This window comes from Cryptosporangium phraense (genome assembly GCF_006912135.1).
Classification (GTDB): Bacteria; Actinomycetota; Actinomycetes; order Mycobacteriales; family Cryptosporangiaceae; genus Cryptosporangium; species Cryptosporangium phraense.
In genome coordinates, this window is sequence record NZ_VIRS01000015.1 from 57,672 (window position 1) to 166,425 (window position 108,754).

The window sequence follows — 108,754 nt, forward strand, 5'->3', positions numbered from 1 at the left end:
GCCGTCCGGGTCCGGGCACTACGTCAAGATGGTCCACAACGGGATCGAGTACGGGCTTCTCGAGGCATACGCGGAGGGCTTCGAGGTGCTGCGGGCGAGCGATTTCGACCTGGACCTGGCCGAGATCGCCGAGTTGTGGCGGCACAACAGCCTGGTCACGTCCCGGCTGCTGGATCTGCTGTCGACGAAGCTGAGCGCGGATCCGGAGCTGTCGAAGTTCGGGGACTACGTGGAGGATCTGGGCACCGGGCGGTGGACGGTCCTCGAAGCCATCGCGCGGGACGTCCCGGCGCCGGCGATCACGGCCGCGCTGCTGACGCGGATCCGGTCCCGGCAGGACAAGTCGTTCGGCGGCCAGGTGCTCTCGGCGCTGCGGGAGGAGTTCGGCGGTCACGTCGTGACCCGCCCGGGCGGCCCGATCGCCTGACCGACCGGTGCGCCCCGCTGCGTCGGGGCGCACCGCCGTCTTCCGAGGAGTGTTCCGTGATGTCGTTGATCAGGCCACCGCGGCTTCAGCCCGGCGACCGGGTCGGGGTGATCGCCACCAGCAACGCGGTCGCCCTGGGGCGGCTCGAACGAGGCTGCGAGCGGCTGCGGGCGGCCGGGCTGGACGTCGTCCTCGGCGAGCACGTGCTCGCGCAGCACGGCCCGTACGCGGGCACCGACGAGCAGCGGGCCGCCGACCTCACCGCGGCCTGGTGCGACGACAGTATCCGGGCGGTGTTCTGCGCCCGCGGCGGCTACGGCGCCCTCCGGTTCCTCGACCGGCTGGATCCGGCGGTGTTCGCCGGAGCCCGGCCGAAACCGCTGGTCGGGTTCAGCGACATCACGGCCGTGCAGCGCTGGCTGGCCCGGCACGCGAACGTCGTCACGTTCTACGGGCCGATGGTGGCGAGCGAGACGTTCGTCTCCGCGGCCGGCGCGCCGTGGGCGGACGCGATGCTCCGGACGCTTTTCGCGCCCGGCGAGGCTCTGGAGTTGGGCTCCCCCGGTGCTCGCGCGCTCGTGGCCGGCGCGGCGACCGGCCCGGTCGTCGGCGGCAACCTCAACCTGCTGGCGTCGCTGCTCGGCACCCCCGAGGGCGGATCGGCGGCCGGGGCGATCGTGCTGCTGGAGGACGTCAACAAGGAGTCGCACCGGCTGGATCGGCTGTTCACCCAGCTCCTGCGGGCCGGCTGGTTCGACGGGGCGCTCGGCGTCGTCGTCGGGACCTGGGAGGGCTGCGACCCGGACGCCGACGACGTCCTGCGGGAACGGCTGGGCCCGCTGGGCGTCCCGATCCTGACCGGGTTCGACGTCGGTCACGGCGCCCGTCAGCTCACGGTGCCGCTCGGCGTGACGGCGACGCTCGACACCGCGGCCCGGACGCTCACCTACACGGAGCCGGCGCTGGCGTGACCTCCTGCTGCACGGCGTCGAGCACGCGCTGGGCCTCGTCGGTGGAGACGACGGCCGGATCCCAGGTCAGGCGCAGCGTGAACCGTCCGGCGGTGTGCCGGACGTCGAGGGTCAGGTCGAACTTGGCCTGCCCCGGCGGCAGGTCGACCTCGCGCGCGCCGGCCAGGCCGAGGACGTAGCCCTCGTCGGCGGCGTAGTAAAGGCTCGGGAACGACTCCGGAACCTCCCGGACGCGCCGGAGCCGCCGGACGAGCGCGGGCAGCGGCACGAGCGGCCGATCGAGGGCCTCCGGGAGCGGGTCGTCCGAGATCAGGAGCCGGGTGTCGACCAGGTACCCGGCGACCGCGCCGGCGTCGACGGCCCGGGCCCGGCCGTCGGCACAGCCGAGGACGAACGACGTCAGCCCGAACGTCCGGGCGAGCGCGCTCCGGTAGGCGTCGAGCAGGCGGACGAACGGCGACGCGCCACCCGGGGTGCGCAGCGCGGCCGACGCGGCCCGGCTGAGCTCGGCCCGGAGGTACCCGGCGGTCGCGGCCCGGAGGTGGCCGGCGTCGGCGGGCCGGGAGCGGTCGCGGTCGGACCGCAGGCCGAGCGTGATACCGCCGGAAGCCAAGCGGGCGACCAGGCTCTCGACGGCGTCCACGGACTGCTCGGTGCCGGCCCGCGCGGTCGCCCGGACGGTGGCGTCGCAGATCGTCGAGGCGGCGGGGGCGGGGCGGTAGTCCGGGTCGGCGTAGGCGCGGGCCAGGTCGGTGAGGAAGAGACGGAGCGACCAGCCGTCGATGACCAGGTGGTGCCAGACCAGGACGAGGAGCCCGTGATCGGGCGGATAGGTGATCCAGGCCGTGCGCAGGAGCGGGCCGGCCGCGAGGTCCATCGGACGGCGGGCCGGCACCGTGGCGGCCTCGATCGCCGCCTGCCGGTCGGGCACGGAGTAGCGCTCGTCGAGCCCGCCCGACGCGCCCGGGGGCGGGAGGCTCAGGACCACCTCGTCGCCGGTGTCGTGCACGGTGGCCCGGAAGGCCGGGTGGGCGCCGGTGGCTCGAGCGAGAGCGGCGGCGAGGCGGTCGGGGTCGGCGCCGGGGAGGTCGACGCAGTACGTCTCCAGATAGCGGGTCGAGCCCGGATCCAGCTGGTCGTGCATCCAGACGCCGAGCTGCGCCGGGGTGAGCGGGGCCTCGGTGCGGCCGGTGATCCCGTCGTCGCCGGGCTCGGTGGCGGGCGGGTAGGTGCTCAGCGCGTCGGCCAGGTCGCCCAGCGTCCGGGCGGTGAGGAGCTCGTGGGCCGTCACCGCCCGGCCCGACGCCTGGCTGAGGGCGACCGCGGCCGACACGGCGGTGAGCGAGGTGCCGCCGGATTCCAGGAACCCGTGGGCCGGGTCCGGGAAGTCGCCGAGCGCGCCCCCGACGGCCGCGTTCACCGCGCGCCAGGCGTCGTCGGTGCGGGTGTGGACGGTGGGCGGGGCCGGCGCCGCGAGCCGGGCCAGCGCGGTGTGGTCGGTCTTGCCGTTCGCGGTCTGGGGCAGCGCCTCGAGCGCGACGATCACCGAGGGAACGGCGGCCGCCGGCAGGACGCCGAGGAGCGCCCGCCGCACGCCCACCGGATCGACGACGTCGCCGCGGGCCGGGACCAGGTACGCGGCCAGCGCGCCGTCTCGCGGGGCCACGACGACCTCACGGACCGGCACGGCCTCCCGGATCGCGGCCTCGACCTCGCCCGCCTCGATGCGGACGCCCCGGATCTTGAGCTGGCGATCCCGGCGCCCCTCGAAGACCAGCGTGCCGTCGGGGAGAACACGGGCCAGGTCGCCGGTGCGGTAGGCCCGGCGTCCGTCGGGGAGGGGCCGGAAGCGGCCGTCCGGGTCGCCGCCCAGATAGCCGCGGCCGACGTTGACGCCCGCGACGACGATCTCCCCGGACCCCGTCCCGTTCTCGTCGTCGAGGTGGAGCGTGACGCCTCGGGTGGCCGTGCCGATCGGCGTGCGGTCGGACGGATGCCCGCCGGTGCGGGGCACGAGGTAGCGCGCGCAGTAGATCGTCGCCTCGGCCGGGCCGTAGCCGTTGACGATCCGGAGCCCGTCGCGCAGCCGCAGCAGCTCCTGCAGGAGGCCGAGCGGGATCGGCTCGACCCCGACCAGCAGCCGGGCCAGGCCCGGCACCAGGCCCGGGTCGGCGGCCAGCGCGTCGCGGAACCCGGTCAGGAGCCCGGGCGGAACGTAGGCACTGTGGACGCCCCGGGCGTGCAGGAACCCGGCGAAGCTCGCCGCGTCGATACGGGCCTCCGGCGGGACGATCGCCACCGTGCCGCCGCGCCGGAGCGGTGACCAGCACTCCCACAGCGAGACGTCGAACGTCGGGCTGGTCCACCAGGACCCGGTGTAGGGGATTTCGACCGGTGCGAGTTCGTCGAGGTCTTCCAGAACGTTCAGCAGGCTCCGGTGCTCGATCTCGACCGCCTTCGGGGTGCCGGTCGAGCCCGAGGTGCTGATCACGTAGGCGACGTCGTCCAGCGCCGGCCGGTCGAACTCCGGGGCGCCGGTGGCCTCGACGGCGGCCGTCACGGTCGTGCGGGGCGCGCAGGCGTCGAGGATCTGGTCGATGCGGCGCGGCGGCAGCGCCGGGTCGATCGGGACGTACGCGGCCCGGCGGCCGAACGCGGCCAGCGCCGCCGCGACCAGATCCGCGCCGGGCGGCAGGACGACCCCCACCCGATCGCCGGGCCGCACGCCCCGGCGGCGGAAGTCGTCGGCGAAGCCCGCGGCCGCGGCGACCAGGGCGCCGTAGGTGGTCGACCGGGCGGGCTCGACGACCGCCACCCGGCCCGGCTCGGCCCGGGCGGTCGCCAGCACCGCGGCGAGGAGCTCAGACACCGTGCACGGCTCCGGACAGCGCATGCAGACCGCGGACGATCTCATTCGCGACGCGCTCGATCGTCTCCCGGCGGTAGAGCTCGGTGCGGTACGTCAGCACGCATCGCACCGACGGCCCGGCGTCCCAGACGTCGAGGCGCACGTCCCGGTTGCTGTGCCGCTCACCGCCCGGCACCGGCAGCAGGGTCGCGTCCAGGCCGTCGAAGCGGAGCTCGGTCTCCCGGGCCGCGTTGATCGAGAACCTCAGCCCGAACCCCTGGTCGGACCGCAGCTCGGGCAGCAGAGCCTTGTAGTGGATGCCGGAGTACTCCTCGACCACCGGGAAGTCGCGGGCCACCCCGAGGCACACCTCGGCGACGCTGCGCGGCGCGCGCAGGTCGAACCGGAGCGGCGCGGTGTGGGTCAGCTCGCCGACGACCGACTCCAGCCGGACGGTGCTGCGCTGCCCCACCGACACCCCGACCAGCAGGTCGTCCACCCCGGACACCTCGGCCAGGGCCAGCGCGAACACGCTCACCAGCACCGCGAACCGGGTGACGCGATGCTCGTCGGTGAACGCGGTCAGCAGCGCGGACGCGTTCTTCGGCAGGCTGAACGGCACCGCGGCGGCGTCGTAGGTCGGCGACTCCGGCCGCGGCCGCTCGGCCGGGAGCTCCCGGAACGGGTAGCCGCGCAGGTACCCACGCCAGAACGCGAGGTGCTCGGCCGTCGCGGCCGGGGTCTTGCGGGCCTCCTCCTGGGCGACGTACTCGCGGTACGGCACCGGCGGCGGCACCTCGCGGCCGGAGTAGGCCGCGGCCAGGTCGTGCAGCAGCACCGGCCCGGACTGGCCGTCGAAGAACAGGTGGTGGGTGACGATCGCCAGCACGCTCTCGTCGGGGCCGAGACGGTGGAGCGCGACCCGGAACGGCCGCTCCCGGGTGACGTCGAACGGGCGCAGCTCGGCGGTGTTCGGCACGTCGTCGAGCGACCGGACGTCGACGACCGGCAGGTCGACCGGCGCGGGCGGATGGACCAGCTGCGCGTCGGGGCCGATCGTGCTCCGCAGCGCCTCGTGGCGCGCGGCCACCGTCGTGGCCGCGTTACGCAGCGCGGCGACGACCACCGGGCCGCGCAGGTGGACGAGCTGGAGCATCTCGGCGTCGGCCCCGCCGTCCTCGAGGATCGCCAGCAGGCTCCGCTGGGCGTCCGACAGCGGGACGGTCGTCGTCTCCGGCACGGCGATCGGCGGCGCTGCGCCGGACGCCGTGAGCGAGGCCGCGAACTCGTGCAGCACCGGGGTGGCCAGCAGCGTCCGCAGCGACGTCGAGTACCCGTGGACGTCCCGGAGCCGGGCGACGATCCGGGTGCCGCTGAGCGAGTCGCCGCCCTCGGCGAAGAAGTCGGTGTCCCGGCCGACCGGGGTCTTTAGCACCGCGGCCCACACCTCGGCGACCGTGCGTTCCCGGGCGTCCCGGGGTTCCTCGCCGGTCGGCAGGGCCGCGCGGTCGATCTTCCCGTTCACGGTGAGCGGGATCGCCGGCACGACGTCGACGCGGCCCGGCACCATCGCCGCGGGCAGCACGCCGGCCAGCTGCTCCCGCACCGACTCGGCCGCCCCGACCACGTAGGCCACGAGACGCCCGTCGTGCAGCGCGACCGCGGCCTGCCGGACGCCGGGCAGCGCCAGCAGGGCGCGTTCGATCTCCGCGAGCTCGATCCGGTGGCCCCGGATCTTCACCTGACGATCGAGGCGGCCGAGGAAGTGCAGCTCGCCGCCGTCGTCCCAGGCCGCGCGGTCTCCGCTCCGGTACCACCGGCCGGGCTCGCCCCAGGGCGCCGGCCCGAACCCCGGCTGGTCGCCCAGGTAGCCGCGGGCGACGCCGGGCCCGCCGATCCACAGCTCACCGGCCACACCCGGGGACGCGACGACCCGTCCGTCGTCGTCGACCACGCGCAGCAGTGCCCCGGCGGCCGGCCGGCCGATCGGCGGTAAGCCGTCACGGGCGTACGACCGGAGGTCACCGGTGGCCGTGACCAGCACCGTCGCCTCCGAGGGCCCGTACGCGTTGACGACCGCGGCCGGGAAGTCGCGGTCGGGCCAGACCCGCAGCACGTCGCCGCCCAGACGCAGGCCCCGCAGCGTCGACGGGCGGCGGCCGAGCGTCAGCAGGGCCTCGCCGACCGGCGTCGGCAGCACGCCCTGGGTGATGCGCTCGGCGTCGAGCCGGGCCAGCAGCTCGTCCGGGTCGCGGACGGCCTCGTCGGGGAACGGGACCAGCGTGGCCCCGGCCGCCAGCGTGCCCCAGATGTCGAGGATCGACGCGTCGAACCCCGGGCCGGTCGTGAACACCACCCGATCGGCGGGCGTGAGCCCGTACTCGGCGACGTACCAAGCGATGAGGTTGGCCAGGTTGTCGTGCCCGACCGCCACGCTCTTCGGCTCACCCGTCGACCCCGACGTCGAGATGACGTAGGCCAGGCCGTCGGCGGCGCGCGGCGAAGCGTCCGGACAGGAGTAAGAGGCGGGCAGCACGCGGGAGGTTTGGGCGCTGCGCAGCGCGGACTCGATCCGCGCCGGCGGGAGCGCCGGATCCAGCGGCAGGAAGGCCGCACCGGCGAGCCAGACGCCCAGCTCCGCGGCCACCAGCTCGGGGCCGCGCGGGAACACCAGACCGACGATCTCGCCGGGCCGGACCGCAGCCGCGTAGCGGCGCGCGCGCCGGACCAGCTCGGCGTAGGTGACCTCACCGACCGCGGCCGAATCCGGCGCGACCTCGGCTCTTCGGATCACCCGCTCGGGAACGCTCTCCATGACCCCACTCCCTACTCCGCCGCTACGACGATTTCCTCCGCCCGGGTCCGCGACCCCCACCGCGCGACCGGCCCGATCAGCAACCCGAGCACCAGGAAGATCCCGCCGACGATCGCCCAGCCGGGCATTCCCCACCCCAGCACCACCGAGGTGGCCAGAATCGGCCCCACGATCCCCTCGACCGACACTCCGAGGGAGAAAACGCCCTGGTACTGGCCCATCAACGCGTCCGGAGCGAGCCCGTAGCTCAGCCCCCACGACGCGGCCCCGGTCCACAGCTCCCCGAGCGTGAGCAGCACGACCCCGGCCACCAGCAGGGCCACCGCGATTGCGGCCCCGGCCGAGGCGGCCGACCCCAGCAGCAGGCAGGCCGGCACCAGGACCAGCGCCCCCAGCCGACCGGCCCGCGCCGCTCCCGGCACCGACTCCGCGCCCCCGCTCAACCGCACCTGCAGCACGACCGCGAGCACGGTGTTCAGCGCGACCAGCACCCCCACCAGCGCCGCCGGGGCCGACGTCGACCGCACGATCCACAGCGGGAGCGCGATGACCAGCAGGCTGTGGTGCAGCATCAGCAACCCCGACAGCAACGACGAGGCCAGGTAGGCGGGGTCACGCACCGCGACCCACCCCGGGGAGCCGGGCGAGGCTCCGGCCGACCGCGGGATCGCGGCCACGCACACGGCGGCGACCGCGCAGCTCACGACGTACGCACCGAGCAGCGCCAGGTAGGCCGGCCGGGTGTCGAGCTGCAGCGGGACCGCGGCCGCCAACGCGCCCAGCGCGGCCCCGGTGTTGAACACCGCGCGCTGCTGCGCTTTGAAGCGCACCCGTCCGTCGCTCCCGGCCACCCGGCTCACGAGGACGCTGCGCGCGACCCAGCACCCGCGGTCGACGAACGTCACCGCGGTCAGCACGACGACGAACATCGGCGCCGACCGCACGAACGCGTAGCCCACGAGCAGCACGGCCTGGACGACGAACAGCCACAGCGTCAGCGTCCGCGGGTCGATCGAGTCGCACAGCCGGCCGAACAGCAGCGGGCCGGCCAGCGCGACGACCCCGGCGACGGCCAGCCCGGCCCCGACGACCTTCGGGTCCAGGTGCACGAACCGCACGAAGAACAGGCCGCTCGCGGTGACGAACGCGGCGAAGCCGAACGAACTGACCAGCGTGGCCAACGTCAGCGCGCGTTCCGGCCCGGACGCCGGCCAGAGTTCTCTCATCGCCCCCAGACTGCGGGAGCGGCCTTGCGGAAAGCTTGTGCGGTCAGGGCTTGTGGGCGACCGCCCCGTCGGCGGCGATGTCGGCGGCCGAGGGACGCGGGCCGGTCTCGTCCTCGGCGCGCCACTCGGAGATCGACACCAGGCCGGGTGGAACCAGCTCGAGCCCCTCGAAGTACCGCGCCACCTCGGCGCGGGACCGCATCTCGAACGGCACCCGGCCGACGTCGGTGAGCCCCTCGGCCTGCTGCTTGGGCAGGTAGTCGTCGACCGCGTGGGTGACCGCGAGGAAGCTGCCCGGCGGCAGCGCGTCGACCAGCGTCCGGACGTGCTCGTAGGGTTGGTCGCTGTCTTTCATGAAGTGCAGCAGCGCGATCAGCATCAGCCCGATCGGCTGGGAGAAGTCGAGGATCTCGCGGGCCTGGGACAGGATCGTCTCCGGATCCCGGAAGTCGGCCTGCAGGTAGGCCGTGGCCCCGGCGTCGGTGCTGGTCAGCAACGCGCGGGCGTGGACGAGGACGATCGGGTCGTTGTCGACGTAGACGATCCGCGCGTCGGGCGTGAGCGACTGGGCGACCTCGTGCGTGTTGTTCGCGGTCGGGATGCCGGTGCCGATGTCGAGGAACTGCCGGATCCCGGCCTCGCGGGCCAGGTACGTGACCGCACGGCGGAGGAACTTCCGGTTCTCGACCGCCCACAGCTTGATCGTCGGGAACGCGGCGATCACCGCGTCGCCGGACTCGCGGTCGGCCGCGAAGTTGTCCTTCCCGCCGAGCCAGTAGTCGTACCGCCGGGCCGGGTGGGGCACCGAGGTGTCGATCGACAGGCCGTCCGTCATGGCGCCCACCCTAGTGCTCACGCTGAGCGACGGTCATCCGGCTCCCCTGTGGACGACCTCTTGCCCCCGGCAACGAGTTGGTATAGACCTGCGTCGTCGCGCGTGAGGTACCGGTTGACGAGGAGTGACCCGTGGCTGGTGAGGGTCCGCGGCTCGGCCGCGAATTGAGCATCTGGGAGGCCGTCGGAATCTCCGTCGCCCTCATGGCGCCGTCGATGGCGGCGAACATCAATCCACAAGGCATGGTGGGCAGCGTCGGGCGGGCCGTGCCGCTCACGTTCGCGCTGGCCACCGTCGGCGTCCTGCTCGTCGCGTACACGTTCGTGCGCCTGACTCAGAAGTTCCACCACTCGGGGTCCGTGTACGGCTTCGTCGGGGCGACGCTGGGCGCGCGCCCGGGTGTCGTCGCCGGTTGGGGCCTGCTCGGGACATATCTCTTCTACGCCGTGGTCACGTCCACGGCGTCGGCCCGGTTCCTCGTGTCGTTCCTCGACGGCACCGGTCTCTGGGACTCGCCGCCGGACTGGATCGTGCTGCCTCTCGTCGGCCTGGTGCTGCTGGGCGTGCTCTGGCTGACGATCTCGCCGATCCGGCTCGGCACCCGCGTGCTGCTGATCGTCGAGGCGTCGACGGTCGCGCTGATCCTGATCGTCGCGGTCGTCGTGCTGGTGAAGGTGAGCGGCGACGGCAAGTTCACGACGTCGCCGTTCACGGTGGCGCCGGGCACCGACACCAGCGCGCTGTTCCTCGGCGTCGTGTTCGGGTTCCTGTCGTTCGCCGGTTTCGAGGCGGCGGCCACGCTGGGTGAGGAGACCCGGCAGCCGCGCCGGGACATCCCGCGGGCGATCCTCGGCACCGCGATCTTCGGTGGCGTCTACTTCGTGTTCGTCACCTGGGTCGAGGTGATGGGCTTCGGCACCTCGTCCGACGGGCTGGCCGCGTTCGGATCCTCCGGATCCCTCTTCGGCGACCTGGGAACCCGGTACGTCGGGGCCTGGCTCGGCGACCTCATCAGCCTCGGCGCGGCGATCAGCGCGTTCGGGTGCGCGCTCGCCTGCGCCGTCGGCGCGTCGCGCCTGCTGTTCGCGATGGCTCGGGACGGTCTGGCGCCCGCCCCTCTCGCCCGGGTCTCTCCGGTGAGGCGGACGCCTATCGGCGCGGCAGTGGGGGTCGTGCTGGCGGCCGCGGTGATCGAGGTGCTGCTGTGGCTGGTCTACCGGGACGGGTCCGACACGTCGCTCGCGGTCTTCGTCGCGGCCGGGGTGATCGGTACGTTGGTGCTGCTCGTGGTGTATGTCCTGGCTTCGGTGGGAGTGATCCGATTGCTGTTCGTCGGCCGTGACCCGCGCGTGCGGACGTGGGAGGTGATCATCCCGGTCGCCGGGCTGATCGTGCTGGGCTACACGCTCTACCGCAACGTGATCCCGCTGCCCGAGGGCAAGAGCCTGGTGGCACCGGCGGTGGCCGCGGTCTGGCTGCTGGTCGGGCTGGTGGCCGTGCTGGCCGCCCCGCGTCTGACCCGGCGGGCCGGTGCGGCGCTGACCGCCGACGAGGGCCTCACGGCGGCGAAGGAGCGGGTGTGACATCGGCGAGCCCGGCCCCCGATGACCGGGCTCGGGCGCAGCAGATCGCACACGAGCTGCCGTCGCTGGGGGTGCACGGCGTCGCGCTGACCTACGTCGACACCGCGGGCATCACCCGGGTGAAGGCGGTGCCGGTCTCGGCGCTGGGCTCGGCGGTGCGGTGGGGCGTCGGCATGTCCCCGGTGTTCGACCTGTTCCTGGCCGACGACTCGATCGTCGGCACCGACAAGCAGGGCGGCCCCGATGGCGACCTGCGGCTCTACCCGGACCTCGACCAGCTGACCGTGCTGGCCGCCCAGCCCGGCTGGGCCTGGGCGCCGGTCGACCGGCTGACCCAGGAGGGCGTCCCGCACGTCAACTGCTCGCGGTCGCTGCTGCGCCGGGTCGTCGACGAGGCGGCCGGGCGCGGGCTGTCGATCCGGGCCGCGGTCGAGATCGAGTTCGTGCTCGACCGCGGGGACGGGCCGTCGTTCGAGCCCGCGTGTTCCGGGCCCGCGTACGGGATGACCCGGCTGGTCGAGCAGAGCGAGTTCTGCGCCGAGGTGCTCGCGGCGATGGCCGCCCAGGGCGTCGACGTCGACCAGGTCCATCCGGAGTACGCGCCGGGGCAGTTCGAGATCTCGGTCGGGGCCACCGATCCGGTGGCCGCGGCCGACCGGTCGGTGCTGGTCCGGCAGACGCTCCGGGCGCTGGCGCGCAAGTACGGCCTGCGGATCTCGTTCTCGCCGTCGGTGCTGGCCGGGGGCGTGGGCAACGGCGGCCACGTGCACCTCTCGCTGTGGCGGGGCGGCGCGAACCTGCACGGCACCGGTGACCGCCGGTACGGGATGACGCCGGACGCCGAGGCGTTCGCGGCCGGGATCCTGGAGGCGCTGCCCGCGCTGGCCGCGGTGAACACGCCCAGCCCGGCCAGCTTCCTGCGGCTGCAGCCGTCGCACTGGGCCGGCGTCTACGCCTGCTGGGGGCACGAGACCCGGGAGGCGGCACTGCGGGTCGTGACCGGGACGACCGGCGTACGCGAGCGGGCGTCGAACCTCGAGGTGAAGTGCGTCGACCTGGCCGCGAACCCGTACCTGGTGTTCGCCGGGCTGCTGTCGGCCGGGCTGGACGGCGTGGACCGGGGGCTCGAACTGCCCGAGGAGGTCACCGGGGATCCGTCGCGGTTCTCGGCGTCCGAGTTGGCGTCGCGCGGGATCACGCCGCTGCCGACCACGATGGACGCGTCCCTGGCCGCGTTCACGGCCGACGCGAAGCGCTGGGGCGACCTGCTCGCGGACGCGATCGTGGCGGTGCGCCGGGGCGAGGAGGCCCGGATGGAGGGGCGCTCGCCGGACGAGGTCGCCGAGGCCTACCGGTGGGTCTATTGAGTACGTATCCGCTGGTGGATCACCACTGCCACGGGGTGGTGACCCGGGACCTGGATCGCGCCGGGCTCGAGGCGCTGCTCAGCGAGGGTGGCGCGCCGGCCGACGGGGAGTCGAACTTCGACACGCCGCTCGGGCTGGCGATCCGGCGGCACTGTGCGCCGCTGCTCGATCTGCCGGTGCACGCGCCGGTGGCGGAGTATCTGGAGCGGCGGGCGTCGCTCGGGGCCGAGGAGGTGGCTCGGCGTTTTCTCGGGGCGACCGGGACGGCGCGGTATCTCGTCGACACCGGGTTCAACGCGTCGGGGCTGACGTCTCCGGCGGAGTTGGCGGTGCTGGGCGGGGGTTCGGCGTCGGAGATCGTGCGGTTGGAGTCGGTGGCCGAGGCGGTGGCGGCGGCCGGGGTCGAGCCGTCGGAGTTCGGGGACGTCTTCCGTTCCTCGCTCGCCCGGGTCGTGGCGGAGGTGGGGGCGGTCGGGGTGAAGTCGGTGGCGGCCTACCGGACCGGGTTCCGGCTCGACCCGTCGCCGCCGAGTCCGGCGGAGGTGTCGGCCGCGGCGGCGCGGTGGCTGTGGTCCCGTGGGGCTGGTGACGGCGGAGCCGCCGGAGCCGGCGGGGCTGATGGTGGCGGGGCCGGCGGAGCCGGCGGCGGCGGGGGCGGTGGCGGCGAAGCCGTCGGAGGCGGCGGGGGCGGGTGGCGGTTGGCCGAGCCGGTGTTGCAGCGGATGACGTTGGAGGCGGCGATCGAGCTCGGGCTGCCGATCCAGTTCCATGTGGGCTTCGGCGACAGCGACATCCGGATGACCGAGGTCGACCCGACGCTGCTGTCGGACTGGATCCGGCGCCACCGGGTGCCGGTGATGCTGCTGCACTGCTGGCCGTTCCAGCGCCAGGCGTCGTTCCTCGCCCACGTGTTCCCGAACGTCTACGTCGACGTCGGGCTGGCGCTGCACTACGTCGGGCCGCGGCGGGGCGTCGAGGTGCTCGCCGAGGTCGCCGAGGTGACCCCGTTCAGCCGACTGCTGTACTCGTCGGACGCGTACGGGGCGCCCGAGCTGTACGCGCTCGGTGCGCACGGCTTCAGGGTCGCACTGGAGGCCCTGCTGACCGATCGCGTCGAGAGTGGCGAGTGGTCGGCGTCCGACGCGGACCGGATCGGCCACCTGATCGCGCACGGCAACGCGGAACGCGTCTACCGGCTGTGACGGACCTCGCCACGGCCTGGCGGGCCGCCCTCGCCGCCGAGTTACCGGGCGCGGTCGCGCTGCGCCACCAGCTGCACGCGATGCCCCAGGTCTCGGGAGCGGAGGAGCCGACCGCCCGGCGGGTAGCCGCCGCGATCCTCGCCGGCCGGGCCGGCGGGGACGGCGCGGCCGACCTGGCCGACCCGGACGGCGCGGACGGCGCGGACGGCGGGGACGGCGGGGACGGCGGGGGTTCCCGGTCGTCGCCGGGCCGGGGCGCGTCGGCGGTCCGCCTGGAGACGATCGCCGGGACCGGGCGGTTGTTGCGGATCGGGCCGGACGGGCCGGCGGTCGGGCTCCGGGCCGAGATGGACGGGCTCCCGGTCGCGGAGGCGACCGGCGCGCCGTTCGCCGCGGTCAACGGCGCGATGCACGCCTGCGGTCACGACGTGCACCTCGCCGCGCTCGTCGCGGTCGTCCGCGCGGCCCGCCGCATCGACCTCCCGGCCGGTCTGGTCGCGGTGCTGCAGCCCCGCGAGGAGGTCGGCCCGACCGGCGCGGCCGACGTCGTCGCCTCCGGACGTCTGCTCGATCTGGACGTCCGGTCGCTGGTCGCCGCCCACGTGCAACCGCTGGTTCCGGCCGGGTGCGTCACCAGCGACCCCGGCCCCGTGAACGCGTCGGTCGACGAGATCGACATCGTCATCACCGGGCGGGGCGGCCACGGCGCCTACCCCCACCTGGCCGCCGACCCCGTGCCCGCGCTGTGCCGGACCGTGCTCGCCGTGCCGGAGGCGGCCCGCGCCGCGGTCGATCCGCTGCACCCGGTGGTGGTGACGATCCCGCAGCTCGCCGGCTCGGGAGCCCCCAACGTCCTGCCCGGCGTGGCGACCGCCTCGGGCACCGTGCGGGCCATGCGCGAGCCGGACCGGAAGCTGGTGCACGACCGGATCGGCCGCACCGTGCGCGCGATCGCCGAGGCGCACGGCTGCACCGGCGAGTACCGCATCCGGCGGGGTGAGCCCGCGCTGGTCAACGATGCGGCGCTCGCCGGGGCGTCCGCCTCGTGGTTGAGGACGTTCGGAGTGCCGTCGGCGAGCTTCGCGTCCTGCGGGTCCGACGACTTCGCCACCTACGGTCCGCAGGTGCCGATCCTGATGCACTTCGTCGGCACCGGAGAGGGCCCGGAGGGCCCGATGCTGCACGACGCGCGCTACCTGCCGGGAGACGGGACCGTGGAGCTGACCGCGCTGGCGCTGCTGGCCGGGTGGCTGGCCGGCTACGGGCTGATCGGGTCGTAGGGAGGGTCACGGTGGCGACGGCCGGGTTTCGCTACGGCGGGTGATGGGGTTCTGGCATGATCGTCGCCATGACGACGCCCGGCCTCCTGCGCGAGGTTCGTGCTGTCGTCTTCGCGCTGGTGTGTCTGAGCGTGTCGGTGCCGCTGCACACCTGGGCGCACGGTGCTCTCCCGCCGCTGACCGCGGTGCTGGCCGGGGCGGGTCTCGTGCTCGGCGCGGGCGTTTTGCTGGCGAACCGGCGCCGGGGCTTCGGCGCGATCGCCGGGACGCTGGGCGTCGTCCAGGCCGGGCTGCACGGCCTGTTCTCGGTGGTGGGGGCTGAGCCGGGGCACGTGATGGTGCCCGCGCATTCAGCCTCGACGATGGTGTTCGCGCACGTCGTGGCCGGTCTGCTGGCGGCGGCGTGGCTGTTCGCGGGCGAGGTCGCGGTCTGGCGTCTCGTGCGGTGGGTGGGGCGGCGGGTGCCGGCTCTGTTCGCGGTGGCGCGACTGGTTCTTGTCGTGCCTTTGCCGAGGCTGGCGTGCGCGCGCCGAGCCGAGCGGCACGTGCCGCTGCCCCGGTCGTTCTGGTCCCGCACCGTGGCCCGCCGAGGCCCTCCCGCACTCCGACTCCGCTAGCCCGCCGCCTACCGTTCGCTGCGCCCTGATGCGCGACGCCGCCCCTGATGGCGCGCTGCCGCCCGGATGGCGCGGTGACGCCGCCGCTGATGGCGCGCTGCCGCCCGGATGGCGCGGTGACGCTGCCGCTGAGGGCGCGGAGGCCTGCGTGCGCTGATGGCACGGACGCGCTGCGTGCCCGCGCCACGCGGTGGCGCCGTACGGCATCGCGGTGGCGCGCGGCGCTGCACTGAAGGCGGGGCGGCCCCGCCGCGCCGTAGCGGTGCGCGGTAGCGCTATGCGGTCGCGGCGTTGCGCGGCAGCGCGGCGGTGCCGTGTGGTGCGGCAGTGCAGTGCGGCAGCATTGCGCGGTGCGGAAGCGTCACGCGGCGGTGCGGTGCGGCGCGGCAGCATTGCGCGGTGCGGAAGCGTCACGCGGCGGTGCGGTGCGGCGCGGCAGCATTGCGCGGTGCGGAAGCGTCACGCGGCGGTGCGGCGCGGCAGCATTGCGCGGTGCGGCGCCGCAGTGCGGTGCGGCGCGGTACGTCGCGCGGCGCGGTGCGGCGCGGTGCGGTGCGTCGCGCGGTGCGGTGCGTCGCGCGGTGCGGTGCGTCGCGCGGTGCGGCGCGGCAGTGCGGTGCGGCGCGGCAGTGCGGTGCGGTGCGGCGCGGCAGTGCGGTGCGGCAGCGCGTCGCGCGGCGGGGCTGCCATGGCGCGTGGCGCTGCGTTGGAGGCGCGGTGGCGTTGCGCCGTAGTGGTCGCCGGGTGGTGTGCGGCCGTGGAGGTGCGCGGTGGCGCCGGGGTGGTGGCGTCGTGCGGCAGCGCGGTGGCGTCGCGCTGACGGTGCGGTGGCATCGCCGGTGGCACGGCTCGGCTGCGCTGGCGGTGGCGCCGTGCGGTGGCGCCGTGCGCCGTGCGCCGGTGGTGGCGTCGCGCGGTGCGCGGCTGTATTGCGCGGACGCGGCTCAGCCGCGGTCGCGCGGCGAGTTTCCTTGACCTGCCTCGGTGGCAGCGGCGTTGTGCCGTGCCCTGGGCGCTCACTTGTGGAGAGATTTCGTGACGATCAGCTCTGACCCTCCCCGGCCCACTGTTGTGACAGGAGTGAAGGAAGCGACCGACGTGACGCCGGTTTCGGCGCCACCGGCAACGCTCGTGGCGGCACCACCAGCCGCGGTCCCGGCGACGCCCGCGCCCGTCTCGGCGCCCCCAGCCGCAACGCCGCCACCCGCGGCGCCCCCATCCGCAACGCCCCCAGCCGCAGCACCCCGGGCTGCGGCCACCCCGACCGCAGCACCCCCGACCGCAGCACCCCCGACCGCAGCACCCCCAGCCTCGACCCCTCCAGCCTCAACGCCCCAGGCTGCGGCACCCCGGGCTGCGGCCACCCCGATCACAGCACCCCCGACCACAGCACCCCCGACCGCAGCACCCTCGACTGCAACGCCACCGGCCTCGGAACCCCCGGCCTCGGAACCCCCGGCCGCGGGGCCACCGGCCGCGGGGCCACCGGCCTCGGAACCGGCGCCCGCGCCCGCGCCCGCCGACGCGCCCGCGCTGCCGGCCTCGGAACCGGCGGCCGCGGTTCGGGCGGTGGTGCCCCTGTCCCGGTGGGCCGTGTTGCGGCGGTTGCACTTCTACGCCGGCATCTTCATCGGCCCCTTCCTCTTCATCGCCGCCCTCACCGGCCTCGCCTACACCCTCACCCCTCAACTCGACCGCATCGCCTACGGGCACGAGCTCTACGTCGACCAGATCACCGAATCCAAAGTCCCCCTCGCCGACCAGGTAGACGCAGCCCGCGCGGCGCACCCCACCGGCACGCTGACGACCGTCTCCGTCCTCGACGACCCCCACGCCACCACGCGGATCGCATTCTCCACTCCGGAACTCGCCGCCGACGAGAAGGTCGACACGGTCTACGTCGACCCGTACACCGGACAGGTCCGCGGAACCCTCACCACCTGGTACGGCTCCACCCCCACCACGACCTGGCTCGACAGCTTCCACCGCACGCTCAACCTCGGCGACCTCGGCCGCAACTACTCGGAGCTGGCCGCGTCCTGGCTCTGGGTCGTCGCGCTGGGCGGCGTCGTCCTGTGGCTCGGCCGGAAGCGCAAGTACCGCGGCGAGCGCGGCCGGGCGCTCGTCCCCGACCTGCAGGCGAAGGGCGTCCGGCGGACCCGGGGCTGGCACGCGTCGGTCGGCCTCTGGATCACGGCCGGGCTGCTGGTGCTGTCGGCGACCGGGCTGACCTGGTCGCAGCACGCCGGCGCGCATTTCAGCACGGTGCTGGACGCGATGAAGGGCCACGCCCCGGCCTTGGACGCCGGGCTGACGAGTGGCCACCACGGCACCGGCACCGCCCCAACCGGAGAAGGGCTACCGGCCGGGGTGAGCCTCGAGCAGGTGATCCGCGCGGCCGGGCCGATGTCCGGCCGCACCGACATCACGGTCCCCGCCGACGCGAGCACCGCGTACGTCGTGGCCCAGGACGACGGGGTCTGGCCGGTCGGTTTCGACCAGGTCGCGGTCGACCCGCGGAGCGGCGAGGTCACCGAGCGGGTCGAGTACGCCGACTGGCCGTTCCTGGCCAAGCTCACGAAGATCGGGATCCGCGCGCACATGGGTGAGCTGTTCGGGATCGTCAACCAGGTGCTGCTGGCCGCGCTGGCGCTCGGGCTGCTGTGCGTCATCGTCTGGGGGTACCGGATGTGGTGGCAGCGCCGTCCGCGGCGGGCGACGGCCCGGCTCGGTGCGCCGCCGGCACGCGGTGGCTGGCGCGCGCTGCCGGTCTGGTTCCTGGCGATCGCGGTCCCGGTCACGATCGCGGTCGGCTGGGCCCTCCCCCTGCTGGGGCTCTCGCTGCTGGCGTTCGTCGTCTTCGACCTGCTGGCCGGAGCCTTCCGCTGGGCCCTGCGCACCCCGGGCCCCCGCCCGGTCGACTGACCCCCGGGCGGCGGGCCGCCCCGGCCCGCCGCCCACCGGCACGCGACCCTACGACGACATGATCGTGTTGACGTCGACCTTCCGGCCGGCGCCGGCCACGTGCCGTCCCCGCACCGCGACCCGGCGCTGCAGCCACAGCGCCCCGACGATCGTCCAGGCGATCGTCGCCGGGGCCAGCACCGCGAACCCGGCCAGCGCGGCGAACGCCACGCCCCAGCCGGACCCGAGCGCCACCGCCAGCACGTGCCCCTCGACCAGCAACAGCCCGACGCCCGCGGCCAGCGCCGCGGTCCAGTGCGGCACCGCGGCCGGCTCCCGCAGCCAATGCGCCGCCGCCCACGACGGGTATCCGAGCAGGACGGTCAGCAGGAGCAGCAACGACACCGACGTGCCGGCGTCCGCGGTCCGGATGAACAACCCGACGGCCACGACCCCGGCACCCACTCCGGCCAGCGACCACGCGAGCTGGCGCCCGTGCGTCCGGGACGCTCTGCCCGTTCCACCCAGTCCGGCGGCTAACAGCACCGACAGCAAGTACGCGATCACATCGCCTCCCCAGAGAACGTGGCGCCCGTTTCTCCGGGGTTATCCGGTCACCGCCGCGGCTGAAACCTCAACCGACGCGGGCCACTGCGCCCAGACACGCGACGTCGGCCGGGTCCGGCCGGTCGTCGTCGAGCGGCCGCCACTCCGAGATCACCGCGATTCCCGGGTCCACCAGCGACATCCCGTCGAAGTACCGGGCGAGCTCGGAAGCGCTGCGCAGCTGGAACTCCCCGCCGGCCCGCGCCATCGCCTCGAGCGTGGCCGCGGTCGGAGCCGGCAGATAGTCGGCGCTGCCGTGCGAGATAGCCAGATAGCTGCCGGCCGGCAACGCCTCGACGAGCGTCCGCACCACCGCGTACGAGTCGGCCTTCGCGTCCGGCACGAAGTGCAGCACCGCGATCAGCATCAGCGCCACCGGTTGCGAGAAGTCGAGCGTCTCCCGGGCCTGCTCCAGGATCACCGCCGGGTTCCGCAGATCGGCCTCGAGGTACGACGTCAGGCCCTGCCGCGTCGACGTCAGCAGCGCCCGCGCGTGGGTCATCACCAGCGGGTCGTTGTCGACGTAGACGACCCGCGACTCGGGCGCGATGCGCTGCGCGACCTCGTGCGTGTTGTCGGCCGTCGGCAGCCCGGTACCGACGTCGAGGAACTGGCGGATCCCGGCCTCGCGGGCCAGGTACGTCACCACCCGGCGCAGGTACGCCCGGTTCTGCACCGCCCAGACCCGCGCGGTCGGGAAGACCGCGGCCATCTGCTCGCCGGACTCCCGATCGACCGCGAAGTGGTCCTTGCCGCCCAGCCAGTAGTTGTAGCGGCGGGCCGAGTGCGGCACGGTCGTGTCGATGCCCGCGAACACGGGCGGGTCGGGACTCATCGCGACGCCTTCCGTCGGCCCCCGGGAACCAGCGCCGACGATCGTACTGCGAGTCGCGAAGGGACTGTCCCGCGGTGTTCCGCCGGGCAACGTAAAAAGAAGGACGGAACCGTCGGCAGACGGTCCCGCCCCTCACCGGCCTCAGGCCGGGACCGCCGTGGTGGCCGCGGGCGCCGGTCGCGCGACCAGCACCCTCTCGGCGAGCGGGCCGAAGACCAGGCCGAACGCGGTCCACAGGATCAGCTGGGCGCCGACCGAGTACAGGCGGAACGTGGCCAGCACGTCCGCGGGGAAGCCCTCGTAGACGATCCGGCCGCTCGGGTCGCGCAGCGGCAGCGGCGTCTCGGTGGCCCGCTCGGAGCCGGTCGCGGCGACGTTCGCGGCCAGGTGGCCGAGCGGCGGGAGCAGCAGCATCACGACCCCGACCGCGACGACGTAGGCGGCCCCGGCCAGCAGCGCCGCGTTCCAGTTCCCGAAGCGCGCGGCCAGCCGCTGCCCGAGCCAGACCGCGCCGCCGAGGAACACCAGCGACGCCAGCACCATCACCAGGTACAGCCCGCCGCGTGTGCCGATCGTGTCGTCGTTGCCCACCGCGGGTGGGTTGGCCGGGTACTTCAGCCAGGGCACGAGGAACAGTCCGACGAACGCGCCCCCGGCGACGAGCAGCGCCAGCACCCGCGGCCGGACCATCCCGACCCGCCCGAGGCAGATCGTGTAGATCACGGTCGCGAGCAGGCCCATCGCGATGCCGAACGCGATCAGCCCCACGCCGATGCCGACGTTCGCCTGGATCGTCCGGGTGAACGTCTCGGCTTCCGCGGCCGGCACCGGCAGCCCGGCGGCCTTGTCGAGCGCGTCCTGAGCCGCGCCCCGACCCTCTTCGTAGTCGATGGCCTGCTGGATCTGCGGTTCAGCGAAGATCCGCGCGAAGACGAACGCGCACACGCCACCGATCCCGCCGGCCAGAGCGCCGCGCAGGAGGAGTTTGAGTTCCACGGAGTCGGCTCAGTGGCAGGGGAAGCCGATGAAGTGCCGCGCGTCGTGCACGAACTCGTGGATGTGCACGTCGTTGCCGAAGACCGACACGGCCCCCTGGTCGACGCCGATGAAGTAGTAGAGCAGCAGCGCCAGCAACACGGCGGAGCCGAGGTACACGGCACCGCGCGAGCCGGAGATGACGACCGGCGTAGCGACAGCGGACGGCTGGGTCACGTTGAGCCTCCTCTGGGGATCGTGCGTCCCCCTGTGGTCAGGGCTTCCGTGACGGCGCCAGTATCTGACTCACCGGCTGGGCAGCCGGCACACAGTGGCGCGACCGTGCTGGGTTTTCACCAGCTTCCTCGCACCGTCACGTTGTTCGAACATAGGACCGCACTGACGTGCGGTCAATCGTGGGGTCCGGCGCGCGAGACCTTCATCTCAGTTGATGGGGGGTTTTGTTACGCCTGCCTGGCTGGGGTTCGGGGGTCCGGGACTGGGTCTGGGAGGCTGGGGCTCGGTCGTTCCGCTCCTTCGGGGGTGGTTGCTGGCTCGGCCTCGCTGGCTGGGGGTGTGCAACGCCTGGCCCGCACTTGCATCCGATACCTGGGTACAGGCTTACCGTCCGGGTATGACGAAATGGCCGGCTCCGGAGTGCACGCTGCCGACGGCCGAAAGGCCGTTCCGGGTGGCGGAGTTCGACGCGCTGCTCCGGACGGCGCGGCAGACCGAACGAGTCACCAAGGCACACGGCCGGGTTCTGCTCGCCGAGCGGGCCCGGGCGCGGGCGGAGGACCTGACCGCCCGCGAGACGGAGTGCTGTTCGTTCTTCCGCTTCAGGTTCCGGTCGGCTCCGAGCGGATTCTGGCTGGACATCACGGTGCCCGACGAACAGGTAGCCGTGCTCGACGCGTTGCTGGGACCGGCCGAGTCGTGACCGGCACCCTGCGGACCAGCGAGCTGGCCGCGGCCGCCGGAGTGAACACGCAAACGCTGCGGTACTACGAGCGGCGGGGCCTCCTCGCGTCACCGGACCGAACACCCGGCGGCCACCGGATGTACCCGCCCGAGACGGTCACCGCGCTGCGGCTCATCAAGGTCGCGCAGCGACTCGGATTCACGCTGGACGAGGTCGCGGACCTGCTCGAGGTGGGGCGGCGCCGGTCCCGCGGGCTGCAATCCCGGGCGCGCGCCAAGCTCGCCGAGCTGGACGAGCGGATCCAGGACCTGCAGACGATCCGGTCGACGCTGGCCGAGGCGCTCGAAGCCGGCTGTGACGACCTGGCCGAGTGCGCGAGCAGTTCGCGCTGCCCGCTCCCGTTCCCCGACGCGCCTACCTAGCAGCCGCCGGACCCCCTCGGGCGACTCGCGCGGGGTTCACCGTGGACTGTCGGTGGGGTCTGGCATGATCCTCGGCATGACGAGCCCGGGACTGCTGCGCGAGGCGCGCGCCCTCGTGTTCGTCCTCGTGTGCCTGAGCTTGTCGGTGACGTTGCACGGCTGGGCCCACGGCCAGTTGCCATCGGTGCTGGCCCTGCTGGCCGGCACCGGACTCATCGCGCCGGTCGCGATGGTGCTCACCGGGCGCCGTCGCGGCCTGCCGGTGATCGCCGGTGGGCTCGCGGTGACGCAGGCCGGCCTGCACGGGCTGTTCACGCTCGTCCCGTCGGGGGTCCCGTCGGGCGGGGCGCACGCGATGATGTCGATGCCGAGCGCCGGCACGATGCTCGCGGCGCACGTCCTGGCCGGGAGCCTCACGGCGCTGTGGCTGTACGCCGGTGAGGTCGCGGTCTGGCGCCTGGTGCGCTGGTTCGCGCGCCGGGTGCCCGCTCTGGGCGTTCTGTTCGCGCTGGTTGCCCGCCGCCTGTTGGCTCCTGCGCCGCGACGGTTCCGTCCTCGTCTGGCCGAGTTCGCGGCTCCGCCGCCCGAGCCGACGTGGCTACGCAGCACCTCCCGCCGAGGCCCGCCCCGCCTTCTCCCCGCGCCCCACTAGCCCGCCCTGCCCGCGCGCTCACGCCGGGAGCGACGCCGACCGTCCGAACTTCGCTCACGCGGAGCGACGCCGACAGTCCGCCCGCCGCTCAGGACAACCGCCCGTAAGGGCGACTGTCCGGACGGACGTGCGGCCGTGCGGATGGACGTCCGCACGGACGCCCGATGCTCGAGTGGACGTCGCACGGACCGCACTGCACGCGCCGACGCGCGTGCCGTAGGCGTGGTGCATGCACCGCAGACGTTGGTGCGCGCGCCACGACGTCGGCGCCGGCCGCATCGGCCGCTGCTGGGGCCGCGTGTGCACGCTCCAGGCCGACGAAGGCAGCGCACGCTCACGGACAGGACGCACGCGCTCCGCACCTGAACGAGGTATGTCCTCGACAGGGTCGGGACGCACGCGTCCGGCGCCCGCGGAGTGCACGCGCTGCGCCTGGGTGGGACGTACGCGCTCCGGCCCGCGGAGTGCACGGGCGCTCCGTGCCGGCGAGACGCACGTGCGTCGCTCGCGGTCTGTGCTCGGTCCGAACTCGGCCGGCGCACGCACCGCACGCGCCGTAGGCGCACGCACCGCACGCGCCGTAGGCGCACGCACCGCACGCGCCGTAGGCGCACGCACCGCAGGCGCTGTGGGCGCACGCGCCGCCGTCGCGGACACGCTGACGCGAACGCATGCGACGCCGCTCGCGGGTCGCGTGCATCGCGTGGTGCGACGGGCGAATCGCGGGCGTGGCCTGAGCACATCGCGCAGCGCAGGTGCATCACGGGCAGCGCAGATGCGGAGTCCGCAGCCCAGGTGCTGCGGACGCAGCGCACCGACAGTGGGTCTAGCTCGTTCGGCGCGCTGGCGGGCGCTGCGGACGCAGCGCACCGACAGTGGGTGTAGCTCGTCCGGCCGCTCGCGGGCGCTGCGAGCGGGCGCTGCGAGCGGGCGCTGCGAGCGGGCGCTGGCGATGCCGGCGGGAGGCACCTCCGAGCCGCGCGGCGGCGCGGGATTCGCCCGCTCACCCAGGGACGCACGCATCCCCCTGCGCCAGGCCCCCGCTCCCCCGCGCCGGCCACGCGCCTCGCCGAGATGCCGTGCACCGACACAACGACCGAATCAGGCAAATCATAACCTCCCGAGAGGAACCCTCCATGTTCTCCATCCGCAAGACCCGCCTAGCCGCCCTCACCGTCACCCTCGCCACCGCGGGCCTCCTCACCTCCGCCTGCACCACCTCCCCCGACACCGCCACAACCACCCCCACGGCCACCCCCTCGGTCAAGGCCACCGCCGAAGCGGCGCTCTCCATCACCGACCCCTGGATCAAGGCCACCGACACCGGCATGACCGCCGCCTTCGGCACGCTCGTCAACCACACCGACCAGCCGCTCACGATCGTCGGCGCCACCTCTTCCCTCTCCGTCATGGAGCTCCACGAGATGGTCATGCAGGACGGCAAAATGATCATGCAACCGAAGAAGGGCGGATTCGTCCTGCCGGCCAAGGGCACCCACGAGCTCTCTCCGGGCGGCGACCACCTGATGTTCATGTCGGTCACCTCCCCGATCAAGGCGGGCGACGAGGTCACGGTCACGCTCGAGCTGTCCGACGGCACGAAGTTCCCGTTCACGGCGGTCGGCAAGCCGTTCTCGGGCGCCGAGGAGAGCTACGCCCCCGACGCCGGCATGCCCATGGGCTCCGACCCGACCCCGTCGGCATGAACTACGTCCGCATGAGCAGGCGCGGCCTGCTCACCGGGGGCGCCGCCGCGGTCGGCGGCGCCCTCGTGGGCGTCGCCACCAGCGACGCGCTCCAACAACAGAAACAGCAACCACAGCAACAGCCCTACGGCCGGCAGACCGAACCGTTCCACGGCAACCGCCAAGCCGGCATCGACACGCCCCCACAGGCCGCCGCGTCCTTCCTCGCGTTCACCCTCCACCGGGACACCGACCGCGATGCGATCGGACGCATGCTCCGCCTGCTCACCGACGACGCGGCCCGCCTCACCGCGGGCCGCCCCGCGCTCGGCGACACGGACGCGGACCTCGCCCGGACCCCGGCCCGCCTCACGGTCACGGTCGGCTTCGGCCCCGGCCTCTACCGGGCGGCCGGCCTCCGGTCCCCGGTGGCGGCGCTCCCCGCGTTCCCGATCGATCGCCTGCAACCGCGCTGGACCGGCGGTGACCTGCTCCTGCAGGTCTGCGCGGACGATCCGACCGCGGTCGCCCACGCCCAGCGCATGCTGGTCAAGGACGCGCGTCCGTTCGCGGCCGTCCGCTGGGTGCAACGAGGCTTCCGACGCGGACGTGGCGTCGAAGCCGACGGCGCCACCCACCGCAACCTGCTGGGCCAGCTCGACGGGACGGCGAACGTCCGCACGCCGCCCGGGGCGATCTGGGCCGGGGACGCCACGACGCTCGTCGTCCGGCGGATCCGCCTGGAGATCGAGACGTGGGACAAGCTCTCGCGCACCGACAAGGAGCTGGCGGTCGGCCGCAAGCTCGACACCGGGGCTCCGCTCACCGGCGGGAAGGAACACGACGAGCCCGACTTCAGCGCGGTGGACTCCGTCGGCCTGCCGGTCATGCCGGACTTCGCGCACGTCACCCGGGCGCACGTGAGCGACGAACGGATCCGCATCCTCCGACGTCCGTACAGCTACGACGGCGAGCCGGACGCCGGCGGGGTGCCCGACAGCGGCCTGATCTTCGCGTCGTACCAGGCCGACGTCGGTGCGCAGTACCTGCCGATCCAGCGCCGGCTGGCCGAGCAGGATCTGCTGAACCAGTGGACGACGCCGATCGGCTCGGCGGTGTTCGCGATCCCGCCCGGGTGCGCCGAGGGCGGCTGGATCGGCGAGCAGGTGCTGACGTGAGGGCCCTGCTGGTCATCGTCATCGCGGTCGCCGGAACGCTGCTCGGGATCTCGCCGGCCCGCGCGCACTCGGACGTCACCGGCAGCACGCCGGCCGCGTCGAGCACCGTCACCGTGGCTCCGACGGAGGTCACGCTGACGTTCACCGGGCCGATCCGGGGTCAGTTCAGCACGGTCGTGGTGACCGGGCCGGGCGGGGCCCGGTTCGGCACCGGCGCGGCGCGGGCGGTCGACCGGACGCTGCACCAGGCGGTGCGGCCGCTGGTGGGCGGGGAGTACACCGTGGCCTGGCGGGTCGTGTCCGGCGACGGTCACCCCCTCCAGGGTGTCTTCCGCTTCACCGCCGACCTGCCCGGAGCCCCGGCCGCGCCGCCGGCGGCGGCACCGTCCGAGCCCGACGACGGAACCGGGCTGTTCCTGGCCGCCGCCGTCGCCGGCCTGCTGGTCGTAGGAATCGGCATCGTCGCTCTGGCCCGGACGAGACGCAAGAAGCACTGACGGGCCTCGGCGCCGGCCTCATTCCCCCCGGCCGGCGCCGAGCCCCGCGTCGTACGTCTCGCGATGCTCGAGCACGTCGTCCATGTGCGTCTCGGCCCACGACTTCAACCCGCGCATCACCTGGTACAGCGACAACCCCAGCTCGGTCAGCTCGTACGTCACCGAAACCGGCACCGTCGCCACCGCCGTCCGGGTCACCAGCCCGTCCCGCTCCAGGTTGCGGAGCGTCTGGGTGAGCATCTTCTGACTCACCCCGGCGATCAGCCGGGACAGCTCCGAGTACCGCATCGACCGCGGCTCCCCCGCGCAGCCGGTCTCGAGCTGGTGCGAGCCGTCGCTCCCGAGCGCGGCCAGCACGAGGTGCACCCACTTGTCGGACAGCCGGTCGAGCAGCGCCCGGCTGGGGCACACGGCGAGGAAGGCGTCGTACTGGAGCTTGCTCTGCGCTCTCTTCTGCGCCGCCGTGGTCGTCGCCATGCCCGCCTCACTCGTGAGTGACTTACGCACTCTGAAGTGCGTACTTCCCGATGGAGAGTTACGCGTCGATAGTGACCTAGGAACCGCTACGACGAAACCCAAGAGGCATTCCGAATGACCGCAACTCCGCTTCCCGGCGGCACCTGGACGCTCGGCGACCTGACCGTCACCCGCTTCGGCTACGGCGCCATGCAGCTGGCCGGCCCCGGCGTGATGGGTCCGCCCGCCGACCGGGACGGCGCGCTCGCCGTCCTCCGCGCCGTCGTCGAGTCCGGCATCACGCACATCGACACGGCCGACGCGTACGGGCCGCACGTCACGAACGAGCTGATCCGCGAAGCGCTGCGGCCCTACCCGCCGGAGCTCCACCTCGTGACCAAGGTCGGCGCGCACCGGGACGCGGACGGCGGCTGGCCGCCGGCCCGCGACCCGGAGAGCCTGCGCCGGGCCGTCCACGACGACCTCGGACGGCTCGGCCTCGACGTGCTCGACGTCGTCAACCTGCGGCTCGGCAACGCGCTGGGGCCCGTCCCGGGCTCGGTGGCCGAGGCGTTCGGGACGCTCGTCGAGCTCCAGCGGCAGGGGCTGATCCGGCACCTCGGCGTGAGCAACGTGACGCCCGAGCAGGTCGTCGAGGCGCAGTCGATCGCCCCGATCGTCTGCGTCCAGAACGCCTACAACCTCGCGCACCGCGACGACGACGAGCTGATCGACGGGCTGGCGTCCCAGGGCGTCGCCTACGTGCCGTTCTTCCCGCTCGGCGGGTTCGCTCCGCTCCAGGCGGCGGAGCTCTCGGCGGTGGCCGACCGGCTGGGCGCGACGCCGATGTCGGTGGCGCTGGCCTGGCTGCTGCGGCGCTCGCCGAACATCCTGCTGATCCCCGGCACCAGGTCCCTGGCGCACCTGCGCGAGAACATCGCCGGCGCGGCCCTCGTCCTCTCGGACGAGGACCTCGCCGACCTGGACAAGATCGGCCGCTGAGGCCGGCCGACCGGCCGAAAGGCCGGTCAGCCGGGCCGGTCAGTCCCCCGGCGCCGGCCGGACGATCAGCACGTCACACTCCGCACCCTTCGTCACCTCCAACGCGACGCTCCCCAGCAACCGCTCGGCCAGCGACCGCTCGTGCCGGGCCCCGACGACGATCAGCTGGGCCCCGCGGTCGGTCGCCGTCGACAGCAGCGCGGCCGCGGGCTCCCCGTCGACCAGCAGCGCGGCCGAGATCGTCGCGTTCTCGCCCTGCGCGACCGCTACCGCCGCCGCGATCGCCTCACTGGCCGCGGCCCGTCCGAGCACCTGCCCGACCCGGGTGTCGCCGCCCAGCGTGGCCACGTTCTTGGCCTCGGCTCGCCGGGACAGGTCGGCGAACGCGCACACGATCACCAGGTCGGCGTCCTCCCGGGCGGCCAGCCAGGCCGCCCTGGCCACGGTCGGCCCGGCCAGTTTCGACCCGTCGGTCCCGACGACGACCACCCGGTAGTCCGTCAGCCCGCTCATGACGACGCTCCCGCGGGCATGGCCGTCAACGCGTCGACGTCCCGGACGATCGGCGGTTCCTTGATCCACAGCATCGTCGCGGCCGCACAGGCCAGCAGGATCCCGGCGAACATGATCGCGTTGTTCGGGTCGTCGCCGAGCAGCCCGCTGTAGATCGCGCCGAACGTCACGGTCTGGATCAGCATCGGGACGACGATCATCATGTTGATGATTCCCATGTAGACGCCGTACCGGGTGGACGGGATCATCCGCACCGCCATGATGTACGGCACGCCCATGATCGACGCCCAGGCGATGCCGAGCCCGATGATCGGGATGAACAGCAGGTACCGGTTCGACAGGTGCGGGAAGATCACCAGCCCGACCGCCGCGCACAGCAGGCAGGCGATGTGGACGAACTTCGCCCCGCGCCGCCGGGCCACCGCCACCAGCGAGAACGCCACCGTGAACGTGACGATGTTGTACCAGCCGTTCACCAGCCCGGTCCACCCGACCGCCCGCGCGTAGTCCGGCGTCGACGCGTCGGTGGTGCCCCACACCGACTTCGCCACCGACAGCGTCACGAACTGCCAGTAACACACCATCGCGTACCACTGGAACAGGTACACCAGCGCGAGTTTTCGCAGCTCCGGCGGCATCTCGACGATCGCGTCCCAGATGCCGCGCACCGCGGCCCCGAACCCGCCGCGATCGGCCCGCATCTCGGCCAGCTCGGATTCGCTCGGCGGGATCTCCGGCGTACTGAGCACGGACACCAGCACGGTGCCGATCGAACACACCGACCCGAGCATGAACGACCCGAGCACCCAGTACGGGATGCCGGCCTCGGTGCCGCCGGTGATGAACTTCTGGAACACGAACAGCGAGATGTTCGCCAGCGTGATCCCGAACCCGGTGAAGAAGCTCTGGGCCAGGAAGCCCTTGGCCAGCTGCGACGGCGGCAGCTTGTCGGCGATGAACGCCCGGTACGGCTCCATCGCGGTGTTGTTCGACGCGTCCAGCAGCCAGAGCAGCAGCACGGCCATCCAGACCGCGGCCACGAACGGGAAGAGGAACAGGCAGATGCTGCAGCCGATCGCCCCGATCAGGAAGAACGGCTTCCGCCGCCCCCACCGCGGGCTCCACGTCCGGTCGGACAGCGCGCCGATCAGCGGCTGGATCAGCAACCCGGTCACCGGCCCGGCCAGGTTCAGGATCGGCAGTTCGTCGGGGCTGGCGTGCAGGAAACTGAAGATCGGGTTCACCGCGGTCTGCTGCATCCCGAAGCTGTACTGGATGCCGAAGAAGCCGAGGTTCATCAGCAGGATCTGCCGCATGTTCATCAGCGGCTTGTGCCGGATCGTGGTGACGTGCCCGGCCGCCGTCGTGGTTGCGGTCATCGCGCACCCGCCCCGGTCAGGAAGTCCTGCAGGCGCGTGAGCTCGCGCTCCCACCCCTGGCTGTGTTCGTAGGCGACGGTCTCGTCGTACGGACCCTGGATGATCCGGACGAGGGTCCCCTCGCGTCCGGTGCGCAGGAACTCGACGCGTAACTCCAGCGGGACGTCCGGGTCGATGCCGGCGTCGCCGGTGATGCGCTGGCGGGCGACGAAGACGTCCGGGTCGAAGAACTCGACGAAGATCGCGTCGGTGGTGACGCGCACGCCGGGGTCGTCGTCCAGCACCTTGACGTGGTGGTGCCGTCCACCGAGCTTCAGTTCCGACGTGACGGTATCGGTTTCGACGTGCCAGCCCGGGCTACCTCGCCATTGCGCCATCTCGTCGGGCTCGGTCCAGGCCTGGAACAGCCGCTTCTGGGATTCGTCGAATTGTCGCTCTACTACCACCATGATGTTTGCCGTCATCATTGACCGCCTAAGGGTGGTTTAACGTTCTACCTAGGGTGTGACCAGGGTCTCACTCGCTGCGTACGAGTCAATGGCGTTGCGTCGTTTGGGAGGTCGGAGTGGCCGGTCGCGTGACGATCCATGACGTCGCTCGCGTGGCCGGGGTGTCGCACCAGACCGTGTCCAACGTCCTGAACGGACGCAACCGGGTCGGGGCGGCGGCCCGGCAACGCGTGCACGCGGCCATCGACGAGCTCGGCTACCGGCGGCACGCCGGCGCGGCGAGCCTGCGGACCCGCCGGGCCGGGCGCCTGGCCTACCCGCTCGGGCCGGCCGAACGCGGGCCGTCGAACACGATCCTGCTCGAGTACCTGCAGGCCCTGACGGCCGCCGCGGCCCGGCACGGCCAGCACCTGGTGCTCACCGAGGACGACCCGGCCGGCGCGCTCCGGCTGGTGCGGGCCGGTGAGGTCGACGGGGTCGTGCTCACCAACGTCGTCGCCGGGGATCCGCGGGTGACCGTGCTGGCCGCGGCCGGCGTGCCGTTCGCGTGCTTCGGCCGGACCGGCCCCGACCGGCCGCAGTGCTGGGTGGACGTCGACAACCAGGCCGGCACCGTGGCAATCACCGAGCGGCTGGTCGCCCGCGGGCACCGGCGGATCGCGTTCCTGGGGTACGCGCCGCAGGGCGGCTGGGACGTCGAGCGCGAGGCCGGCTACCGCGCGGCGATGGGGTCGGCGCGTCTGACCCCGCGGGTGTCCACTCCGGACCCGGAGGGACCGCAGGCCGCCCGGGCGATCGCCCGGCTGCTCGACGGCGCCCGCCGCCCCACCGCGGTGGTCACCGGCAGCGACGTCCTGGCCGCCGCCGTCTGCGCCGCCGCCACCCTCCGCGGCCTCGAGCTGACCGCCGCCCCGGCCGAGGCCGGGGCGCTCGCGGTGACCGGTTTCGACGGCTCGGTCGTCGGCCGGCTGCTCGCTCCGGCACTCACCACGGTGGCGATTCCGCTGGCCGAGATCGCCGAGCGCGTCATCCGGCGCGTCCTGGCCGAGATCGACGGCCCGACGGACGGCCCCGGCGAGGTCCTCGCGCCCGAGATCCTCGCCGGCGCCACCGGCTGACTACGGACGCCCGGCGTGCGGGACGTCCACCTCGGCGGCCAGCAACACGGCCTCGCGCTTGTCGTGGCGCAGGTGCTCGTAGAAATCCGGGGCCGAGCACAGCAGCAGCGTCCGGCCGTCGTCGCCGCCGAGCTGGCACGCGTACACGCCGAGCCCGTCCGGCGCCGGGATCTCGTCCACGATCTCGCCGCCCGGCGACACCCGCACGGCCCGGCCGCCCACCGCGTCCGCGGCCCAGAGGTGGCCGTCGGCGTCCAGCGAGCACCCGTCCGGCGCCACCACGAGCTGCCCCAGGACCTCCTCGGTCGTCTTCCCGGTCGGCGTCGGCGCGAACTGCGCCCACACCCGCCGGTTCGACAGCGTCCCGTCCGCGGCCAGGTCGAACGCCGTGTACCGGTTCCCGAGCGTCTCGCCGACGATCAGCGTCGAGCCGTCCGGCGTGATCACCGACCCGTTCGGGAAGTACAGGTCGTCGGCCACGACGGTCACCGACCCGTCCGGGTCGACCCGCTTGAGCGTCGCGGTCCGCAGATCGCCCCCGCCCATCAGGTCGAATCCGAAGTCGCCGACGAAGATCCGCCCGCCCTCGTCGATCACCAGGTCGTTGAGGAACCCGCCGGAGTGCGCCGACAGGTCCGCGAGCGTCGAGGTCGCGCCGTCGGCGAACCGCAGCAGCCGCTGATCCTTCATCGAGACGACGACCAGCGAGCCGTCGGGCAGCCACCCCATCCCCGACGGCTGGTGCTCGACCTCGAACAGCACGGTCTCCGCGCCGTCGGACGTGATCCGGCTGACCGTGTGCCGGTAGAAGTCGGACACCCACCAGGTGCCGTCGCGCCAGCGCGGCCCCTCGAAGAACGCCCCGCCGCTGAAGATCTCCCGAACCTCTTTGTTCGCCATAGCCGCAACCTAACTGAGCAGGGACCTTGCGGCGACGAGTCGCTGGATCTGGTTCGTGCCCTCGTAGATCTGGGTGATCTTGGCGTCGCGCATCATCCGCTCCACCGGGAAGTCCTGCGTGTACCCGGCGCCACCGAGCAACTGCACCGCGTCGGTGGTGATCCGCATCGCGGTGTCCGACGCCTGGCACTTCGCGGCCGCTCCGAAGAACGTCAGGTCGGCGTCGCCGCGCTCCGACTTCGCCGCGGCCACGTAGACGAGCTGGCGTGCGGCCTCGAGGCTGATCGCCATGTCGGCCAGCATGAACTGGATCGCCTGGAAGTCCGCGACCCGCTGCCCGAACTGCTTGCGCTCCCGCACGTAGGCGGTCGCCACGTCCAGAGCGCCCTGGGCGATGCCGACGGCCTGCGCGCCGATCGTGATCCGCGTGTGGTCGAGCGTCCGCAGGGCGATCTTGAGGCCCTCGCCCGGTGCACCGATGCGCCGGTCGTCCGGAATGCGGACGTTCTCCAGCAGGACCTCCCGGGTCGGGGAACCCTTGATCCCGAGCTTGCGCTCGGGCGCACCGAAGGTGACGCCCGGATCGGACTTCTCGACGACGAACGCGGTCGCGTTCGCCCCGCGCCGGCCGTCCGGGTCGGTGATCGCGAGGACCGTGTAGAACTCGGACTCCCCCGCGTTGGTGATCCAGGCCTTGACGCCGTTGAGGACCCACTCGTCGCCGTCGCGCACCGCGCGGGTGCGCATGGACGCGGTGTCGCTGCCCGCCTCGCGCTCGGAGAGCGCGTAGGAGAACATCGCCTCGCCGCGGGCGACCGGCGGCAGGTATTTGGCCTTGAGCTCGGCCGACCCGGCCAGCAGCACCGGCATGCTGCCGAGCTTGTTCACCGCCGGGATCAGCGACGAGGACGCGCATCCGCGCGCCACCTCCTCGATGATCAGGCAGACCGCGAGGGCGTCGGCGTCCGCGCCGCCGTACTCCGACGGCACGTGGGCGGCGTGGAAGTCGCCCGCGACCAGCGCGTCGTAGGCCTCGCGGGGGAACCGCGACTCGGCGTCGACCGACGCGGCGTGCGGCGTGATCTTGTCCGCGACCAGGTCGCGCACGGCGGCGCGCAGGTCCTCGTGATCCTCGGACAGCCGGAACAGATCGAACGTCATGGCGCCTTCCCTGGGGTCTTCGGTACCGAGTACCTGCTCATGGTACTGAGTACCAGGGTACTCTCGCCGGGTGGTCAACGAGTCCTCGCGCGAGCGGCTGATCGCCGCCGCGTTCGCGCTGTTCGAGGAGCAGGGCTACGAGCAGACGACCGTCGACGACATCGCCGCCAGGGCCGGCGTCGGCCGCACCACGTTCTTCCGGGCGTTCGGGTCGAAGGACGACGTGATCTTTCCGCACCACGAGTCGCTGGTCCTGGCCGTGCGCGACCGGCTCAACGCGGCCGCGCCCGACGCCGGGGTGCCCGCGATCGTCGAGGGCGCGCGCCTGGTGCTGACCCACTACCTCGACGAGGGCGACCTGGCCCGGGCCCGATATCGGCTGACCCGGACGGTGCCGGCCCTGCGGGCGAGGGAGATCGGCGGGATGCAGCAGTACCAGCGGCTCTTCCGCGAGTTCATCGTGTCCCGGGGGACCGAGTTGTTCCGGGCCGAGCTGCTCGCGAACGCGGTGGTGACCGCGCACAACTACGTGTTGCGGCGGTGGCTCCGGGAGCTGAGTACTGATCCTCTGGCGGAGTTCGACCGGGCGATGGCCGACGTCCTGCGTCTGTTCTCCGGCTCCCCGGAGGGCGCGTCCGCCGTCGTCATCCTGCGCACCGATCAGGATCTGGACGCCGTGCTGCCGAGCATTCGAATCGCGTTGGAGTAGCGGCCAGTAGCTGACCTCTATCTCCGGCACTGTTCCTGGTGTCGCCGGATCGCCCGGCGGTACGAGAGGAGCAGTGTCGTGACCCTGGCTTTCGACATCGACTGGCTGGCCGTTCTGATCGTCACCGTGGCCTGCACGGTGCTGGGTGGCGTGTACTTCGGCGCGGTGATTCCCCGGCAGTACGCGGCGGCGATGGGTCGCACCGAGGCCTGGAAGCCGCCGGCCTGGACGTTCGCCGGCCAGGCCGTGGCGACGCTGCTGGTGGTGGTGACCAGCGCGGTGCTGCTGCGCAGTCTGGACGTGCGGGAGATCGGGACGGGATTGGTGTTCGGGCTGGTCGTCGGGGTGGGGTACCTGGCCGCGATGGTGCTGAACATCGCGATCAACCCGAACTTTCCGCATCCGGTGCGGTACACGCTCCTGAACGGCCCGTACTTCGTGATCTCCAGCCTCCTGACCGGCGCGGTCGTCGCCGCCCTGGCCTGACGGGCGCCGTCCGGAGGCGGGCTAGTGGGCCGGGACGGAGAGGCGGGCTCGTTCGGTCGCGACGACCTGGCGGACGAGCTCGGACTCGGACAGGTCGACCGCCTCCGGCGCCGCCGCCAGGTCGCTGTGCCGGGCATACTCGTCGAACGTCTGCGTCTTGCGCGCGAGCAGCTCGACGATCCGCTGGTCGACGCTGTCTTCCGACAGCAGCCGGTGCACCTGCACGGTCTGCACCTGCCCCATCCGGTGGGCGCGCGCGATCGCCTGCGTCTCGGTCGTCGGCTTGAGCTGCGGTTCACAGAGGACGACGACCGACGCCGACTGGATGTTCAGCCCGACCCCACCCGCGACGATCTGGGCGACCAGCGCCGCACCGCCCTCGGCGGCCGAGAACTCGTCGACGAGCTCCTGGCGGCGACCGGCCGGCACCGAGCCGGTCAACGGCCCGAACACCGCGCCCGGCAGCGACCGCGCCACCAGGTCGAGCACCTCGCGGAAGTACGAGAACACCAGCACCCGCCGGTGGTTCTCCTCGGCCTCGGCCACGATCTCCACGAGCCGGCGCATCTTCTCCGACTCGGTCCCCTGAAGCATTCCGGCCTGGCGCATCGCCATGAAGTTGCCCCGCTCCACGGCTTCCCGGTAGGCGATCGAGTCGTCCGCCGACAGCGGGAGCCACTCCTCCACCTCGATGAGCTCCGGCAGCTCGGTGAGGACGTCCTCCTGGTTGCGCCGGAGGTACGCGGGCGCGACCTGGCGCCGGAACGCCCGCGGTGCGCCGGCCCGGGCCGCGGCGACCAGATCGGGGCGCAGGTAGGAGATCAGCGTCCGGAACTCGTCGACGCGGTTCTCGAGCGGCGTGCCGGTGAGCAGGATCGCGCGGTCGGCCTGCTCGATCAGCGCCGTGGTGCGGACGGTCCGCCGGGCGGCCGGGTTCTTGACGTAGTGCGCCTCGTCGACGACGACGCAGGCCAGGTCACCGACCTCGGCCAGCGCCGGGCCCCACCACCCCAGGGTCTCGTACGTCGTGACCGCGACGCCGCCGTCGCGCAGCCACTTCTGGGCGGCGCGCTCCCGATCGGGCCCGTGGACCCGATGCGCCACCAGCCGCGATTTGCTCTCGACCTCGCGGACCCAGTTCGACACCACCGCGGCCGGGCAGACGACGAGGAACCGGTTCGCGCCCCGGCTGCGCAGGTGCGCCAGGACCGCGAGTGCCTCCAGCGTCTTGCCCAGGCCCATCTCGTCGCCGACGAGGACCTTGTGCTGGACGAGCGCGAACCGGGCCGCGAAGCCCTGGTATCCGCGCAGGGAGGCGGTCAGGTACTCGGTGCGGAGCGGCTGTTCGCGGACCGCCTCGATGATGTCTTCGGGCAGGTCGCCGTGGGCGGCGTTCTCGTCTTCGGTGAGGAAGCCGAGTTCGGCGAGCATCGCGATGTAGTCCGCCGGCCGCGCCAGGTAGTCCACCCACGGATCCCCGCCGGGCTCCTCCCGGCCAGCCCGGTTGCCCACCGGCGCCGCACCGGCCCGCGCGGCCGCCGGCTCGGCATCCGGCCGCGCGGCGGTGCGCCCGGCGCCCGGCCGCGCCGCACGTCTACGGCCGGCGTCGAGCATCGCGGCCCGCCGCACGACCGCCGTCATCCCCTCCCGGAGCCCACCCCGCTCCGGCCCACGCCCCGGCGGCGACGGCAACACCAGCAGGTACTCGGTGGTCGGCCGGATCGCCGCTCCCAGCGGCGCCAGCTCCCCCGCCACCCACAAATCGTCGGCCGCCGACCGCGTCTCCCGGTTCGCGTCCCAGTCGGCCAACCGCCTCAGCAACTCCGTCGCTTCGGGCGGACGTCCGTCCACATCGATGCGGACCGGCGTCTCCTCGTGCGTGACGCAGCGCAGCTCGTGGGCCGCACCGAGGATCCGCCTCGTCGTCGTCTCGCCGACGCCCGGGAGCGCGTCCAGGGCCGGGCCGCGGTCGAGCACCTGCTGCACGGTCGTCAGGCGCGCGTCGGCCAGCGCGCCCAGGCGCAGGCGGTCTCGGGTGGCCTGCTTCAGCGCGTCGACCGGCATCGTCTCGAGCAACCGCCGGACCTCGGCCTCGCGCACGCCCTCGCCGGCCTCCCGGGCCGCCGACCGGTACCGGGCCTCCCCGGCGACGGCCGCGGCGATGCGATCGAGCGCCGACGGTAGGCCGGCGAACTCCGCCCGGTCGACGAGAAACGGCGCCGGCCCGTCGTGCGCCGCGACGAGCGGCCAGCCCAGCGACGGCGAGAGCAGCGGAACCGGCGCGCCGGTGAGCGTCCCCATGCGCTCGAGCCGTACCGGAGCCTCGGCCAGCAGGGCCGCGTGTTCGCGGCGGAGGTACTGCGCCGCGGCCTCGGCCGCGCGCCGCTGCGCGGAGCCGACGAAGAACCTCCGCAACCCGAGGACCGGAGCCACCTCGTCGAGCGCCCGCCGTACCTCGCCGGTCAGCCGGTCGAGAAAGGCCTCGTCGGCACCGGGCAGCCGGGCCCGATCGGACAGCGCCCGCACCACATCGGAATCCGAGGAATCGAACGGAACCACCCGCCCGAACGGAAGAACGACCGACCGGGCCGCGAGCACCCGCTCAGCCTCCGAGGCGGCCGCCGCCACCCGCCGGCGCCACTGACGCACCTCGGCCGCCCGCCGGCTCCACCCCTCGAGATCACCGGCCAGAGCCCGGACTAGCTCGCGTTCTGCCTTGTCCATGCCTCGCCGCGCTCCCATCCCTCCGCGCCGCGAGCGTAAGCCCTCCCCCCGACACTTCGCCGCGCCCGGCGGGTCGCGACCGCGCACCGCAGCAGGTAGGCCGGGGTAGGCGGGATCCAGCCGAGCTGCCGGGCCTGGGCCTGGTCGTCCCGGACCGCCCAGTGCTCGACCACCAGGTCGTCGCGCACCCTCAGAAAGTGCGCGTGGTGCACCTCGAAGCGCTTGCCGGTCGGCGCGAACGCCCGCTCGACCCGCCCGTCGGGCGTCCAGATCGTGAAGTTCCCGGTGTGCCGTCCGGACATCGTGCCGTAGGTGACCACCAGGTCCCCATCGACCGCGGCGGTCTCGACGGTGAAGGCCAGCTCGCTGTACGCGGACCTCAGCCACAGCGCGGTGGCCCAGAAGGCCTCCGGGCCGGTCCCGCGGCAGTCCGGGGGCTCGTCGACGGCCTCGCGGTTGGTCGCGTCCGGGTGGACGACCTCCCGCAACTGCTCCAAAGTTCCGTCGGCCATCAGGTGGATCGAGCGTTCGGCGATCGCGCGCATGACTCCTCCTCAGAGTTCGGTACAGTTCGCTGTACTCAATTGAGGACAGTACGCTGTACCGAACCTGAGCACAACCGGGAGTTCGATGGCCTACGACAATCGGTCGCGCGCGGCCGCCGCGCAGGCGACCCGGGCCGCGGTGCTGGCCGCGGCCCGCGACGCGTTCCTCGACGCCGGCTACGCGGGCACGACGATCCGCGCGGTCGCGGAGGCCGCCGGCGTCTCGCCGGAGACCGTCTACAAGCGCTTCGGCGGTAAGGCCGGCCTGCTCAAGGCCGTCTACGACGTCGCGATGGCCGGCGACGACGACCCGGTGCCGATCGCCGAACGTCCGGAGTTCCTCGCGGTCCGGACCGCGTCCACGACCGCCGAGGTCGCGGCCGCGTACGCCGCGTACGCGCGGCTGCTGACCGGCCGGGCCGGTCCGCTGATGCGCGTGGTCCTGTCCGCGCGCGGCACCGACCCCGATCTCGACGCGTTCGTGCGCACCGTCGACGGAGAGCGCCTGATCGGAGCGACGATGGCGACGACCGGCTGGGCCGAGAAGGGCTGGCTCCGCGGCGACCCCGACCGGTCGCGCGACCACCTCTGGATGCTGATCTCCCCGGCGGTCTGGGCCCTGTTCGCCGAGCGCGGCTGGACGCTGGACGACTACGAGACGTGGCTCCGGACCACGCTCACCGCCACGATTCTCGCCTAGATGGTTGATTCTCAACGGTGTGGCGGCGCGTTCTGGCCCGTCACATGTGCCGTTGGTCTGCTCCGGGTAGTCACCTCCGAACGTCGCCGGCTGCGCCTGGTCACCGGCCGCCTGCCCAGGAGGTTTCCTGCTCTGCCCCGCCAGCCCGGCTACAACACACGCCTGCGCGCCGCGGGTGGCCTGCTAGCCCGGGTACTGCGGGAACCGGCCCGCGACGCCACGTTCCGGCACGACGACCTGTGGCTGGCCGACTCCACCCCGGTCGGCTGCGGCGCCTCCCGGGACACCGCGGAACACTCCGATCCGGCCGGCCACGCCCACGACGGCCACGACGCGTCACACTCGCGATGGTTCTGGGGCCTGCGCCTGCCTCTGGTCTGCACCCCGATCACCTCGGCCTTGGCCGGCGCGAAAACCGACGAACCGACCGCGGTCTCCGACTGCTGATCCCGGCCTACCGCAACCGCGAACCACGACCCGGCCAGCACCTGCTCAAACCGTTCCGGCACGTCATCGAATCGGTCAACCGCCCACCCGAACACTGATCGCCTACGACCACTGAAACCATCTAGGCCGTAGTGGACGCGCCCACGTGCGTAGCGAGCCACTCCAGCACCGGCACCGTCGCGCGCCACGTACCGGCGACGAAAGCGCGTCCCTCGTCGGCGCCGATTCCGCCGTCCACCGGCCGGCGACGGCCGAGCGTCACGCTCTTGCGGCGCAGCGCGTCGATCTGGGGGTGGTCGCGGGCGTAGCCGCGGGGCGCGGTCGCCAGCGTCTCGCCCCACTGTTCCAGCCCGCTCGCGGCGATCCGCTTCTCCAGGTCGGCGTCCACCGCGGCCCGATACCGTTCGAGCTGGTCGCGGGCCATCCGCCAGTACCCGCCCCCGGCGGTCAGGCCGTCGGCGGAGACGCCCAGGTAGAACCCCGTCGGGCTGAGCGACGACCCGGAGAGCACGCCGTACGTCTGGGTCTTGTACGGCGACTTGTCGGCCGCGAACCGCACGTCCCGGTGCTGCCGGAACACCTTCGTCTCGCCGCCGAACTCGTCCCGCAGGTCGTCGAGCAACGCGGTCAGCTGACCCCGGACCGCCGACTCGTAGTACGCCCGGTGGGCGGTGAAGTACTCCCGGCTGTTGTCGTTCTCCAGCCCGACGAACCAGCCGGCGACCCCCGCGTCGAACCCCTCGAACCGCGCCATGGGCCTATCGTGCCGCCAGCCCGACGTAGAAGTCGAGGGCGAACGCGCTGCTGAGGTACGCGGCTAAGTCGTAGACCACCGGGGTATGCACGGTGCAACCAATTCAGGAGGTAGCCGTGCCCGCACCACAGCCGGGGCCCACCGTCTTCACCCTGTTCGGCGCCACCGGTGACCTCGCCAAGCGCATGGTGCTGCCGGCGTTCTACACGCTCGCGATCGAGGGCCTGCTCCCGAAGGACTGGATCCTCGTCGGCAACGGCCGGGGCGACGTCTCGCACGAGAACTTCACCCAGCACGTCCACGACGTCCTGACCGAGTTCGGGCCGAAACCGTCCCAGGGGCCGTGGAAGGAATTCTCGAAGCGCTTGCGCTTCGCCGGCGGAGGGTTCGACTCCGACAACCCGGGCAGCCTGCTCGACGTCCTCGACGAGGCCCGGTCCGACGTCGGGGCCGACGCCCAGCTCGTGCACTACCTGGCGGTGCCGCCGGTCGCGTTCGAGGGCCTCACCAAGGGCCTCGGCGCGCATGGGCTCGCGGCCGGCTCGCGGGTCGTCTACGAGAAGCCGTTCGGCACCTCGACCGAGGGTTACCGGAAGCTCAACCGGGCCGTCCACGCGGTGCTGGACGAGTCGCAGGTCTACCGGATCGACCACTTCCTGGGGAAGGAAGCCACCCAGGACCTGCACGTCCTGCGGTTCGCGAACGAGCTGTTCGCCTCGGTCTGGGACCGCCACCACATCGAGAGCGTCCAGATCGACGTGCCCGAGACGCTCGGCATCGACGACCGGGCCGAGTTCTACGACGCCACCGGCGCCGTCCTCGACATGCTGGTCACCCACCTGTTCCAGGTGGCGGCCGAGGTCGCGATGGAGCCGCCGCGGAGCCTGACCGCCGACGATCTGCAGTCTGCCCGCGAGAAGGTGATCCGGGCGTTCCGGCCGCTGGACCCGTCCGAGGTCGTCCTCGGCCAGTTCACCGGCTTCAAGAGCGTCAAGGGCGTCCGCCGCGGGTCGACGACCGACACGTTCGTGGCGGCCCGCCTGTGGATCGACAACCCCCGCTGGCGCGGGGTCCCGTTCTATTTGCGGACGGGTAAACGCCTGGCCGTCTCCGAGCAGCGCGTCACGCTGGTGCTGAAGACGCCGACGGCGCCGTTCGCCGACCTCGCGCCGGGCGCCAACACGCTGTCGTTCTCGCTGTCCGGGGCCGGGGAGATCGACCTGTCGCTGCTCGCCAAGCGGCCGGGCGTCGACCTCGACCCCGAGCAGGCGACCGTGCGGCTGCCGCTGTCCGAGTTGCCGGACGCCGATCCGCTGCCGCCGTACGTCCGCCTGATCCACGACGTGCTGGTCGGTGACCGGTCGCTGTTCACTCGTCCGGACGGGTTGTCGGCGAGCTGGAAGGCGGTCCAGCCGCTGCTGGACGCGCCGCCGGCGCCGGCCCGGTACGCCCAGGGTTCGTGGGGCCCGTCCGCCGCCGCAAAGCTCGTCGCCCCGGGCCGGTGGGTGGTCGGTCAGTAGGCGTCGTCCGCCCGACCGTGCACAGGGGAGCGGGCTGCACGTCGGGGCCGGTCGGCCAGCAGATCGATCAGGACGTCACGTTCGTCGGTTTTCGCGCCGGCCAGCGCCCCGGTGACGGGGAGCGCGGCCGGCGTGGTCACCAGGTGCAGTCGCAGGTCCCAGAACCAGCGGGAATGTGAGGCGCAGTAGCCGTATGCGGCGTGACCGGCCAACTCGGAGCGTCGGCCGGTCTCGCGGGAGGCGCCGCAGCTGACCGGGGTTGTAGCCGGGCTGCTTCTTCCTCGGGGTCAACGTCACCCAGTGACGCGGTCATCTCCGTGCCTCACTGCCGAGCCACGCTCGGCCATCAGACCAGAACACCGTTAGCTACCCAGTCCCCGGTTCCGAAGTTGGTCAGTGGTCGTAGGCGGTCAGGCCAGATCGCGGCGGTCAGCGCGAGAAGGCGTTGGGCGATGCGGACGGACGCGCTCGTGCGGGGCTGAGATCAGCGGTCGTCGCCCGGCTCCTTCTCGGCTTTGACCTGGACTCGGGTCGCCGTCCGGACGCCGTCGGTCTGGGTGCCGGTGACCGTCACGCGTGCGCCGGCCGGCAGGGCGTCCACCGTGGTGGTCTTGTCGTTGAGCGTGATCCGCGCGGTCGCCGCGACCGAGACGGTCACCGTCGTGCCGCGGGGCGCGGTTCCGCCCTTGACCGAGAGTGTGAGCGTCGACGCGGTGGTGCCGGTCAGTGTTCCGGTGAGCGCGAACGAGGTGGTCCGGGCCGGTTTGGTCCGCTCGGCCGGGACGGGCTTCCGGCCGTGGCCGTTCGGGGAGTCGGCCAGCGCGGGTGCGCCGATCGAGCCGGCGATGATCGAACCGGCGACCAGCGGAAGGACGACGAGGGCCAGGCGACGCATGAGTGCTCCTCACGACGGTGGGTGATGCATCCACCGTGCCCGGCGACCGGGTGCACCCGGAGGGGCGGCCGGGTGCGGCCCGGGTGCGGATCTCAGGTGAGCCGGAAGACCGGGAAGCCCGGGGTGATGGCCCGGACCTGGTCGTCGGTCGAGTTCTTGTCGATGCCCTCGAAGAACTGGCCGACCTCCCAGCTCCACTTGCGCAGGTACTCGCGCAGCACCGGGAGCTTGACGTCGTCGGGCAGCTCAGCGGCCCGGAAGGCCTCGACGCGGCGGCCGACCTGGAGTTCGCCCTCGTGCGAGACGCGGAGATTGCGCACCCACTGCGTCGTGCCGCGGGGCGAGATGAGGTAGCGCTCGCCGTCGAGCGTCAGCAGGTTCACCGCGGTCTCGCGCCACTCGCCGCTCTTGCGGCCGCGGACCCGCAGCACGCGCGATCCGGCCACGCTCACGCCGAGCCGGGTGAGGCTGCGAACCGAGCGGTTGAAGACGTGGTGGGTGAACCAGCCGGGCTGGAGGTACCGGGTCGTCTGCTGGGCGTTCATCGCGTTCCCCTCTCGATCCGAGAGCACCGCTCTCTGTTGAGATCAACAGTCGCACTCTTGCCCTCGGCCGTCAAGAGCACTGCTCTCGGAAAGTTGCGGCGCTCTCGACACGTCGGCATAGTGGGTGGCATGAGCGCACCTCGGACGGCCCGGGCCCGGGCCCGGGCGGAGCTGACCCACGAGATCAAGGACGCGGCCGGACGGCAGCTGACCGAGGTCGGAGCGGCCGCGCTGTCGTTGCGCGCGGTGGCGCGCGAACTCGGGATGGCCTCGTCCGCGGTCTACCGGTACTTCGCCAGTCGCGACGAGCTACTGACCGCGCTGATCATCGACGCCTACGACGCGGTCGGAGCGGCCGCGGAGGACGCGGAAGCGGCCGTGCCGCGCGGGGACCATCTCGGCCGGTGGCTGGCCGCGATGGAGGCCGCCCGGGCCTGGGCGCTCGCCCACCCCCAGCAGTACGCGCTGATCTTCGGCAGCCCGGTGCCCGGCTACCGGGCGCCGCAGACGACCGCCGACCCGGCGTCCCGGATCCCGCTGCTGTGCCTGCGCATCCTGGGCGACGCGGACGCGGCCGGTGCGCTGCGGCCCAGGCCCGAGTCGGTGCTGCCGGCCGCGGTGAGGTCGGACCTCGAGGCGCTGAGCGCTCTCGTCGCGTCCGGCCTGGGTGAGGAACTGCTCGCCCGGACGATCATGGCCTGGACGCAGCTGATCGGCAGCATCAGCTTCGAGCTGTTCGGCCACCTGAACAACGTGATCCGCGACTACGACGCGTACTTCACGTTCCAGATGCGGAACGTCGCTCACGACCTCGGGCTGTAGGGCCCGCCGTCCATCGGGGTCGGGACCGGCCGGGGCCGGCCGTCGGGGCCGACCGCCCAGGCCTGCGTGGGGAGATCGGGCCACGGGACGCTGGGGAACGCGACCGTCGCCGAGAAGCTCGACTCGACGGCCGCCAGCACCCGACGCCCGACGGATCGCCAGTGCACCATCCGCCCACGGTACCGCTAATCCCTATTTGACGAGTAGGAAATGGGAAACCGGCGTCAGGACGAGCGGGCGGCGATCAGCGCCAGGTTCGCCCACCCGCGCAGGCCGAGCAGCGCCAGCGCGAGCGCGCCCCCGGCCCAGCCCCAGTCCCAGGCCGTGGGAGCGAACCGGGCCACCTCACCGGTCCATCCCTGGCGGACGTCGTCGGTGACCACATAGGTGAACTGGTCGCCCGGGTCACGCCGGCTCGTTCCGTAGACCGGGCCCGCGTCGGTCGAGCAGACCCGCTCCTCCCGGCCACCCCACTGCGACTCGCGGTGGCACTCCGCGACCGTGCCGCGGTGGTGCGGCTCGGTGAACCAGTCGAACGTCCACCACGACGCCAGCACGAACCACACCGTCGCGGCCAGTACGACGAGGCCCCACAGGATCGCCTCGGTCCGGGTCTCGAGCGTGCGCACGGGCGCGAGTCTAGGGCTCGGTCAGCCGCTCGATGGCCAATTCGCGGACCCGGAACCGCTGGAGCTTCCCGGTCGCGGTCACCGGCATCGCGTCGAAGAGCAACACGTGACGTGGCCGCTTGAACGAGGCCAGCCCTTCCCGGCAGAACCGCACCAGGTCGTCGCTCGTGCACTCGGATCCCGGAGCCAGCACCACGCAGGCGACCGGTTTGTCCAGCCCAGCGGCGTCCGGAACCGACACGACGGCCACCTGGACGACGTCGGGATGGGCCCGGAGGCGTTCTTCGACCTCGGTCGGAGACACCCAGATGCCCCCGGCCTTGATGATGTCGTCGGTCCGGCCGAGGGAGGTGTAGTAACCGTCCGCGGAGCGGACGTACGTGTCGCCGGTGCGCACCCACGGACCCTGGAAGACGCGGCGGGTCACCTCGGTGCGCGACCAGTAGCCGGTCGCGGCGGACGAGCCACCCACGTACAGGTGGCCGGGCGTTCCGTCCGGCACCGGGATCCCGTCGTCGTCGACGATCTTGGCCTGGTACCCGGCGACGATCTCGCCGGTCGTGCCGGCCCGGGTCCGGCCCGGACGCCCGCTGATGAAGATGTGCAGCATCTCGGTCGAGCCGATCCCGTCGAGCATCTCGACGCCGAACGTCGAGCAGAACCGGTCGAACAGCGGCGCCGGGAACGCCTCCCCCGCCGACACGCACTCCCGCACCGACGCGAACGCGTCGCGCGGGAGCCCGGCCGCGAGCAGCGCCGCGTAGTACGTCGGCCCGGCGAAGAAGAGCGTCGGGGAGAACTCCTGCAGGACGCGCAGCGTCCCCTTGGGGGAGGGACGGGAGCGGTCGAGCACGACGGACGCCCCGACCGAGAACGGGAACGTCATCGAGTTGCCGAGCCCGTAGGCGAAGAAGAACTTCGCGACCGAGAAGCAGACGTCGTCGGGGCGGATCGCCAGGACGTCCTGCGCGTAGGTCTCGGCCGTGTCGCGCAGCGACCCGTGCCGGTGCATCGCCGCCTTCGGCGTCCCGGTGGTCCCCGAGGTGTAGAGCCAGAACGCGGGTGACTCCGCCGTCGTCGGGTACGGGTCGGCCGGGGTGCCGGTCGCGACGAACGACTCCCACGGCCAGACCGGCACCCCGCGGACGCGGGGCAGCGCCTCGTCGGTGAGCACGACGACGTGCTGGAGCTCGGGCAGTCCTTCGAGGACGGGGGCCAGGTCCGCGAATTCCGACGACAGGACGACGACACGGGCGCGCGAGTCCTCGGCGAGCGTCCGCAGGTCCTTGGCCAGCACCATCGTGCTGACCGGCACCGGAACGGCGCCGAGCCACAGGCCGGCCAGGAACGCGGTCACCAGTTCGGGGCCGTCACCCAGGCAGAGCAGGACGCGTTCTTCCGGCCGGACCCCGGCGCGCCGCAGAGCGCCGGCGAACGCCCGCACCGAGGCGAGCAACTCGCCGTAGGTGACCTCGCGGACCGAACCGTCGAGATCGATCGCGGTGATCGCGCGTCTCTCCGGCGCGTGGCGGCCGACGAGCCATTCGGAAGCGTTGAAGGTAGCCACGGTGCTCCTCCGGGGTCAGAAACGCACGGTCAGCAACGCACGGTCAGAAACGGACGTAGTCGAATTCGACCGGGAGGTCGTTGATGCCGAACGGCGGCGGGGCGATCCAGCCGGCGAAATCGCCGGTGTCGTAGTGCGGAACCATCAGCTCGGCGACGCGTGCCCGGTCGTCGGCGGAGGGCAGGAAATCCTCGACCGATTCGACGAACATGCCGTCCGGCGCGATCGTGTGCCCGGAGAACGCGCCGACGCGCCGGTTGAAGCCCTCATGGGGGAGGTAGAGGCGGGCGTCGACGCCCGCCTTCTCGAGTTCGGTGTTCCAGCGTTTGACGCCGGTGGCGCAGTCGGCCGCGTATTCGTTGCGGAGGTCGAGGTTGAGGGCGGTGAGTAGCGGGACGGTCCTGGTCCCCAGCCGGCCTTCGTCGACGACCGGGACCTCGGTCGTCAGGCCGGAGAGGACGTGGTCGTCCTTACGGCGGGTCTCCATCCAGCGGCCCTTGAGGCCGCCGGTGAAGTAAGCCGCCGCGTTCGACGAGGTTTCGGCGCCGAACAGGTCCAGCGAGACCGCGTACTGGAAGTTCAGGTATTTCTGGATGACGCCGAGCGGGATACCGCCGTACTCCCAGATGTCGTCGGTGTCGTGCTGTTTCATCAGCTCGGCGGTGCGCTGCACGGTCCGCTGGACGCCGGTCGTGCCGACGAACATGTGGTGGGCTTCTTCTTTGAGCATGAATTGGCAGGTACGCGAGAGCGGGTCGAACGCGCTCTCTTTCAGCGTGCCGAGCTGATACTTGCCGTCGCGGTCGGTGAAATACGTGAACATGAAGAACGACAGCCAGTCGGTCGTCTCCTCGTTGAACGCGCCGAGAATGCGGGGCGAGTCGTAGTCGCCGGAATTGCGCCTGAGTAATTCCTCGGCCTCTTCCCGGCCGTCGCGGCCGAAGTAGGCGTGCAGCAGGTAGACCATCGCCCAGAGATGGCGTCCTTCTTCGACGTTGACCTGGAAGAGGTTGCGCATGTCGTAGAGCGAGGGGGCGGTGCGGCCCAGGTGGCGCTGTTGCTCCACGGACGCCGGTTCGGTGTCGCCCTGGATCACGATGAGCCGGCGCAGGTCGGCGCGGTACTCGCCGGGGACTTCCTGCCAGGCCTTCTCGCCCTTGTGGGCGCCGAACGCGATCTGCCGGTCGGGGTCCTGCTCGGCCAGGAAGATGCCCCAGCGGTACTGCTCCATCGGGACCCGGTCGAAGTGCGCCCAGCCGTCGCGCCCGACCGCGATCGCGGTGCGGAGGTAGACGTCCTGGGTCGGGATCGACGGGCCGAGCGTCGTCCACCAGTCGAGGAACTTCGGTTGCCAGCTCTCGAGCGCGCGCTGGAGCCGGCGGTCCTGGGCGAGGTTGACGTTGTTGGGGATCCGCTCGGAGTAGTCGATACGCGAGAGCGGGCCGGTGGGCGCGGGAGCGTCGGCGATCTCTGACATGGTTTCAGGCTCGATTCCGGTCGTAATCTGCGCGTTGGCCGGTGCCGTAGCGGCGGAGGGCGCCCTCCGGGCCGGCCGCGTTCGGCCGCTGGAAGATCCAGTTCTGCCAGGCGCTCAGCCGCCCGAAGACCTTCGTCTCCAGCGTCTCCGCCCCGGCGAAGCGCAGGTTGGCTTCGAGGCCGGTGAGCGCGTCAGGCGAGAAGCTGGCCCGCTCCTCGATGGCCAGGCGCAGCTCGTCGTCCCAATCGAGGTCGTCGGGCGCGGTGGTGACCAGCCCGAGCGCGTCGGCGTCCGCGGCCAGTAGGTCCTCGTGCAGATGCTTCTCGACCGCGGCCTGGTCGCCGCCGAAACGGGTGTGCAGGCGGGACACGCCGTTGCCCATCGGCAGGAGCCCGAGATTGAACGCGTCCAGCCGCAGAGTCGCCGGCGGCAGCGGGTTCTCGTCGTCCTCGAACTGGCCGGTGAGCATGAACTGCCGGTCGGCCGCGAACGCGATCTCGGCCAGCGAGCCGGCGAAGCAGCTGCCCGGCTCGATCAGCGCGAAGAGCGTGCGTGAGGTCGTGTCGAGGCGCTTGAGCGTCCGCCGGTAGAAGCCGATCGTCTCGTCGACCAGCCAGTCGTCGGCGTGGGCGAGGAGGAAGTCGTCGTAGGCAGTGACCAGGGCCGGGTCGCCCTCGGTGCGCAGCAGCCAGGTGCCGAGGGTGGGTTCGTTGGTGCGGAGGCGGAGGATCGCGTCGTCGAGCTCGCGGGTGGTGGCGAGGAGCCAGGCGCGGTCGCCTTCCGCGTGCAGGTCGGTGGGGGGTTCGGTCGGTCCGGTGACGGTGAGGGTCGCGGTCCCCGCGCCCCGGTCGAGGTCCACCCGCACGTGCGGATACCGGATCCCCCCGTCGGTGCTCTCCCGCCGTAACGGACCGAGTTCGACGCCCGGCTCTTCCACACCGTAGGAGTGCTGCTCGGTGCCGGCCCCAACCGCCGCCCCACCGCGCGCAGTGGCCGCGGCCGAGCCGCGGCGCGTCGGGCGGGCGGCGGCTTCGGCGGCCCGGCGGGCCACCTCGGCTTCGAAGTCACGAGCCTTCGCCACCGCATCGACCAGCCCCCACTGAACAGCCCGGGCCCCCCGCACCCCCTCGGCGGTCGTCGCGAACACGTCGGCGCGGTCGCGCCGGACCCCGCGCTTGTCCACTACCCGGGTCAGCCCACCGGTACCGGGCAGAACCCCGAGCAGCGGCACCTCCGGCAGCGAGACGGCCGACGAGTTGTCGTCGACGAGCACGATCTGGTCGCAGGCCAGCGCGAGCTCGTACCCGCCCCCGGCCGCCGACCCGTTCAGCGCGGCGATGAACGTCAGCCCCGAGTGCGCCGACGAGTCCTCCATCCCGTTGCGCGTCTCGTTCGTGAACTTGCAGAAGTTGACCTTCCAGCTGTGCGCCGACGCGGCGAGCATCTTGATGTTCGCGCCGGCGCAGAACATCCGCTCGAGCCCGCTCGTGACGACGACCACTCTCACCGCCGGATGCTCGAACCGTACCCGCTGCAACGCGTCGTGCAGCTCGATGTCCACACCCAGGTCGTAGCTGTTCATCTTCAGCTCGTAGCCCGGCACCAGCCCGCCGTTCTCGTCCACGGCGAGCGTCAACGTGGCGATCCGGCCCTCGACGGACAGCGTCCAGTGGCGATATTTCTCCGGGCCGGTATCGAAGTCGACCTCGATCACGCCGCCTCCCGCAGGTGCGCTCCGGTGAGCCTGTCCCCCATCGTGGACGTGCTACATAGATATCGCAAGGGCTACGCGGCTCTGTAGACCGTTAGGATGGCGCGGTGACCGCCCCGATCGTGACCCGTCGCCAGCAGCTGGGTGCCGCGAGCGCACCGAGCCTGCTGCTGACGATCCTCGGGGAGTTCGTCCTCCCGTCCGGCCGCGCGGTCTGGACCGCGGCCCTGCTCGACCTGATGGGCGAGATGGAGATCGCCGAGAAGGCGATCCGGCAGGCGATCATGCGCACCGCCGACAGCGGCTGGATCGCCGGCGCGCGGATCGGCCGCGAGACGCGGTGGTCGCTCACCCCGGCCGGGATCCGGCTGCTCCGCGAGGGCACCGAACGCATCTTCGGCTTCGCCACCGGCACCCCCGAGTGGGACCACCGATGGTTGCTCACCAGCGTCAACGCCCCGGAGAACCAGCGGGCCGTCCGTGCGAAACTGCGGACGCAGCTCGGGTGGGCCGGCCTCGGCGCGCTCAACGCCGTCACCTGGGTGACGCCCTGGGCCGACCGGGAGGCCGAGGTCCGGCAGGTGCTCGACGGTCTGGACCTCAGCAGGTCCAGCTGGTCGTTCGTCGCGGCGGCCGGGCAGATCGGCGACGAACGGTCGCTGACCCGCGCGGCCTGGGATCTCGATGAAATCGAGAACCGGTACGAGTCGTTCCTCGACCTCGTCGGCCGGCGGCGGCCGCGGACCGACCGGCAGGCGCTGCTGGCGCAGATCCGGCTGGTGCAGGAGTGGCGCCGCTTCCCGTTGCTCGACCCCGGTCTCCCCCGCGAGCTGCTGCCGCCACGGTGGAGCGGCCACCGGGCCGCGGAGGTCTTCCGGGAGCGGCATGCGGCCTGGGCCCCGCGAGCCCGAGCCGCCTGGACGGCGCTGACCGACCGAGGAGGACTCTGATGCTCGACGGCCATCGGCTGATCGATGCGCACGTGCACGTCCCCGTGCTCGGTTCCCTCAAACCGGCCTGGAGGGACTGGGCCCGGGACTTCGGCCGCCCCGGCGTCCTGGAGGAGATCTGGGACGCCGACGGGCGCCCGCGCCCGGCCGCGCTCGACCGCCTCTTCGCCGACGAGGGCGTCGACACCGCGCTGCTGTTCTGCGAGTACAGCCCCAAGGCGACGGGTTACCAGGAGTTCGACGACCTGCTGCCGATCGTCGACCACAATCCGGAACGGTTCCGGCCGGTCGCGAACGTCAACCCTCACCTGCACCACCCGATCGACCGGGAGCTGACCCGTCAGCTCGACCGGGGCGCGGCCGCCCTCAAGCTGCACCCGGTGCACGGCGGGTTCCGCGTCGACGACGCGGCGCTGTACCCGGCGTACGCGGTGCTGGTCGAGCGGCGGGTACCGCTGATCGTGCACTGCGGCACCAGCAGTTTCCCGGGCTCGACGAACGCGAACGCGGACCCGGTGTTCGTCGACACGGTGCTGCGCGATTTCCCGTCGCTGACCGTGGTGCTCGCGCACGGGGGGCGCGGCTGGTGGTACGACGCGGCGGCGTTCCTGGCGCTGTCGCGGCCGAACGTCTGGATCGAGCTGTCCGGCCTGCCGCCGAAGCGCCTGCCGGAGTACTACGCGCGGTTCGACCTGGGACGGTTGTCCCGGAAGTGGATCTACGGTACGGACTGGCCGGGGGTGCCCGGGCAGGCGGTCAACGCCCGGGCGATCGCCGCGCTGGTGCCCGAAGATGTCGTGCCGCTGGTACTGGCCGGCAACGCGGCCGGCGTGTACGCCGGTCTCTCGAGGGGTGACGAATGCTGACACAGATCGCGGACGGCGTGCTGGTGCACCGGAGCGAGTTCTGCCAGAGCAACGCGGTGGTCGTGCAGGGCCGGTCCGGTGTGTTGCTGATAGATGCCGGGGTGCAGGAGCACGAGCTGGCCTGCCTGGCCGAGGATCTGGCCGGGCAGGCCGTGGTGGCCGGCTTCTCGACGCACCCGCACTGGGATCACCTGCTGTGGCACCCCGCGTTCGGCGACGCGCCCCGGTACGGCACGGTCCGGTGCGCGGACACGGCCCGGGCGCGGCTGTCGGACGCGGGGGCCAGGGACCGGGTCCGCGGGATGATCCCCGCCGACATCGTCGATCAGGTGCCGCTGGAGCTGCTCGGCGGGATCTCCGGCCTGGCCGCGTCGGAGATCCCGTGGGACGGGCCGACGGTCCGGGTCGTCGAGCATCAGGCGCACGCGCCCGGTCACGCGTCGCTGGTGGTCGAAGACAGCGGGGTGCTCGTCGCCGGGGACCTGCTCTCCGACCTGCTGATCCCTCTGCTCGACCTGACCGGCGCGGCCGATCCGGCCGAGGATTACCTCGCCGCGCTGCGGCTGCTCGAGGGCCTCCCCGCCGACGTCGTCGTTCCCGGCCACGGCTCGGTGGCCCGCGGCGGCGAGATCGCGGCGCGCCTCGACCGCGACCGCGCCTACGTCCAAGCCCTTGCGGACGAGAAGCCGGTGGACGATCCCCGGGTCGCGTCTCTCGCGCCGGTGCACGAGCGGCAGGTCCGGGCGCTCACGGCGCCGCGCTGAGGACCGCGCCGGTGACCTGGCCGAGCGGCATCGTGGCGTCGACGAACGTGGCGCCGAGGGGGCGGTAGATCGCGTCCGAGAGGGCGTTGTCGCGGACGGCCGCGGCCAGCTCCTCGGGGTGCGCGCCGAACGCGTTGGTGGTCCGGTTCCGCAGGCGGTCGGTCAGCGTCCCGAGGTCGACGACGAGGCAGATGATGACGTCGAACAGGTCGCGGACCTCGGCCTCGTTCTCGACGGAGCCGCAGAGGAAGACGGTGGAGCCGGCCGCGCGCGCGGCGAGCACCTCGACCTGCGGGCGGGAGATCTCCCACCCGAAGCGGTCGAGCCACCCCGCGGGTGCGGGGTGGAATTACCGGTCACCCAGACCAGTGCCACGCCCCCCAGAGTCGCACAACGACTCCGACGGCGGCACGATCGGCTCGTGACCGACTACCCCCGCGTAGCATTCCGGACGGTCGATTACCACCAGTTGGTCCGACGGGCCTGCTTCGTCTGCGAGTTGCTGGCCGGCAGCCCCGCCTACCTTCATCACGTCGTTCACCGGGACGACCTGGCGGTCGTGTTCCTGAGCCGGTTTCCATCGCTGTGGGGCCACGTGCTCGTCGCGCCGGTCGCGCATCACGAGCACGTGATCGGCGACTTCGACCTCGATTCCTATCTCGCGCTCCAGCGACGAGTGCACGCGGTCGGGTCGGCGCTGACCGCGGCCGTTCGGTGCGAGCGGCTGTACGTGCTCAGCCTCGGTAGTCAGCAAGGCAATCGGCACGTCCACTGGCACCTCGTCCCGCTGCCGCCCGGGACGCCCTACGACGAGCAGCAGATCGCCGCGCTCGGCGCCGATCGCGGCTACCTCGACGTTCCCGACGGCGCGATGGCCGATCTGGCGAACGCGATCGCTCGCCGAATTGTGGTCAGGTGATCGCGTCGAGGCGGCGGCGGACGTCGGTGGCGGCGAGCGGGCCGCCGTGTCCGACGTGGATCGTCGTCGGGCCGTGCGCCAGCACCCGCTCCAGGCCGGCGCGATTGGCCGCTCGATCCTCGGTGAAGTAGTGCCGGAGCGGATGCCCGGGCCGGACGCGCCCGCCGGCGAAGCCTCCTCGGACCAGGTCGCTGACGATCGCGTCCCCGCCGTCATCGAGCAGGACGACGTAGGAGCCCGGCGTGTGTCCGCCGACCGGGACGAGCTCGCCGCCGACACCGAACTCGTCGAGCCGACGGGCGCCGTCGAGCTGGAGCTGCGGGGTGAACCCGGGAAAGTGCTGGCGGGTCATGTGGAGCTTGAGGGCGGCGCCGACGGGGCCGGTCGGGACCAGCGCGTCGTTGGTGCCGGCGAGCAGCGACGGGGCGTCGGCACGGCCGATCGCGACCGGAGCGCCGCCGGACGCGGCAGCGGCGACGGCGCCGGTGTGGTCGGTGTGGCCGTGCGTCAGCACGACGAGGGACAGGTCGTTCGGCGTGATGCCGTGGGTCCGCAGCCCGGCGACCAGCCGGTCGCCGTCGCCGGGCGAGCCGGCGTCGACGAGAACCGGCCGGTCACCGAGGACCAGGAACGCGTTGCTGATGCTGAGCGGCAGGGGAACGACGCGCGTGGACACGGGCGCCTATCCGAGGGGGTCGGGAACGGTCTCGGCGGTGGCCGCGGCCCGGAGCTTCTTGGTGTCCGGACCGCGGAGCGCCTGGCCGTGCCCGAAGCAGACGGTGTCGACGTCGAGCGCGGCGAAGCGGCGGAACGACGCGCGGGCCTCGGAGCGATCGTGATTGAACGGGCCGAGGATCACGTTGCCCTCGTACTCGGTGGCGATGTCGCCGGTGAACACCACGCCGTCCTGCTCGAAGAGCAGCGCGATGCTGCCGTCGGTGTGCCCGGGAGTCGAGATCACCTGGGCCTTCAGGGTGTCCAGCACCTCGTCGTCGGCGAGTTCGCGGTCCACCCGGCACGGCGGCGCGTCCGGGATCGAGCCGGCGATGTGGGCGTAGAGGCCCTCTTCGGCGTGCGTCAGCGCGGGGAGGGTGCCGGGGTGGTCGCCGCGGATGATCCCGGCGTCGGAGTGGTGCGCCCACACCTGGACGCCCGGCCAGGCGGCGAGTTCGGCCGCCGAGCCCGCGTGGTCGGGGTGCCAGTGCGTCAGCAGCACGTGGGTCAGCGCGTCCCGGTCGAGGCCCCAGTCGCGCAGGGCGGCGGCGAGCGCGTCGCCCTGACCGGCGATGCCGGTGTCGACCACGACCGCGCTGCGGCCCCGGCGTAAGAGGTAGGCCTGCCCTGGTCCGCTGTCGCGGACCATCCGCAGGTCGGGACGAAGATCGACGACGTTCAGGCTTATGCTCACACCTGTGACCTTACGGGCGTGAACTCTAGACGCGCAAGGGTCGGCGCCCGATCCAGGACAAAGTAAGCTCACGGCCGTGAGTACAGCGGCCAGCGAGTCCCGGCGACGCAATCCCCGCGGGGGCGGGCGGGCGCTGCGCGGCGAGATCGTGGCGGCGGCGCGGGCGATCCTCGTCGAGGAGGGCTACGAGAGCGCGGTGACGCTCCGGGGCGTCGCCCGGCGCGTCGGCATCGCGCCGCAGTCGATCTACCCGCATTTCGACGGTCCGGACGAGATCGTGCAGGCCGTCACCGTCGAGACGTTCGCCGAGTTGGGGCGCTTCATCGCGAGTGCGAAGGAAGGCATCGAGGCCCCGCGCGAGCGGCTCCTCGCCGGGTGTCGGGCCTACATGGCCTTCGGTCTGAACAACCCGAACCTGTACGGGCTGCTGTTCCGCCGGAACCGGCTGCTGCGCGGCGAGGAGCCCGGCCCGCCCGGGGCCGGCCGGCTCGACACCCGCGACCCGGACGCGGGGCCGTTCGCGTCCCTGATGGACGGTGTCCGCCAGTGCATCGCCGACGGGTCGTCGGGCGCGACCTCGGTGCTGTCGACGGCGGTGCAGCTGTGGATGGCGATGCACGGGCTCGTCGTGCTCCGGGGCGGCGGTTACCAGTTCCCCTGGCCCGACCTCACCGAGACCGAAGTCGAACTCATCACCTCGATCGCCAAACTGCACGACCCCCGGTGACGCCGAGCCGGCCCCGCGTCCTCGACTGACGGGGATCTACAGCTGGCCGTGCCTCGGCGGCACCGCGCCGGTCAGCACCCAGCGCCCCACGTGCTGCACCTTCCAGCGCGCCGGGTCGTGCAGCGTGTGCGTGCGCCCGTCCCGCCAGAAGCGGGACAGGTTCAGCGCCTCCGACGCCGACCGGGTGCCGCCCAGCTCGAACAGCGCCGACGCCACCTCCACGGCCGCCCGCCCGGCCGCCACCTTGGCGACCGCGGTCGCCACCGACGCCCGCGCGGCCGAGGCCTCGGAGAGCGACGGTCCGGCCTCGTCGATCGCCTCGGCCGCCGCGCGGACCAGGGCCTCCGCGCCCCGCACGACGATCTCCAACTCTCCCGCCTGCTGCACCAGCAGCGGATCCTCGACCGCGGTGCCCACCCCCGCCTCCCACCACGGGCGCGCGGTTCCGGCCTGGGTCACGGCCGCGGTCAGCGCCCCGCGGGCGATGCCCACGTCGAGAGCCGCGTGCAGCACCTGGGCCCGCGCTCCGTAGGTCGTCGGCCGGGCGAAGATCGGCGTGTAGGGCACGACCTGGTCCGCGTCCACGCGGACGTCGTCCAGGTGGACGCTTCCGCTGGCCGTCGTGCGCTGGCCCATCCCGTCCCAGTCGTCGGTGACGGTCACCCCAGGAGCGTCGGCCGGCAGGAAGGCGAGCGCCTTCGCGTCGCCGAGCACCGCCCGGACGACGAGCCAGTGCGCGAACAGCGCGCCGGTGCTGTAGAACTTCTCGCCCCGCAGCAGGTAGCCACCGTCGGGACATCGCGTCAGCGTCGTCGCGTCGTCCGCGGCCGTGCGCCCACCGCGCTCGGCCTGCGCGTTCGCGAAGCGCTCGCCGCGCAGAGCCGCGCCGAACCAGCGCTCCCGCTGGTCGACGGTCCCCTCCAGACGCAGCGCCTCGAGGAACACGAAGTGGCTGTGCGGGATCTGGGCCAGGCTCGCGTCGGCCGCCGCGAGCAGCCGGAACACCTCGGCCAGCGACACGATCGGCACCTCGGCGCCCCCGAAGCGGGCCGGCACCGAGATGCCGAGCAGGCCGGAGGCCGACAGCTCGGCCAGCTCGGTCGCCGGGAGCGTGCGGGTCCGGTCGCGGTCGGCGGCCTGCGACGCGAACGTCGCCGCGAGCTCGGTGGCGATCTCCTCGGCCTCGCGGCCGGAACGGACGACATGGGTCATGTGATCACCCTAGGCAAATCCCTACCTGTTTGGTAGACATACTAGGCCACCGACGCTTACGGTCGCTGCATCGTCGCGCGCCGTGTTCCTTCGACTCCCGCCCCCAGGAGTTCCTCATGCCCCACGATTCCCTTCTGTCCAGACGCCAGGTGTTCGCCGGCGCTGGTGGCCTCGGTCTTCTCGCCCTGCTCGCGGCCTGCGGCGTCGACGACGGCGCCCCGGACGCGGCGGCGAGCGGGCCCGCGAAACAGGGCGGCACGCTCCGGGCCGGGACGACCGCGCCACCGACCGCGGTCGAGCCGGTGACGATGTACGACGGGTCGTCGATCGCGCTCGTGCAGCTGGTCGCCGACTACCTGATCTGGCTGGACGACAAGTACCAGCTGGTCCCCCGGCTGGCCGAGAAGTGGACGGCCGAAGACGGCAACAAGCGCTGGACGTTCACGCTCCGGCCGGGCGTGACGTTCTCCGACGGCACCCCGCTGGACGCCACCGCGGTCAAGGCCAGCTTCGACCGGCTGCTCGACCCGAAGAACAAGTCGGCCGCGCTCTCGGCCTTCGGTGACGTGCTGAAGCCCGGCGGGGTCACGACCAAAGACCCGCAGACCGTCGTGTTCACGCTCGCCCGCGCGTTCTCCGACTTCCCGTACCTGGTCTCGGCCGGCAACTACAACGCGGTGATCCTCAAGGCCGACTACGCCGGCGACTTCACCAAGAACCCGATCGGCACCGGCCCGTTCCTGCTGACCGACTACAACCCGTCCACCGGCGCGACCTTCACCCGGAACCCCAAGTACTGGCAGCCGGGAAAGCCCTATCTGGACGGCGTGAACGTCCGCTTCTACGCGGACTCGCAGGCCGAGCAGCTCGCGCTGCAGAGTGGCGAGCTCGACGCGCTGATCCTGACCGAGGCGTCGGTGATCCAGGCCGCGGGCGACATCGCGCTCGACGAGGCCGCGTCCACCGGCATGACCGCGCTCACGCTCCGCGTCGACCGGGCGCCGTTCGACAAGAAGGAGGTCCGCCAGGCGGTCGCCTACGCGCTCGACCGGCCGAGCGTGAACGAGGCCGTCAACGACGGGATCGGTCAGCTGGGCAACGACCACCTGTACGCGCCGCTGTTCCCCTCCGCACCCAAGGACCTCGCGCAGCGGAAGAAGGACCCGGCCAAGGTCAAGGAGCTCCTCGCGGCCGCGGGTGTCCCGAATCTGAAGTTCGCGCTGACGTTCGACCCGCCCAACAAGGACTACGCGCTGGTCATCCAGGCCCAGCTCAAGGAGGTCGGGATCACCGTCGACCTCGACCAGCGCACGTCGGCCGCGTTCTACGGCGGCAATCAGGAGACCGACACGCCCTGGCTGTTCACGACGGCCAACCTCGTCGGCTGGGCCGGGCGCGCGGTGCCGAGCCAGTTCGTCAGCCCGATGGTGACCAGCACCGGCGTCTGGAACGGCTCGAAGTACCGCAACCCGGCGGTCGACCAAGCGCTGACCGCCTACGACGCGGCCACCGACGACGCCGAGCGGCAGAAGCAGGCGGCGATCATCGCCGACGCGCTGCACGAGGACGTGCCGGTCGTGCTGAGCCTCTGGAACGGAGCGGTGCGGGCTTACAACAAGCGCAAGTTCCGCGGTATCACCGCCCACCCGTCGTCCTACGTCGACTTCAGCGCGGTCTCCTCGGTATGAGACACCTGCTGCTGCGCCGCCTGGCCGCGATCCCGCTCACGCTGGTCGTGATCTCGGTGCTGGTGTTCCTGGCCACCGAGGTGCTGCCGGGTGACGTCGCCCGGCAGATCCTCGGCCGGGAGGCCAGCGACGCCACGGTCGCGGCGCTGCGTCAGGAGCTGGGCCTCGACCGGGCGCTGCCGGTGCGGTACTGGGACTGGCTGGTCAGCTTCGTCACCGGCGACTGGGGCACGTCGTACACGCTGAAGGTGCCGGTCCGGGACCTGGTGTTCGAGCGGCTCGGCGCGTCGCTCCTGCTGGCCGCGTTCGCGTTCGTGCTGCTCGTGCCGGTCGCGCTGACCTGGGGCGTGGTGTCGGGGCTGTACCACGACCGGCCGCTCGACCGGTTCCTGTCGGTCACCGGGCTGGCGCTCGCGGCGACCCCGGAGTTCGTCACCGGGGTCGTGCTGCTCGTCGTGTTCGCGGTGACGCTGCGGTGGTTCCCGGCCGGCGCCCAGGCTCCCCCGGGCGCGTCCCTCAGCCTACGGCTGGAGCACCTCGTGCTGCCCGCCGTGTCGCTGGTGCTGCTCTGCCTCGGGTACGTCGCCCGGCACGTACGGGCGAGCACGGTCGCGTCGGTGCGCAGCCCGTACGTGCGGGCGGCGGAGCTGCGCGGGGCGTCCCGGGTGGCGGTCGTGCGCCGGCACGTGCTGCGGAACTCGACGGTCCCGGCCACCAGCGCGCTCGGCGTCCAGGCGCAGTTCCTGCTCGGCGGGCTGGTGTCGGTCGAGCTGCTGTTCAACTACCCGGGGATCGGCGCGCTGCTGCTCAACGCCGCCCTCGACAAGGACCTGCCGACGCTCCAGGCCGCGGCGATGGTGCTCGGGTTGCTCTACCTGCTCATCTCGCTCGGCGTCGACGTCGCCTACCGGCTCCTGGACCCGCGGCTGCGGTTGGGGGTGGCGGCATGACGTCGGTGGTCGAGGCTCCGCCGAGCGCGCCGGTGGCGCCTCCGCCCGCCGTGGGTGGCTCGCGTCGCGCGCCGGTGGCCCTCGGCCTCGGGCTGCTCATCCTTCTCCTGTGGACGCTGGACGCGCTGCTGTGGCGGCACTGGGCGCCGTTCGACCCGCTGGCCCAGGATCCGGGCTCGAAGTTCGCGTCGCCCGGGGCCGAGCACCTGCTGGGCACCGACCAGTTCGGGCGGGACGTGTTCTCTCGGCTGCTCGCCGGGGCCGGGTCGGTGCTGGCCGTGGCGCCGCTGGCGACCGCGCTCGCGGTGCTGGCCGGCACCGTGATCGGGCTGGTCGCGGGGTCGTCGGGGCGGTGGGTCGACGAGGGCGTCATGCGGGTGCTCGACACGCTGACCGTGTTCCCGGCGATCGTCGCGAGCATCCTGTTCGTCGCGCTGCTGGGGTCGTCGACGGCGGTGCTGGTGCTGGTCATCGGGTTCTCGTTCGTGCCGATCGTGGCCCGGAGCGTGCGGGCGGCGACGCTGGTCGAGCGGGACAAGCCGTACGTCGAGGCGGCCCGGCTGCGCGGTGAGCCGGGGTGGTCGCTGCTGGTGCGCGAGATCCTGCCCAACGTCGCCGGAACCGTGCTGGTGGAGGCGACCTCGCGGCTCGGCGACGCGGTGTTCGCGGCCGCGACGCTGTCGTTCCTCGGGCTCGGCGCCGCGCCGGGGTCGCCGGACTGGGGCGCGTCGGTCGCCGACAACCGGGCCTGGCTGCAGATCGCCCCGTGGACCGTGCTGGCGCCCGCGCTGGCGATCGCGTCGCTGGTCGTCGGCGTCGCGTTGATCGCGGATTCGCTGCGGGCCCGGGTGGAGCGCTGATGAGCGTCGTCGTGAGCGGGCTGTCGGTGGCGTTCGGCTCGTCCGTCGTCGTCGACGACGTCAGCCTGAGCATTCCCACCGGGCGGACGCTCGGGATCGTCGGGGAGTCCGGGAGCGGGAAGACGACGCTGGTCCGGGCGCTGGGGCGGCACCTGCCGGACGGCGGGGTGGTGCGGGCCGGGAGCGTCGCCGTCGACGACGTGGACGTGCTGGGGCTGTCGCCGGGGGCGCTGCGGACGTGGCGGGCCACCGATCTCGCGTTCGTGCACCAGGAGGCCGGGGCGACGCTGGATCCGACGATGCGGGTCGGCACGCAGCTGCGCGAGGTGCTCGCGCTCCAGGGACGGCCCCAGGACCCGGTGGCGAGCCTGCTGGAGGCGGTCCGGCTGCCGGCCGACGCGGCGCGGAAGTATCCGTTCCAGTTGTCGGGTGGGCAGCAGCAGCGGGTGGTGATCGCGGCGGCGCTGGCCGCCCGGCCCCGCCTGCTCGTGCTGGACGAGCCGACGACCGGGCTCGACGCGTCGGTCGAGGCCGAGATCCTCGGGTTGCTGGACGACCTCCGGACCTCGCTCGACGCGACCGTCGTGCTGGTCAGCCACGATCTCGGGCTGGTCGGGCGGCGGTGCGACGAGGTCGCGGTGCTGTACGCGGGCCAGGTCGTGGAGCGCGGGGCGGCGGCGGACGTGCTGTCGGCGCCGTCGCACCCGTACACCGCCGCGCTGCTCGGGTCGGCGCCGACGCTCGGGGTGCCGCGGACCGTGCGGCGGCTCACCGCGATCGAGGGCCGGGCCTCGTCGCCCGGAGAAGGCTGCCGGTTCGCGGCCCGGTGCCCGTTCGCCGATGCGGTGTGCCGGTCGGCGGAGCCCCTGGAGCGGGTCGTCGACGGGGTCTCGGTGCGGTGTCATCACGTCGAGCGGATCCGGCCGGAGTTGCCGGCGCTGGCGTCTCCGCCGGTGCGGTTGTCTCCGCCGCCGGAGATCGACGGTGTGCGGCTGGAGGTCTCCGGGCTCACCCGGAAGTACGGGCGGCAGGTCGCGGTCGAGGACGTCAGCCTGGCGATCCGCCGGGGCGAGGTGTTCGGGCTGGTCGGTGAGTCGGGCAGCGGCAAGACGACGGTGGCGCGGGCCATCGCCGGGTTGCCGTCCGGCGTCGGGCCCGGGTCACTGCGGCTGGACGGCTCGCCGCTGGCGCCGTCGCTGGCCCGCCGCGGCGGCGCGCGGCGACGCGTCCAGATGGTCTTCCAGCAGCCCGACGCGACGCTGAACCCGGCGCAGCGGGTGCGCACGGTCCTGGCCCGGGCCCTGCGGACGCTCGGCGGACGCGGGAGCGTCGAGGAGCTGGCCGCGCGGACGCAGGTCGACCCGGGGCTGCTCCAGGCGCGGACGACCGCGCTGTCCGGCGGCCAGAAGCAGCGGATCGCGATCGCGCGGGCGTTCGCCGGTGAGCCGGACCTCGTCGTGTGTGACGAGCCGGTGTCGGCGCTGGACGTGAGCGTCCAGGCCGGGGTGCTGGAGCTGCTGGCCGCGCAGCGGGAGCGGTCGGGCACGTCGTACCTGTTCATCTCGCACGACCTGGCGGTCGTGAGTTACCTGGCCGACCGGGTGGCGGTGCTGTACCGGGGGCGGATCGTGGAATCGGGGACGACCGCAGAGGTGCTGGCCGGGCCGCATCACCCGTACACGCACGCGCTGGTGACCGCGGCCCGGGACCGCCCCACGACGCTGTCCGCCGGAACGGCCTCGGCCGGGGGGTGCCGGTTCGTGGCGCGGTGCGCGTTCGCGCACGACCGGTGCGCGGACGAGCCCGCGCTGCGCGAGATCACGCCCGGGCACGTCGTGCGGTGTCATCTCGCGTCGGGCGCGCTGCCCAGTGCGCCCCTCTCGGTTCGAACGGAGGAGCAATCGTGACCCGACCAGAGAACGAGTTCGACGGCGTCGCCGAGGCGGCCGCGGCCGCCGGCGTGCCGACGCCGACCGTGGTGCGCCGCTGGGTGAACATCAGCGTCGGCGGGCACCTCTCCGGCGTCGCCTGGGGCGACGGACCACCGGACGCGGTGCTGGTCGCGCCGCCCGGCGGTCAGGCCAGGGACCTCGACGGGGTCGCGCTGCGCCTGCAGCGGCCCGCGGTCGTGCTGGACCTGCCGGGAGCCGGGCGTTCCAGCGGCCCCGCCACGACCCCGCGGCGCGCGGGCCGGGCGGTCGCCGAGGCGATCGCGTCGTTCGCCCCGCGGGCCACCGTCTGGGCCGGGCTCGGCGAAGCCGCCACCACGGTCCTGGCCGCGGCGGCCAGGGCCGGCCGCCCGGTCGGCCTCCTCCTGCTCGTGGACCCGCTGCTCACCGACGAGATCCGGCCGCTGCTGGAGTCCGCCGCCGGCCCGGTCGCCATTGCCCGGACGACACCCGACGTCTCGGCCGGCTGGATCCCGGCCGTGCCGGTCACCGACCTGGACGGATCTCCCGGCGCGCTCGCCGAGCATCTCCGCCGCTCACTCACCGTCCCCACCGCCTGAAGGAGCTCACTGTGCCCACCGAGATCGCGCCCATCGACCTCGCGCTCGCCGAATCGGGCGACCCGGCCACCCTCGCCGCCCTGCGCACCGCGGGCGAGAACCTCGGCATCATCCAGATCGTCAACCACGGCGTCCCACAGGCCACGATCGACGACTTCCACGATCGCATCGGCGCGATCCTCGCGCTCCCCCGCGACCAGAAGATCCCGCTCGCCAGCCCGACCGGCCACCCCTACCGCGGCTGGCGCCAGTGGCCCGACGACTTCGGGCGCCTCGAGCTCGAACGCTTCACGATCGGCGAGTTCGACTCGGTCGACGAAGCCGTGGCGGCCGGCCTGGACCCCCGGTACGCGGCCGACTTCGCCCACCCGAACGTCTGGCCGTCGCCGGACCTGCGCGAAGCCGCCCGCGCCTACCACGAGGCCGCCCGGCTGGTCGCCCGCCGGGTGCTGGCCGTCTACGCCCGCGCTCTCGACGTCGACCCGGGCGTCTTCCCGACCGGCGACGGGCCCGACCACACGCAGTTCGTCGTCAACAACTATCCGACCTGGACCTACGACGACGGCGGCAGCACCGACCCGGCCGCGGGCGACGACGAGCGGAAGCTGCTGCTCCTGGAGCACGCCGACGGGTCCGTGCTCACGGTCCTGCACCAGCGCGGCGACTACGACGGTCTGCAGGGCCAGCGCGCCGACGGCAGCTGGGTACCGGTGCCGATCGTGCCCGGCGCCCTGCAGGTCTTCACCGGCTCGCTGCTCACCCGCTGGACGAACGGCCGCCTCCGGCCCGGCCGTCACCGGGTCGTCGCCGGCGGCACCGTGACCCGGCTGTCGAGCGGGGTGTTCTGGCACCCGCGCGTCGACACGGTGGTGGAGCCGCTGGCCCCGTTCGTCGGCGACGACGAGCCCGAGTTCGACCCGGTCCTGATCTGGGACACGGTCAAGGACCGGGTGGAGGAGTACCTGCGGGTGTTCGGCCGCCCCGACCAGATCGCCGCCTGGCGCGAGGGCCGCCCCTACGTCGCGGCGCTGGCCGACGCATGACGATCTCACGCCGGCACCCGGTGCCCGACGACGAGCTCACGTACGAGCCGTCCGAGCGCCGGGTGCGCGGCACGGTCGGGTCGACGACCGTGATCGACAGCGCGAATCCGATCCTGGTCTGGGACCCGGGTCACCCGGTGCCCCGGTACGTGTTCCCCCGCGAGGACGTGCGCACCGACCTGCTGGTGCCGGCCGCGGACGGCTACGACCTGGTGATCGACGGGCATCGCCGGGCCGGGATCGCGTCCGACGTGCCGGAGTTCGACGGGTACCTGGCGTTCGACTGGTTCCGGCGCACGGAGCCCGGGATCGAGCACTGGTACGAGGAGGACGAGGAGATCTTCGTCCACCCTCGCGACCCGTACAAACGCGTCGACGCGCTGCCCAGCTCCCGGCACGTCCAGGTCTCGATCGACGGGGTGCCGGTCGCGGACTCGCACCACCCGGTGCTCGTCTTCGAGACCCGGCTGCCGATCCGGTACTACCTCCCGCGCGCGGACGTGGACTTCTCCCGGCTGGACAAGTCGGAGCTGCGCACCGGGTGCCCGTACAAGGGCACGGCCGTGTACTGGTCGGTGCCGGGCGGGCCGGAGAACATCGCCTGGAGCTACCCCGACCCGGTGCGGGCGGTCACGCCGATCGCCGACCTGGTCGCGTTCTACAACGAGGAGGTGGACCTGGTCGTCGACGGCAAGCCGCTGGAGCGCCCTCTGACGGTCTTCAGCCGAGCCGCTCCGGAGTGATCCATTATGGTCGGTAGGCGTGGACGACCTGCAGAGCGACGTGCCGCACTCGGCCCGGATGTACGACTACCTGCTGGGCGGCACCGACAACTTCGCCGCGGACCGGGCCGCGGTCGAACAGCTGGTCGCCGCGTTCCCGAGCATTCGCGACCTGGCCCGGGAGAACCGTAAGTTCCTGGTCCGGGCGGTGCGGCACCTCGCCGCCGAGCGGGGCATCGACCAGTTCCTCGACATCGGCGCCGGCCTCCCCACGTCCCCCAACATCCACGAGATCGCCCCGGCCGCCCGGGTCGTGTACGTCGACCGGGACCCGCTGGTCCTGCGGTACGGCCGCGAGCGACGGGCCACCTACGTCGGGGCCGATCTCCGCGACCCCGATTCGCTGCGTGCGGCCACCGACCTGCTCGACCTGACCCGGCCGGTCGCGCTCAGCCTCGTCGCGATCCTGCACTTCCTGCCCGACTCGGCCGGCCCGCTCGGCGTCGTCCACCAGTTGATGGACGCGCTGCCTTCCGGCAGCGCGCTGGTCCTGTCGCACTCGACCGAGGACGTCAACGGCGAGGAGGTCCGGCGGGCCGGCGAGGTCTACACCCGGCAGGGCATCGAGGTCCGGTTCCGGTCCGCGGCCGAGGTGCTGCGGTTCTTCGACGGGCTCGACCTGCTCGACCCCGGCCTGGTCCCGCTGCACGCCTGGCGCCCCGACGGCCCGCCCGACTCCGACCCCCCGACCGGCATGTACGCCGCCGTGGGGGTCAAGCTGGGAGCATGAATCCTCCGCCGTTCGATCCCGAGCTCGGCGCGTTCCTCGACACGATCGCGCACCTCATGGGTCCCCCGCCGACCCGCGAGCAGCTTCCCGCCGCTCGCGAGCCCAGCCCATTGCAACCGCGTCCTACGGACGACGAGCTCAGCCGCGGTGGACGGTTCCGGATCAGCGAGGACGGCCCGCTGCTGAGCTGTCTCCCGGCCGACGCCACCGGGCCGGTCCCGGTGCTGTACTGGATCCACGGCGGCGGAATGATCCTGGGCGACAACCGCTCGGGCGGCCTCACCCAGATCCTCGACCTCGTCGTCGACCTGCCCGCGGCCGTGGTCGCGGTCAACTACGGCCTGGCGCCCGAACACCCGCACCCGGAGCCGGTCGAGGACTGCTACGCCGGGCTGCAGCGCGTCGCCGAGCTCGGCCTCGGCCCGCTGATCGTGGCCGGGCGCAGTGCCGGTGGTGGCCTCGCCGCCGCGACCGTGCTGCTGGCCCGCGACCGGGGCGGACCGGCGATCCACGCCCAGATGCTGCTCGCCCCGATGCTCGACGACCGCAACGACTCGTTCTCGGCCCGCCAGCTGGACGGCCGCGGGATCTGGGACCGGTCCGCGAACGCGTTCGGCTGGGGCTGCCTGCTCGGCGACGCCGCCGGCGGTCCGGACGTCTCGCCGTACGCGGCCCCGGCCCGCGCGACCGACCTGTCCGGCCTGCCGCCGGCCTATCTCGACGTCGGCTCGGCCGAGACGTTCCGGGACGAGGACGTCGCCTACGCGAACGCGATCTGGCAGGCCGGCGGCGACGCCGAGCTGCACGTCTGGCCGGGCGGGTTCCACGGCTTCGACGGGTTCGTGCCGGAATCCCGGCTGGCCCGGCGGGCCTGGGCGACCCGCCGGGACTGGCTCACCGGCGTCCTAGGACGGTGACCCGTTGCGGAACAGCTCGACGAGCTGCTGCTGGCTCCACACCGACGAGTAGAGCGCGAACCGGCGCCCCTCGTTGCGGGTCGGCGCCTCGACCCAGAGGGCGGCGTCGCCGGTCGCCGGGTCCTGGCCGACCCAGGCCCGTACTCCGGGCACCGCACCGCGCGGGGGCGCGACCGGGCGGGCGCCGGACGGCACCGGGCCCGGGTCGAGGCTGGACCGCAGCGGCGCCGGCGAGCCGGGCCTGGCCTGGTACGTCATCCGGAAGCCGGCCACGGTGATCGTGGTCGTGGTCGGTGTTCCCAGGGAAGCCGAGGGGGCCGGGACCGCCTGGGGCACCGGCGCCGACGGCTGTTCCACCAGGGCGACCCCAGCCACGGCCAGCCCGGCCACCGCGGGCAGCGCCAGCCAGGCGGTCGACGGTGTGCGCCGGGCGGCCGGGACCGGCCCGGCGTACCGCAGGTCGGCGGCCGCTCCCTCGAACGCGGCTCCGAGCCGCCGGGTCAGGTCGTCGTCGGTGATCATGAGCGTTCCCTTTCCGGGGTGAGAGTGGATCGGAGGCGGTCGAGCGCGCGCGCCGTCTGCGACTTCACGGTCCCGTCACTGCAGCCCAGCGCGGCCGCGGTCTCGGCGACCGACAGGCCGGTGAAGAACCGCAGCACGAGCACGGCCTGCTGCCCTTCGGGCAGCGTCCGGACCGCGTCGAGCAGCCGGTCGTCGGCGACGGGGTCCACCATCGGGACGTCGACCTCCAACCCGGTCTCCGGTGGCCGGCGCGACAGCGATCGCCACCGGTCCTTGACCAGGTTGACGACGACCCGCCGCGCGTAGGCCTCCGGGCTCGACCGGGCCGAGCGCCACCGCCGGGCGGTGCGCAGCAGCGCGGTCTGGATGATGTCTTCGGCGTGCCCGCGGTCACCGCACAGCAGATAGGCCGTGCGGACCAGCCGGTCCGAGGAGTCGCGGACGAACTCCTCGAACTCGCGCTGGTACCCGCGGGCGATCACCCGTTGCTCCTTGTCGTCACGCCCCTCAGAACTCCGGCCGGCCGCCCCAGGTTGTCAGGCGGCCAGTTTTCCGAGGAGCCCGGCGAGTTCGACCGGCGTCGTGATCATGCAGTCGTGGCCGGTAGGGAGCTCCCAGATCTGGTCGGAGGCGGGCACCGGCCGGCGTTCGGGGGCGCCGACGGTGCAGTGGATGTGGGTGCGTGGGATTCGGGCCGCGGCCGGGTCGGAGCGGTGGGCCGGCTGGCGGAGGCACTCGACCGGCTGGTCGGCGAGCATCGTGCGCAGCCAGGCGACGTCGGCCGGGTCGGTGACGCCGAACAGCCCGCCCGGGGTCTCCGGCAGCGGCGGGATCCGCCAACTCCCGGCCGCGTCGATCAGGACCTGGGTGAACGGCATGACGTCGAGCGCGCTTTCGCCGTCCTCGGGGACCATCGCGTCGAGGAAGACCAGCTGGGCGATCCGCTCCGGCGCGCGGTCGGCGACCGAGGTGATGACCATCCCGGCGTAGCTGTGGCCGACGAGGATCACGTCGGTCAGGTCGTTCTCGGCGAGCGTCCGGAGGACGTCGTCGACGTGGGTGTCGAGGCCGACGTCGGGGCCGAGGAGGGCGGACCGGGTGCCGTAGCCGGTCAGGTCCGGGGCGACGACCCGGTGGCCGGCCTGTTCGAGGAGGGGGATCACGCGCGTCCAGGCTTCGGCGCTGTGCCAGGCACCATGGACGAGCAGGTAAGTTGCCATGCGGTCATGATTGGATCTGCTCATGTGGTGCGCAATCAGGCACTTTGCCGTGCCCCGGTTCCCTCGGAGTAACCATGGCCGGTAGGCGGGTAGGGTGCCGGCCGATCGTCGAAGACAAGTGGTCGCTGGTCATCGTCGAGTTCCTGGGGCACGGCCCGCGGCGGTTCACCGAGCTCCGGCGGGGCATCGACGGGGTCAGCCAGCGGATGCTGACGGTCACGCTGCGCAACCTGGAGCGGGACGGGATCCTCTCCCGGACCGTGCACAACGTGATGCCGCCGAACATCAGCTACGCGCTGACCCCGATGGGCGAGAGCCTGCTCGACTCGTTCCGTCCGATGATGCGGTGGGCCGCCGAGAACGTCGAGCAGGTCGAGAAGGCTCGCGACGAGTACGACGCCCGCTAGAGGGGTCCGAGGACGGTTTGCGGGTCGGCGTCCAGATCGAGGTCTTCCAGGGCCGGGAGGAGCGTGCGCTCCTCGAAGCGGAAGTGCGATTCCATGATCGCGGCCACGCCCTGGAGGTGGCGTCGCAGCTCGTCCGCCGTCGCCGACCGATCGACGGCGGCCTGCAGGCCGCCGAGAAGGTACCCGATCATCGAATGGTCCTGCTCGAGCCGGCGGATCGTGTCGCGCAGCTCCGGATGCTGCGCGGCGAGCGCCGGGAACAGTTGCCGGTCCTCGCCCTCGTGATGTCCGGTGAGGGCCGCGCAGAAGCCGTGGCAGTACAGCAGCAGGTCGTGGATCTCGACGTCTTCGTCGCGCGTGGCCCGTAGCGCGGCCCGGAGGCGCTCGTGCACGGTACGCAGTTCTCGGCTCCAGGCCACCAGCCTGGTCTTGTCGCCCTCACCCACGGGTGACGGGCGAAGGGAACGACGTGGTCACGTCGCGCTCCTTCGGTCCGACGCCTCCATGCCTGGCACAGCCTGCCACCGGCACGCGACGTTGGACGCAGTCTAGTGGGCCGGGGCGTCGTGGGGCCGGGCGTCTTGGGGACGGGCGGGCAGTTCGGTCGGGTCGACCAGGCGCTTCTGGGCCCGGGAGACGAGGTAGTCCCGCACGGCCTGCTCCAGCGGCCGCAGCACCACCCGGTCGGGTGCGTCCTTCGTGATCGTCATGGGGTAAGCGTCGGCCATGAGGATGGGAAGCACCTGAGTAGTTCTGCGGGTCGGAACCAGGCTCGCAGCCACTCCCGGGTCCGGGTGGGGTCTGGGGCGTGGGGGCTGGGGCGTGGGGGCTGGGGCGTGGTCGTCCGGTCGGCGTCGCCGGCGAGGTCGGCGATCGCGCGCAGCGACTCCCGCCAGGCGCGGTAGGCCGAGTCCGAAGGGCACGGGGCCATCGCTCGGGTCGCGTGGCCAGCGGCCCCCGCACGCGCACCTCGGTGCACCGGACCGCCGGCTGGGCGCCGTCGATCGCCCCGACGACGTCGGCACCGTGATCTCGGCCGCCGTGCTGAGCACGACGCTAGCAGCCCCCGTCTCGACCTACGGACGACCGCACCCGACGCGCCCCGTGCGCTCCACGCGGCGAACCGGGCGATGCACGACTCGCCGCTGGACCCGCGAACTCCTGAAGCCGCGGATCTCGAACCACTGCCTCGACAGGCGCAGCCACGCGCGCTGGACCAGGGCGGGAAGCTGGACCGCATCGTGCAACGGGTCGCGGGGCGCGAGTAGGCGCTGTTCACGCCGATCGAGCGGCCGGGGCGGAAATGAGCCCGAAGCTGCGACAACGCTGACCGCGGCCGGCGTCAGCGACCAGGTCTGAGCCGAAGTGCGGGGCGTGTTGAGCGACGAGGAGCTCGGCGCGCTGGTCGAGCAGGTGGCGCTGATGAAGCATTCGACCGATTCGGAGTCCCGTTGCAGGCGCCGGCCGGGGGGTGGGTGACAGGACGCGGCCCGTCCGTCGGGGTGGGCGGAGGGGCCGCGGGCTCATATGCGGCCCGAGACGCGGACGCGCCTGGTGGCGCAAGCGCGATCGGACGCGCACGCGGCCCAAGGGGCGGCCCGAGGCGCGGACGCGCCTGGAGGCGCAGGCGCGATCGGACGCGCACGGGCACTCCAAGGCGCGGGCCGAGACGCGGACACGTCTGGAGGCGCAAGCGCGATCGGACGCGCACGCGGCCCGAGGCGCGGACGCGGCCCAAGGCGCGGACGCGCCTGGAGGCGCAGGCGCGATCGGAAGCGCGCGCTCCGGAGCGCCGGGCCGAGACGCGAGCGCGGGCCGAGACGCCGACACGAGCCGAGACGCGGACGCGGACCCGGACCCGGACTGAGACGCGGACACGGACCGAGACGCGGACACGAGCCGGGCCGCGGACACGACCGGAAGCGCACGCAGCCCGGAGCGCGCGCGGCCCGGAGCGCACGCAGCCCGAAGCGCACGCAGCCCGAAGCGCACGCAGCCCGAAGCGCACGCAGCCCGAAGCGCACGCAGCCCGGAGCGCACGCGGCCCGGAGCGCAGGCAGCCCGAAGCGCAGGCAGCCCGAAGCGCAGGCGGCCCGAAGCGCGGGCCGAGACGCGAGTGCGGGCCAGGCGCGGCGCGGCCTCGGCGCGGGTGGATCGGGTGGGCGTTAGCGGCCGGCGAGGACCGCGTCGGCGGCCTCGATGTCCTTGAAGAACCGGCGGTGGATCCGCAGCTTCTCGTTGGCGACCGGCAGCACGTGCCAGACCCCCGTGCCCGGGCCGAGCCGCGTGGCCCGCGGCAACTCGGTGACCACGCTGCGGGCCTTCTTCATGCTCGCCGGCCCCGCATCGAGCACCAGGATGCGGTGCGACGTGACCGCGAGGATGCGGTACCGGTTGAGGCCGAGGAACACGAAGACGCCGGCGAACGCGGCGACATACTGGCTGGCCGTCTGGGCCCCGATCACCTGGGTGATGGTCTCGCCGGGCGACAGGAACGGCTGGGCCGATTCACGCATCTTGTCACGAAGTGCCACGGGAATTACTCCACGGAAGATAGCGGCCAGCCATGGGCGTGACCGAGGGGTGGGGGCCGCCGGTCGAGCACCTCCGGGCGGCGGCAGGCTCGGAAAGTACCAGAGGTGACCGAGGGAAGATAAGAGTCCACTGTGTCTTCTCTGAACTTCTGTCCAGAACGCGACACCGGTCCATGTCGGCCAGGCAGAGCCGAGCGGCCCGGCGTGGCAAGCCGGATCCCTGGCCCGCCGGAGGTCAGCCCGCTCGTCCGCACGAGGCCGTCGGTCCAGCACGCTGCGGGCGCGCGCCGGCGGGTCAGGCGGCGCCCTCGGTAATCACCGCCCACGTCGTCTCCGGGGCCGGGCTCGTCCCGGGGTCGGCGGCGAACCAGGCCCCGTTCGTGAAGCCGAGCCCGTGGTTGCCGTTGCCGACCAACTGAACCGTTCCGTTGCCCTGATCGGCGCGGGTCCAGTAGAGCGACGGGTCGGGCACCTGCTGACCGCCGAACGTGATCGTTCCGCACTGGTCGGTGCCGAACGCGAGGTTCGGGCTCACGTCGAGGTCGAGGCACCCGCCAGTGCTGCGGAGGACCAGCCAGGAGCGGGTGGTCGACAACGGCGCGGACTCCTGCCAGAGCTGGTCCGGCCCGAACGTGCAGGGCCCGAGGCCGATCCGGGCGCGCCGGCCGACCTGGACGAGGCCGAGGCACTCGCCGGTCGCGACGTTCTGCAGCGAGATCGACGGCGTGGGGAGCGGGGCGGGCGGCGCGGTGGCCGCCTGGGCCGCGGCCGGAACCGCGACCACCGCGGTGGCGAGGGCAGCGGCGGCAGTCGTGAGAGCGCGAAGCATGGAAATCTTCCTGTCCGGTGTTCGTTGGCTCGATCAACGATGCCGGTCCCCGGCGGATCCGCTGGTCAGGACGCCAACGTTCCGTCCGTCATCCCCGCTACCGTGAACGGTCTACTGAGGCGGTGATCCTCGTGCGCCGTCCGCCCAGCATGGTCCGCGCAATGCTTCCCGTCCTGCTCGGGTTGACCGCCGCCTACGGCGTCGTCGACGCGATCGTCGCGCCGGCCCTGACCGCCTTGATCGGCGAGCTCACCGCTCCGGACGGCCTACGGCGCACCAACGCGCGGTTCACCATCTCGCGGAACGCGGTCCGGATCCGGCGCGGGCGTGATCCACGATCGGAGCTTGTCCGGGTTGCGCATGACCCAGATGCGGCCGATGCGATCGCCGGTGAAGCCGAACGCGAAGACCGTCGCGGTGACGCCGTCGTGCTCGGCGACCAGGCCGGGCTGACCGTTGACGGTGCGTTCGACGATCGCCGTGTGGTCGTCGGCCCGGTCGGCGAGCTCCAGCCAGGCCTGCGCGACCGCGGTGGCTCCCTCGATCGGCTCCAGGAACGTCAGTACGCGCCCGCCTCCGTCGGCGACCGCGGTCGCGTCCGGATCGAGGAGGTCGAGGAGCGCTCCCATGTCCTTGGCCGCCCAGGCCCGCCGGAATCGGCGGACGATCTCGGCGCGGTCCCCGGCCGCGGCCCGGCCAGCCGGTCCGGCCGGCACCGAACGCACGCGGCGACGGGCCGACGAGGCGAGCTGACGGCTGGCCGCCGGGCTCCGCCCCAGCACCGCCGAGACCTCGGCGAACGAATACCGGAACACGTCGTGCAGGATGAACGCGACGCGCTCGGCCGGGGTCATCGAGTCGAGCACGACGAGGAACGCGATGCTCACCGACTCGTCCAGCGTCACCCGGTCGGCGGGATCGGCGTCGGGAAGCGGCTCGGGGAGCCAGCCGCCGACGTAGCGCTCCCGGCGGACCCGGGCCGAGCCCAGCAGCGTGAGGCAGAGCCGGCCGGCCACGGTCGTCAGCCAGGCGCCCGGAACCTCGATCGCGTCCCGCTCGGCCGGCGACAGCGCGTACCAGCGGGCGTACGTCTCCTGGACGACGTCCTCGGCCTCGGCCAGCGAGCCCAGCAGCCGGTAGGCCAGGTTGATCAGCCGGCGCCGCTCGCTCATCGGGGTGCTCACATCACTACGACGGGACAGCGCCCGAAAACGTGAGGCCTGACATCCCGGCCACCCATCCGGTCGAACTCAGCATGACCGACGAACTCACCACGACTGCCATTGAACGCGCCGCCGCCGCCCTCACCGCCCACGGGTTCGGCGTCGAGATCCTGGACGACGCCGCAGCCGCCCGTGAACGGGTCCGGGAGCTGATCCCCGCGGGCGCGAGCGTCTTCACCGGGGCCAGCGAGACCCTCCGGCTGTCCGGCCTCGACGACGATCTCAACACCGGCGGACGCTACGACGCACTCCGCCCCCGCGGCCTGGCCATGGACCGGGCCACCCGGGCCGACGAGATCCGGCGGATGTTCGCCGCGCCCGACGTGGCGGTCGGCAGCGTCGCCGCGGTGACCGAGACCGGGTCGGTGGTGATCGCGTCCGGGAGCGGGAGCCAGCTCCCGGGGTACGCGGGCGGAGCCGGCCGGGTGATCTGGATCGTCGGGGCGCAGAAGGTGGTGCCCGATCTGGACGCCGCGCTCGCCCGCGTCGAGCAGCACTGCCTGCCGCTGGAGAACGAGCGGGCGCTGCGGGTCTACGGCGTGCCCAGCGCGGTCAACCGCCTGCTGATCCTCAACGCCGAACCGCGGCCCGGGCGCGCCACCGTGCTCCTGCTACGCGAGTGCATCGGCTTCTGAGAGCCGGAGCTTGAAGCCGTCGTGCGAGCGGGCGAAGCCGAGCCGCTCGTAGAACCGGTGCGCGTCGGTGCGGCTCTTGTCCGACGTCAGCTGCACCAGCGCGCAGCCCCGGCGGCGGGCCTCGTCGATCGCCCAGCGCATCATCGCCGCGCCGAGGCCCCGGCCGCGGTACTCGGCGGCGACCCGGACCGCCTCGATCTGGGCCCGCCGGGCGCCCCGGCGGGCCAGCCCGGGGATGATCGTCAGCTGGAACGTCCCGATCACCCGGCCGTCCGCTTCCGCGGCGACGAGCAGCTGCGCAGGGTCGGCGTCGATGGCCGCGAACGCGGCCTCGTAGGGCGCCGGGTCGTCGGGGTTCTCGCGGTGCGTGCCGAGCTGGTCCGCGGCCAGGAGCGCCAGCAGCTCGGGCAGATCGTCGCGCCGGGCCCGGCGCAGGTCTACGGTGACGCCTTCGATGTCCACAGGTGGGTCACGGTACCGGGCCGGGCGTTCGGCCGGTGTCGCGCGGGTTCCGTTGTTGCGACGCTGGATCGGTGGGTAGAGCGAAGGCTGCGGTGGGGAGCGTCGTGTTCCTCGTGGTCGCGCCGGGCACGGTGGCCGGTCTGGTGCCCTGGGTGCTGAGCGGTGGGTGGCGGTCGGCGGATCCGCCGGTGGTCGCGGTGGTGGTGGGCTGGCTGCTGGTGGTGGCCGGGGCCGGTGTGCTGCTGCACGCGTTCGCGCGGTTCGTCGTCGAGGGGATCGGGACGCCGGCGCCGGTGGCGCCGACCCGCGAGCTGGTCGTCGGCGGTCTCTACCGGTACGTCCGCAACCCGATGTACGTCGCGGTCGTGACGGTGATCGTCGGGCAGGCGCTGCTGCTCTGGCGTCCGGAGCTGCTCGCCTGGGCGCTGCTCTCCGGGCTGACGATGATGGGCTTCGCGAAGGGCTACGAGGAACCCACCCTGCTGCGCGACTTCGGCGAGAGCTACGCGGAGTACCGCCGGAACGTTCCCGGATGGTGGCCCCGCCTCACTCCCTGGCGCAACGACTAGCGTCACTCCATCGCCTGCGTCTCGACCAGGATCACCGCCTCCGGCCGGGTGTCGGCGCGGTACCTGGTCCACGCCACCGCCGGGCTCCCTCCGCCCGCGCCGAGAACGTCCTGCGGGACCCACCCTCCGGACTCCCGCCCCATCGGCCGCGGCAGCGTCAGCGTCTTCTTCGTCCGCAGGTCGTAGACGGTCGTGCCGGAGACGAACAGGAACCGATCGCGGACGATGCCGAAGATCTTCCCGCCGGTCGCGAGCGGACGCGCGTCCGAACCGTCGCGGCGGGCCGCCGCGAGCCGGCCGGCCTGCTGGCCGACGCACCAGGAGAGCGAGCACTCGACGCCGGTCCAGGCGGCCGGCGGCCGGGCCGGCCGCTCCTCGCCGGTCTCCGCGTTGCGGATCGACCGGAAGCCCGGCGTGCGGAGATCGCTGAGCCACGGCCACTGCAGCACGGTCCGGCCCGTCGAGTCCGGCAGCGTCCGGACCTTGCCCTCCCCGATCCGGACGGTCCGGATCGCCGCGGGCACCACCGCGCCCTTCTCGGGCTTCAGCGCCGGGCTGAGGATGATCGTGTCGCCGCTGATCAGCAGCCGGACCGCGCTCAGGTCGACGCCGTGCGACGTGCTGATCGGATCGCTCAGCACCTTGCGGGCCCTGCCCCCGCCGGCCGGCGCGTACCAGAGGTAGACCGGGGCGTCCTCGCTGATGTTCCCGGAGGGCTGCCCGATCCACGCGACCCACCGGGTCTCCCCCGCGTCGACCGGCTGGGCGACGACGACGACGTGATCGCCGTACTTGCCCACCGGGCGGGCCTTGCCGGTCGCCGGGTTCAGCGTCCACACGTGCGGCATGTCGGGGTCGTCGGTCGTCGGGACGACCACCAGCTGGCCGTCCGGGAGTATCCGCTCGACGCCGAATCCGGTCGGCCGGCCCTTGATCGGGATCGTCCCGGGGATCGTCCGGACGGCGTCGGGCCAGACGTCGGCGATCGGGGAACCGTCCTCGTAGTCGGTGTGGACGATCCGGACCGGCGGGGTGATCGGACGGATGTCCTCGCCGCCGGTCACCAGCCGGATGACGGTCACCGCGGCGGCCAGGACGATCAGCACGGTGATGGCGGCCGCGGCGACCAGCAGCCGGCCGCGGGGGTCTTCCTCCGCTCGGCGGGCGCGCTCGCGGAGCAGCGCCTCGCCGGCCTCGCCGGCCGGCTCGGGCGCGGCCTCGGCCGCGCGCCTCAGGACCTCGGCGAGGGAGACTTCCAACGCGTCAGGCACGGGTGCTCCTCTCGTTGTCGACGACGCTGAGCGAGACGATCCGGTCGTCGGTGACGTGGCTGCGGAGCCGGCGGAGGGCCCGCAGCGCCTGGCTGCGTACCGTGCCGCGGGAGATGCCGAGGACGTCGGCGATCTCGTCGTCGTCGAGGCCCTCGTAGTAGCGGAGGACGAGGACGGCGCGCTGGCGGCGGCCGAGCACCTCGAGCGCCTGCCAGAGGCCGGTGTCGTCCTCGACCCGGCGTAAGCCGGGGTCGGGCGAGCCGCGCTCGGGCACCAGACCGGTCAGGTGCTCACCACGACGGCGGCGCCACCAGCTGACGTGCAGCCGGGACATCGTGGTGCGCACGTACGCCTCGGGATGTTCGCGGCCCTTGCCCCGGTCCCAGGCGTCACGGAGCCGGAGGAGCGCTTCCTGGACCAGGTCGGCGGCGGTGTGCGGATCACCGGCCAGCACGTAGCCGTAGCGCAGCAGCGATCGGCTGCGTTCGGTGACGAACCGCACGAACGCGTCGTCGTCCGGGCCCATCGAGCATCATCCCCGTTCGTCTGGTCGCCCCCTGAACGCGGCTGGGCGCCGAACTGTTGCACGGGCGGGCGTCATTACGCTGCGTCTGGTGGACAGCCCTGTACTTCTCCTCGTGCTGAACCTGGCCGGGACGTTCGTGTTCGGTCTCAGCGGCGGCCTGGCGGCCGTGCGGGCGAGGCTCGATCTGGTCGGCGTGATCGTGCTGGCGACGGTGGTCGGGCTGGCCGGCGGCGTCGTCCGGGACGTGCTGATCGGCACTCCCCCGGCCACGTTCCGGGACTGGCGCTACCTGGCCGCCGCGGCCGCCGGCGGCCTCGTGTGCAACGTCGCCGGTCGGGTCCTGGAGCGCTTCGAGCGGAGCATCCTGGTCTTCGACGCCCTCGGGCTCGGGCTGGTGTGCGTGACCGGCGCGACCAAGGGCCTGCAGTTCGGGCTCGGCCCGGTGCAGGCGATCCTGCTCGGCGCGACCAGCGGGATCGGCGGGGGCATGCTGCGCGACCTGCTGCTCCGGCAGGTCCCGACGGTGCTGCGCGAGGGCCTGTACGCGATTCCGGCGCTGCTCGGGGCCACGGTGCTGGTCGTCGCGCAGTCGCTCGGGGACACGGGGCCGGTGTACGCGGTGGTGGGGGCGGTGGTCTGCGTGGTGGTGCGGCTCGTCGGGTTGAAGTACGACGTCAACCTGCCGGCCCCGGCGAGCGCCCCGAATCCGGTTGAGCCGGGAACCGGCGGGTAGTCGGGTCCCCGAGGAGGACAACCCATGGTCCTGGGCGACACCGACAGCGGACGGGATTCGGCGTCGGACGGCGAGCCCGAGCTCGACGACGCGTTCGACCGGCTGGTGTCGGAGGGCGAGATCCGCCTGCACCGCCCCTGGCCGACGCTGATCGTCACCGGGCTGCTCGGCGGCATCGACGTCGGCACGGGCGTCCTGGCGTACCTGCTCGTCGAGCACGCCACCGGCTCGACGCTGCTGGCCGGGGTCGCCTTCAGCATCGGGTTCGTCGCGCTCCTGCTGGCCCGCAGCGAGCTGTTCACCGAGAACTTCCTCGTCCCGGTGACCGCCGTGGTCGGGCGCCACGGTTCGGTCGGGGCGCTGACCCGGCTGTGGGCGGTGACGCTGCTCGGAAACCTGGCCGGGGGCTTCCTGGTGGCCTGGCTGATCGTCCGGGCTTTCCCGGACCTGCGCCCCACCGCGCTCACGGCGGGCGCGCACTACGCCGGGTTAGGCGTCACGCTCACGTCGTTCGCGCTCGCGGTGCTCGCCGGGATGGTGATCACGCTGATGACGCGGATGCAGCACGCTACCGAGAGCCTCGGCGTGCAGCTCGTTCCGGCGGTTCTCTTCGGTGCGCTGCTCGCCGGAGGGCAGCTGTTCCACTGCGTCCTCGACTCGATCCTGATGTTCGCCGCGCTGCACGCCGGCCGGGCTCCGTTCGGGTATCTGGACTGGCTCGGCGCGCTCGGGTGGTCGGCGCTGGGCAACCTCGTCGGCGGCGTCGGACTGGTCGCCTTCCTCCGGCTCGCCCGGGTGCCCGGCCGGGTCGCCGACGAGCGCGCGAAGGCGTCCCGAGCCGGGTAGTCCTACTCATCCGTCGCGGTCGAGGCGTCGGCACGATCGACGTATGACACCGACGAGGATGCGCAGGCGGCCGCTCGGGGAACTGGCGGGTGTGATCGCGGTCGTGCTGGCGACCGCGGCGACCTGGTGGGGCTGGTTGGGCTGGGATGACGAGTACCAGGTCGATCCGGTCACCGGGCAGGTGTCGGGGCCGTACGAGGCCTGGCAGGTGATCGGCTGCGTGCTCGGCCTGATCGCGATCGTCGTCGTCGGCGTGCTGACGCTGCGGCCGTGGCTGGCGCCCCTCGCGCTGACCGGAACGTTCTCCGGGCTCTGGTCGTGGTGGGCCGGTAATCACGACGAGAGCGGGTTGTGGCTGGTCGGCGCGGTGCTGGTCGTCGGTGGTCTGGCCTGGGGTTCGGCGGTGGTGAGCGTGTTCACCTGGCTCGCGTCTAAGGGGCTGGGAACTGGGCCCAGACGTGCTTGAGTGGGGTGGGGCTCTCGTCGTCGGCGAACCAGCCGAGCGCCACCGCGAGGTCGCGGGCGAGCTTGAGGCCCAGGCCACCCGCCCCCGGCGGACGCGTCTCGGCGTACTCCGGGATCAGCCGCGGGTCGTGGTCGGCGACGTCGAGGAGGAACGAGTCACCGGCCCGGTACAGCGTGACGATGGTCGGCGGCCGGCCGTGCTGCAGCGCGTTCGTGGCCAGCTCCGAGGCGACCATCACCATCTTCTCCGGCACCCCGTCGAGGCCGGCGTCCGGCGGCAACGACCGGCCGGTCAGCGCGTAGTGCACTCCGTGCCGCAGCCGGCCCAGCTCGGCCGGGGAATTCAACACCCACCGCGCGAGCCGGACGCGGGAATCGGGAAGCGGCGACGCTGTCAACGGGGCCATGACGATGGTGTGCCCGCCGGACCGTCCTTTCTCACCCCTCGACCGGATCGACCGGGAACGGGTTCGACTTCCCCCTCGCGCGGGTACCCCTCCAGGGACCGATCGCCTACTGAGCTAGGGGAAACGGAGCCGCCCTCGATGACCGACCACCACGTCGACCACATCAATGCCCCCACGCCCCCGCACGGCATCCGGCTGCCGGACGGCCAGGCGCTCGACGACTTCGTCACCGACGACGGGCGGCTCCTGCTGACGGCCTACACGCGCGCGGACGCCGACTCCCGCCGCGCGGTGCTGCAGCTCCTCGGGGGGATCGACGCGCTGACCGTGCCGTGGTTCCGCGAGCGACTCGACACCGCGATCACGATGGCCGGACGACCGGGCACGGTCTACGTCGATCTGCATTCGGTGACGTTCCTCAGCGCCGCCGGGGCCGGACTCCTCGGATCGTCGAACCGGGGCGGCACCGAGCTCGTCGTCAGCCAGCCGTCGCCGCTCGCCCGTCGGGTCCTGACGCTGACCGGCCTGGCCGGGGCGTTACGGATCGACCCGGCCGAACCGCCCTTGTAAGCCCGAACATCGGCCTCCGGCCGCTCGTCGGCTTTGTCGGCCAAACTGGGCGCATGCTCGGTTTGGAGATGGTGGTGGTCCTCGGGGTCGCCGTCGTGATGTGTGGGGCCCTGGCCCGGCGGTTCCCGGTGGCTCCGGCGATCCTGCTGGTGCTGGTCGGCGTCCTGGTCGGTTTCGTGCCCGCGCTGCGACGGGCCGGGCTTCCGCCCGAGGTCGTCCTGCTGCTGTTCCTGCCCGCGCTGCTCTACTGGGAGAGCCTGACGACGTCGCTGCGCGAGATCCGCAGCAACCTGCGGGTGATCGTGCTGGCCAGCACCGCGCTGGTCGTCGTCACCGCGGCCGCGGTCGCGGCGACCGCCCACGCACTCGGGATGGAGTGGGGCCCGGGCTGGGTGCTCGGCGCGGCGATCGCGCCGACCGACGCCACCGCCGTCGGGGTGCTGGCCCGGGCGCTGCCCCGCCGGACCGTGACCGTGCTGCGGGCCGAGAGCCTGGTCAACGACGGCACCGCGCTGGTGATCTACGGGCTGGCCGTCGGGGTCACGGCCGGCGGCGAACACCTCGGAGCGGTGCACGTGGCCGGGCTGACCGTGCTGGCCTACGGCGGCGGGATCGCCGCCGGCGCGCTGGTGGCGCTGGTGAACTGGCAGGTGCGCCGGCGGATGGACGATCCGATGCTGGAGAACATCACGATCCTCGTCGTCCCGTTCGCCGCGTTCCTGCTGGCCGAGTCGGTGCACGCGTCCGGCGTACTGGCCGTCGTGACGTGCGGGCTGCTGATGAGCCGGCTCGCGCCCCGGATCACCAGCGCGACCGCCCGCCAGCAGCTGACCGCGTTCTGGTCGCTGGCCACCACGGTGCTGTCGAGCGTGCTGTTCGTGCTCGTCGGGCTGGAGGCGCAGTCGGCCGTGCGCAACCTGACCAGCGTCTCGGCCGGCCGGGCCGTCGGGTACGTGCTCGCGGTCACCGGGGTCGTGATCGGCGTCCGGTGGGCCTGGATGTACACGACGCCCTACGTCATCCGCGCGCTGGATCGGCGGCCCGCGCAGCGGCTGCGCCGGGTCGGCGCCCGGCAACGGACCGTCAACGCGGCGACCGGCTTCCGCGGCGCGGTGTCGCTGGCCGCGGCGCTGGCCGTTCCCAGCCACCTGGAGTCCGGCGCGCCGTTCCCCGGCCGCGACCTCATCGTCGTCGTCACCAGCGGCGTCATCGTGCTCACGCTCCTGCAGGCCGTGCCGCTGCCGATGATCGTCCGGTTCGCCCGGCTGCCGGTCGACACCTCGGTCGACGAGGAGCGACGGCTGGCCGAGATCACGATCGCGGACGCCGCCATCGCCGCGACCGAGCCGGTCGCCGCCGAACTCGGCAGTGGCCCCCACGTGATCGAGCGGGTGCGGCACGAGCTGGCCAAGGAGCGCAAGCTGCTGGCCGCCGACCAGGCGTCCGACGACCCGCTCGTGCAACACAACGACCAGTACACGGCGTTGCGGTTGGCGCTCATCGGCCGCCAGCGGGAGGCGCTTCTGGAACTCCGCGATCAGCGGAGCATCGACGACATCGTGTTGCGTCAGGTGCAGGGGCAACTCGACAACGAGGAAGTCCGGCTGGCCCGGTCGTCGACCGCCGAGTAGCCCGTTGTACGAATCGAGCCCGGCCCGCGGGCCGGAAGCGAGGTACCGCTTCCGGCCCGCGGTCGCAGCTCAGACCGAACTATGGTCGGTTCAGCACGAATCGTCGCTGCTGAGCCAGCGGTGGGAGCGGAGGAAGTCGCCTCCGCCCAGGATCCCGTAGTACTGGCCCTGCGACGCCCAGGACGAAGGCCTCGAGTAGTTGGCGCCGATGTAGATGCAGACTCCCGCGTACGACGAACTGGTGCCGTTGTTGTAGAGGTACTGCACCGGCCTGGTCGCCGCCCAGGAGCAGACGACAGGCGCGGTCTGCCAGTCGGCGTCGGCGTTCGACCAGCTGCAGCGCCCCGAGCTGTGGTCGTGCACCGGCCAGATACAGAAACTTCCCGACGGGCACGACGGCGCCGCGGCGTCCGCCGGCTGCACCGCGACGAGAAGCGACAATACGACGGATAGCGCAACTGCCAGGACCTTACGAACCATGGCCAGTCCCTACTCTCGATCTGTTCCCCGTGGAGTGGCCCGGTGGCGCGTAGTTCCTCCACTGTGGCCACTTCGACACTCTGGCACGAGCTGTGCGTCGCGCGCCCGCGAAGTTGCCGATTCCCGGGCGAAACCGACCGCGGAACCTTTGCTGCCCCGGCGCCGTGTCATCTGACGTGACGTCACTCCACGCCCGTATCTCGTCCCTCAAGGCCGACCCGCTGGCCTCGTCGATCCACCCGTCCCTGGACTTCTACTACGGCGACGGCGAGCGCGACGCGGCCCTCGACCGGTTCTACCGCCGGTTCGTCTCGCCCGGTGACCTCGTCTTCGACATCGGTGCGCACGTCGGCGACCACATCGCCTGCTTCCGCCGGCTCGGCGCGCGGGTGGTGGCGGTGGAACCGCAGCCGCTCTGCGGCCACGCGCTCCGCACGATCTACGCCGACGATCCCGAGGTGACGCTCGTCGAGGCGGCGTGCGGGGCCGAGGCCGGGCCGACGGTGACGTTCTACGTCAACTCGGAGAACCCGACCGTGTCCACGGTCTCGCCGGAGTTCGTGCGGGCCGCGGACGGGGCCGGCGGCTGGGAGGGCCAGGTCTGGGACTCCGAGATCCAGGTCCCGACCGTCACGTTCGACGGGCTGATCCGCGAGCACGGCACCCCGGCGTTCACGAAGATCGACGTCGAGGGGTTCGAGGAGTCGGTGCTGGCCGGGCTCACCACATCGGTCCGGGCGCTGTCGTTCGAGTTCACGACGATCGAGCGGGAGGTCGCGCAGCGTGCGCTGGAGCGGGCGGCCGCGCTGGGGTTCGACCGCTTCAACGTCTCGCTCGGCGGGAACCTGGCGCTCGAGTACGGCGAGTGGGTGTCGATGGAGGCGATGGGCGCGCATCTGGCCGCGCTGCCGCACGAGGCCAACTCCGGTGATGTCTACTGCCTGCATGCTGACTGAGATCCGGGCCGAGATCGATCGGCTCGACCGCGAGATCGTCGCGTTGATCGGCCGGCGCGAGGAACTCGTCCGCCGGGCCGGTCGACTCAAGGCCGATGCCGACGCCGTGCGCGCGCCGGACCGCGTCGAGCAGGTGATCGGGAAGGTCCGGGCGCTGGCCGGGGAGTCCGGCGCCGACGCGGACGTGGTCGAGGCCACGTACCGGGCGATGATCGCCGCGTTCATCGACCTCGAGCTGCGCGTCCGGCCGGAGGAGTGACGATCAGGTCGACGGCGATCGTCATCCGCTCGACGAACTCGGCGCGGGTGGCCGCTTCCTGCTTGATGCCGATCGCGGTGCTGCGCAGCGTGCGGGCGACGTCGTCGGGCACCGCGTCCGAGAGCAGGGACAGGAACCGCTTCGGGTAGTCGTCCGCGATCGGGCCGAGCAGCTCCGGACTGGTGTCGATCAGCACGGCGATCTCCTGCGCCATCGGGCCGACGTAGCGGCCGGTCCAGGCGTCGAACGCCGCGATCAGACGGTCGCGCAGCGGCCGGTCGGCGTCGGCCAGGATCCGCTCGACGGCGGCGAGGTCGCCATCGAGCGCGTGGACGACCGCGGCCCGGAACAGGCTCTGCTTCGACGCCCACAGGAAGTACAGGCCGGGCCGGGAGATGTCCGCGGCCCGGGCGACGTCGTCCATCGACGTCTTGCGGTAGCCGTAGCGGGCGAAAGTCGCCAGGGCGATCTCCAGCACGTGTGCTTGCCTGTCGGTCACACTAGACAGATTAAGCGCACTCCGTATAGTAGGTCCAGTGGATACGAGAACTGCCGACGACGTCGTCGCCGGCGTCGACCTGACCGGCGTCCGCGCGATCGTCACCGGGGCGTCCTCCGGGATCGGCGTCGAGACCGCCCGGTCTCTGGCGCGCGCAGGCGCGCAGGTGACCCTGGCCGTACGCAATACGGACGCCGGAGCCGCGACCGTCCGGGACATCGGCGGAGGGGACGTGAGCAGGCTCGACCTGGCCGACCGGGCGTCGGTGGCCGCGTTCGTCGAGCGCTGGACCGGGCCGCTGCACCTGCTGATCAACAACGCCGGGGTGGTCGTCAGCCGGCTGACCCGGACGCCCGAAGGCTGGGAGCTGCAGTTCGCGACGAATCACCTCGGGCACTTCGCGCTGGCGCTCGGGCTGCGTCCGGCGCTGGCCGAGGGCGCGCGGGAGCGCGGGTCGGCCCGCGTGGTCACGGTCAGCTCGACCGCGCACATGCGGTCGCCGGTCGTGTTCGACGACCTGCACTTCGAGCGGCGCCCGTACGACCCGCAGGCTGCCTACGCGCAGTCGAAGACCGCGAACTCGCTGTTCTCGGTCGAGGCGACGCGGCGGTGGGCCCCGGACAGCATCGTGGCCAACACCGTGAATCCGGGCGGCGTCGCCACCGGCCTGCAGCGGGACTTCACCCAGCAGCAGAAGGACTACCTCGCGGCGGCCGAGGCGGCCGGCGCGTTCGTCTACAAGACTCCCCAGCAGGGCGCGGCGACGACGCTGGTCGCCGCGGTCGCGCCGGAGTACGCGCACTCCGGCGGTCACTACCTCGACAACGGCCGCGAGGCCCGCCTGGTCGAGAACGACGCCGACCTGTTCACGAACAGCGACGGCGTCAAGCGCTGGGCCCTGGATCCGGAGGCGGCTCAGCGGCTCTGGAAAGTTTCTTCGGAGCTGGTGTCGTAGTAGGCGTGGCCGGTTCGTAGCCCTGATGAGAAACCACCACGGAATCCCCTCGGAGGCACACCATGACCACTCTCACCGCCGCCCCGTCCTCGCGCGTCATCCTCACCGGACTCGCCGCCACCGTCGCCGCCGGCCTCGCCACCCCCGCGGTGGCCGCGGCCGGCCAGGCCGCCGGGGTCAGCCTCGACGTGTCCGGCGCGCCGATCCCGGTGGCCGGGTTCGCCACGCTCACCGTGCTGTTCTCGATCGTCGGCGTCGTCCTGGCCGCGGTCCTGGCCCGCTACGCGCGCCGACCGCGCCGGACGTTCGTCCGGACGACCGCCGTCCTCACCGCCCTGTCGTTCGTTCCCGACGTGCTGGCCGACGCCGCCCCGAGCACCAAGGCGCTGCTGATGCTCACCCACGTCGTCGCCGCGCTCATCGTCATCCCCGCGGTCGCCCGCCGCCTCCGCTGACCGCGGCCCGGAGGGCGTGGAGCGCCGTGCCCAGGTTCTCCAGCTGATCGGCGTCCAGGGGCTCGGCCAGCAGGGACGCCAGCTCCCGGTCGAGCACCGCTCCGGCCCGCTCCACCACCTCCCGCCCGGACCCGGTCAGCTCCAGCACCGACGATCGTCGGTTCCGGGGGTGGGGCCGGCGCACGCACCAGCCCCGCCGCTCGACCCGGTCGACCGCCTGACTCGCACCCCCGACCGTGATCTCCAGCGCCCCCGCCACCTCTTGGACCCGGCACTCCGGCGTCCGCTCGATCACCTGCATCACGTTCAGCGCCCCGAGCGGCAGGTCGCACTCCTGCTTCAGCCGCTCGTCCAGCGCGTTCCAGAGCAGGATCTCGAACCGGATGAGGTCGTCGAAAACCACGCGCAGATCCATGGAATAAACCTAGCACTATGGTTATCAGCGCTAATGACCTTAGGAGGCACCATGGCCCGCGCAGTGCAGTTCGACCACTACGGCCCCGCCGACGTGCTCCACGTCGTCGACGTCCCGACCCCGGTTCCGGACGCCCGGGAGGTCGTCGTCGAGGTCCGGGCGGCCGGCATCAACCCCGGCGAGATCGGCATCCGCTCCGGCGCGATGCACGACACCTGGCCGGCGACGTTCCCCTCCGGACAGGGCAGCGACCTGGCCGGCGTGGTGGTGGCGGTCGCTCCCGACGTGTCCGAGTTCGCGGTCGGCGACGAGGTGCTGGGCTACTCCTGGCGCCGGTCCAGCCACGCCAGCCACGTCGCCGTGCCCGTCGACCAGATCGTCCGGAAGCCGTCGTCGGTGCCGTGGGAGGTGGCCGGCGCGCTCTACGTCGTCGGCGTGACCGCGTACGCGGCGGTGCGGGCGATCGACCCGTCGCCGGGTGAGACCGTGGCCGTGTCCGCCGCCGCCGGCGGCGTCGGAACAGTGGTCGTTCAGCTTCTCCGGGCGCGCGGAGCGCGCGTGCTGGGCATCGCGTCGCCCGCGAACGACGAGTGGCTCACCACCCACGGCGCGACGCCGGTGCACTACGGCGACGGTCTCCGGGACCGGCTGGCCGCCGAGGCGCCGGACGCGTTCATCGACCTGTTCAGCCCGGACTACGTCCGGCTGGCCCTCGACCTGGGCATTCCGGCGGACCGCATCAACACCGCGGTGTCGTACCAGATGAAGGAGGACCTCGGCGTGAAGACCGAGGACAGCCTCGACGCCTCCACGCCGGAGGTCCTCGACGAGCTCGCCGGCCTGGTCGCGGACGGCACGCTGGAGATCCCGATCCCCGCGACCTATCCCCTGGAGAAGGTCGTCGACGCGTTCACCGAGCTCGAGCGCCGCCACACCCGAGGCAAGATCGTGCTCATTCCGTGAGCCGCTGGAGGTTGTCGAGCGAGCTCTCCAGCGCGCTCAGCGGCACGACCGGCCAGGTCAGCATCTCCAGCAGCTTGGGGTGCGCGCCGCTCCAGTCGCAGTACGACGTGACCTCGGTGGCGTCCGGGCCGAGCGGGGTCAGCGTGTAGCCGTAGGTGTGTCCGATCGGCGAGCGGTCGACGGCCCCGGGCTGCCAGGCCAGCTCCCGATCGGACTCGAAGCGCACGATCGTGTTCTTCACCGTGTACTTGCCCATCGGCAGGTCGCCGAGCGGCTCGCGGTCCATGTTCATGATGAACGTGTCGCCCACCGCGCCCACCGGCCGCGCGTCGGGGGCGGCGATCAGCATTCCCGAGCCGTCGATCGCCACCTGGCCGGACGGGTCGGTGATCAACGCGAAGATCCGCTCGGCGGGCGCGTCGATCCGGCGCGTGGTCGCGATTCGTTGTCCGGTCACGTCGGCGGCTCCTTTGCTCGTCCTTGGATCATGGAACACCGTGAGCCTCGATTCCGCCTACTTCGACCAGTGGTACGCCGACCTGGCGACCTCACCGGCCCGCGAGGCGATCGTCGCCCGCGCCCTCGGCCTCCCGCCTGAGCTGCGGTTCGCCGGGATCCTCCCGTGGTCCGGCCTCGCCGACCTCACGTCGGCCCTGCGCCTGCCGCCGGACGGCCTGCTGCTCGACCTCGCCTGCGGCCGCGGCGCGTACGGCGTCGAGGTCGCCCGGCGCGCCGGCGCGCGCCTCGTCGGCGTCGACTTCTCCGCCGTCGCCGTCGGCCAGGCTGCCGCGCTGTCGGCCGGTCGTCTGCCCGTCGACCGGTTCACGTTCACCACGGGGACGTTGGACGAGAGCGGTCAGCCCGCCTCCACGGTGGACGCGGTGATGTGCGTGGACGCGGTGCAGTTCGCCGAGCCGCCGCTGGTCGGGCTCGAGGAGATGCGCCGGGTGCTGCGGCCGGGCGGCCGGGTGGCGCTGACCTGCTGGGAGGGTGTGGGCGCGGAGGTGCCGGCGCGGATCCGGGCGGTGGACCTGGCCCGGGACCTGCCGAGGGCGGGGTTCGAGGAGGTGGAGGTGCTGGATCGGCCCGATTGGCGGGCGGCCGAGCGGAGGCTGTGGGAGATGGCGCTGGAGGCGGTTGATCCGGACCCGGCCGTCCGCTCGCTGCAGGAGGAGGCTCGCCGTTCGCTGGACACGTTCGACGCGATGCACCGAGTGTTCGCAACCGCCACCGCCCCGTGATCGGTGTCCCGGACCTGCCTGGGGACCGCCCGCGGGCTGTTCCGGGACCTGCAGCGTGACGGAGCCGGGGCCCGGGGCCCGGGCCCGGGGAAGTGTCGGTCGACTCGACCGTGGTCGTCGCGCGGTGGGCTGAGCACCAAGATCCACCTGGCCCGAACCCACAAGCGGCGCCACGCCGTCGAATGCGGAATCAACCGCCTCAAGCGCTACCGAGCCGTAGAGGACCCCCGACCTATCCAGGCGACTGGCGCGGCCGAAATCGAACCAGCGCCGGAGGACATCGCGGCGGTGTCGGCGAGGCAGATGAGGGCGGCGTTGTCGCGCTTGCCTTCGGCGCGTTCGCCGTCGTGGTAGGCCCGGCGGATGGGGTCGGGTGAGCTGGCGAATGCAGCGACGTGATCCGGGTGGCTTCACCGGTCAGGTCGTTCTCGAACCCGACCGGCACCTCCAACTCGGCCCTGGCTGCCTAGCCCGGGTGCAGGTCAGCGATGCGGCGCGTCGCCGGACCGGGCAGATGAGCCACATCATGTCCCGGGCGCGGGCGACCGCGGCCCACAGCGCGCCGATCGAGGCCGATCGATCGACGCTCGAGCGCGCGTCCGTGGCGGCCCAGCCAATCGAACAGGCGGGCTTCGTCGTTGGGCAGCGGCGTGTCGTGCCGCCGTTCGAAGGCCGGCAGCCACGTCGACCAGAACAGGGCGGCGGGCCGCTCGGTCACGGGCGGGGGTTCAGGTAACCCCGGGTCGCCAGCGTCCGGGCCCGCTCCGCGTACTGGGCCGACTCCGCAGGCAAAGTCGTCGCCAGACCGTCCACATAGCGGTTGAACATCGAGAACGCGGCTGCGATCAGCACCGTGTCGTGAATGGTCCGGTCGTCCGCGCCCGCCTCGCGGGCCCGGGCGACGTCCTCCGCGGTGACCGACCGGCCGTCCACGCGCACCTTCTCGGCGATCGCCAGCAGCGCCTCCATCCCGGCCGCGTCGCCGCCGAGTTCGCGCGCCACCGCCCCGTGGGTCTCGGCACAGTACGTGCACTCGTTGCCCCGCGAAACGGCGGCGGCGATCGTCTCGCGCTGGGCCGGCGTCAACGGCGACGGGCCGCGCAGCAACGCCTCGCCGAGCCGGCCGAGCAGGTCGCCCGTGTCGGGGTACCCAGCGAGGAGACCGGCGATCCCCGGCAACGGCGGGAGGTCGATGTGCGGCATCCCGCCACGCTACCGGCCCGGCCGTACACTCGCCCGCGTGGCGACGCTCCTGTCGGTGAACGTCGGACTGCCCCGGGACGTCGCGTGGAACGGGCAGACGGTCCGCACCGGCATCTGGAAGGAACCGGTCCGCGGGCCGGTCACGGCCCGCCGCCTGAACCTCGACGGCGACGGCCAGGGTGACCTGGCCGGACACGGCGGCGAGATGCGCGCGGTGTTCGTCTACCAGGCCCAGTCCTACGACCACTGGCGCGAGCACCTGAACCGGACCGACCTCACCTGGGGCATGTTCGGCGAGAACTTCACCGTCGACGGCCTGGCCGACGACGAAGTGTGCATCGGCGACCGGTACCGCATCGGCGGGGCCGAGTTCGAGGTGAGCCAGCCGCGCGTCACCTGCTACCGCCTGGGCCTGCGCCTCGGCGAGCCGCGGATGCCCGCGCTGGTCGTCGCGCACCACCGGCCCGGCTTCTACCTGCGGGTGCTGCGCGAGGGCCCGGTGCAGGCCGGCGACGACATCGTCCGGATCGGCCGGGCCACCGAGCGGATCACGATCGCGGTCACCGACGCGCAGCTGTACCTCCCGGGCGCCGACATCGAGGTGATGCGCCGGCTGCTGCGGGTGCCGGCGTTGAGTCCGGGCTGGCAGGGGTCGTTCCGCGAGCTGGTCGGCGGGGCGGTTCCGCCGGAGTCCCCGGCCTGGCCGGGGTTCCGCCCGATGCGCGTCACCGCGATCACTCCGGAGACCGCTCTGGTGTCGTCGATCCGGCTGGCGCCGACCGGCCCCGATCCCCTGCCGGCGGCCAGGCCCGGCCAGTACCTGACGCTCCGGCTGCCCGACGCGCACGTCCGGAGCTACTCGCTGTCGGCGGCCGGCCCCGACGGCTACCGGATCAGCGTCAAGCGCGAAGGCCCGGCCAGCACCTTCCTCACGACCGGCCTCGCCGTCGGCGACGACCTCGACGTCGCCGCACCCCGCGGCGAGTTCGTCCTCGACGACGGTACGGCTCCGATCGTGCTGCTCTCGGCCGGCATCGGCGTCACCCCGGTGCTGGCCATGCTGCACGCGCTCGCCGCCGCGCACAGCACCCGCGAGGTCTGGTGGCTGCACACCACGAGGTCGCCCGCCGATCACGCGCTCGCCGCCGAGGCCGGCCGGCTGATCGCCGGGCTCCCGCACGCGCGCAGCCACGTCTACTACACCGCGACCGACGGCCGCGTCACCCGCTCCACGCTCGAGCAACTCGATCTTCCGATCGAGGCCCAGGCCTACGTCTGTGGTCCCGGTCCTTTTCTGGACGTGATGACCGCCGCGCTGTCGAGCCTCGGACTGGCGCCGGAGCACGTCCACACCGAACGGTTCACGTCACTGGCCGCGATCAACCCCGGGGTCGTCGGGGGGCACCGGCGGGCGCCGCACCCACCGGCGACGCCGGGCACCGGACCGGCGGTCACGTTCGCCCGGGCCGGGCTGACGGTCCCGTTCGCCGAGGCCAGTCTGCTCGAGCTGGCCGAGGCCTGTGACGTGCCGACGCGGTGGGCGTGCCGCACCGGTGTCTGTCACACGTGCGTGACGCCGCTGCTCGCGGGCGTGGTCGAGTACGCGCCCGAGCCGCTCACACCGCCCGGTGCCGGCGACGTGCTGCTGTGCTGTTCGCGGCCGAGTGGCCCAGTAGTTCTCGATCTCTAGGAGGCACGGCGGTGCTCGACTATCCGCAGTCCGGCGAGCGCTTCCGGAGCCGCGAGAAGATCGCCGCCCAGCGCGGCGGCCACCCGACCGAGCCCGTTTCCCCCGTCGCCCCAGCGAACCGCCCTGGCCGAACGGATCGAGTAGCCCGCCCGGGCTGCGGGAGGCGGAGCGGGCCGGCCATCCGACGCCAGGACGGCCATCGTCCTGATCATCGCCTCGAACCGGGGCACCTCGACAAGCTCACGCCGGGGTGAGGACGATGCGGCGCGGGCTTCCGTGGGCCTCCGACCAGGTGCGCTCCACGTCGGACAACGGGACCGGGTGGACGTCGATCGTGAAGACGCCGTCGGCGATCGCCTGGGCCAGGCCGGACAGCTCAGCCAGGATCTCGCGGGTACCGACCGACCCCTGGCCACTGCCGACGATCTGCGTACGGGAGGCGCGCAGCGCCGCCGACGGGATCGCCGCGGTCGGACCGGCGACCGAGCCGATCTGCACCCAGCTCAGCGGCTTGCCCCGGTCGGGCCGCGCGGTGACGAGCGCGACCATCGCGGCCGTGGCGGGCTCGCCCCACAGGTAGTCGAGGACCACGTCGACGTCCGCGGCGACCTCGCCGACCCGGTCGAACGTGGAGACGTCGTCGGCGCCCACCGTCGCGAGCTTCTCCGCGTTGCGGCCGGCCGCGACGACGCGGCTCGCGCCGAGGTGACGGCAGACCTGTACGGCCAGCCGTCCGGCGCTACCGGTGGCGCCGAGGATCAGCGCGCTGAAGCCGGGCTCGACCCGGACGCGGCGGCGCAGCGCGACCCAGGACGACATCGCCGGGTTCATCGCGGCCGCGACCGCGATCGGATCGGCGCCCTCGGGCAGGACGATGCTGCGCCGAGCGTCGATGACGGTCTGCTCGGCCATCGAGCCGAGCGTCGTGTCCGGGAGGACGAAGTAGCGCAGGTTGCCCTCGGCGTCGCGGCCGACGCCGTCGATGCCCGGGACGAGCGGCAACTCGTCGGTGCTCGTGTAGTGCGAGCCGTTGGCCTGGGACAGCACGCGTGGGTGCAGGCCGGCCGCCAGGACGTCGACGACCAGGTCGTCCGGGCCGGGCGTGGGGAGGGAGAAGTCGGCGTAGCGGGGTGCGGTGTCGAACGAGGAAACGACGGCTGCCTTCATCGGGCACCTCCGAAAGTAGTGGGTAACACGAACTAAAGTAGTTTGCATTGCCAGCAAAAGCAAGTAGGGTTCGGCCATGGAACAGAACGACGAACTCGTCGACGCACTGATGCGGAGCGCGTTCGCGGTGATGGCCGTTTTGAACACCGTCGGCGCCGAGCTCGACCTGTCGCTCACCCAGCTGCGGGTTCTGGGGATACTGCGCGACCGTCCGCCGGTGCGGATGGCCACGCTGGCCGAACATCTGGGACTCGACCGCTCGACGATGACCGGCCTCGTCGACCGGGCCGAGAAGCGCGGGCTACTCGTCCGCCGGCCCAGTCCGACGGACGGACGGGCGGTCGAGGTGTCGATCGCGCCCGGAAGCGTCGAATTGGTCGAATCGACCTACCGGAGGGTCGTGGAGGCGGTGACGCCGCTGGTCGCGGACCTCAAGGAGGCCGACCGGCGTCGCCTGCGGACGCTCCTGGAACAGGTGGGGTCCTGAGCCGATCCGCTCCACGCGGGCGGCCGAACGCCTACCCTCCGGTAGGTGGACATCGGCATCACAACGCTGCTGAACCGGGGCGTGCTGGCCGGCTGGCGGTGGCTCGACCGGATCGGCAAGGTCACGCCGGGCACCCACGCCGCGGCGCAGTTCGGCAGCTTCGGGGCCCACTCCAGCATCGGGTTCCCGTCGGCGACCTTGATGAACACCGGGTCGATCCACGTCGGGTCGGGCGTGATCATCGGGCGGCAGGCGACGCTCTCGGTCGGGTACTGGCCGGACTATCCCGGGTTGCCCGAGCGCGGTCTGGTGATCGGCGACCGGTGCGTGCTGGGTGACAGGTGCAGCCTGCTGGCCCACGAATCGATCGAGCTGGGCGACGACGTGTGGTTCGGGCAGGACGTCTTCGTGTGCGACGCCAGCCACGGGTACCAGGATCCGGACCTGCCGGTCGGTAACCAGTTCGGCAGTCACGTGCCGGTGAAGATCGGGGCGGGGACCTGGGTCGGGCACGGTGCGATCATCCTGCCCGGGACGACGATCGGGCGGAACGCGGTCGTAGCGGCCGGGTCGGTCGTGCGGGGTGAGGTCGGCGACCACTGCGTCGTCGGCGGCGCCCCGGCGAAGTTGCTGCGCCGGCTCGAGCCGGGCGTCGGCTGGGTGGGGCGGCGGGGGGACGTGCGACCGGTGCGGCGGGGTCACTTCGGCGAGGAGGAGTTCGAGTCGGCTTGACCGCTCCTTCGGGGGCACCGAGCTCACAGAATGGCGAGCTACCGTAACTCGGGGCGATCACCGAGCGATACGGGGGATGTTGTGCCGACGAGCGTTGACCTGAGCGGTGACCCGCCCGAGTGGGAGCTCCGCCTGGCCCAGCTCCTGCAGGATCTCTACGACGGCGGCGTGCGCCGCGTGGTCCGGACCCCGCGGAAGACCGTGACGGCCGCGTCGGCCCTGCTGCGGTTACCGATGCTGACGCTCGATCTCGACGATTCGCTGGAGGGTCGGGCGATCCGGGGGCATCTGAGCCGGATCTCGTCGAAGTTGGGGTGGTTGTTCCGGCAGAAGACGCTGGCCGACGTGTTGGCCGTTCCGGCGGAGGCCGGTGACTACGTGCAGGGGCGGAGTCGTCAGACGTTGCGTCGGAAGGTGCGGCAGGCGGAGAAGGCCGGGATCACCTGGCGGGAGGAGAACTCCGCCGAGGAGCGGGCCCGGTTGCTGAAGAAGCTCGCCGAGTGGGAGCGGGTGCATCCGCTCGAGCAGTACCGGATCGACGATCCGCAGCTGGACTATCTGGTGGATTTCCGGCTGTGGCTGGTGGCCGAATCGCGGAGCGGGGAGCCGTTGTTGCTGGCGGCCATTCCGGTGTCGGGGCAGTGGGCGCTGCTGCGGTATTTCCGGTCGATCGGGGCGGGCGACGAGCAGTCGTTGGCTCGGTACTACATGACGAAGGTGCTGGTCGAGGAGCTGTCGAAGCGCGGCGTGCGATTCCTGATCGACTCGCACACGCCGCACCTCGTGCCGTCGGGCCTGCGGCACTTCCAGCGCATGACGGGCTGGCGCCTGGCCCGCCTCCGGTTCGCCTCCTGAGGCGGGCCGCGGATTTGCGACTTTCCGGGGTTCTCAGGCCGCCCAGAACCCCGGAAAGTCGGTACCGCGCGCGGGGCTATGCGGTGAGGGCTATGTACTTCTCCTCCAGGAACTCCAGGATTCCTTCCGAGCTGCCCTCCCGGCCCAACCCACTCTGCTTCACCCCGCCGAACGGAGCGGCCGGGTCACTGACCACACCCCGGTTCACCGCGACCATCCCCGCCTCCAGGCGGCGGGCCACGGCGACCGCCTCGCGCTCCTCGCCGAACACGTACGCCATCAGGCCGTAGATCGTGTCGTTCGCCATCCGCACGGCCTCGTCGACCGAGTCGAACCGCACGACCGCGGTCACCGGGCCGAAGATCTCGGTCGTGTTGATCGTCGAGCCGTGCTTCACGTCGGTCAGCAGCGTCGCGTCGTAGAACGCGCCCTCGTCGGACGCGTGGCCGCCCCGGACCAGCGTCGCGCCGTCGGCGAGGGCACCGGTCACGAGCTCCGCGACCTTGTCCCGCTCCCCCACCGAGACCAGCGCGCCGAGGTCGTTGGAGCGGTCCAGACCGCGGCCGACGGCCACCTTCGCCAGTGCCGCGTCCATCCGCTCGACGAACTCGTCGTGCACCGAACTGTGGACGTAGAACCGGTTGGCCGCCGTGCACGCCGAACCGCCGTTGCGCATCTTGGCCAGCAGCGCCCCGGCCACGGCCGACTCCAGGTCCGCCCCCGGCAGCACGACCAGCGGAGCGTTGCCACCGAGCTCCATCGACGTGCTCACCACCGAGTCGGCGCACGCCCGCAGCAGGTCGCGGCCCACCTCGGTCGAGCCGGTGAACGAAAGTTTCCGCACCTCGGGCCGGTCGATCATCGCCTTCACCAACGGTCCGGTCGGCGCCGGCGTCACCAGGTTGACCACCCCGCGCGGCACCCCGGCCCGCCGCAGGACGTCGACCACGTACGCGGCGGTCAGCGGGGTCTCGCGGGCCGGTTTGAGGATCGTCGTGCAGCCTGCGGCCAGGGCCGGGGCCAGCTTCCGGGTCGCCATCGCGGCCGGGAAGTTCCACGGGGTGATGAGCAGCGACACCCCGATCGGCTGGCGGTCGACGATGATCCGCTTGTCGCCGGCCGGTGAGAGCCGGTAGTCGCCCGGGACCCGCACGGCCTCCTCGGCGAACCAGCGGAAGAACTCCTTGGCGTAGGTCGCCTCGCCGGCGGCGTCGGCCCAGGACTTGCCGTTCTCGCGGACCATGATCTCCGCGAAGAGCTCGGCCTCCTCGGTGAGGATCTCGTAGGCCTGGCGCAGGATCTCGCTCCGCGCGCGCGGGGCGGTCGCGGCCCAGGACTCCTGCGCGGCCGCGGCCGCGTCGACCGCGGCCAGGCAGTCCGCCTCCGTCGCGATCGCGAACTCGGCGACGGTCGAGAGGTCCGACGGGTCGACGACGTCGAAGCGACGGCCGTCCGAGCCGGGGCGCCACTCACCGTCGATGAACAGGTCGGTGAAGAGGTTCATGCGGCACTCCGATCGGTGAGCAGGCCGTCGTGGGCCCGGGTCAGGATCTCCAGCAGAACATCCCGGGAGGGCTCGATCGGGGCGATCGCCAGCAATCGCGCCGATCCCAGCGCCAGCTCGGCGATGCGCGGCAACTCGTCCCGGCCGAGACCGATGTCGGCGAGGGTACGGGGCACGCCGATGGCCCGGTTGATCGCCGCGACCCGCGCGATCGTGCCCGCTGCCGTGAAGCCGAGCCCAGACCCGCCCACGGCCGGGCTGCCCACGGCCGCCGGGCCGTCGGCTTCCGGCGCGATACCGTGCATCACGGCGCCCAGGGTCGCGATCCGGTCGGCGGTCGCCGGATCGGCCGAGATCGCGTCGAGGACGTACGGGAGCATCAGGCCCGTGCCCAGGCCGTGGGGCGTCTTGGTCAGCGCACCGATCGGGTACTGCAGCGCGTGGCACAGGTGCGTCCCGGTCGACCCGAACGCGACCCCGCCCAGCAGCGCCCCGGCCGCGACCTCCTCGCGGGCCCGCCGGTCCCCCGGCGACGCGACCGCCACCTCGAGCCACGGCCCCAGGTGCCGCGCCGCCTGCAGCGCGACCGGCCCGCTCAGCACGTTCCGCCCGGTGAACACGGGCAGCGGAGCGTCCCACGACGACGACAGCTCCCGCGCGGTGTACGACTCCACCGCGTGCACGAGCGCGTCGATCCCGGAGTACGCGGTCACGGTCGCGGGCGACCCGAGCGTGAACTCCGGATCCACGATCGCCGCCGCCGGCACCAGGAACGGCGACGAGATCCCGACCTTGAGCTCGCGCTCCGGGTCGGAGACGACCGCGACCGGCGTCACCTCCGACCCGGTGCCCGCGGTCGTCGGCAGCGCCACGATCGGCGCGACCGGCCCCGGCACGAGGTTCTCGCCGTAGAAGCTGGAGAGCGGTCCGCCGTACACCGCGAGCAGCGCGATCAGCTTCGCGGCGTCGAGCGCGCTGCCCCCGCCGATGGCCACGACGACGTCGGCCGCGAACTCGGTCGCGACCGCGCCCGCGGCGTCCAGAGAAGAGACCGGCAGTTCGGGGGTGACGTCCGCGTGGACGCGAACGGAGACCCCGGCGGCGGTGAGGCCGTCGACGGCCTCGGCCAGGAACGGCGTGCGGGTCAGGAACGGGTCGACGACCAGCAGCGCGCGCCGTCCGTAGGTGCGGACGACCTCGGGGAGCTGGGCCCGCGACCCGTAGCCGAAGTGCACGCGGGACGGCAGTCGCAGAGTGCCGGACTCAGGCAACGAAACCCCCATCCACCGGCAGGATCACGCCGGACAGGTGCGACGAACGGTCGCTGAGCAGGAACGACGCCACCGCGCCGACCTCGGACCCGGTCCCGGCCTTCCGCAGCGGGGTGGCCGCGATTCGGGCCTCGACCCCGCCGGGGATCGCGCGCCGGGTCGCGTCGAGCATCGGGGACTCGGTCGGGCCGGGCGCGAGGACGTTGACCCGGATGCCGAGCGGCCCGAAGTCGTGCGCGGCCGTACGGGTCAGGCCGATGACCGCGTGTTTCGACGCCTGGTACGCGCCCATGCCGGAGCTGCCGCGCAGGCCGCCGATGCTGCTCACGTTCACGATCGAGCCGTGGTCGCGCATTGCCCGCACCTCCTCGCGGAGACAGAGCCAGGTGCCCTTGACGTTGACCGCCATGATCCGGTCGAAGTCCTCCTCGGTCACCGCGTCGAGGCGCCCGGCCTGCGTCATCGCCGCGTTGTTGAACGCGCCGTCGAGGCGGCCGAAGCGGTCGACGGTCGCGTCCACGAACCGGCGTACGTCGTCGGCGACCGATACGTCGCCGGTCGTGTAGGCCACGTCGTGGCCCTCTTTCTCGAGCCTGGCGGTCAGCTCGGCCAGCGGCTCCTCGGACCGCGCGACCAGCATCAACGCGGCCCCGTCGGCGGCGAGCACGCGGGCCGCCTCGGCCCCGATCCCGGCGCTGGCCCCGACCAGCAGGATCACTTTCCCGTCGAGGTCAGGCATGGGCTCTCCGTCCGGAGTCGACGGCCGCCCTGAGCGCGCTGCCGAGCAGGGTCGCGTCGTTGCTGAGCAGGGTGAACGTGAAGCCGGCGGCGAACGCGGCCCTGGCCGCCTCCGCCGTCGCTCCGCCGGCGTTGCCGACCGGCTTGCCCGCGGCCCCGGCCGCCGCCACGACCTCGGCGATCAGGTCGTCGATGTCGTCCCGGCCCTCGCTCACGGCCAGGTCGGCTGCGCCGACCAGGAGCGCATCCACTCCCTCCGTCGCGGCGATCTTCTCGGCATTGCGGACGCCTTCGGCGCTCTCGATCTGGGCGATCAGGACGACGTCCTGCCGCAGGTAGTCGTCGCGAGACATCGCGCCCCAGGCGCCGGCGCGGCTCGTGGAGCCGACGCCGCGGGCGCCCAGCGGCGGGAACCGCACCGCGTCGACCGCGGCCCGGGCCTGCGCCACCGTGTCGACGTGCGGCACCATGATCCCGGCCGCGCCGGCGTCGAGCAGCCGGGCGACCAGGCCGTCGACCTGCGGCACCCGGACGATCGGGGCGACCCCGGTGTGCCGGCCGGTGCCGATCAGCCGGGACGCGGTCTCGACGCTGATCGGCGAGTGCTCGAGGTCGATGACGACGAAGTCGAAGCCGGCCAGCGCGGCCAGTTCCACGACCTCCATCGCCGGGATCTTGACCCAGGTACCGAGTGCGCCGTCGGGGAGCGTCATCATGTGGCCGGATAGTCGTCGGCGTTGAGCACCCAGCCCTGGTTCGAGAAGTCCACGCGCGGCGGCGAGAAGATGTCGATGAGCTGCTGGTGGTCGCCGATGCCCTGGGTCGTGTGCACGGTCGGGGGCGGAATCACGCAGATCGACGGGGTCGCGATCTCGGCGTGCTCGTCCTCGCGCCACCGGGTGGAGTCCGGGCCCCAGGGATAGCGGATGTGGTGCTTGAAGCGGCCCTTCACCGCGAGCGAGATCTGCTCGAAGTCGTCGTGGTGGTGGGGGGAGAGCTTCTGCACGTTCCGGGGCTGTGGCTCCTCGGCCAGGAAGTTCACCATGAGGTTCGTGGTGCGGAAGATGCGGCCGAACCGGCCCTCGGCGATCGGGGTGTCGGCCAGGCGGTAGATCCGGAGCCGGAATCCACCGGCCGGGTCCGGCCACGGCTCCAGCGGCGTCGCCCGGGCGTCCGGCTCGGCGTAGGCGTCCGCGTTGAGGGTGGCCTCGGCCAGGTCGGTGGCCACGGTCGAGAACAGGCGGATGAGGACGCCGTCGGCGTCGGCGCGGACCTCGGAGTCTCCCGGCGGGACGACGACGAAGGCCTCCTCGGCGACGGATTCGGACGCGTCGCCCGCGGTCACCGTGATCGGGGCGCTGTCGGAGTAGAGCAGGACCGCGTACTCGTCGGGCTGGGCGGTGCGGGGGAAGACGTCGCCGGCGCGGGCCTCGGTGTAGGCGATCACCAGGTTCGTCGCGCGGGCGAGCCAGGTGCGGCTGCCGTTCGGGGCGGTCTCGGTGGGGGGCAGGGTGAGGAACTCGATCCACTGGGACGGCTTGATCGGTGTCGACGGATCGACCGTGCGCGCCGGAGGCGCGGCCGCGAGCTTCGAGCGGATGTCGTCGGCTGCGTACGCAGTCATGCCGAGGTACTCCTTCCGGAGGGGGTGGGAACCGCGCCGCGCCCGGCCGCCGCGGCGGCAGCCGGCGCGGGATCGGCCGGCGCGCCCGCGGCCGGGGTGGCGGCGGCCGGGGTGGGGCGGCCCTTGAGCTGCAGCATCTCCCGCGCTTCGGCGGGCGTCGCGATTTCCTTGCCGAGGTCTTCCACTACCGCACGGATCTTGCCGACCTGTTCGGCGTTCGACCTGGCCAGACGGCCCTTGCCGATCCACAGGCTGTCTTCCAACCCCACCCGGACGTGCCCGCCCAGCCACGCGCTGTGGGTGCCGAACTGCATCTGGTCGCGGCCGGCCGCGAACGCCGAGAACTGGTAGTCGTCGCCGAACAGCTTGTCGGCGATCCGCACCATGTGCGCGAGGTTCTCGTGGTCGGCGCCGATCCCGCCGAGGATCCCGAACACCCCCTGGATCAGCAGCGGCGCCGGCGCCAGCCCGCGATCCACGAAGTAGGCCAGCGAGTAGAGGTGCCCGATGTCGTAGCACTCGTACTCGAACCGCGTGCCTTTCGCCCCCAGGGTGCGGAGCGTGTGCTCGATCCGGTCGAACGAGTTGATGAACGGGTGCGAGTACGTGTTCAGGACGTACGGCTTCTCCCAGTCGTGCCGCCAGTCCTTCACCTTGTCGGCGATGCCGGAGTACACGAAGTTCATCGAGCCCATGTTCAGCGACGCGATCTCGGGCTCGAACCGGATCGCCGCCGCGAGCCGCTCGTCCATCGACATCGCCGACGAGCCGCCGGTCGTGATGTTGATGACCGCGTCGGTCCGCTCCATGATCGGCGGCACGATCTCCTCGAACACCTCGGGCTCGAACGCCGGCCGCCCGTCCGGGTGCCGGGCGTGCAGGTGCACGATCGCCGACCCGGCCTCGACCGCCTCGACCGCCGCGGTCACCACCTCCGACGTCGAGAGCGGCAGGTACGGGCTCTGCGAGGGCACGTTCACCGAGCCGGTCACCGCCGTCGTGATGATGACCTTCGATGCCCGGCGCATCAGGGCTTCTCTTCCAGGCCGAGCAGGTAGGCGGTGTTGTGGCAGATCATCTGCCGGACGTCGGCGGCCGCGATCCCCGAGTCGAGCAGCTGCTGGACGACGTACAGGTAGGCGTCGACCGGCAGCGGGTTGCCCTCCTGGCCGAGGTCGGAGTTGATCACGGTGTGCTCCGGCCCGACCTTGCGGATCCAGTCGACGAGTTGCGAGATCGGCCAGCCGACCGCGGCCACGTCGGGGTGGTACATCGCGAGGTCGTGTTCGACGAACACCCCGAGCGCGACCATCTCGTCGATGTCGGTCCCGGCGACGTTCACGATGTAGTCGGGGTGGTGCAGCAGCATGCGCCGGACGCCCTTGGCGTGGGCGACCTGGAAGAAGTCCTTCATCGCGGCCCCGTCGAGGTGCCCGCCGGTGAGCATGATCCCGGCGTCGGCGACGAGCTGTAACACGAGGTGGGTGTCCTCGGAGACGTCGCCGGACCCGTCGTAGATCGAGACTTCCTTCTCGTACAGCTCGCCGGCCGCGCTCGGGAAGCCGTCGCCGTGGCTGTGCGCGCAGATGTGCTGCTTGGCCGAGACCGTCGGCCCCCAGACGCAACGCCCACCCATGTTGATCGCCAGCGCGGTCGCGGACGGGTTGATGCCCCCGACCTCGGAATTCAGCGCGACCCCGCCGAACACCGGGGTCGGCGCCTGGTCGAGCAGCTTCTTCATCGCCAGCACGTCCATCACCGTGTTGTGGTGGTGGGACTTGACCAGGATCCCGCGCATGTTGATCCGCGCGCCGTCGTGCGAGGCGTCCACGTGGTCGAACCGGCGGGGGAACGGGCTCGGGCCGGAGTGGCAGTGGAGGTCGACGGTGCCGTCCAGGACCTCGAGCAGGGCGGGCGTGACCTCCGGCGTCGTAACCATCCGGGAACCTCCATTGTTCGGATGACGCAGTCCGCGTTCACCTTACGGACGGACCTCAGCATGGTCCACGAGCTCAGAGTTCGCAATGCGATCCTGGAGGTTGCATGTTGAACTTCCGCCTGCTTCACTAGCGGAACTTCAAACGCCGTTCACACCGCACGCAAGGAGGCGTGAGATGAGCAAGCGGCGCGTTCCGAGCCCGCAGTGGCTTCTCGTGCTACCGGCGCTCGCGCTGCTCACCGTGATCCTGCTCGTTCCCCTCGGCCGCAGCGTCGGGCGGAGCGTCGGGGCCCCGGTCTGGACGTTCGAGCACTACAAGGCGCTCTTCACCGACGGTGTCACGCTCACCGTGCTCGGCCGTACGGCCGCGACCGCCGCCATGGTCACGGTCATCGCACTTCTGCTCGGCTATCCCTACGCGTACGTGATGACCCGCGTCGGTCCCCGCCTGCGCGGCCTCCTCATGGTGATCGTCCTCGTCCCGTTCTGGACGTCGGTCATGGCGCGAAACTTCGCGTGGATCCTCATCTTGCAACGAAACGGACCAGTTGACTCGTTCTTCCAGCTGTTCGGGCTGCACGTGGTCCTCTTCGAGTCCGTGTCCGGCGTCGTCGTGGCGATGAGCCAGGTGCTGCTGCCGTTCATGGTCCTGCCGCTGTTCAGCACGTTGTCGAGCATCGACCGGCGGCTGCTGCTGGCCGCCCGGGGGCTCGGTTCGCATCCGGTGAAGGCGTTCTGGCGGATCTACTGGCCGCTGTCCCGGGGTGGCGTCGTCTCCGGCGTGATCCTCGTCTTCACGCTCAGCCTCGGCTTCTACGTCACGCCGGCGCTGCTCGGCTCGCCGCAGGAGTCTCTGGTCGCCCAGCTGCTCGGGCAGCGCACGACCCAACTGCTGGACTTCGAGGGCGCGAGCGCGCTGGGCATGCTCGTGCTGGTCGTGACGCTGGTGCTCGTCGCCTGGGCCAACCGGGTGGGCGGGACGATCTCGGCGATCGGTGCGGTCGCCACGACCCGGACGGAGGGTCGGCGATGACCGCGGTCCTGGAGAAGGCCCCCACCAGGAGGGAACGGGCCGTCGACGCCATCCCCTGGTGGCTGAAGCTGCTGGCCGGCGTCGTCGCGCTGTACTTCGTGCTGCCGACGCTGTTCGTCATCCCGATGAGCTTCTCCACCGCGACGACGTTCCAGTTCCCGCCGAAGGGCTTCTCGTTCCACCTCTACGAGAACTTCTTCACGAACCCGGTCTGGCTCGACGCGCTGCGCAACTCGGTGGTCGTCGCGCTGCTGGCCTCGCTGCTGGCCACGGTCGTCGGCACGGCGGCCGCGCTGGGGCTGCACAACCTGCAGGGGCGGCTGGCCCGGTTCGCCCGGACGCTGCTGATGATCTCGATCGTCACCCCGGCGATCGTCATCGCGGTCGCGATCTACATCTCGTTCCTGCAGTGGCAACTGGTCGGGACGCTGGCCGGCTACGTCCTCGCGCACGCGGCGATCGGCGTCCCGTTCGTGCTGGTGTCGGTGTCGAGCGCGCTCGGCGGCTTCGACCCGAAGCTGCTCCGGGCGTCGGCCTCGCTGGGCGCGCCGCCGGTCCGGACGTTCCTCCGGGTCACCGCGCCGCTGATCAGCCGGGGAATCGTCACCGGCGCGGTGTTCGCGTTCGTGACGTCGTTCGACGAGGTCGTGATCGCGCTGTTCCTGCGCTCGCCGGCGCTCCAGACGCTGCCGGTGCAGATGTACAACAGCGTCACCGTCGAGATCGACCCCACGATCGCCGCCTCGTCGAGCGTCGTGGTCACCGCGGTGACCGTCACCTGCCTCGTCCTGCAGTTCGTGGGAAGCCGACGGAAGAAGTGAACATGCCTGCCACCAAGATTCGCCCGGTCGCCCCGGAGAAGACGAACGCCGGCACCCGGATCCTGCTGACCGACGTCACCAAGGACTACGGGCTGGCGACGCCGGCCGTCGACGGCGTCTCGCTCGCGATCGAACCGGGCGAGTTCATGACGCTGCTCGGCCCGAGCGGCTCCGGTAAGACGACGACGCTGAACCTGATCGCCGGGTTCGAGACGCTGACCAGCGGCACGATCGAGTTCGACGGCGCCGATGTCGGCGCGCTGCCGCCGCACAAGCGCAACCTCGGCATGCTCTTCCAGAACTACGCGCTGTTCCCGCACATGACCGTGGCCCAGAACGTCGCCTATCCGCTGAAGGAGCGGAAGCTCCCCAAGGCGCAGATCGCCACCCAGGTCGAAGAGGTCCTCGAGCTGGTGCAGCTGACCGGCCGGGACGACCACTACCCGGCCCAGCTCTCCGGCGGGCAGCAGCAGCGGGTGGCGCTGGCCCGGGCGATCGTGTTCGGCCCGAACGCGCTGCTGCTGGACGAGCCGCTCGGGGCGCTGGACCGCAACCTCCGGGCGACCCTGCAGGCCGAGATCCACCGCATCCACCGCGAGGTCGGGACGACGTTCGTGTTCGTCACCCACGACCAAGAGGAGGCGATGAACCTCTCGGACCGGATCGCGCTGTTCAACAACGGACGGATCGAGCAGGTCGGGACGCCCGAGGCGCTGTACCAGTCGCCGGAGACGCTGTTCGCGGCCCGCTTCCTGGGCGACTCGAACGTCTTCGAGCTGGCCGAGGCGCCCACCGACAAGGTCGCCTGGGAAGACCACGTCTGGGCGATCGACCCGGCCACGGTCTCGGCCCGGGCGTCCGCCCCTGGGAACGCGGTCGCGCTCGTCGTCCGTCCGGAGGACGTCCACATCGGTCTGGACGGGACCGAGCCTCCGACCGGCACCAACGCGGTGACCGCCACCGTTCGCGACATCGAGTACCTGGGCTCCTACCGGATGGCCGTCCTCGCGATCGGGCGCGGCGGAACCGTCGGGAAGGCCCGCCTCGGCTCCCGGGAGGGCGGGCTGGCCGAAGGCCAGCCGGTCGTCGCCTGGTGGCCGGTCGAACGTCAACACCTCGTCGCTGTCTGACCCCCTCCCCCGAAAGAAGGCAACGATGCCCAGAACCAGACGTGCTCTGGCCGTCCTCAGCGCGGCGGTCGCCGTCGCGCTGCTGGCCGGCTGCGGCGGCGGCTCGGCCGCCGAGAACGACCCCGACGGCAAGATCACGCTGACGTTCACCGCCTACGGCGGCGACGGCCAGAAGGCGATGATCAGCTCCTACCAGAAGCCGTACTCGGCCGCCCACACCAACATCTCGTTCACCAACACCTCGCCCCCGGACCTCGCGCAGGTCAAGGCCCAGGTCCTGAGCAAGTCGGTGAAGTGGGACGTGGTCGCGGTCGCGCCGGCCGCGGCCACCCAGAACTGCGGGAAGCTGTTCGAGAAGCTCGACTTCTCCGACGTGAAGAAGGACGACCTGGTCCCCGGCGCGGTCGGCGAGTGCTACCTGGCGAACTGGATCAACGCGAACCCGATCGCCTACCGCACCGACGCGTACCCCGACCCGGCCAAGGCGCCGAAGACCGTCGCCGACTTCTTCGACCTGAAGAAGTTCCCGGGCAAGCGCGGGATGCTGACCAACCTGCAGAACGGCATCCTCGAGTACCCGCTGCTCGCCGACGGGGTCGCGCCCGACAAGCTGTACCCGCTGGACGTGCCCCGGGCGCTGAAGAAGCTCGACACGATCCGCTCGTCGACGACGTTCGCCCCCAACGTCGGTGCGCTGCAGCAGGCGGCGGGCGCGGGCCAGGTCGACATGTTCATCATGCCGGACTCGCGTCTCGTCCCCCTGATGAACTCGGGCACGAAGATCACCGTCCTGTGGGACAAGACCGTCACCGCGCTGAACGCGTTCGCGGTCCCGAAGGGATCGCCGAACAAGGAGGCCGCCCGCAGGTTCATCGAGACCGTCGTGTCGCCGGAGGGCGTCAAGGCGATCTCCGAGGCGCTGGGGACGCAGCCGATCAACAAGACGGCGACGCTGAACCTGTCGGACAACGCGAAGAAGGTCGAGGTCGCGGGTCCGCAGAACACCGGGGTGGAAGTCCCGCAGGACGTCGACTGGTACGCGAAGAACTTCGACCAAGTGACCACGCAGCTGAACAACTGGCTCGTCGGTTAGTCGTCTCTCGATGTGAACTAGGATTCCTACATGGCGAACTCTGACCCGAGCGATGCCTCGACCTCCGACATCCAGGCGGTCGCCCGCGTTGGCCAGATCTGTGCACTGTTCGGCCCTCGGATCCCCGAATTGACGGCGGCGGACATCGCTGACCGCACCGGGCTGAACCGCACCACGGCCTACCGGTACTGCGCGTCGATGGTGGCCGCCGGGATCCTCGAACGGGGAACCCGGCGGGGAGCCTTCGCGCTCGGGCCGCTGATGCTGGAACTGGGGGCACTCGCCCTCGGGCGTCAGCGGATCGTGGAGATCGCCCGTCCGCACCTGCAGAGGCTGAGGACCGCCGTCCGCATGACGGCGGTGCTCAGCGTCCAGGGTCCACAGGGGCCGGTGGCCACGCTGGTCGAGGAGGACACCAGCCGGATGGTCGTGGTGACGGTCCTGCCCGGCACCCGGCTGGACGCCGGGGCCGCGCAGACCCGGCTGTTCCTCGCCCACACCGACGGGTCCACGATGGAGCACCTGCTGGCCGGGCTCACCCCGGTGGAGCGGGCCCGGCTCGACGCCGAGGTCACGGCGGCCCGCCAGCAGGGCTTCGCCTACGTCCGGCCGGCCGGGGCGCCCAGCGTCGTGGCCGCGCCGGTCTTCGACGAGACCGGTATCGTCGCGACGGTGGCGATCCTGTCCCCGGGCGACATCCCCGATCTCTCCCCCGCGCTGGAGCAGCTGCAGGCCGCCGCGGGTGCGCTGAGCGCGGAACTGGGGGCTTCGATTGCCTGAGCGGCCGGCGTTCGACGACCTGGCCGGCGCCCGGCCGCCGTACTCGTCCTGGGAGTACTTCGGCAACGACCGCGGGACGATCAACTTCCTGACGCCGGCCCGGGTGGCGGCGGCGGCCGCGCTGGTGCGCACCGGCGAGCAGTTCGGGCTCGACTACCCGGTGGGCGCGTTCGAGCCGTACCCGACCGGCACCCGCCCGCCGACCAGGCACCAGGTGTTCGCGAACAACGAGTTCCACCGGGACGACTGGCTCGACTCGTTCTACCTGCAGTCGACCACGCAGATCGACTCGCTGCGCCACATCGGGCACCCGTCGCACGGGTTCTATGGCGGGCACTCCCCGGACGAGAGCACGCTCGGGATCCACAACTGGGCGGGCTCCGGCATCGCCGGGCGGGGTGTGCTGCTGGACGTGCCGCGGTACTTCGCGGCCCAGGGCCGCGACTACGACGTCGAGACGACGATCGCGTTCTCTCCGGACCTGCTCGACGAGATCGCCGCCTTCCAGGGCGTGGAGTGGCACGGCGGCGACCTGCTGCTGTTGCACACCGGCTGGACCGCGAACTTCCTGGCCAAGTCGCACGACGAGCGGGTGGAGTTCACCCGGCGCAACGCCGGGCCCGGGCTGGCCCAGCGGGAGTCGGTGCTCCGCTGGCTGTGGGATCACGAGATCGCGCTGACCGCGGCCGACAACCTCGCGCTGGAGGCCGACCCCGTGATCGAGTCGGACTTCTTCCTCGACGGGGCGGCCCCGCCGCCGAAGGGCGTCAACCACAACGGGATGCTGCACCGGCCGCTGATCGCGCTGCTCGGCATGGCGGTCGGCGAGATGTGGAAGCTGGACGCGCTGGCGTCCTCGTGCGCGGCCGACGGTCGCTACGACTTCTTCGTGACCGCCAAGCCGCTGAACATCGTCGGCGGGGTCGGCTCCCCGGCCAACGCGATCGCCTTCAAATAACGGTCACACCTCGACGTGTGAGCCCATGATCACCGTGCGGTCGCGGGGCAGGCCGAAGTGCTCGGCCGCGTCCGCGGTGATGTACGACGTCGCGATGAACAGCCGCTTGCGCCAGCGGGCCATCGTCGGCTCCGGTCCCGTCATCAGGTCGATCTTGGAGAGGAACCACGACGCGCCGTCCAGGTCGAGCGGGCGCTCGGTGTCGTCCGCGTCGAGCTGGCGCAGCGCGCCGAGGATGTCGGCGTTGTCCATGTAGCCGAAGCGGGCCCGGACGAAGCTGATGCCGTCGTCGGCGTAGCCGAGGTCGTCGACCACGATGCGCTCCTCGGCCGGGACGCGGGGCACCGGCATCGTCTCGATCGCCAGGATCAGGACGTGCTCGTGGCGCACGTGGTTGTGCTCGACGTTGGCGCGCAGCGCCAGCGGCGCGGTCTGCTTCCCCCGGTTGAGGAACACCGCGGTGCCCGGGACGCGGGTGATCGGCGGGGTGCCGTCGTGCATCGACTCGATGAACTCGCTGAGCGAGCCCTCCTGCCGGGTGCGCTCGGCCGTGACGATGGCCCGGCCGCGCTGCCAGGTCGTCATGATCGTGAACGCGGTCAGCGCGATGAGTAGCGGCAGCCAGGCCCCGTGGACGATCTTGGTCAGGTTGGCCGCGACGAACAGCAGGTCGATCAGCAGCAGCACGGTCGCGCCGCCGATCAGCAGCCAGGTCGGGATCTTCCGCCAGCGCAGGTGGGCGACGTAGAAGAACAGCAACGTCATGATCGTGATCGTGCCGGTGACCGCCATGCCGTAGGCGTAGGCCAGCGCGGCCGAGCTGCGGAACGCGAAGACCAGCGTGAGCACCGAGACCAGCAGCAGCCAGTTGATGAACGGGACGTAGATCTGCCCGATCGTGGTCGCCGACGTGTGCGCGATCCGCAGGCGGGGCAGGTAGCCGAGCTCGGCCGCCTGGGCCGCGACCGAGTAGGCCCCGGTGATCACGGCCTGGGCGGCGATGATCGTCGCCGCGGTCGCCAGCAGCACCAGCGGCAGCCGGGCCCAGCCCGGGGCGAGCAGGAAGAACGGGCCGCTGAGGTTGGCGCTGTCCTCGATCACCAGCGCGGCCTGCCCGAAGTAGCTGAGCATGCAGGCCGGCAGCACGAGGAACAGCCAGCCCCGGGTGATCGCGCGCCGGCCGAAGTGGCCCATGTCGGCGTAGAGCGCCTCGGCCCCGGTGACCGAGAGCACGATCGCGGCCAGCGCGAAGAACGCGATGCCGAAGTGGCCGGCCAGGAACCCGACCGCGTACGTCGGCGACAGCGCTTCGAGGATGCTGGGGTGTTTCGCGATCCCGGTGACCCCGAGGACCCCGATCGTGACGAACCACAGGATCATCACCGGGCCGAAGAACCGCCCGACGGCCGCCGTGCCCCGGCGCTGCACCAGGAACAGCGCCACGATGATCACCGCGGTGATCGGCACGACCCACTCGTCGAACGAGGGTTCGACGAGTTTCAGGCCCTCGGTGGCCGACAGCACCGAGATCGCCGGGGTGATCATGCTGTCGCCGAAGAACAGCGCGGCGCCGAAGATGCCCAGCCCGGCCAGCGTCATCGCGGTGCGCCGGGTGCGCCCGGCGCCGAGCCGGCGCAACAGCGTGATCAGGGCCATGATGCCGCCCTCGCCGTCGTTGTCGGCGCGCATGGCCAGCAGGATGTACGTGACCGTGACGATGATCATCACCGACCAGAAGATGGTCGAGACGACGCCGAACACGTTGTCGACGCTCACCGGCACCGGGTGCGGGTCGTCCGGGCTGAAGACGGTCTGCAGGGTGTAGATCGGGCTGGTGCCGATGTCGCCGAACACGACGCCGAGCGCCCCGACGACGACCGCGAGTCGCACCGGGCCGTCGGCCTTTACGTCGGACATGAGGGAACAGTACGACCCGCCCGCGGGTCAGAAATCGGCGGGCTTGAACTTGCCTTTCTGCAGGTGGTCCTCGATCTGCTCGAGGCTGTGGCCGGTCAGCTCGGGCATCTTCCGGTAGAGGAAGACGAACGCGACGACGTTGAACAGTGCGTACAGCCAGAACGTCGGGCCGGTGCCGATCGCGTTCATCAGGCTGAGCAGCGTGAGCGTGATCAGGACGTTGGTGCCCCAGAGAGAGGCCGACTGGGCCGCGGCGCCGGCCGCCCGGGTGGCCAGCGGGTAGATCTCGGAGCCGGTGAGCCAGCCCATGAGCTGGATCCCGCCGGCCGTGCAGGCCATGAAGAACACGAGCGTGGCGATGATCCACGGCACCATCGACTTGCCGCTGTGGCCGGTCGCGAAGAACGTCCCGAGCACGATCAGCGCGAGCGCGGCGAACGGCAGCGTCACCAGCGTCAGGCGGCGACGGCCGACGCGGTCGATGATCGCCAGGCCGACGAGCTGGGCGACCAGGTAGGTGAGGCCGAGGGCGACCGAGACCCGGAGCGCGGTGGAGTCGCCGAAGCCGTTGTCGGTGAGGATCGTCGGCGTGTAGTAGACGATCATCTCGATGCCGGAGAGCTGGGTGAAGACCGCCAGCCCGCAGCCGACGACCAGCGCCGGCCGGACCCAGGCCTTCTTCAGCCCGGCCCAGCCGCGGGTGCTGGCCTCCTGCTCTTCTTTGACGTTCTCCTCGATCTCGTGCAGCTCCTGATCGAGGTCGGCGTCGTCGGCCCGGACCCGGGCCAGGGCCGCCCTCGCGTCGCCGCCCTCGCGGGCCAGCCAGCGCGGGCTCTCGGGCAGCCGGAGCATCAGCAGGAACATCAGACCGGCCGGGACCGCGGCCAGGCCGATCGCCAGCCGCCAGTCGATGACCTCGGCCGCGCCGACGATCGTGGCGATCACGATGCCGACGCCGATCGCGATCTGGAAGAACAGCACCAGACGGCCCCGGTAGGCCGACGGCGCGAGCTCGGCCACGTAGACCGGTGCGGTCTGGGTGGCTCCGCCGACCGCGAAGCCGAGCACGAGCCGGCTGAGCGAGAGCGTGATCGGCTCGGGCGAGAGCGACGCGGCCACCGCCCCGACGACGAACACGATGCCGATCAGCAGCAGCGTCCCGTGGCGGCCCCGGCGCTCCGCTAAGCGGCTGCAGGTGAGCGCGCCGATGACCGCCCCGACCAGGATCGACGCGGTGATCGTCTGCTCCCAGACGTGGCCGATGCCGAAGTCGTCGCCGATCTGGAGCAGCGCGCCGGAGATGATCCCGGTGTCGTACCCGTACAGGAGGCCGGAGATCGCCGAGACGAGCGCGACGACGATCACCGAGCCGGTCAGCCGGTCGTTCTGACGGGGGAGTTCCTGCGTCCGACTCATGAAGGGGCCTCCCGGTACGGCGCCGAACCTGGTGCCGACCGAGTTACCCAGGTTCGGGGAAACTCAGTCGGCGAAGGCGGCCGCGTAGTTGCGGACGCAGACCTCCGGGGTGGCCCGCGAGGCCACGACGTGGCCGTCGACCAGCACCGGCGGGTCGAGCGGGACCATCCGGACGCGGTCCGAGCTCGCGCTCGCGAGCTGCTCGGCCGGCAGCAGCGTCCAGCCGATCGGGTCGGCGCCGACCTCGAACAGCGCGTGCAGCAGCGCGCCCGACGGCGGCCGGACCGGCGGCGCGGGCAGCGCGGCCACGATCGCGTCGTACAGCGCGGGGTCGTTCTCCCGGGACGCCAGCCGCAGGCCGCGCGGGTCGAGGTCGTCGAGGCCGACCGCCGGCTTGCCGGCCGCCGGGTGGTCGCGGGACACCACCGCGGCCAGCGGCTCCGACCAGACCCGGACCACGGTGACCGCGGGCGCGGTGACGATGCCCCGCACCAGCGCGAGGTCGAGGTCCCCGTTGCGCACCGCGTCCAGCCGGGCCACGACCGGCAGGTCGATCAGCACCGGCTCGGCCGCGTGCAGGCGGGCGAGCGCCCGGTCGAGCCGGTCGGTCACGCAGGAGGCCACGCCGATCCGCAGCCCGTC

General features: G+C 72.5%; 116 protein-coding genes, 2 pseudogenes and 1 riboswitch (2 of these 119 only partly in view). Of the genes and pseudogenes, 60 read left to right on the plus strand and 58 right to left on the minus strand.

What is annotated here, in order from left to right; all coding sequences use genetic code 11:
- Both gnd and FL583_RS21150 read left to right on the plus strand, forming a co-directional pair.
- Positions 1–427: the 3' end of a phosphogluconate dehydrogenase (NAD(+)-dependent, decarboxylating) gene (gene gnd, locus FL583_RS21145; protein ID WP_142706441.1), read on the plus strand. 485 nt of this gene lie to the left of the window's left edge; 427 of the gene's 912 nt are visible here — the last part of the coding sequence; its start codon lies beyond the left edge, outside the window; its stop codon occupies positions 425–427.
- A 59-nt stretch (positions 428–486) separates the two neighbouring features.
- Positions 487–1,398, plus strand: a complete 912-nt coding sequence (locus FL583_RS21150; protein WP_142706590.1) for a S66 peptidase family protein — start codon at positions 487–489, stop codon at positions 1,396–1,398.
- Here FL583_RS21150 and FL583_RS21155 read toward each other — a convergent pair.
- From FL583_RS21155 to FL583_RS21170, 4 genes are read right to left on the minus strand one after another with little or no spacing between them, the layout of a single operon-like run.
- Positions 1,370–4,267, minus strand: a complete 2,898-nt coding sequence (locus tag FL583_RS21155) for an AMP-binding protein (RefSeq protein WP_170323780.1) — start codon at positions 4,265–4,267, stop codon at positions 1,370–1,372. The genes FL583_RS21150 and FL583_RS21155 overlap by 29 nt on opposite strands.
- Positions 4,260–7,061 (minus strand): AMP-binding protein, encoded by a 2,802-nt coding sequence (locus FL583_RS21160; RefSeq protein ID WP_142706443.1) that lies wholly within the window; start codon positions 7,059–7,061, stop codon positions 4,260–4,262. The genes FL583_RS21155 and FL583_RS21160 overlap by 8 nt, the downstream gene beginning before the upstream one ends.
- An 11-nt stretch (positions 7,062–7,072) precedes the next feature.
- A complete protein-coding gene (locus tag FL583_RS21165) occupies positions 7,073–8,287 on the minus strand; it encodes an MFS transporter (protein WP_142706444.1) in 1,215 nt (404 codons plus the stop codon).
- Between the two features lie 43 nt (positions 8,288–8,330).
- Positions 8,331–9,122 (minus strand): SAM-dependent methyltransferase, encoded by a 792-nt coding sequence (locus FL583_RS21170; RefSeq protein WP_142706445.1) that lies wholly within the window; start codon positions 9,120–9,122, stop codon positions 8,331–8,333.
- 131 nt (positions 9,123–9,253) lie between these two features.
- Here FL583_RS21170 and FL583_RS21175 point away from each other — a divergent pair, with 131 nt between their 5' ends.
- The 6 genes from FL583_RS21175 to FL583_RS21200 all read left to right on the plus strand — a co-directional run bounded on the left by FL583_RS21175 (position 9,254) and on the right by FL583_RS21200 (position 18,096).
- Positions 9,254–10,705 carry an APC family permease gene (locus FL583_RS21175; protein WP_142706446.1) on the plus strand — a complete coding sequence of 484 codons (1,452 nt, stop codon included), beginning with the start codon at positions 9,254–9,256 and terminating at the stop codon, positions 10,703–10,705.
- Positions 10,702–12,072, plus strand: a complete 1,371-nt coding sequence (locus FL583_RS41040) for a type I glutamate--ammonia ligase (protein WP_205752321.1) — start codon at positions 10,702–10,704, stop codon at positions 12,070–12,072. The genes FL583_RS21175 and FL583_RS41040 overlap by 4 nt, the downstream gene beginning before the upstream one ends.
- On the plus strand, positions 12,069–13,274 hold the full coding sequence (locus tag FL583_RS21180; RefSeq protein WP_205752322.1) for an amidohydrolase family protein: 1,206 nt from the start codon (positions 12,069–12,071) through the stop codon (positions 13,272–13,274). Before FL583_RS41040 ends, FL583_RS21180 begins: the two co-directional genes overlap by 4 nt.
- The gene (locus FL583_RS21185) at positions 13,271–14,554 is read left to right on the plus strand and encodes a M20 metallopeptidase family protein (RefSeq protein WP_142706448.1); all 1,284 of its coding nucleotides are present in this window, start codon (positions 13,271–13,273) and stop codon (positions 14,552–14,554) included. The genes FL583_RS21180 and FL583_RS21185 overlap by 4 nt, the downstream gene beginning before the upstream one ends.
- A gap of 56 nt (positions 14,555–14,610) precedes the next feature.
- The gene (locus tag FL583_RS21190) at positions 14,611–15,171 is read left to right on the plus strand and encodes a hypothetical protein (protein ID WP_142706449.1); all 561 of its coding nucleotides are present in this window, start codon (positions 14,611–14,613) and stop codon (positions 15,169–15,171) included.
- Between the two features lie 1,569 nt (positions 15,172–16,740).
- Positions 16,741–18,096, plus strand: coding sequence for a PepSY-associated TM helix domain-containing protein (locus FL583_RS21200; protein ID WP_205752323.1), 1,356 nt, complete (start codon positions 16,741–16,743; stop codon positions 18,094–18,096).
- A 48-nt stretch (positions 18,097–18,144) separates the two neighbouring features.
- Here the strand turns inward: FL583_RS21200 and FL583_RS21205 are convergent, their stop codons facing one another.
- The 4 genes from FL583_RS21205 to FL583_RS21220 all read right to left on the minus strand — a co-directional run bounded on the left by FL583_RS21205 (position 18,145) and on the right by FL583_RS21220 (position 20,728).
- Positions 18,145–18,642 (minus strand): hypothetical protein, encoded by a 498-nt coding sequence (locus tag FL583_RS21205; RefSeq protein ID WP_142706450.1) that lies wholly within the window; start codon positions 18,640–18,642, stop codon positions 18,145–18,147.
- A 67-nt stretch (positions 18,643–18,709) separates the two neighbouring features.
- Positions 18,710–19,516, minus strand: coding sequence for an SAM-dependent methyltransferase (locus FL583_RS21210; protein WP_142706451.1), 807 nt, complete (start codon positions 19,514–19,516; stop codon positions 18,710–18,712).
- Positions 19,517–19,657: 141 nt separating this feature from the next.
- Entirely contained in the window at positions 19,658–20,512 is an 855-nt protein-coding gene (locus FL583_RS21215; RefSeq protein ID WP_142706452.1) for a CbtA family protein, read from the minus strand.
- A 9-nt stretch (positions 20,513–20,521) separates the two neighbouring features.
- On the minus strand, positions 20,522–20,728 hold the full coding sequence (locus FL583_RS21220) for a CbtB domain-containing protein (protein ID WP_142706453.1): 207 nt from the start codon (positions 20,726–20,728) through the stop codon (positions 20,522–20,524).
- Positions 20,729–20,775: 47 nt separating this feature from the next.
- A riboswitch (adenosylcobalamin (AdoCbl) riboswitch) is annotated at positions 20,776–20,869 on the minus strand.
- 256 nt (positions 20,870–21,125) lie between these two features.
- Here FL583_RS21220 and FL583_RS21225 point away from each other — a divergent pair.
- The 6 genes from FL583_RS21225 (at position 21,126) to FL583_RS21255 (ending at position 25,847) form a co-directional block, all read left to right on the plus strand.
- Positions 21,126–21,431, plus strand: a complete 306-nt coding sequence (locus FL583_RS21225) for a hypothetical protein (protein ID WP_142706454.1) — start codon at positions 21,126–21,128, stop codon at positions 21,429–21,431.
- The gene (locus FL583_RS21230) at positions 21,428–21,835 is read left to right on the plus strand and encodes a MerR family transcriptional regulator (RefSeq protein WP_142706455.1); all 408 of its coding nucleotides are present in this window, start codon (positions 21,428–21,430) and stop codon (positions 21,833–21,835) included. Before FL583_RS21225 ends, FL583_RS21230 begins: the two co-directional genes overlap by 4 nt.
- 76 nt (positions 21,836–21,911) lie before the next feature.
- A complete protein-coding gene (locus FL583_RS21235) occupies positions 21,912–22,487 on the plus strand; it encodes a hypothetical protein (protein ID WP_142706456.1) in 576 nt (191 codons plus the stop codon).
- 1,136 nt (positions 22,488–23,623) lie between these two features.
- Complete coding sequence (locus tag FL583_RS21245; RefSeq protein WP_142706458.1) at positions 23,624–24,193, plus strand: copper chaperone PCu(A)C; 570 nt, start codon at positions 23,624–23,626, stop codon at positions 24,191–24,193.
- 11 nt (positions 24,194–24,204) lie between these two features.
- Complete coding sequence (locus FL583_RS21250) at positions 24,205–25,350, plus strand: Dyp-type peroxidase (RefSeq protein WP_142706592.1); 1,146 nt, start codon at positions 24,205–24,207, stop codon at positions 25,348–25,350.
- On the plus strand, positions 25,347–25,847 hold the full coding sequence (locus tag FL583_RS21255) for a copper resistance CopC family protein (protein ID WP_170323781.1): 501 nt from the start codon (positions 25,347–25,349) through the stop codon (positions 25,845–25,847). The genes FL583_RS21250 and FL583_RS21255 overlap by 4 nt, the downstream gene beginning before the upstream one ends.
- Before the next feature lie 18 nt (positions 25,848–25,865).
- Here the strand turns inward: FL583_RS21255 and FL583_RS21260 are convergent, their stop codons facing one another.
- Positions 25,866–26,324 carry a winged helix-turn-helix transcriptional regulator gene (locus tag FL583_RS21260; protein ID WP_142706460.1) on the minus strand — a complete coding sequence of 153 codons (459 nt, stop codon included), beginning with the start codon at positions 26,322–26,324 and terminating at the stop codon, positions 25,866–25,868.
- Positions 26,325–26,438: 114 nt separating this feature from the next.
- On the opposite strand from FL583_RS21260, the gene FL583_RS21265 reads away from it, so the two are divergent.
- A complete protein-coding gene (locus tag FL583_RS21265; protein ID WP_142706461.1) occupies positions 26,439–27,305 on the plus strand; it encodes an aldo/keto reductase family oxidoreductase in 867 nt (288 codons plus the stop codon).
- A 39-nt stretch (positions 27,306–27,344) separates the two neighbouring features.
- Here the strand turns inward: FL583_RS21265 and FL583_RS21270 are convergent, their stop codons facing one another.
- From FL583_RS21270 to FL583_RS21280, 3 genes are read right to left on the minus strand one after another with little or no spacing between them, the layout of a single operon-like run.
- Positions 27,345–27,818 (minus strand): universal stress protein, encoded by a 474-nt coding sequence (locus FL583_RS21270; protein WP_170323782.1) that lies wholly within the window; start codon positions 27,816–27,818, stop codon positions 27,345–27,347.
- The gene (locus FL583_RS21275) at positions 27,815–29,197 is read right to left on the minus strand and encodes an MFS transporter (protein WP_142706462.1); all 1,383 of its coding nucleotides are present in this window, start codon (positions 29,195–29,197) and stop codon (positions 27,815–27,817) included. The genes FL583_RS21270 and FL583_RS21275 overlap by 4 nt, the downstream gene beginning before the upstream one ends.
- Complete coding sequence (locus FL583_RS21280; protein ID WP_142706594.1) at positions 29,194–29,661, minus strand: SRPBCC family protein; 468 nt, start codon at positions 29,659–29,661, stop codon at positions 29,194–29,196. The genes FL583_RS21275 and FL583_RS21280 overlap by 4 nt, the downstream gene beginning before the upstream one ends.
- A 113-nt stretch (positions 29,662–29,774) precedes the next feature.
- Between FL583_RS21280 and FL583_RS21285 the strand changes: the two genes are divergently transcribed.
- A complete protein-coding gene (locus FL583_RS21285) occupies positions 29,775–30,764 on the plus strand; it encodes a LacI family DNA-binding transcriptional regulator (RefSeq protein WP_142706463.1) in 990 nt (329 codons plus the stop codon).
- Here FL583_RS21285 and FL583_RS21290 read toward each other — a convergent pair whose 3' ends face one another.
- Together FL583_RS21290 and FL583_RS21295 are read right to left on the minus strand one after the other, a co-directional pair.
- Positions 30,765–31,664 carry an SMP-30/gluconolactonase/LRE family protein gene (locus FL583_RS21290; protein WP_142706464.1) on the minus strand — a complete coding sequence of 300 codons (900 nt, stop codon included), beginning with the start codon at positions 31,662–31,664 and terminating at the stop codon, positions 30,765–30,767.
- A gap of 9 nt (positions 31,665–31,673) precedes the next feature.
- A complete protein-coding gene (locus FL583_RS21295) occupies positions 31,674–32,825 on the minus strand; it encodes an acyl-CoA dehydrogenase family protein (protein ID WP_142706465.1) in 1,152 nt (383 codons plus the stop codon).
- A 70-nt stretch (positions 32,826–32,895) separates the two neighbouring features.
- On the opposite strand from FL583_RS21295, the gene FL583_RS21300 reads away from it, so the two are divergent.
- Complete coding sequence (locus FL583_RS21300; RefSeq protein WP_142706466.1) at positions 32,896–33,534, plus strand: TetR/AcrR family transcriptional regulator; 639 nt, start codon at positions 32,896–32,898, stop codon at positions 33,532–33,534.
- Positions 33,535–33,612: 78 nt separating this feature from the next.
- Entirely contained in the window at positions 33,613–34,020 is a 408-nt protein-coding gene (locus tag FL583_RS21305) for a DUF1761 domain-containing protein (RefSeq protein WP_142706467.1), read from the plus strand.
- A gap of 21 nt (positions 34,021–34,041) precedes the next feature.
- Here the strand turns inward: FL583_RS21305 and FL583_RS21310 are convergent, their stop codons facing one another.
- Positions 34,042–36,744 carry a DEAD/DEAH box helicase gene (locus FL583_RS21310; RefSeq protein ID WP_142706468.1) on the minus strand — a complete coding sequence of 901 codons (2,703 nt, stop codon included), beginning with the start codon at positions 36,742–36,744 and terminating at the stop codon, positions 34,042–34,044.
- Positions 36,720–37,289, minus strand: coding sequence for an ester cyclase (locus FL583_RS21315; protein WP_142706469.1), 570 nt, complete (start codon positions 37,287–37,289; stop codon positions 36,720–36,722). Before FL583_RS21315 ends, FL583_RS21310 begins: the two co-directional genes overlap by 25 nt.
- An 85-nt stretch (positions 37,290–37,374) precedes the next feature.
- Between FL583_RS21315 and FL583_RS21320 the strand changes: the two genes are divergently transcribed.
- On the plus strand, positions 37,375–37,989 hold the full coding sequence (locus tag FL583_RS21320) for a TetR/AcrR family transcriptional regulator (protein ID WP_142706470.1): 615 nt from the start codon (positions 37,375–37,377) through the stop codon (positions 37,987–37,989).
- Positions 37,990–38,436, plus strand: coding sequence for a hypothetical protein (locus FL583_RS21325; protein WP_142706471.1), 447 nt, complete (start codon positions 37,990–37,992; stop codon positions 38,434–38,436).
- 121 nt (positions 38,437–38,557) lie between these two features.
- On the opposite strand, the gene FL583_RS21330 is transcribed toward FL583_RS21325, so the two are convergent.
- The gene (locus FL583_RS21330) at positions 38,558–39,190 is read right to left on the minus strand and encodes a DUF2461 domain-containing protein (protein WP_142706472.1); all 633 of its coding nucleotides are present in this window, start codon (positions 39,188–39,190) and stop codon (positions 38,558–38,560) included.
- 116 nt (positions 39,191–39,306) lie between these two features.
- Between FL583_RS21330 and zwf the strand changes: the two genes are divergently transcribed.
- Entirely contained in the window at positions 39,307–40,710 is a 1,404-nt protein-coding gene (gene zwf, locus FL583_RS21335) for a glucose-6-phosphate dehydrogenase (protein WP_205752325.1), read from the plus strand.
- 62 nt (positions 40,711–40,772) lie between these two features.
- On the opposite strand, the pseudogene FL583_RS41805 reads toward zwf, so the two are convergent.
- From FL583_RS41805 to FL583_RS21350, 3 genes and pseudogenes are all read right to left on the minus strand, one after another.
- Positions 40,773–40,973, minus strand: a pseudogene (locus FL583_RS41805) (IS982 family transposase); the annotation flags it as partial.
- Positions 40,974–41,194: 221 nt separating this feature from the next.
- Positions 41,195–41,605: a hypothetical protein gene (locus tag FL583_RS21345; RefSeq protein ID WP_142706473.1), complete on the minus strand. Its 411-nt coding sequence runs from the start codon at positions 41,603–41,605 to the stop codon at positions 41,195–41,197.
- 92 nt (positions 41,606–41,697) lie between these two features.
- Positions 41,698–42,150, minus strand: a complete 453-nt coding sequence (locus FL583_RS21350; RefSeq protein WP_142706474.1) for a nitroreductase/quinone reductase family protein — start codon at positions 42,148–42,150, stop codon at positions 41,698–41,700.
- A 129-nt stretch (positions 42,151–42,279) separates the two neighbouring features.
- Between FL583_RS21350 and FL583_RS21355 the strand changes: the two genes are divergently transcribed.
- Entirely contained in the window at positions 42,280–42,972 is a 693-nt protein-coding gene (locus tag FL583_RS21355) for a TetR/AcrR family transcriptional regulator (protein WP_142706475.1), read from the plus strand.
- Here the strand turns inward: FL583_RS21355 and FL583_RS21360 are convergent.
- The 5 genes from FL583_RS21360 to boxC are packed head-to-tail and all read right to left on the minus strand — an operon-like array spanning position 42,954 to position 48,359.
- A complete protein-coding gene (locus tag FL583_RS21360) occupies positions 42,954–43,142 on the minus strand; it encodes a hypothetical protein (protein ID WP_142706476.1) in 189 nt (62 codons plus the stop codon). The genes FL583_RS21355 and FL583_RS21360 overlap by 19 nt on opposite strands.
- A 54-nt stretch (positions 43,143–43,196) precedes the next feature.
- Positions 43,197–43,601 (minus strand): hypothetical protein, encoded by a 405-nt coding sequence (locus FL583_RS21365; protein ID WP_142706477.1) that lies wholly within the window; start codon positions 43,599–43,601, stop codon positions 43,197–43,199.
- 10 nt (positions 43,602–43,611) lie between these two features.
- On the minus strand, positions 43,612–45,168 hold the full coding sequence (locus tag FL583_RS21370; RefSeq protein ID WP_142706478.1) for a benzoate-CoA ligase family protein: 1,557 nt from the start codon (positions 45,166–45,168) through the stop codon (positions 43,612–43,614).
- Between the two features lie 43 nt (positions 45,169–45,211).
- Entirely contained in the window at positions 45,212–46,645 is a 1,434-nt protein-coding gene (gene boxB / locus FL583_RS21375) for a benzoyl-CoA 2,3-epoxidase subunit BoxB (RefSeq protein WP_142706479.1), read from the minus strand.
- Positions 46,646–46,649: 4 nt separating this feature from the next.
- Positions 46,650–48,359 carry a 2,3-epoxybenzoyl-CoA dihydrolase gene (boxC, locus tag FL583_RS21380; protein ID WP_142706480.1) on the minus strand — a complete coding sequence of 570 codons (1,710 nt, stop codon included), beginning with the start codon at positions 48,357–48,359 and terminating at the stop codon, positions 46,650–46,652.
- A 104-nt stretch (positions 48,360–48,463) separates the two neighbouring features.
- Between boxC and FL583_RS21385 the strand changes: the two genes are divergently transcribed.
- The 3 genes from FL583_RS21385 to FL583_RS21395 are packed head-to-tail and all read left to right on the plus strand — an operon-like array spanning position 48,464 to position 50,936.
- Positions 48,464–49,306, plus strand: a complete 843-nt coding sequence (locus FL583_RS21385; protein ID WP_142706481.1) for a PaaX family transcriptional regulator — start codon at positions 48,464–48,466, stop codon at positions 49,304–49,306.
- Positions 49,306–50,172, plus strand: coding sequence for an amidohydrolase family protein (locus FL583_RS21390; RefSeq protein WP_142706482.1), 867 nt, complete (start codon positions 49,306–49,308; stop codon positions 50,170–50,172). The genes FL583_RS21385 and FL583_RS21390 overlap by 1 nt, the downstream gene beginning before the upstream one ends.
- Positions 50,166–50,936 carry an MBL fold metallo-hydrolase gene (locus FL583_RS21395; RefSeq protein WP_142706483.1) on the plus strand — a complete coding sequence of 257 codons (771 nt, stop codon included), beginning with the start codon at positions 50,166–50,168 and terminating at the stop codon, positions 50,934–50,936. Before FL583_RS21390 ends, FL583_RS21395 begins: the two co-directional genes overlap by 7 nt.
- Here the strand turns inward: FL583_RS21395 and FL583_RS21400 are convergent.
- On the minus strand, positions 50,920–51,219 hold the full coding sequence (locus FL583_RS21400) for a hypothetical protein (protein ID WP_142706484.1): 300 nt from the start codon (positions 51,217–51,219) through the stop codon (positions 50,920–50,922). The genes FL583_RS21395 and FL583_RS21400 overlap by 17 nt on opposite strands.
- A 138-nt stretch (positions 51,220–51,357) precedes the next feature.
- Between FL583_RS21400 and FL583_RS21405 the strand changes: the two genes are divergently transcribed.
- Positions 51,358–51,855 (plus strand): HIT family protein, encoded by a 498-nt coding sequence (locus tag FL583_RS21405; protein ID WP_205752327.1) that lies wholly within the window; start codon positions 51,358–51,360, stop codon positions 51,853–51,855.
- On the opposite strand, the gene FL583_RS21410 is transcribed toward FL583_RS21405, so the two are convergent.
- A complete protein-coding gene (locus FL583_RS21410; protein ID WP_142706485.1) occupies positions 51,848–52,531 on the minus strand; it encodes an MBL fold metallo-hydrolase in 684 nt (227 codons plus the stop codon). The genes FL583_RS21405 and FL583_RS21410 overlap by 8 nt on opposite strands.
- A gap of 6 nt (positions 52,532–52,537) precedes the next feature.
- The gene (locus tag FL583_RS21415; protein WP_205752328.1) at positions 52,538–53,263 is read right to left on the minus strand and encodes an MBL fold metallo-hydrolase; all 726 of its coding nucleotides are present in this window, start codon (positions 53,261–53,263) and stop codon (positions 52,538–52,540) included.
- A gap of 76 nt (positions 53,264–53,339) precedes the next feature.
- Between FL583_RS21415 and FL583_RS21420 the strand changes: the two genes are divergently transcribed.
- A complete protein-coding gene (locus FL583_RS21420; protein WP_142706486.1) occupies positions 53,340–53,990 on the plus strand; it encodes a TetR/AcrR family transcriptional regulator in 651 nt (216 codons plus the stop codon).
- A 36-nt stretch (positions 53,991–54,026) separates the two neighbouring features.
- Here FL583_RS21420 and FL583_RS21425 read toward each other — a convergent pair whose 3' ends face one another.
- Positions 54,027–55,202: an SfnB family sulfur acquisition oxidoreductase gene (locus FL583_RS21425; protein ID WP_142706487.1), complete on the minus strand. Its 1,176-nt coding sequence runs from the start codon at positions 55,200–55,202 to the stop codon at positions 54,027–54,029.
- Positions 55,203–55,318: 116 nt separating this feature from the next.
- On the opposite strand from FL583_RS21425, the gene FL583_RS21430 reads away from it, so the two are divergent.
- Genes FL583_RS21430 through FL583_RS21470 form a run of 9 tightly spaced genes read left to right on the plus strand, consistent with a single transcriptional unit; the run spans position 55,319 to position 64,681 of the window.
- Positions 55,319–56,890 carry an ABC transporter substrate-binding protein gene (locus FL583_RS21430; RefSeq protein WP_142706488.1) on the plus strand — a complete coding sequence of 524 codons (1,572 nt, stop codon included), beginning with the start codon at positions 55,319–55,321 and terminating at the stop codon, positions 56,888–56,890.
- On the plus strand, positions 56,887–57,840 hold the full coding sequence (locus tag FL583_RS21435) for an ABC transporter permease (protein ID WP_142706489.1): 954 nt from the start codon (positions 56,887–56,889) through the stop codon (positions 57,838–57,840). Before FL583_RS21430 ends, FL583_RS21435 begins: the two co-directional genes overlap by 4 nt.
- Positions 57,837–58,700: an ABC transporter permease gene (locus FL583_RS21440; protein ID WP_142706490.1), complete on the plus strand. Its 864-nt coding sequence runs from the start codon at positions 57,837–57,839 to the stop codon at positions 58,698–58,700. The genes FL583_RS21435 and FL583_RS21440 overlap by 4 nt, the downstream gene beginning before the upstream one ends.
- On the plus strand, positions 58,700–60,607 hold the full coding sequence (locus FL583_RS21445) for an ABC transporter ATP-binding protein (protein WP_142706491.1): 1,908 nt from the start codon (positions 58,700–58,702) through the stop codon (positions 60,605–60,607). Before FL583_RS21440 ends, FL583_RS21445 begins: the two co-directional genes overlap by 1 nt.
- Entirely contained in the window at positions 60,604–61,209 is a 606-nt protein-coding gene (locus FL583_RS21450) for a hypothetical protein (RefSeq protein WP_142706492.1), read from the plus strand. Before FL583_RS21445 ends, FL583_RS21450 begins: the two co-directional genes overlap by 4 nt.
- A gap of 11 nt (positions 61,210–61,220) precedes the next feature.
- A complete protein-coding gene (locus FL583_RS21455; protein ID WP_142706493.1) occupies positions 61,221–62,252 on the plus strand; it encodes a 2OG-Fe(II) oxygenase family protein in 1,032 nt (343 codons plus the stop codon).
- Positions 62,249–62,995, plus strand: coding sequence for a DUF427 domain-containing protein (locus FL583_RS21460; RefSeq protein WP_142706494.1), 747 nt, complete (start codon positions 62,249–62,251; stop codon positions 62,993–62,995). The genes FL583_RS21455 and FL583_RS21460 overlap by 4 nt, the downstream gene beginning before the upstream one ends.
- Before the next feature lie 19 nt (positions 62,996–63,014).
- Positions 63,015–63,764: an SAM-dependent methyltransferase gene (locus FL583_RS21465; RefSeq protein WP_205752329.1), complete on the plus strand. Its 750-nt coding sequence runs from the start codon at positions 63,015–63,017 to the stop codon at positions 63,762–63,764.
- A complete protein-coding gene (locus FL583_RS21470) occupies positions 63,761–64,681 on the plus strand; it encodes an alpha/beta hydrolase (RefSeq protein ID WP_142706495.1) in 921 nt (306 codons plus the stop codon). Before FL583_RS21465 ends, FL583_RS21470 begins: the two co-directional genes overlap by 4 nt.
- Here FL583_RS21470 and FL583_RS21475 read toward each other — a convergent pair.
- The 3 genes from FL583_RS21475 to FL583_RS21485 are packed head-to-tail and all read right to left on the minus strand — an operon-like array spanning position 64,670 to position 66,423.
- Positions 64,670–65,203, minus strand: coding sequence for a hypothetical protein (locus FL583_RS21475; RefSeq protein ID WP_142706496.1), 534 nt, complete (start codon positions 65,201–65,203; stop codon positions 64,670–64,672). The genes FL583_RS21470 and FL583_RS21475 overlap by 12 nt on opposite strands.
- Positions 65,200–65,685, minus strand: coding sequence for a SigE family RNA polymerase sigma factor (locus FL583_RS21480; RefSeq protein ID WP_205752330.1), 486 nt, complete (start codon positions 65,683–65,685; stop codon positions 65,200–65,202). Before FL583_RS21480 ends, FL583_RS21475 begins: the two co-directional genes overlap by 4 nt.
- Positions 65,686–65,739: 54 nt before the next feature.
- A complete protein-coding gene (locus tag FL583_RS21485) occupies positions 65,740–66,423 on the minus strand; it encodes an alpha/beta fold hydrolase (protein WP_142706497.1) in 684 nt (227 codons plus the stop codon).
- 74 nt (positions 66,424–66,497) lie between these two features.
- On the opposite strand from FL583_RS21485, the gene FL583_RS21490 reads away from it, so the two are divergent.
- Positions 66,498–66,830 carry a winged helix-turn-helix transcriptional regulator gene (locus FL583_RS21490; RefSeq protein WP_142706498.1) on the plus strand — a complete coding sequence of 111 codons (333 nt, stop codon included), beginning with the start codon at positions 66,498–66,500 and terminating at the stop codon, positions 66,828–66,830.
- On the opposite strand, the gene FL583_RS21495 is transcribed toward FL583_RS21490, so the two are convergent.
- From FL583_RS21495 to sigJ, 5 genes are all read right to left on the minus strand, one after another.
- Positions 66,827–67,276 carry a hemerythrin domain-containing protein gene (locus tag FL583_RS21495; RefSeq protein ID WP_142706499.1) on the minus strand — a complete coding sequence of 150 codons (450 nt, stop codon included), beginning with the start codon at positions 67,274–67,276 and terminating at the stop codon, positions 66,827–66,829. The two genes, FL583_RS21490 and FL583_RS21495, sit on opposite strands and share 4 nt — an antisense overlap.
- Before the next feature lie 102 nt (positions 67,277–67,378).
- The gene (locus FL583_RS40240) at positions 67,379–67,540 is read right to left on the minus strand and encodes a hypothetical protein (RefSeq protein ID WP_170323783.1); all 162 of its coding nucleotides are present in this window, start codon (positions 67,538–67,540) and stop codon (positions 67,379–67,381) included.
- Between the two features lie 1,455 nt (positions 67,541–68,995).
- Complete coding sequence (locus FL583_RS21500) at positions 68,996–69,364, minus strand: hypothetical protein (protein WP_142706500.1); 369 nt, start codon at positions 69,362–69,364, stop codon at positions 68,996–68,998.
- A gap of 295 nt (positions 69,365–69,659) precedes the next feature.
- Positions 69,660–70,193, minus strand: a complete 534-nt coding sequence (locus FL583_RS21505) for a hypothetical protein (RefSeq protein ID WP_142706501.1) — start codon at positions 70,191–70,193, stop codon at positions 69,660–69,662.
- 266 nt (positions 70,194–70,459) lie between these two features.
- Positions 70,460–71,365, minus strand: coding sequence for an RNA polymerase sigma factor SigJ (gene sigJ, locus FL583_RS21510; RefSeq protein WP_142706600.1), 906 nt, complete (start codon positions 71,363–71,365; stop codon positions 70,460–70,462).
- An 83-nt stretch (positions 71,366–71,448) separates the two neighbouring features.
- Between sigJ and FL583_RS21515 the strand changes: the two genes are divergently transcribed.
- Positions 71,449–72,051, plus strand: coding sequence for an LUD domain-containing protein (locus tag FL583_RS21515; RefSeq protein ID WP_142706502.1), 603 nt, complete (start codon positions 71,449–71,451; stop codon positions 72,049–72,051).
- Here FL583_RS21515 and FL583_RS21520 read toward each other — a convergent pair.
- On the minus strand, positions 72,028–72,513 hold the full coding sequence (locus FL583_RS21520; RefSeq protein ID WP_142706503.1) for a GNAT family N-acetyltransferase: 486 nt from the start codon (positions 72,511–72,513) through the stop codon (positions 72,028–72,030). The two genes, FL583_RS21515 and FL583_RS21520, sit on opposite strands and share 24 nt — an antisense overlap.
- A 71-nt stretch (positions 72,514–72,584) precedes the next feature.
- Between FL583_RS21520 and FL583_RS21525 the strand changes: the two genes are divergently transcribed.
- On the plus strand, positions 72,585–73,082 hold the full coding sequence (locus FL583_RS21525; RefSeq protein WP_142706504.1) for a methyltransferase family protein: 498 nt from the start codon (positions 72,585–72,587) through the stop codon (positions 73,080–73,082).
- A 2-nt stretch (positions 73,083–73,084) separates the two neighbouring features.
- Here the strand turns inward: FL583_RS21525 and FL583_RS21530 are convergent, their stop codons facing one another.
- Together FL583_RS21530 and FL583_RS21535 are read right to left on the minus strand one after the other, a co-directional pair.
- On the minus strand, positions 73,085–74,353 hold the full coding sequence (locus FL583_RS21530; protein ID WP_142706505.1) for a hypothetical protein: 1,269 nt from the start codon (positions 74,351–74,353) through the stop codon (positions 73,085–73,087).
- Positions 74,346–74,879, minus strand: coding sequence for a SigE family RNA polymerase sigma factor (locus tag FL583_RS21535; RefSeq protein ID WP_142706506.1), 534 nt, complete (start codon positions 74,877–74,879; stop codon positions 74,346–74,348). The genes FL583_RS21530 and FL583_RS21535 overlap by 8 nt, the downstream gene beginning before the upstream one ends.
- An 88-nt stretch (positions 74,880–74,967) precedes the next feature.
- Between FL583_RS21535 and FL583_RS21540 the strand changes: the two genes are divergently transcribed.
- The 3 genes from FL583_RS21540 to FL583_RS21550 are packed head-to-tail and all read left to right on the plus strand — an operon-like array spanning position 74,968 to position 76,924.
- The gene (locus FL583_RS21540; RefSeq protein WP_142706507.1) at positions 74,968–75,612 is read left to right on the plus strand and encodes a trimeric intracellular cation channel family protein; all 645 of its coding nucleotides are present in this window, start codon (positions 74,968–74,970) and stop codon (positions 75,610–75,612) included.
- Positions 75,613–75,636: 24 nt separating this feature from the next.
- Positions 75,637–76,458 (plus strand): formate/nitrite transporter family protein, encoded by an 822-nt coding sequence (locus FL583_RS21545; RefSeq protein WP_142706508.1) that lies wholly within the window; start codon positions 75,637–75,639, stop codon positions 76,456–76,458.
- Positions 76,459–76,501: 43 nt separating this feature from the next.
- Positions 76,502–76,924, plus strand: a complete 423-nt coding sequence (locus tag FL583_RS21550; protein WP_142706509.1) for a hypothetical protein — start codon at positions 76,502–76,504, stop codon at positions 76,922–76,924.
- On the opposite strand, the gene FL583_RS21555 is transcribed toward FL583_RS21550, so the two are convergent.
- Positions 76,890–77,330 carry an ATP-binding protein gene (locus FL583_RS21555; RefSeq protein ID WP_142706510.1) on the minus strand — a complete coding sequence of 147 codons (441 nt, stop codon included), beginning with the start codon at positions 77,328–77,330 and terminating at the stop codon, positions 76,890–76,892. The two genes, FL583_RS21550 and FL583_RS21555, sit on opposite strands and share 35 nt — an antisense overlap.
- 138 nt (positions 77,331–77,468) lie before the next feature.
- Here FL583_RS21555 and FL583_RS21560 point away from each other — a divergent pair, with 138 nt between their 5' ends.
- On the plus strand, positions 77,469–77,900 hold the full coding sequence (locus FL583_RS21560) for an STAS domain-containing protein (RefSeq protein ID WP_142706511.1): 432 nt from the start codon (positions 77,469–77,471) through the stop codon (positions 77,898–77,900).
- A gap of 53 nt (positions 77,901–77,953) precedes the next feature.
- Positions 77,954–79,531: a Na+/H+ antiporter gene (locus FL583_RS21565; protein ID WP_142706512.1), complete on the plus strand. Its 1,578-nt coding sequence runs from the start codon at positions 77,954–77,956 to the stop codon at positions 79,529–79,531.
- Positions 79,532–79,621: 90 nt separating this feature from the next.
- Here the strand turns inward: FL583_RS21565 and FL583_RS21570 are convergent, their stop codons facing one another.
- Complete coding sequence (locus FL583_RS21570) at positions 79,622–80,011, minus strand: peptidase inhibitor family I36 protein (protein ID WP_142706513.1); 390 nt, start codon at positions 80,009–80,011, stop codon at positions 79,622–79,624.
- 176 nt (positions 80,012–80,187) lie between these two features.
- On the opposite strand from FL583_RS21570, the gene FL583_RS21575 reads away from it, so the two are divergent.
- Both FL583_RS21575 and FL583_RS21580 read left to right on the plus strand, forming a co-directional pair.
- Positions 80,188–80,967, plus strand: coding sequence for an FkbM family methyltransferase (locus tag FL583_RS21575; RefSeq protein WP_142706514.1), 780 nt, complete (start codon positions 80,188–80,190; stop codon positions 80,965–80,967).
- On the plus strand, positions 80,957–81,226 hold the full coding sequence (locus tag FL583_RS21580) for a chorismate mutase (protein WP_205752331.1): 270 nt from the start codon (positions 80,957–80,959) through the stop codon (positions 81,224–81,226). Before FL583_RS21575 ends, FL583_RS21580 begins: the two co-directional genes overlap by 11 nt.
- Here the strand turns inward: FL583_RS21580 and FL583_RS21585 are convergent.
- Positions 81,189–81,725, minus strand: a complete 537-nt coding sequence (locus FL583_RS21585) for a TetR/AcrR family transcriptional regulator (RefSeq protein ID WP_142706516.1) — start codon at positions 81,723–81,725, stop codon at positions 81,189–81,191. The genes FL583_RS21580 and FL583_RS21585 overlap by 38 nt on opposite strands.
- A 37-nt stretch (positions 81,726–81,762) precedes the next feature.
- On the opposite strand from FL583_RS21585, the gene FL583_RS21590 reads away from it, so the two are divergent.
- On the plus strand, positions 81,763–82,680 hold the full coding sequence (locus FL583_RS21590) for an SDR family NAD(P)-dependent oxidoreductase (RefSeq protein WP_205752332.1): 918 nt from the start codon (positions 81,763–81,765) through the stop codon (positions 82,678–82,680).
- Positions 82,681–82,742: 62 nt separating this feature from the next.
- A complete protein-coding gene (locus FL583_RS21595; protein ID WP_142706518.1) occupies positions 82,743–83,135 on the plus strand; it encodes a DUF6069 family protein in 393 nt (130 codons plus the stop codon).
- Here FL583_RS21595 and FL583_RS21600 read toward each other — a convergent pair.
- On the minus strand, positions 83,104–83,550 hold the full coding sequence (locus FL583_RS21600) for a MarR family winged helix-turn-helix transcriptional regulator (protein WP_142706519.1): 447 nt from the start codon (positions 83,548–83,550) through the stop codon (positions 83,104–83,106). The two genes, FL583_RS21595 and FL583_RS21600, sit on opposite strands and share 32 nt — an antisense overlap.
- Positions 83,551–83,601: 51 nt before the next feature.
- On the opposite strand from FL583_RS21600, the gene FL583_RS21605 reads away from it, so the two are divergent.
- Complete coding sequence (locus FL583_RS21605) at positions 83,602–84,513, plus strand: NADP-dependent oxidoreductase (RefSeq protein ID WP_142706520.1); 912 nt, start codon at positions 83,602–83,604, stop codon at positions 84,511–84,513.
- On the opposite strand, the gene FL583_RS21610 is transcribed toward FL583_RS21605, so the two are convergent.
- Entirely contained in the window at positions 84,503–84,970 is a 468-nt protein-coding gene (locus tag FL583_RS21610; RefSeq protein ID WP_142706521.1) for an SRPBCC family protein, read from the minus strand. The genes FL583_RS21605 and FL583_RS21610 overlap by 11 nt on opposite strands.
- A 40-nt stretch (positions 84,971–85,010) precedes the next feature.
- Here FL583_RS21610 and FL583_RS21615 point away from each other — a divergent pair, with 40 nt between their 5' ends.
- Entirely contained in the window at positions 85,011–85,754 is a 744-nt protein-coding gene (locus FL583_RS21615; protein ID WP_170323784.1) for a class I SAM-dependent methyltransferase, read from the plus strand.
- A gap of 397 nt (positions 85,755–86,151) precedes the next feature.
- Here FL583_RS21615 and FL583_RS21620 read toward each other — a convergent pair.
- Together FL583_RS21620 and FL583_RS21625 are read right to left on the minus strand one after the other, a co-directional pair.
- A pseudogene (locus tag FL583_RS21620) lies at positions 86,152–86,430 on the minus strand (IS110 family transposase); the annotation flags it as partial.
- A gap of 38 nt (positions 86,431–86,468) precedes the next feature.
- On the minus strand, positions 86,469–86,957 hold the full coding sequence (locus tag FL583_RS21625; protein ID WP_142706523.1) for a carboxymuconolactone decarboxylase family protein: 489 nt from the start codon (positions 86,955–86,957) through the stop codon (positions 86,469–86,471).
- A gap of 37 nt (positions 86,958–86,994) precedes the next feature.
- On the opposite strand from FL583_RS21625, the gene FL583_RS21630 reads away from it, so the two are divergent.
- Complete coding sequence (locus FL583_RS21630) at positions 86,995–88,647, plus strand: MOSC and FAD-binding oxidoreductase domain-containing protein (RefSeq protein ID WP_142706524.1); 1,653 nt, start codon at positions 86,995–86,997, stop codon at positions 88,645–88,647.
- Positions 88,648–88,887: 240 nt separating this feature from the next.
- On the opposite strand, the gene FL583_RS21640 is transcribed toward FL583_RS21630, so the two are convergent.
- On the minus strand, positions 88,888–89,814 hold the full coding sequence (locus tag FL583_RS21640; RefSeq protein WP_142706525.1) for a quinone oxidoreductase family protein: 927 nt from the start codon (positions 89,812–89,814) through the stop codon (positions 88,888–88,890).
- A 76-nt stretch (positions 89,815–89,890) separates the two neighbouring features.
- On the opposite strand from FL583_RS21640, the gene FL583_RS21645 reads away from it, so the two are divergent.
- From FL583_RS21645 to FL583_RS21655, 3 genes are all read left to right on the plus strand, one after another.
- On the plus strand, positions 89,891–90,301 hold the full coding sequence (locus FL583_RS21645) for a MarR family winged helix-turn-helix transcriptional regulator (protein ID WP_142706526.1): 411 nt from the start codon (positions 89,891–89,893) through the stop codon (positions 90,299–90,301).
- Between the two features lie 45 nt (positions 90,302–90,346).
- A complete protein-coding gene (locus FL583_RS21650) occupies positions 90,347–91,033 on the plus strand; it encodes an acyltransferase (RefSeq protein ID WP_205752333.1) in 687 nt (228 codons plus the stop codon).
- An 81-nt stretch (positions 91,034–91,114) separates the two neighbouring features.
- Positions 91,115–91,888 (plus strand): hypothetical protein, encoded by a 774-nt coding sequence (locus FL583_RS21655; RefSeq protein WP_142706527.1) that lies wholly within the window; start codon positions 91,115–91,117, stop codon positions 91,886–91,888.
- Between the two features lie 76 nt (positions 91,889–91,964).
- On the opposite strand, the gene FL583_RS21660 is transcribed toward FL583_RS21655, so the two are convergent.
- The 7 genes from FL583_RS21660 to FL583_RS21690 are packed head-to-tail and all read right to left on the minus strand — an operon-like array spanning position 91,965 to position 98,964.
- Entirely contained in the window at positions 91,965–93,392 is a 1,428-nt protein-coding gene (locus tag FL583_RS21660) for an NAD-dependent succinate-semialdehyde dehydrogenase (protein ID WP_142706528.1), read from the minus strand.
- The gene (locus FL583_RS21665) at positions 93,389–94,675 is read right to left on the minus strand and encodes an iron-containing alcohol dehydrogenase (protein ID WP_142706529.1); all 1,287 of its coding nucleotides are present in this window, start codon (positions 94,673–94,675) and stop codon (positions 93,389–93,391) included. The genes FL583_RS21660 and FL583_RS21665 overlap by 4 nt, the downstream gene beginning before the upstream one ends.
- Positions 94,656–95,402, minus strand: a complete 747-nt coding sequence (locus FL583_RS21670) for an SDR family NAD(P)-dependent oxidoreductase (RefSeq protein ID WP_142706530.1) — start codon at positions 95,400–95,402, stop codon at positions 94,656–94,658. The genes FL583_RS21665 and FL583_RS21670 overlap by 20 nt, the downstream gene beginning before the upstream one ends.
- Positions 95,395–96,117 (minus strand): HpcH/HpaI aldolase family protein, encoded by a 723-nt coding sequence (locus tag FL583_RS21675; protein WP_142706531.1) that lies wholly within the window; start codon positions 96,115–96,117, stop codon positions 95,395–95,397. The genes FL583_RS21670 and FL583_RS21675 overlap by 8 nt, the downstream gene beginning before the upstream one ends.
- Complete coding sequence (locus tag FL583_RS21680) at positions 96,114–97,025, minus strand: cupin domain-containing protein (protein ID WP_142706532.1); 912 nt, start codon at positions 97,023–97,025, stop codon at positions 96,114–96,116. The genes FL583_RS21675 and FL583_RS21680 overlap by 4 nt, the downstream gene beginning before the upstream one ends.
- Positions 97,022–98,053 (minus strand): 3,5-dioxohexanoate:acetyl-CoA acetone transferase, encoded by a 1,032-nt coding sequence (gene kce / locus FL583_RS21685; RefSeq protein WP_142706533.1) that lies wholly within the window; start codon positions 98,051–98,053, stop codon positions 97,022–97,024. The genes FL583_RS21680 and kce overlap by 4 nt, the downstream gene beginning before the upstream one ends.
- Positions 98,053–98,964 carry a DUF6282 family protein gene (locus FL583_RS21690; RefSeq protein WP_142706534.1) on the minus strand — a complete coding sequence of 304 codons (912 nt, stop codon included), beginning with the start codon at positions 98,962–98,964 and terminating at the stop codon, positions 98,053–98,055. Before FL583_RS21690 ends, kce begins: the two co-directional genes overlap by 1 nt.
- 175 nt (positions 98,965–99,139) lie before the next feature.
- Between FL583_RS21690 and FL583_RS21695 the strand changes: the two genes are divergently transcribed.
- The 6 genes from FL583_RS21695 to FL583_RS21720 are packed head-to-tail and all read left to right on the plus strand — an operon-like array spanning position 99,140 to position 104,779.
- On the plus strand, positions 99,140–99,997 hold the full coding sequence (locus FL583_RS21695) for an ABC transporter permease (protein WP_170323785.1): 858 nt from the start codon (positions 99,140–99,142) through the stop codon (positions 99,995–99,997).
- Positions 99,994–100,818 (plus strand): ABC transporter permease, encoded by an 825-nt coding sequence (locus tag FL583_RS21700; protein ID WP_142706536.1) that lies wholly within the window; start codon positions 99,994–99,996, stop codon positions 100,816–100,818. The genes FL583_RS21695 and FL583_RS21700 overlap by 4 nt, the downstream gene beginning before the upstream one ends.
- 2 nt (positions 100,819–100,820) lie before the next feature.
- Complete coding sequence (locus FL583_RS21705) at positions 100,821–101,948, plus strand: ABC transporter ATP-binding protein (RefSeq protein ID WP_142706537.1); 1,128 nt, start codon at positions 100,821–100,823, stop codon at positions 101,946–101,948.
- A gap of 25 nt (positions 101,949–101,973) precedes the next feature.
- On the plus strand, positions 101,974–103,041 hold the full coding sequence (locus tag FL583_RS21710) for an extracellular solute-binding protein (RefSeq protein WP_142706538.1): 1,068 nt from the start codon (positions 101,974–101,976) through the stop codon (positions 103,039–103,041).
- Positions 103,042–103,071: 30 nt separating this feature from the next.
- Positions 103,072–103,821 (plus strand): IclR family transcriptional regulator, encoded by a 750-nt coding sequence (locus FL583_RS21715; protein WP_142706539.1) that lies wholly within the window; start codon positions 103,072–103,074, stop codon positions 103,819–103,821.
- A complete protein-coding gene (locus tag FL583_RS21720) occupies positions 103,814–104,779 on the plus strand; it encodes a cyclase family protein (protein WP_142706540.1) in 966 nt (321 codons plus the stop codon). Before FL583_RS21715 ends, FL583_RS21720 begins: the two co-directional genes overlap by 8 nt.
- A 3-nt stretch (positions 104,780–104,782) precedes the next feature.
- Here the strand turns inward: FL583_RS21720 and FL583_RS21725 are convergent, their stop codons facing one another.
- From FL583_RS21725 to FL583_RS21735, 3 genes are all read right to left on the minus strand, one after another.
- A complete protein-coding gene (locus tag FL583_RS21725) occupies positions 104,783–106,696 on the minus strand; it encodes a potassium transporter Kup (protein ID WP_142706541.1) in 1,914 nt (637 codons plus the stop codon).
- A gap of 27 nt (positions 106,697–106,723) precedes the next feature.
- Positions 106,724–108,112 carry a sugar porter family MFS transporter gene (locus FL583_RS21730; RefSeq protein WP_142706542.1) on the minus strand — a complete coding sequence of 463 codons (1,389 nt, stop codon included), beginning with the start codon at positions 108,110–108,112 and terminating at the stop codon, positions 106,724–106,726.
- Between the two features lie 63 nt (positions 108,113–108,175).
- Positions 108,176–108,754, minus strand: the 3' portion of a protein-coding gene (locus FL583_RS21735) for a LysR family transcriptional regulator (protein WP_142706543.1). It continues 255 nt past the right edge of the window; 579 of the gene's 834 nt are visible here — the last part of the coding sequence; the start codon falls outside the window, past its right edge — the gene reads right to left on this strand; it ends in the stop codon at positions 108,176–108,178.

What these genes read in the sequence shown, in the direction of transcription:
- FL583_RS21150 (WP_142706590.1), top strand. Translation starts at nt 487, where the DNA reads ATGTCGTTGATCAGGCCACCGCGGCTTCAGCCCGGCGACCGGGTCGGG.
- FL583_RS21160 (WP_142706443.1), bottom strand. Translation starts at nt 7,061, where the DNA reads ATGGAGAGCGTTCCCGAGCGGGTGATCCGAAGAGCCGAGGTCGCGCCG.
- FL583_RS21165 (WP_142706444.1), bottom strand. Translation starts at nt 8,287, where the DNA reads ATGAGAGAACTCTGGCCGGCGTCCGGGCCGGAACGCGCGCTGACGTTG.
- FL583_RS21170 (WP_142706445.1), bottom strand. Translation starts at nt 9,122, where the DNA reads ATGACGGACGGCCTGTCGATCGACACCTCGGTGCCCCACCCGGCCCGG.
- FL583_RS21190 (WP_142706449.1), top strand. Translation starts at nt 14,611, where the DNA reads ATGATCGTCGCCATGACGACGCCCGGCCTCCTGCGCGAGGTTCGTGCT.
- FL583_RS21210 (WP_142706451.1), bottom strand. Translation starts at nt 19,516, where the DNA reads ATGAGTCCCGACCCGCCCGTGTTCGCGGGCATCGACACGACCGTGCCG.
- FL583_RS21225 (WP_142706454.1), top strand. Translation starts at nt 21,126, where the DNA reads ATGACGAAATGGCCGGCTCCGGAGTGCACGCTGCCGACGGCCGAAAGG.
- FL583_RS21235 (WP_142706456.1), top strand. Translation starts at nt 21,912, where the DNA reads ATGACGAGCCCGGGACTGCTGCGCGAGGCGCGCGCCCTCGTGTTCGTC.
- FL583_RS21245 (WP_142706458.1), top strand. Translation starts at nt 23,624, where the DNA reads ATGTTCTCCATCCGCAAGACCCGCCTAGCCGCCCTCACCGTCACCCTC.
- FL583_RS21250 (WP_142706592.1), top strand. Translation starts at nt 24,205, where the DNA reads ATGAGCAGGCGCGGCCTGCTCACCGGGGGCGCCGCCGCGGTCGGCGGC.
- FL583_RS21260 (WP_142706460.1), bottom strand. Translation starts at nt 26,324, where the DNA reads ATGGCGACGACCACGGCGGCGCAGAAGAGAGCGCAGAGCAAGCTCCAG.
- FL583_RS21265 (WP_142706461.1), top strand. Translation starts at nt 26,439, where the DNA reads ATGACCGCAACTCCGCTTCCCGGCGGCACCTGGACGCTCGGCGACCTG.
- FL583_RS21270 (WP_170323782.1), bottom strand. Translation starts at nt 27,818, where the DNA reads ATGAGCGGGCTGACGGACTACCGGGTGGTCGTCGTCGGGACCGACGGG.
- FL583_RS21275 (WP_142706462.1), bottom strand. Translation starts at nt 29,197, where the DNA reads ATGACCGCAACCACGACGGCGGCCGGGCACGTCACCACGATCCGGCAC.
- FL583_RS21280 (WP_142706594.1), bottom strand. Translation starts at nt 29,661, where the DNA reads ATGACGGCAAACATCATGGTGGTAGTAGAGCGACAATTCGACGAATCC.
- FL583_RS21290 (WP_142706464.1), bottom strand. Translation starts at nt 31,664, where the DNA reads ATGGCGAACAAAGAGGTTCGGGAGATCTTCAGCGGCGGGGCGTTCTTC.
- FL583_RS21295 (WP_142706465.1), bottom strand. Translation starts at nt 32,825, where the DNA reads ATGACGTTCGATCTGTTCCGGCTGTCCGAGGATCACGAGGACCTGCGC.
- FL583_RS21310 (WP_142706468.1), bottom strand. Translation starts at nt 36,744, where the DNA reads ATGGACAAGGCAGAACGCGAGCTAGTCCGGGCTCTGGCCGGTGATCTC.
- FL583_RS21315 (WP_142706469.1), bottom strand. Translation starts at nt 37,289, where the DNA reads ATGCGCGCGATCGCCGAACGCTCGATCCACCTGATGGCCGACGGAACT.
- FL583_RS21320 (WP_142706470.1), top strand. Translation starts at nt 37,375, where the DNA reads ATGGCCTACGACAATCGGTCGCGCGCGGCCGCCGCGCAGGCGACCCGG.
- FL583_RS21325 (WP_142706471.1), top strand. Translation starts at nt 37,990, where the DNA reads ATGGTTGATTCTCAACGGTGTGGCGGCGCGTTCTGGCCCGTCACATGT.
- FL583_RS21330 (WP_142706472.1), bottom strand. Translation starts at nt 39,190, where the DNA reads ATGGCGCGGTTCGAGGGGTTCGACGCGGGGGTCGCCGGCTGGTTCGTC.
- FL583_RS21345 (WP_142706473.1), bottom strand. Translation starts at nt 41,605, where the DNA reads ATGCGTCGCCTGGCCCTCGTCGTCCTTCCGCTGGTCGCCGGTTCGATC.
- FL583_RS21350 (WP_142706474.1), bottom strand. Translation starts at nt 42,150, where the DNA reads ATGAACGCCCAGCAGACGACCCGGTACCTCCAGCCCGGCTGGTTCACC.
- FL583_RS21355 (WP_142706475.1), top strand. Translation starts at nt 42,280, where the DNA reads ATGAGCGCACCTCGGACGGCCCGGGCCCGGGCCCGGGCGGAGCTGACC.
- FL583_RS21360 (WP_142706476.1), bottom strand. Translation starts at nt 43,142, where the DNA reads ATGGTGCACTGGCGATCCGTCGGGCGTCGGGTGCTGGCGGCCGTCGAG.
- boxB (WP_142706479.1), bottom strand. Translation starts at nt 46,645, where the DNA reads ATGTCAGAGATCGCCGACGCTCCCGCGCCCACCGGCCCGCTCTCGCGT.
- FL583_RS21390 (WP_142706482.1), top strand. Translation starts at nt 49,306, where the DNA reads ATGCTCGACGGCCATCGGCTGATCGATGCGCACGTGCACGTCCCCGTG.
- FL583_RS21395 (WP_142706483.1), top strand. Translation starts at nt 50,166, where the DNA reads ATGCTGACACAGATCGCGGACGGCGTGCTGGTGCACCGGAGCGAGTTC.
- FL583_RS21425 (WP_142706487.1), bottom strand. Translation starts at nt 55,202, where the DNA reads ATGACCCATGTCGTCCGTTCCGGCCGCGAGGCCGAGGAGATCGCCACC.
- FL583_RS21430 (WP_142706488.1), top strand. Translation starts at nt 55,319, where the DNA reads ATGCCCCACGATTCCCTTCTGTCCAGACGCCAGGTGTTCGCCGGCGCT.
- FL583_RS21435 (WP_142706489.1), top strand. Translation starts at nt 56,887, where the DNA reads ATGAGACACCTGCTGCTGCGCCGCCTGGCCGCGATCCCGCTCACGCTG.
- FL583_RS21440 (WP_142706490.1), top strand. Translation starts at nt 57,837, where the DNA reads ATGACGTCGGTGGTCGAGGCTCCGCCGAGCGCGCCGGTGGCGCCTCCG.
- FL583_RS21445 (WP_142706491.1), top strand. Translation starts at nt 58,700, where the DNA reads ATGAGCGTCGTCGTGAGCGGGCTGTCGGTGGCGTTCGGCTCGTCCGTC.
- FL583_RS21460 (WP_142706494.1), top strand. Translation starts at nt 62,249, where the DNA reads ATGACGATCTCACGCCGGCACCCGGTGCCCGACGACGAGCTCACGTAC.
- FL583_RS21470 (WP_142706495.1), top strand. Translation starts at nt 63,761, where the DNA reads ATGAATCCTCCGCCGTTCGATCCCGAGCTCGGCGCGTTCCTCGACACG.
- FL583_RS21475 (WP_142706496.1), bottom strand. Translation starts at nt 65,203, where the DNA reads ATGATCACCGACGACGACCTGACCCGGCGGCTCGGAGCCGCGTTCGAG.
- FL583_RS21485 (WP_142706497.1), bottom strand. Translation starts at nt 66,423, where the DNA reads ATGGCAACTTACCTGCTCGTCCATGGTGCCTGGCACAGCGCCGAAGCC.
- FL583_RS21490 (WP_142706498.1), top strand. Translation starts at nt 66,498, where the DNA reads ATGGCCGGTAGGCGGGTAGGGTGCCGGCCGATCGTCGAAGACAAGTGG.
- FL583_RS40240 (WP_170323783.1), bottom strand. Translation starts at nt 67,540, where the DNA reads ATGACGATCACGAAGGACGCACCCGACCGGGTGGTGCTGCGGCCGCTG.
- FL583_RS21505 (WP_142706501.1), bottom strand. Translation starts at nt 70,193, where the DNA reads ATGCTTCGCGCTCTCACGACTGCCGCCGCTGCCCTCGCCACCGCGGTG.
- sigJ (WP_142706600.1), bottom strand. Translation starts at nt 71,365, where the DNA reads ATGAGCGAGCGGCGCCGGCTGATCAACCTGGCCTACCGGCTGCTGGGC.
- FL583_RS21515 (WP_142706502.1), top strand. Translation starts at nt 71,449, where the DNA reads ATGACCGACGAACTCACCACGACTGCCATTGAACGCGCCGCCGCCGCC.
- FL583_RS21535 (WP_142706506.1), bottom strand. Translation starts at nt 74,879, where the DNA reads ATGGGCCCGGACGACGACGCGTTCGTGCGGTTCGTCACCGAACGCAGC.
- FL583_RS21545 (WP_142706508.1), top strand. Translation starts at nt 75,637, where the DNA reads ATGGTCCTGGGCGACACCGACAGCGGACGGGATTCGGCGTCGGACGGC.
- FL583_RS21550 (WP_142706509.1), top strand. Translation starts at nt 76,502, where the DNA reads ATGACACCGACGAGGATGCGCAGGCGGCCGCTCGGGGAACTGGCGGGT.
- FL583_RS21555 (WP_142706510.1), bottom strand. Translation starts at nt 77,330, where the DNA reads ATGGCCCCGTTGACAGCGTCGCCGCTTCCCGATTCCCGCGTCCGGCTC.
- FL583_RS21560 (WP_142706511.1), top strand. Translation starts at nt 77,469, where the DNA reads ATGACCGACCACCACGTCGACCACATCAATGCCCCCACGCCCCCGCAC.
- FL583_RS21565 (WP_142706512.1), top strand. Translation starts at nt 77,954, where the DNA reads ATGCTCGGTTTGGAGATGGTGGTGGTCCTCGGGGTCGCCGTCGTGATG.
- FL583_RS21570 (WP_142706513.1), bottom strand. Translation starts at nt 80,011, where the DNA reads ATGGTTCGTAAGGTCCTGGCAGTTGCGCTATCCGTCGTATTGTCGCTT.
- FL583_RS21580 (WP_205752331.1), top strand. Translation starts at nt 80,957, where the DNA reads ATGCTGACTGAGATCCGGGCCGAGATCGATCGGCTCGACCGCGAGATC.
- FL583_RS21595 (WP_142706518.1), top strand. Translation starts at nt 82,743, where the DNA reads ATGACCACTCTCACCGCCGCCCCGTCCTCGCGCGTCATCCTCACCGGA.
- FL583_RS21600 (WP_142706519.1), bottom strand. Translation starts at nt 83,550, where the DNA reads ATGGATCTGCGCGTGGTTTTCGACGACCTCATCCGGTTCGAGATCCTG.
- FL583_RS21605 (WP_142706520.1), top strand. Translation starts at nt 83,602, where the DNA reads ATGGCCCGCGCAGTGCAGTTCGACCACTACGGCCCCGCCGACGTGCTC.
- FL583_RS21625 (WP_142706523.1), bottom strand. Translation starts at nt 86,957, where the DNA reads ATGCCGCACATCGACCTCCCGCCGTTGCCGGGGATCGCCGGTCTCCTC.
- FL583_RS21640 (WP_142706525.1), bottom strand. Translation starts at nt 89,814, where the DNA reads ATGAAGGCAGCCGTCGTTTCCTCGTTCGACACCGCACCCCGCTACGCC.
- FL583_RS21645 (WP_142706526.1), top strand. Translation starts at nt 89,891, where the DNA reads ATGGAACAGAACGACGAACTCGTCGACGCACTGATGCGGAGCGCGTTC.
- FL583_RS21660 (WP_142706528.1), bottom strand. Translation starts at nt 93,392, where the DNA reads ATGAACCTCTTCACCGACCTGTTCATCGACGGTGAGTGGCGCCCCGGC.
- FL583_RS21665 (WP_142706529.1), bottom strand. Translation starts at nt 94,675, where the DNA reads ATGGGGGTTTCGTTGCCTGAGTCCGGCACTCTGCGACTGCCGTCCCGC.
- FL583_RS21670 (WP_142706530.1), bottom strand. Translation starts at nt 95,402, where the DNA reads ATGCCTGACCTCGACGGGAAAGTGATCCTGCTGGTCGGGGCCAGCGCC.
- FL583_RS21675 (WP_142706531.1), bottom strand. Translation starts at nt 96,117, where the DNA reads ATGATGACGCTCCCCGACGGCGCACTCGGTACCTGGGTCAAGATCCCG.
- FL583_RS21680 (WP_142706532.1), bottom strand. Translation starts at nt 97,025, where the DNA reads ATGACTGCGTACGCAGCCGACGACATCCGCTCGAAGCTCGCGGCCGCG.
- kce (WP_142706533.1), bottom strand. Translation starts at nt 98,053, where the DNA reads ATGCGCCGGGCATCGAAGGTCATCATCACGACGGCGGTGACCGGCTCG.
- FL583_RS21690 (WP_142706534.1), bottom strand. Translation starts at nt 98,964, where the DNA reads ATGGTTACGACGCCGGAGGTCACGCCCGCCCTGCTCGAGGTCCTGGAC.
- FL583_RS21695 (WP_170323785.1), top strand. Translation starts at nt 99,140, where the DNA reads ATGAGCAAGCGGCGCGTTCCGAGCCCGCAGTGGCTTCTCGTGCTACCG.
- FL583_RS21700 (WP_142706536.1), top strand. Translation starts at nt 99,994, where the DNA reads ATGACCGCGGTCCTGGAGAAGGCCCCCACCAGGAGGGAACGGGCCGTC.
- FL583_RS21705 (WP_142706537.1), top strand. Translation starts at nt 100,821, where the DNA reads ATGCCTGCCACCAAGATTCGCCCGGTCGCCCCGGAGAAGACGAACGCC.
- FL583_RS21710 (WP_142706538.1), top strand. Translation starts at nt 101,974, where the DNA reads ATGCCCAGAACCAGACGTGCTCTGGCCGTCCTCAGCGCGGCGGTCGCC.
- FL583_RS21715 (WP_142706539.1), top strand. Translation starts at nt 103,072, where the DNA reads ATGGCGAACTCTGACCCGAGCGATGCCTCGACCTCCGACATCCAGGCG.
- FL583_RS21725 (WP_142706541.1), bottom strand. Translation starts at nt 106,696, where the DNA reads ATGTCCGACGTAAAGGCCGACGGCCCGGTGCGACTCGCGGTCGTCGTC.
- FL583_RS21730 (WP_142706542.1), bottom strand. Translation starts at nt 108,112, where the DNA reads ATGAGTCGGACGCAGGAACTCCCCCGTCAGAACGACCGGCTGACCGGC.